The sequence below is a fragment of the Rothia sp. SCPM-O-B-18226 (M350) genome, assembly GCF_058213595.1.
In genome coordinates, this window is the sequence record NZ_JBYQJS010000001.1 from 115343 (window position 1) to 230685 (window position 115343).

Consider the following 115343-nt stretch of genomic DNA (forward strand, 5'->3'; position numbering starts at 1 on the left):
TAAAAAATCGTTATTCTACATAGAGTTACAGTTTGAGTTGAGAGATTCCGGCATCTCAGCTATAAACGGAAACTTTGAACCCAACCACACACATAACGCTCAACTCACTACAGAAAAAAAGGACCACTACGGTGACCGTACTCTCGAACACCACCAAGAAGATGAGCCGCCGCGGCTTCCTCGGTGCCTCCGCACTCGTGCCCGCAGCCCTCGCGCTGCAGACCGGTGAGGCCCACGCAGCCGCCAACACGACCGCACAGCTTGCCGCCGTGCGCAGCGGATCCCCCGCGCACCAGCTGCTGTACAAGACCGATGAATTCTTCATCGCACACCGCGGCGCGGGCAACATCAGCCCCGAGCACACCGCCTACGCCTACGCCGAGTCCGTACGCCGCGGCGCCCTGGCCGTCGAAATTTCCGTGCGCACCACCCGCGACGGCAAATTTGTCTGCATGCACGACGCCAGCATCAAGCGCACCACCGGCGCCAACCTGGTCGTTCGCGACACCAACCTCGATGAGCTGCGCCGCCACCGGGTCGACATGCGTGAAAACCTGGGCGATAACATCGGCCTGTACGACATCCCCACCCTCGAAGAGGCCATCGAAGCCATCAACAACGTGCCCGAAGGCGGCGAATACGCCTCCATCGGCGGCAAGAAGGTTGTGCTCTTCATCGAGGCGAAGGACGGCCCGGCACAGCAGGGCCTGCTCAAGTTCATCACCGACCGCGGCCTGCAGCGTCGCACCGTCATCAAGATGTACCGCGACGGCAGCGGCGGCTTCAACCCCACTTCTCGCTACCTCAAGCTCGTGAACGCCGCGGGCTGCGGCACCTGGTGCTACTTCGACGGCGGCGACCCCATCGACAAGATTTCCGCCATGGCCCGCCACAAGAACGTGGACGCCCTCGGCGTGCCCTTCTACGAGAAGCCCACCGGCGCGGGCTACGGCTCCATGAGCGAGGACGCCGTGCGCACCCTCACGGGCCTTGGCAAGGCTGTCATCGTGTGGGAGGTCCACCGCCGCTCCGTCTACGAAAACTACAAGGCGCTCGGTGTGAAGGGCTTCATGTGCCCCGACCCCTACTGGGTGATCGGCGACCCCTTCGACTCCAGCGTGAAGATTAACACCGGCCGTCGCCAGCACGGCATCCTGCCGGCCGACCCCTCCACCGCGGCCGACATGCCCGAACTGAACGGCAAGGCCATCGTGCACCGCCAGCGTTACGACGAGTCCGTGCTGCTCGGCCCCCTGTCTAACTTCACCACCCGCGATAAGTACACCCTGGACTTCTCCATGAAGTGGACCGGTGAGCTGCCCAAGCAGCAGAGCCACTACGGCTACGTTGCCTTCGGCCGCCAGCACGATGGCGCCTTCGGCATCGGCAAGAAGTTCGCCGCCAAGCAGGATGATGGCACCTACCTGCTCGCGGTGCGCCCCTCGTACCAGGGCGGCTCGGTCGCGCAGATTCTCTGCTTCGCCCCCGGCCAGTCCACCCCGCGCGTGCTGCACACCATGAAGCTGCGTCAGAAGGTCACCACCGGCCAGGCGCTGAACTGCAAGATCGTGGTGAACAAGAACAGCTTCTACTACACGATCAACGGCCAGTACTCCAGCCCGATTAACCACAGCACCTACCGCGGCCCGTACGTGCACTTCGGCCGCTTCCACGGCACGAATGACGGTGGTCCTCTGGAGTTGACCCGCATCGAGGCACGCCAGTCCTGGGTTTGAGAGCGCAGGTGGGCTTAAACCACCGCCGAGCACCACGCCACTCGCGGCTCACCACCGCGGAGAGCGAGGCGCAGGGCTTTGCGGACGCACACCGAGCATCCCTTCCGGGCTAGGCCTCCCATAACCCCCAGCTGCTCGCGTACCGAGCGAGAATTCACCCCGAGGGGGCTGCATCCGTGGCGGATGCGGCCCCCTTCGGCGTGCTCGGGCGGGTTGGTCGAGTGGGGGGGAGGATGATTGGAGAGGGGCAGCGGCGGCGCGCGAGGGCACCCCGCGCGCGTTTTGGGGCGCGTAGCGTGCCGCGGGGTAGGGGAGAAGCGCGGGACTAGAATTAAAAGCGTCAGAGTCGACCGCACCGGCCGCCCCAACCCGAAAGGCACGCCATGACCACCTCGCCCGAAAACCCCGCCGCCGAGAGCGCTACTTCCGAAAAGCCCGTCGCAAAGTCTGCTCAGCTGCGAGGCCGCACCGAACCGCACATGCAAAGCATCAACATGCCGCAGCGCGAACCCATCGACCCCTACGAGCGGCCCTCCTACCCCTTCTTCTACGTGCCCACCGACCTGCTCATCGGCGGCAGCTGGGTCACCGGCGACAACGGCTCCTTCCCCGTGCACAACCCCTCCTGCGGCCAACTCCTCGCGCACGTCGCCGACGCCAGCGTCGAACAGGGCATCGAAGCACTTGATGCCGCCTGCGACGCCCGCGCCTCATGGGCGGCAACCAGCGCCCGCGAACGCGCCGACATCCTCAACCGCGCCTACACGCTCATGACGCAGCGCACCGAAGTCATCGCCCGGCTCATGACCCTCGAAATGGGCAAGCCCCTCGACCAGTCCCGCGGCGAAGTCGCCTACGCGGCAAACTACCTGCGCTGGTACGCCGAAGAAGCCGCCCGCAACTTCGGCCGCACCGCGGTCGCCCCCGAATCCGGGCTGCAGATCACCACCGTACGCCGCCCCGTCGGCCCCTGCCTGCTGATTACCCCCTGGAACTTCCCGCTCGCCATGGCGGCACGCAAGGTCGCCCCGGCGCTCGCGGCGGGCTGCACCGCGGTGCTCAAGCCCGCCTCCCTGACTCCGCTCAGCTCCCTGTACTTCGCGTCCCTGATGCGTGAGGCGGGCCTGCCGGACGGCGTGCTGAACGTGGTGACCACCTCCCGCACCAGCGAGGTTGTCTCCGCGCTGATGGCTGATGAGCGCCTGCGGAAGGTCTCGTTCACCGGCTCTACCGCCGTGGGCCGCACCCTGCTCGCGCAGGCTTCGCAGAACGTTCTGCGCACCTCCATGGAACTGGGCGGCAACGCACCGTTCATCGTCTTTGAGGACGCGGACATCCCCGCCGCCGTGGAGGGTGCCTACGCGGCGAAGATGAGGAACATGGGCGAGGCCTGCACCGCCGCCAACCGATTCATCGTGCACGAGGACGTGGCCGAAGAGTTCACCCGCGCCTTCGTGGAGCGCATGGAGGCGACCGTCGTGGGTGACGGAGCCATCGACGGAACCGAATGTGGGCCGCTAATTCAACCTTCAGCGGTTGAATCCATGCTTTTTATGGTGGAAGACGCCCTGGGCAAGGGCGCGCTCCTCGCCTGCGGCGGAGACATTCCCGAGCTGCCCTCGGAGGTTAACGGCAACACCGGCGGCATGCCCAAGAACCTGAACAAGGGCAACTTCATCAACCCCACCGTGCTGACCGGCGTGACCGATTCGATGCGCGTGTGGCGTGAAGAAATCTTCGGCCCCGTCGCCCCGATTGCCACGTTCGGCGGCTACGGCGAGGAAGGCGAACGCACCGCCCTGAAGCTCGCCAACGACACCGAGTACGGCCTGGCGGCGTACGTGTACACGAGCAACCACCCGCGCTTTACGCGCATGGCGGCAGGCCTGGAGTTCGGCCTGATCGGTTACAACTCCGGCGTTATCTCGAACGCGGCAGCTCCCTTCGGTGGCGTGAAGCAGTCCGGCATGGGTCGCGAGGGCGGCCCCGAGGGTCTGGAAGAGTACACCGAGCTGCAGTACATCGGCGCACCGAACCCGTTCGCCGGATAGGCTGAGATACCAGTTACAGCGAATCCTGGATACAGTGAAGCCCCGGCGGGTACCCGAGAAGTGAACTGCGCCCCGAAACTTGGACGCATTAAATACTAGCCGTTATGCGGCCTCCTGCAGGGCCTGAACCCGGTACTCTACCGGAGTCAGGCCCCTAAGCTTTACCTGACGTCTTACTGTATTCCAATGCGTGATATAGGCATCAAGGTCGGCTTTGAAGCTCTCGAAGGTCTGCCAGTCCTGGCCGCGAAAGAACTCGTCCTTAATGTGTCCAAAGACCTGCTCGGTGGCACCATTATCAATGCAGTTACCTTTACGTGACATACTCTGGATGAAACCATTATCAGCAAGCGTTCTGACGTAGAACTCGTGCTGATACTGCCACCCCATATCCGAGTGCAAGACCGGTTCAACCCCTGCAGGTTTAGCATCCATGAGTACCTGAAGCATCTCTTGCTGCTGGGCAAGATTAGGGCACATCGAGATGGAATGGGCAACAATCTCCTTGCTGGCAAAGTCATAAACCGGAGCGAGATAGGCCTTACCGAAGGAGAGCTTAAACTCGGTAACATCGGTGCCCAACTTCTGCCAAGGGCCACCGGCCTTGAAATCGCGACCGATAATGTTCTCGAAGCTTTGCCCCACCTCCCCCTTGTAAGAGTTGTACCTACGGTAGACCCTCTCACGGCGTATACCGCAGCGCAAACCCATTTCGCCCATCATCTTCAAGACCGTCTTATCAGCGATGCGCTCCCCTTCCTCAGCGCGCAGGCACATGGCGACCTGCCTGTGACCGCACCCGTTGGGGGTTCGTGAAAAGATCTGGGCGACCTTGGGCCGCAGATACGCTCTGGTTGGCTGCTGGGGGTGAGCCAGCGCGTAGTAGTAGCTCGACCTGGCAAGACCGGCGGCCTTGAGGAGATCGCACACCGCATGTCCGCGCCCTGAAAGCTCGGCGACCACTAGGGCTTTGTCCCGGTTTGGGAGCGTCTGTGCGCCTTCAGGGCAATCGATTTTTTTAGGTACGCCACCTGCGCCTCGAGCTTGCGCACGCGCTCGGCGAGTTCCTCCTCACGCGTTGGTGGCACCGCCCGCACCGTCCCCTTCGGCCTGCCCTTGGGCTTGGGCTTGAGTGCCTGCGCGCCGCCCTCGCGGTACAGCCTGCACCACTGCTTCAACGGTGTCGTGCTTGCAATACCGAAGCGCATCATTGCTTCAGGCTTACTCATCCCACCTTCAACCACAGCCTTCGCTGCGGCAACCTTGGTCTCATAGTCGTATCTGGCCTGCTTTATTCCCATGGCAAGAAACCCGCTCCTCCCGATGACGCGGTACATTTTCTGCCACTCTCTCACAGTCGCGGCGGACACACCAAGCCTGCTGGCGGTCAAACGATAGCCACGTCCCTTCTCAAACATTTGCGCTGCCTGCTCCCGAAGCAAACGGTCATGCCTTGATCTCAGATGCACGGACATGAAAAGCCTCCTGTTTCTTGGACTTTATTTTTGATGTCCAAGAAACGGGAGGCAGTTCAAAGGTGCCCGCCGGGGCTTTACGCTGTCTACATTATGCGTGGGTGCTAGAGCTGACTCTGCCTAGAGCTGGGACAGGGGTTATAGCTGGCACGGGGCTTGTATCTGGTGCAGGGCTTAGAGCTGGCGCAGTGCGAGCAGTTCGCGGCTGAAAGCATCCGCGGGACCCTTGCCACACGAGTTGGGGCGCGGCTCAAGGGCGACCCGCTCGAAGAAGGTGACCCAGGTGCGTCCGTCGGTGTGGGAGGTGAGTGCTGCCTCCAGGGTGGGGTTCTCGGCAGAAAGCTCGGGGGAGGGGCCTGCCGCCGGGTTGGTGCTCGCCGCGTTGAGTGCATCCAGCGCCTCCTGCACCGATGTTTCACGTGAAACCAAACCGTCAGAGGTTACTTCTTCGCCCTTTTTCTCCAGTTCGAGGCGTACGGCAACCTCCGCCGCCTGCTCCACCGGGGTATCCGTGCTGCGGCCTCGCAGGCCGTGCAGGGAGGGCACGGAACGTCCCGCCAGTGAAAGATAAGCGACCATGGCCGAGGGTTCCGACAGGCGACCGTAGGTGTAGCCGGTAGGCAGCACAATGCCGACCGGAGCAAAGCGGTGACCGCCCGTGTGCGAACACTCCCAGGTCGCGCCCGGCGGCAGAACATCCGCCAGGTGTGCCGCAATGGGACGACCGCGCAGGGCACAGCAGCGGTCACGCTTGGAATGGGTGCACACCAGGATGAGGGGCGAATCCATGAGCTCCGCGCCGGTTGCCTGAATCAACTCCTCCGGGTTGTCCAGGGGTAGGTCAAGCAGTTGCTCAGGGGTGCTCACACTGAAGGAGTAGAGGCGTTCCTCGCCGGGGGTTGAAATCGCGTAGAACACGCGGTGGGTGAGGTTGCCCTCCGCGTCGGGTTCGCCGTGCAGCGCACGGCGCTGCTCGCCCGGCTGGTGGATGAGAAGGAACTTGAGCTTTGCGCGGTCGACGGCTTCTTTGAGTGCCGCCGAGAGCTCCTCACCGAGGGCGGAGCCGTCGAGCACGTCGCGGCCCCAGTGCCCGGTGTGTTCGAGCACCAGCCAGGCGGCGGTGCGTCCGGCGGTGCCGCCGAGCGCCTCGTCGTCGTAGAGGGAACAGGAGTCGGCGGGAATCTTGGTGGCACGGGTGCGTGAAGAGAGCTCGTCGGCGTGCGCGGCGCGCAGGTTCTTCAGCTCGGCGGGGTTGGTGGCGCGCGGCTCGGGGGTTGCGGGGGTGCAGGATTCAGTCATGGTTTCTCGATTCTACGCCTGCAGGATGTGAATGGCCTATGTTGTCCCTGTACGGGCTAAATGCCGAAAAACAACCGCTCAAGGGTGATTTTTAGGGGTTATCGGGTGGTCAACTACTCAGGAAGGAGCGCCAAAGCGACGCGGTAGAGGCGGTCCTTTTCCTCGGGGGCGCCGAAGAAGGAGCGGAGCATGTACCCCTGGAAGACCATCATGAAGGCGTCTGCGGTGTCGCGGGCGTAGTCGGCGATGAGCGCCTCCTGTTCGGGGGTGCGCTGCGCCGAATCGGGGTTGATTTCGTGTAGAACGCTGAGCTGTTCGGCTGCCCAGGGGGTGAGGGTCTTTACGATGATGCCCTGCAATAGGGGCATGATGTCCGTGGTTGCCCTGGCGATTTCGGGTGCGTGGAGCGATTCAAGGCGGATGCGCAGCATGGCAGAGAAATTGTCGTTTACCAGCTGGTTCGTGTGGATGGTTTCGAGAATGTCCTGGGGGCCTGCGCCTTCGGGGAGTGTTTCGTAGAGCTTCTTGACGTTGTTGAGGCGCTCGTTGATGGCGGTGATGAGGATGTCTTCTTTGCCGGAGAAGTGCGAGTAGATGGACCCGGAGGACAGCCCGGAGGCTTTGATGATGTCGCTCATGGAGGTGTTGGTGTAGCCCTTTTCGAGGAAGCAGCTAACGGCGGCTTCGATGATTTGGGCTCGGCGTGCGGCTTTGGTGGCGTCTGTTAGTCGGGGCATGGTTCCAGTCTAGGGGGTGAGGCTAAAGAACGCGTAAACACAACACTGATTCTTTTTGTGACTTTACAAACAAAATAGCTATTTCGTTTGCGCTTGGTAAAAACCGAGAGTAGAGTTCTGACTCGTAAACGAAATAAGCATTTTGTTTGGAGATTGTCGTGAACAACGAAACCACCACAGCAGTCACCGCAGAGGCAGTGACCGCCGCAGCCCCCGAGCGCTCCTCCTGGATCAAGGTCATCAGTACCTCCCTGCTGGCATCCCTAATCGTGGCGGTTGTTATTCTCGCCTTCACTTGGCCTACCAAGACCATGGAGGCAAAGAACCTGCCCGTCTCTATCGCAGGCCCCGAGGTGACCGTCAGTCAGTTTGAACAGTCCCTCAAAGATAAGGGTATTGAAACCTTCGAACTGAAGCAGGCATCCTCCCGCGAAGAGGCTGAACAGCAAATCAAGCAGCGCGAAACCTACGGCGCAATTATCTTCACCGAAGGCGCTGCTCCCGAGGTGCTGACTGCCCCCGCCGCGAACGCCGCAGCAACCCAGATGCTCAACGGCGTTGCCACCCAGCTGAACGCGCAGATCCAGCAGAAGGCACTCACCGCCAAGACTGAGGCCCTCACCCAGGCGGTGCAGGCCGGTGGTGAGCAGGGTGCGCAGGCTGCCGCTCAGCTGGAGCAGATGAAGGTGCAGGCCGAGCAGGCATCCGCAATGGCGGTGAAGACCACCGCCGTGGTGCCCCTGAGCGAGAATGACTCCTCCGGTTCCGGTATCGCTATCTCCGCATTCCCGCTGGTCATTGGCGGTATTCTCGGTGGTTCCTTCTCCGCACTGCGCGTGAACGGCACCTGGCGCCGCTTCGCCACCGCAACCCTGTACGCCGTCATCGGTGGTGCATTGACCGCCCTGATTCTGAGCACCTGGTTCGGTTTCATCCCCGGCGACTTCGCTACCCTGTGGGCTGCGTTCGGCGCTACCTACCTGGCGACCGCCTTCTTCATTGTGGGTGTGGGTGCACTGTCTTCGCCGCTGATTGGTCTCGCTGTAGGCGCGGTCATCACCATGTTCATCGGTAACCCGATTTCGGGCGCAAGCATGCCGAGCGTGTTCCTGCCCGGTGCGTGGGGTCAGATTGGTCAGATGTTGGTGCCGGGTGCATCCTCGACCCTGCTGCGTTCGATTGCGTACTTCCCGGAGGCTGCAACGAGCGACCAGTGGCTGGTGCTCGGCTCCTGGATTGCGTTCGGTCTGCTCGCCGGTGTCATCGGCTGGGCTCTCAAGGAGCGCCGCACCGCAACGGTGGAAGCATAACCACCGCGGGTTAGACCGCCGGTACAACGTAAGAAGAGTGTGTGCCGTGTTCACTGAACACGGCACACACCCTTTCGGCATACCGACTATTACCGACTGCTATTCGCTGTTACTGGTTGTCGAGGACGTACTGTTTGAACTGCTCGTCCCGGCGTTTGAATTCTTTGAGCTCATTCTCCAGAGCAGCCTGGTTCTTGGCGACGAGCGGCTTCTGGTACTGCGCCTCCAGGTCGTAGAGCTTCTGCGAACGGCCTACATCCTGATTGCACTGCGCCTGGATAGTGGCGATTCGAATTTCCTCTTCTGAGGGGGTGGTGCTCTGACGAATATTCTTTTCTTCCTTGACCGTCATCTCACTATCGGGGGTGAGGCCCTTGTCCTTGACGCATCGCTTCCACTCGTCGTCGAGGGATTTTTTGAGCTGTCTATCGCCTGCGGCGTTTCGAGCGTCGGTTTCCAAACGCCTATACGTGGCGGAGCCGAATGGTATCTCTCCGATTTTTGCCATCTCTTCGCTGGCGCGCTGATAACATTCGGTGCTGACATCCTTCCCGGGGTCGGATGTGGGTGCAGGGGAGGACAGATCCAGCGTATTCGAGTCTTCGCTCTTGTGGAGGCCGTATTTTTGGGCGTACTCAACGTTCCAGATTCCGTAGGTCCTACCGAAGTTCCTGCCGGATCCCTCGGTGCGGACAAACATCTTGTAGTGCTGCCCGTGTTCGGCAAAGCACTTTTTGCGGGCGAGCTCAAGGGCCTTGGTGAAGTATTCGTCCTTGCCGTCGGTGTTGTAAGCGTCCAGGGGTAGGATTACCCGATCATTTTCTACGTCGAAAATCGCGCGGGCGCTTTCATCCTTCTCCAACGTGGGACCGAAGGAGCAAGAGGACAGCACAGTGCTGATGAGGGCAGCCGCCAGGAGCTTTTTCAAAGCTGACATGGTGTATATCCAATCTGTTACGGGGAGCCCGCGGCGTCGCGGCCACAACCCCCCCCGTAGACCACGCGAACTAGGTGGCCTTGAGAACACTTCTTGAGAAGGTGACTTAACAATACCCCTAGTGGATGCGGGTTTGTGCTCAATAGGCTGGTGCGTGCAATAGAAAATTTTCTGCCGCATGGCGGGTTTGGTGCTGGTTGCGGCGCGGTTCGGTAAAACCATGGTGGAACCCCGCCGAAACCACTGCGAAAACGGCGGAGAGTCAGGACGGGCAGGCGGGTGCACCTGATTTGGTGCCCCGCCCGCCTCGCGCCACAATGAACACATGACCGCAGAAGACACCACCACACTAACCAGCGCCAGGCTCGACCTCTGGCTCTGGTCAGTGCGCATCTTTAAAACCCGATCCCTCGCCGCCGACGAATGTAAAGGCGGCCACGTGCGCGTCAACGACGCCCCCGCCAAACCCTCCCAAAAACTCAAAAAAGGCGACGTGGTGCGTGTTCGCTACCCCGGCTGGGAACGCGTCTTCAAAGTTGAAAAACTCCTCGTCAAACGCGTAGGTGCACCCATCGCCGTCACCTGCTACGAAGACCTTTCCGGCCCGCGCCCCGCCTACCTCTCCATGCCCCCGGTCGCCAAACGCGAACGAGGCAGCGGCCGCCCCACCAAGAAGGAACGCCGCGCCCTCGACGAACTGCGCGGCCGAGGCGCCTAACCGCGCATCTCGTACACCTATCTCGCAGAGTGCACCCCGCCCCGCGCGCAGGCACCCGCCGCGGCGGCGGGGAGTAGCCTAGAAAGATGAGCACACAGAAGCACCCGAACAACGCGCCTGCCGCGAGCCCCAGCGCCAATGCCGGCACCAACACCGCCGAGCCTTCGCTGAACCGGCGCATCCTCGCCCTCGCCGTACCCGCCTTCGGTGCGCTCATCGCCGAACCCATCTTCGTGCTCACCGACTCCGCCCTCATCGGCCAACTCGGCAAGGCAGAACTCGCGGGTATGAGCATCGCCGCCACGCTCGTCACCACGGTCGTGGGCCTCATGAACTTCCTCGCCTACTCCGTCACGCCCGCCGTGGCGCGCGCCTTCGGCGAGAAGAACCTGCGCCGCGCCTGGCAGATTGGCGTGGACGGCGTGTGGGTCGCCTTCGGCCTCGGCATGCTCCTCATGATCGCCGGATACGCCTTCGCAGACCCGCTACTGCGCGGCCTCGGCGCGACCGACGAAACCATGAGCTACGCCCTCGACTACCTGCACCACTCGCTCTGGGGTATTCCGCCGATGATGATTATCCTCGCGCAGGTCGGCACGCTCCGCGGGCTGCAAGACACCGTCACCCCGCTCAAAGTCGCCACGGTCGGCACGCTCGTCAACATTGTGCTGAACTGGCTGCTCATCTACCCGGTCGGCTGGGGCGTCGCCGGTTCGGCGACCGGCACCTCCCTCACCCAGTGGGGCATGGCTGCCGCCCTCGGTGTGGTCATGATGCGCGGCACCCGCGAACACGCCGTCCGCTGGGCACCCGACGTAACCGGCATGCGTTCGGTGCTCTCGCTCGGCTCCTGGCTCATGCTGCGCACCCTGTCCATGCGCATCGCCTCCCTGCTGACCGTGTTCGTCGTGGCACGATTCGGCACCGAACACACCGCCGCCTACCAGCTCGGCATGGGCGTATTTAACCTCTTCCTCTACGCCCTGGACTCCCTCGCCATCGCCGCCCAGGCGCTACTCGGCAAGGAACTCGGCGAACGCGACCTCAACGTAGAATCCGAGCGTGCAAAGGTGCGCCAGCTAAAAAACCGGCTGCTCCGCATGAGCCTCATCTACGGCGTCATCACCGGCCTGATCTGCCCGCTCATCGGCTTCTTCGGCTCCTGGATTTTCACGCAGGACGCGCAGGTGGCGTTCCTCTTCACCATCGCCACCGTCATCATTGCGCTCGGCCAGCCCATCGCCGCGTACGTGTTCACCTTGGACGGCATCCTCATGGGCGCGCAGGACGTGAAATACCTAGCAATCGGTTGCTTCATCATGCTGGTGATGTACGTGCCCGTCATGCTCGGCCTGCACTGGGCGGTCGGCAACGGCACCATGGATGCGCTCGCCGGGTATTGCGGCTTGTGGGCGGCGTATATTCTGTACTTCCAGGGAATCCGCGCGGTCATTTTTGGCCGCCGCGCCCGCTCGGATGTGTGGATGAAAGCCGGTGCCTAGTAGGGGGTAGGTAGCAGGCTGAGCGGCGGCTGGAACAGGCCTGTTGGGGTGGCTCCCCGGCGCTCGCGCATATTTTCTGCGGAGTATTTCCTGCGGGCGTAACTCGCCACATTTCGTACCGCCGGCACCCGCTGTGGGTGTAGCATGACGGGGTATTGAAACCCTCATGCAAAGGATGAAACCGTGACCGTAACCCGCGAAGAAGCTCTCGAAATTTTCGCCCGCCGCCGCGCAACCCGCGCCTACGACCCCGACCGCCGCATCAGCGACGAAGACTTCGCCGCAATCCTCGAATTTGCGCGCCTGTCGCCCAGCTCCGTCGGCACCGAGCCGTGGAAGTTCCTGGTCATCCAGGACCCCGAACTGCGCGAAAAGCTCAAGCCGATCGCCTGGGGCATGGTCGGTGCCCTCGATAACGCAAGCCACTTGGTCGTGCTGCTGGCGAAGAAGGGTCTGCGCTACGACACCCCGTGGATGCGCCGCACCCTCGAAGGTCGCAACCTCACCGAGGAGCAGATGCAGGCAGCACTCGAACGCTACAGCGACTTCCAGAAGAACTGCATTAAGGTTCTGGAAGACGACCGCGCGCTCTTCGACTGGGCATCCAAGCAGACCTACATCGCCCTGGGCAACATGATGACCGGCGCCGCTATGCTCGGCATCGACTCCTGCCCCATCGAGGGTATGGACTACGATGCAGTGAACGAGCTGCTGGCTTCTGCCGGCCTGTTCGACCCGGAGGAGTTCGGCGTGTCCGTGGCCGTGACCTTCGGTTATCGCGCCCGCGAGATCGCGCCGAAGAGCCGCCGCCCCATCGAGGACCTGGTCACCTGGGCCTAAGGTTTTTGCCGGGCTGTTAGCTCGGGCTTTCGGGCGGGGCGTTTACGCTAGATGTTTGTGCTGGATGCTCAAGCTAGGTGTTCAAGTTAGACGTTCAAGCCGCCATCCGTGAAAACTGAATATAAAGAAATGCACCGCCTTTACACGGGCGGTGCATTTCTTTATATCTTTTACCGTACAAAAAGCACGGTGAGATGCGCTTTTGAAATTTTCGTTTGAAATCGCGTGGGGCGATTCAGCCTGTATAACCGTGCCAGCCTGCGCGCCAGCCCGTATAACGGCAGAGCGCTACTTCCTAAACGCCGTCAGACGCATAGAATTCAGCACCACAAATACCGAACTAAACGCCATTGCCGCAGCCGCAATCATCGGGTTCAGCAGGCCCGCCACGGCAACCGGAATAGCCGCCGAGTTGTAGGCGAACGCCCAGAACAGGTTCGACTTAATGGTGCGCAGCGTAGCGCGGGAGAGGCGCAGCGCCGTCACCACCGAAGCAACATCCGAACGGGTCAGCACAATATCGGCTGCCTCCGCGGCAACGTCCGTGCCTGAACCCATCGCAATGCCCAGCTCAGCAAGAGCCAGCGCCGGGGCGTCATTCACGCCGTCGCCGACCATCGCCACGCGGTGACCGGCAGCCTGCAACTTCTCAATCACCTGCGACTTACCCTCGGGGGTCACGCCGGCGTACACGTTATCTGCCGAAATGCCGACCTGCGAGGCAACCGCCTGCGCAACCTGCGGGGCGTCGCCGGTGAGCAGGATGGGCTCCAGACCGAGCTCGCGCAGCTGCGCCATGGTCTCGGCGGCCTCCGGCTTGGGGGTGTCGGCAACCGAAATCATGCCGACCGGCTGCGGGGCGGGAGCGTTTTCTGCGGCCTCGTTATTCGGAGCCTCGCCGCGGGCGACAACCACCGTCGTCAGACCCGCCCGGCGAGCCTGATCCAGCAGGGCCAACTGAGCCTCGCTCAGCTGCGCACCCGCCGCCTGCAGGTACTCGGGAGTACCCACCACAACCAGCTGGGAGGCGCCATTCTCAGCGCCTTCACCCGCGCCGCTCAGCACGCCGCGCACGCCTCCGGGAACACCCTCAAAGCCGCTCACACTCGGTGCCGAAGCACCCTCCGCCAGCACGCCCTGCTCACGGGCAAAACCAGCAATCGCGCGGGCAATCGGGTGCTCACTCAGCGCCTCCACGGCGGCGGCATCACGCAAAACAGACAGGGAACGTTCATTCTTGGAACCGGAAGAATCCGGCGAAATACCGGACAAATCACCCGCCGACTCATAGTCACCAAACGTGCCGTAGAACGCCACAGACATCTCACCAGTCGTCACCGTACCGGTCTTATCCAGCACCACGCGATCAACCGTGCTCGTCGCCTCCAACACCTGCGCATTACGAATCAAAATGCCCAACTGCCAGCCGCGACCCGTACCCGCCAAAAGCGCCGTCGGAGTAGCCAAACCCAAAGCGCACGGGCACGCCACCACCAGTACCGTCACCGCCGCATTAAACGCCGCCGCACCGTCACCAGAAACCAGCCACCAACCGACCAGGGTCAGCGCCGAAATCACCAAAACCACCGGCACAAACACTGCAGAAACACGATCCGCCAAGCGAGCAATCGGAGCCTTCGTCTCCTGCGCGCTCGCCACCAGCTCGCCCATCTTCGCCAGAGTCGTCTCAGCGCCCACACGGGTCGCACGCACCGTCAACGAACCAGACGTATTCACCGTCGCACCCGTGACCGCATCACCCGGATGCACCTCCACCGGCACGGACTCGCCGGTCAGCAGGGACGCATCCACCGCCGACGAACCCTCAACCACCACACCATCCGTGGCGATCTTCTCACCCGGGCGCACCAAGAACAGGTCATCCGGCATGAGGTCCTCCACTGGAACCTGCACCTGCTTCGTCACACCCTGCTTATCGGTGCGCAGCAGAGTCGCCTCCTTCGCACCCATACTCAGCAGGGTGCGCAGCGCCTCCGAAGAACGGTTGCGAGTGCGGTGCTCAATCGCGCGGCCAATCAGCAAGAACAGCGTCACCATGGACGCCGAATCAAAATACAGCGGCGCATGGTTGCCGGTAAACATCGACCAGAAACTACCGCCCGCATGATGCACATGCGCCGTCAACGCCGGGTTCATGAGCAGCTGCGCCAGCGAATAGAAATACGCCAACACCACGCCGAGAGACACCAGCGTATCCATCGTGGACGAGCCATGACGCGCATTAATAAGCGCCGCACGGTGGAACGGCGCAGCACACCAAAACGCAACCGGCGCCGTCAGAACCGCCACAACCCAACCCCAATTCGGGAACTGGAACGACGGGAACATCGAAATCAAGAAAATCGGCACACCCAAAATCGCCGCATAAATAATGCGGTCAGTGAAGCCGCCCTTCATGCTCGGGGTGCTGTGCTGCCCGCCGCCGTCGGATGTGCTCGCATCAGTGGCGGCACCCGCGCGCGGCCCGTTCTTGAGGTGCGCCTTGTAGCCGGCATTGTTGATGGTCTCAACGATCTGGTCGTCGCTCACGCCCTCGGGTACGATGATGCGCGCGGACTCCAGGGGCAGGTTCACCGCCGGGTCAACGCCGGGGATTTTGCGGAGCTTACGCTCCACGCGACCCACGCAGGATGCGCAGGTCATCCCCTGAATATCCACATGAATGATTCGGGTGGACTCCGTTGATTTTACGGTCGTTCCGGCGGCATTAAAAAGAGAGCGCTCACTCTGTGATGAGGGCTTCTGGGGTGCCGTTGAAGGCTGTGTAGAAGACACAATACTTCCTCAAAAATAAAAACGGGAGGGTAGAAAAAGGCGCACACCAAGCCGGGGGAGGGGCCCCGAAGGACCCCGCCCCGGGCGGTGTTTGGCGCAATGTTTAGGGTGCGGCGTCGAGAGTGCGCGAGGGGAAAATCAACGCGGCTTAGTGGTCGCCGGGTAGCCCATCCGGGCGGGTCGTGTGCGGGCGAACACCGGTCACCTTCGCGCCTCGATCGGAGACACCGTACGCGCGTTTCACAGCGGCCCGCGGGAACGGCGAAGCGTTCGCCTTCTCGCGAGCCTTCAGACCCTGCTCATGCTCGGCGGAACGTTTATTTTCGCTGGTGCCGCCGCGTCGTGAGGCGCCCTTAGCCTCTTCGCGGGTCTTGTATTCGGGGCTCTGCTTGACCCAGGAATCGACCAGGGCGGGGTCCAGGCTCATCTGCCGGGCGACGCGGGCAATCGCGTCGCGCAGGTGCATGTTATCGACGCCGACGAGGGTGCGAACCGCGCCGACGACCATTGCGATGTAGTTAGCCGGGTATGCCATGGTGACTCCTGGGTGTGGGTTGCTATGTCTAGCGTACCGGTTTGAGTTGTCCCGGGGCTGTTGTGTGGCGGTCGATTAGACGGCGGGGGTGAAGCCAGCCTCGACGATAGCGTCTGCGACGGCCTGGGTGTTGAGGGTGCCCTCGTGCTCAATGGTCACGGTGGAGACGCCGTCCTTGACGACGTCCACGGTCACGCCGGTGACGCCGGGAACTTCGCTGATCTCTTCGCTGACGCTCATAGCGCAGTGGTTGCAGGTCAGGCCGGTTGCCTTAACGGTGGTGGTGCTCATGATGAGTTTCCTTTCGGTTGTGGGGTTGAAAACTTGGGTCCGCCCGGTGTTTAGGGGCAGCGTGTTTAGCTGCGCATGAGGCGGGAAATGGCGGCGGTTGCCTCTTTGACCTTGGCTTCTGCGATGGTCGGGTCGCCGGTGCGTTCGGATTCGACGGCGGCGCCGGTCACGCAGTGGCCGATGTGCTCTTCGAGCAGGTTCAGGGAGACGGCGTGGAGTGCCTTGGAGACCGCGGCAACCTGGGTGAGGATGTCGATGCAGTACTTGTCTTCATCGACCATGCGGGCGATGCCGCGGACCTGCCCTTCGATGCGGCGCAGGCGCTTGAGGTGCGCCTCTTTGTTGGAGGCGTAACCGTGCTGGGTTTCGGGCGCCTCGCCGCCGCAGCATGCGCCGGTGTGCGCCTCGGACTGTTCCTTGGCGGGTGCGTCGGATGCGGTGCTGACCTGGTCGGATGTGCTGTGGCAGCACTGGTTGCTAGTGGTTTCCATGGCTTAAGTGTATACCCTAGGGGGGTATCCCGCAAGGGGGTGTTACGAGTTGTTACGCGGTATGGGTTTTCATGCCGAGACTCTTTACGCCGAGAATTTTCGCTATGGGGCTGTAACCCGTGCAGAATTTGTGCCATGGTTTAGTGTCTTCTGCCATGGTTTTTAACTACGACCAAAGATACTAACCTATGGCACAATTTTTCGGCACGGCACGGTAAAACAAAAGCGGCCCCGGACGCACATGCATCCGGGGCCGCCTGCTGCGGTTATTTATATATTGGGTCAGAGTTGGTTTACATGTCGGGCCAGTCGCGGTGCAACGAATACTCTGTGTCCCCGTCACCGCTATCGTTGAGATGCCAGCGCTGGCCGGTACGGATGTCAGCCTTGCGCAACCTGGGGTTCGGGTTATCCTTTTTACCCATGGTGGGGTCGTTCTTGCAGCCCCAGCGGGTGTCGTCGTCATCGCAGGTGCCGCCGACGCGTCCCACATCAACCCACCACACACGAATCAGTAGCGGGTCAACGGTATCTTTCGTTAGCACAACATCCAACGCCTGCCAATTGCCGCCGTTCACCCGGAAACGACCAGAGTAAGACACTGTTGCGTAGGCATGGAAATTACCCGAACGCTTATACACATAACTGGTGGCGGTCTTGCGTGGCTCTTCGCCGCGTGCCCTGCTAACCGGCTTACCCATGGTGTAGAAAGTATCCTCGTCACCGTTGCCGTATTGGATGGTCATCTGGGTGGGATAGGATTCGATTTCTACGTGGCCGATCATGAGGTCGCCTTCCCAACGTGCGGTGGGTGCGTCGACGTAGAAGTTGACGGCTTGGTTCTTGTAGACGTTGGGGTTGTTTTCGCCGAGGCCGGTGCCGAGGTTGTAGGACTGCTTCAAAACAGGGGCCTGGATATTGGTGTTAGCGAATTGGTCCTCGATTTCTTGGAGCATTTCCTCAAGAGTGGGGCCCTTGGGTTCGGCGGGATTATTTGGTGTCAGAGTTTTAGCGTTGAGCGCCTGACAATAAGTTCCCAGTCCCGTTTTTGAATTGTAATTTACCTCTTCATCACCAGCAGGCATCTCTCGGACGCGGGCGTATTTGCCAGGCTGCCTGCCTTCTGCAAGACATTCCGCCTCTCCTGGCTTGCGTGCATCGCCTTTGGGAATATACATTGGCTGACCTAATCCGTTTTTTGTTTCGTTGTATTTTCTATGAAATTCTTCTTCTATTCGCTGGTTCTCTGCTTGTATTTCAAGTGATGACTTAGAATCGTTTGATTCTGTAGTGGCATCCATACTGCCTCGCCTCGCGAAATTCCGTTGAGGAGTTTTTTCCTTCGTGAAGCATACAGCATGGCCTTTATCGCTGTTGCACTCCTGGCTCCCCGCAGGAGGAATATTACTAAAAATAGATGATGCGATGAGTGCAAAAGTAAGCGAACATGCACTTCCCATTTTCCTAATACGTAGCATACTATTTCAACAACCCTTTTTCTTTCAGTTGCTCCTGGGAGAGTGAACCAACGATTGTCCAAAACCCATCTGAATACTTGAGAATATAAGCGCCGTTATCATCCCCCTCTGCTGTATTGGCGTCCTCGGTATATGACCCATCAGGTTCAACATACATTGCATATTCCCAAATATGCTTTAGCATGAGGGTATATTCTTTAGATTTTTTATCATAGATAAACTGGCCCTCAAGCTGGTATTTATCAAGCCCGTTAATAATCCATCCACCGCGCTTATAAAGGCGTTCGACATATCCATAGAATTTATCTTCATCAGTTTCTTTTTTCACATAAGATTTGGCATATTCGCAATTACCCGTCTGAACCGCATAGTTATGAGATATGGTCCAGTCGTTCATCATGTCGAGAGCCCCTTCTTGAGTTTCGGGGTATTTTTTTCGATTCGGGGGCTTCGGGACATTCTGTGCAGGGCCATACGCGTCAGCCTTACGGTACTCGCCATCGGGGGCCTTCGAGCCACCGGAGTAGCCGCGGGTAATGACAGGGCTCGGGGTCGCCGAGGCCGAAGACGCCTCGGTAGCCGAAGCTGATGCCGTAGCGGTTTCGCTCGGCACGGCAGATGCGGTGGCTGCCGCCTCGTTATTTGCCTGCTGACCGCATGCCGCAAGCAGGCCGGTCAGGCCGAAGAGTGCGCCGCCACTCAGCAGGGTGCGGCGGGTCAAAACGGATTCAGGTCCCATTGTGGTGCTCCAATCGTCGGTGATGGTGTGTATGTGCTAGTCGAGAATGTTTCTATAGGTACGGCGACGTGCCTCGAAAGTGTTCTGGCTAGGTATTCCATGCTGTCGATGCACCGGTGCATCGCTTTGGGTCCCGAGACCACCTTACAGGATGTTTGCCATCTTTTGCAGTCTTTTGAGGTTTTTGGTGGTGAAAGTTCGTTGTTCGAGCGTCTTCGTCTGCCGGGTGGTGTGTGCGGCTTCTCGTGTTGGGACCGGTCGATAGGGCGCCTTCACCGCGGGTTAAAGACCCACGGTGAAGGCACTAACCTATCGAAAACCTCGGTCTAAAAAGCAGGCGGCCCCGGACACTTCCGTATCCAGGGCCGCCTGCTGCGGTCATTCAGCGCCTACGAGGCAATCTTTGCGATCTGGAACATGGACGCCGGCATCGGTCGGTCCAACGACCAGCGAATATGCATCGGCTTGGAGCCCTCGTGAGAAATGTATTTCACGGTGCCCAGGCACATGTAAGGGCTGGTGCCTATAGCATCCTTCTTGTTGCGGCGAACAAAAAGAACGATGCGTCGGCCTTGCTCCTCATGATGCTGGAAGAGCTGACCCAGCGTGCTTTCGGGGGTGGTTGCGTTCTGTGAGTCCCACGCGAACTCGTCAGTGCTAATGGCGTAGTCCTTGTACATGGTGGTTGGGGAGAAATGCTTTTCAGACTTCTCCAAATTCACTAGTAGTGCGGTGGTGTTTGACGAGTTGAAAGGTACGACACCGTTGACCGAAACACCAGGAACCTTAAAGTTCTCCTCATGACCACCCAAACCGGCAAATAGTTCCTCACGGGAGTAGAAAGCGTGAGTGCGCAGAGGAATGTCTTCGCCCTCAAAGAGCGGCAGGGTAGAGGAGGTATCCGTAGCGGCGTTGAAGTTCCAGACGCTTTCTAACTCTTGCAGAATACCGCGGCTCTTACGTAGAGTTGCCAGGCCCTCGTCGAGGGTGAACTTCTTGGTAGAACCGTCCCACTTGGCATAAGGCCAAATGGAGAACAGGAGCATCCATGCGTGGCGGTGCTGTTCATCGGTCATGTCCTGCTCCAGGATGTCCGTGTTCAGCAGCTCCAGGTAGGCGTTAATGCGGAACATATCGTGCACGTGCGTGAGTGCCTTGACTCGCTTATTCGTCTCGACGGCCACGTTGTCCTGGAAAGGAACCACCAGGTCGGGGTACAGTCCACTCGCGGCCTGGAGACTGGTCCAGGTCGTTGCGACGGGCTTAGTGACACCGGGCAGGGTCACCTTGCTGCTACGGCCGTAAATCTGCGGCAGTCCCAATCCGTAGTGGTTGATGAAGTCAATGACGGTGGGGCGAATATCGAGGTCCGTGGAGTTTTGGCGGATATCTTCCAGGTAGCTCTTGACGGTGTCGATGAGGGCGTTTTTATTCATACGCAGGGACTCACGAATTTTCTCGAGAACTTGCTTCTGAGTCAGCTCGTCCAGATGAAAGTGACAGCCAGCCGGCAGTTCAGGGCTCTCAATGTCCCGCTCGGTCAGGGTACCCTGCCGCGTAAAGGCGCGGTACTTGTGGTGAACCATGAAGTTCTTGTTCTGGTGTCCCACAAAGTCGAGGACCGTCAGAACAGACTTCAACGGTGCACGGCGCAGACCGCGGCCCAGCTGCTGCAGGAAGAGGGTGAGCGACTGGGTGGGGCGCAGCATCAGGAGGGTGTCGACGCTCGGAATATCGACGCCCTCGTTGAACAGGTCCACGGTGAAAATAACAGCAAGTTCATGATCGTCACTCATGAACTTTTTCATAACCTCATCACGACGTTTGGAGCTATCATCTCCCACCAAGAAATCAGCGGGAATACCCACCTCGTTGAACTTCTGTGCCATGTATTTGGCGTGCTTCACGTTCACGCAGAACCCGAGCGCCTTCATGCGCAGGGGGTTGTCGACCTTCTCGCGTAGTTCCTTCACGATGATGCGCAGGCGGCGTTTAGCATCTTCATGGTCGGTGTACCGTTTTGCCAGGTCGTTTTCGTCGTACCAGCCACCACGAATGTTGATGTGGCGCAGGTCGGTGCCGTCGGCAATACCGAAGTACTGGAAGGGTACGAGGAGGTTGTCTTCGAGTGCGTCCCACAGGCGGATAGAGGTTGCCACGTAGCCGTCAAAGTACTTGTCGGCGATGTTCACCCCGTCTTCTCGTTCGGGGGTTGCGGTCAGGCCGATAAATTCGCGGGGCTTAAAATAGTTGAAAACTTTGTCCCAGCTGACAGCTTCAATGTGGTGACATTCGTCCATGATGATGACATCGAAATAGTCCGGTGCATAGTTTTCGAGGGCGGCACCTGACAACGTTTGAATGGTTGCAAAAACAGCCTCATTGTATTCAGGCTTTTTGCCGCCGGTCAGGAGCTCACCGAAATTACCTTTTAGCATGACGTCGCCGAAAGTGCGACGCGCCTGGTCAAGGATTTCTTTGCGGTGCGCAATAAAAAGCAGCTTCAGCTTTTTGCCGGACTGCTCGCAGAGGCGCCTGTAATCGAGAGCCGAGAACACGGTTTTGCCGGTGCCGGTTGCGGCCACGGCGAGGTTGCGGTGACGACCCTTAGAACGAGCGTTCTGCATTTCTTCAAGCATGCGCTCCTGGTGCGGGAACGGGTGCACATCCAGCAGGGACGAGTCGATATCGTACTCCAGGCCCTTGCTTTTACGGCCGGTAATATCCGCCTTGGCCAGGACAGTGTCGAGCTCCTGTTTCTCCTTGTCAGAGGCGGTGTAAAGAGTGAAATCGCCGCTCTTCCAGTAGCTCTCGAACAGGCCTTCAAACTGGCGGATCAGGCCGGGAGTAATCGGGCTGGAGATGCGAACATTCCACTCCAGGCCGTCAGTGAGCGCGGCGCTGGAGAGGTTCGAGCTGCCCACATAGCCGGTGGACATGCCGGTATTGCGGTGGAACAGCCAGGCCTTCGCGTGCAGGCGGGTGCTGTCGCCCTGGTAACTGATTTTTACCTCGGCACCGTACTCTTCAACGAGGCGGTCAATAGCCTTTCGGTCGGTTGCGCCCATGTAAGTGGTGGTAATAATACGAAAAGGAATACCGCGATTTTTAATAGCTTTAAGCTGCTCACTCAAACTATTAACACCGGACATTTTAAGAAATGAGCAGAGCAAATCTACACGGTCTGCACTTTCTAATTCTTTCTGAATTTCAGTATTGAGATTCAGGTCTTTAGAAGTATTCGTCATCAGAGCAACGTCGCTCAGAGGAATGTCGGGGCGCGTAGTCTTTGTATTCGTGAGGGCGAGTTCGCGCATCTGAATTACGTTGCTGTCGTCATCGGTCAGCAATGAATCGTTCTGCTCTTCGGCATCCTGCGGTAGGAGCTCCATCATGCGGTTGACGAGTTCCACCTGGTCTGCAGGGGTTTTGAGGCTTTCGAGGGCGGGGGCCAGCTGGGTGGCAAAGAACTGGGTGAGCAGTTCGGGGATGTTGTAGTCGTCCTTTTTGAGAATTTCTTCCTGCCATTGTGCGCCTTCGGGGATGGCGTGGCTCATGAGCGATGCGCTCTTGAGGTGTTCGTACAGTCCCAGGGGGAGAGTTTCGTCAGTCGTGGTCATAGCAGCAGCCTAGCAGCCCGGGCGGTTTGCTGCTGCTTGGGTGGTCACCGGCTCACGGGGTCGGGGTGGTGGAATCCTGTAATTACAAAAATTCTGCCCTGCATCTTCCTCGAGAAGCCACATGTGTTTCGAGAAGCCACGTAACTTGTTGCTTTTCGAAACACATGTGGCTTCTCGGCGCATTAAAAGTAAAAGTCAACACAAAACCGCCCCGTCCACTGCCCCCACACGGGGGTGCAGCGGCCGGGGCGGCCTCAATCAGCAACCCAAAACCGGCTTACAGGCTCTGTGCCTGAATTGCGGTGATCGCAACGGTGTTGATGATGTCCTCAACGGTGGTACCGCGCGACAGGTCGTTCACGGGCTTACGCAGACCCTGCAGAACCGGGCCCACAGCGGCAGCACCCGAAGACTGCTGAACAGCCTTGTAGGTGTTGTTACCGGTGTTCAGGTCGGGGAAGACGAACACGGTAGCCTGACCAGCAACCTCGCTGCCGGGCAGCTTGGTCGACGCAATGGACATGTTCGAAGCAGCGTCGTACTGGATCGGGCCCTCAACCGCGAAGTCGGGGTTCGAAGCGCGCACGATCTCGGTTGCCTCGCGCACAACGTCCACGTCTGCGCCAGCGCCGGAGGTGCCGGTCGAGTAGGACAGCATAGCAACCTTCGGCTCCACACCGAACTGGCGTGCAGTCTCTGCGGATGCCTTCGCAATGTCGGCCAGCTGCTCTGCGTTCGGGTTCGGGTTCACTGCGCAGTCGCCGTAGACCAGAACGCGGTCTTCCATCAGCATCAGGAAGACGGAGGAGACGATCTTGGTGCCGGGGCGGGTCTTGATGAACTCGAGCGAGGGGCGGATGGTGTTCGCGGTGGTGTTCACAGCACCGGAAACCATGCCGTCGGCGATGCCCTTGTAAACGAGCATGGTGCCGAAGTACGAGGGGTCGGTCATGCGCTCGCGAGCAGCCTCAATGGTGACACCCTTGTGTGCACGCAGCTCGGCGTAGGTTGCGGCGAAGTCCTCGGAGTACTCGTTGTTCTCGATGTCGATGATGCGGATCGAGCTGGGCAGCTCAATACCCTCAGCCTGGCAAATCTCTGCAATCTTGGCGGGGTTGCCGAGCAGAATCAGGTCGCAGAAGTCGCGGCGTGCAATGATTTCGGATGCACGCAGGATACGCACGTCGTAACCCTCGGGCAGGACCACGGAGCGGCGGTTTGCGCGTGCGGTCTCGATGAGGTTGTGCAGGAAGCGCAGCGGGGTCATGGAAGCCGGGCGCTCGATGGACAGGCGGGACAGCAGCTCGTCCTTGTTGACGTGCTCGTCCCAGCCACCCAGGGCGGCGGCCAGCTTGCGCTGGTGACCGCTCTCGAGGGAGCCGTGCACGCGGGAGACGGCGCGTGCGGACTTGAAGGTGTCGTGCTCGGTGGACAGCACCGGGAAGGGTGCGTTCTTGATGAGCTCGCCCACGGCGGTGTGCTGGCCGGAAACGTCGTCCAGGCCGCCGGTGAGCAGCACGCCCGAGGGAGCGGGGAAGGACGGTGCCAGTGCGGAGGCCAGGGTTGCGGCCACGATGTCTGCACGGTCGCCGGGGACAATCACGAAGTCGCCGTCGACGAACTGGCCCAGGAAGTTGGAGACGGTCATGGCGGCGACCTTGATGCCGTGAATATCGCGGCTGAGGTCCTCAGCCTTCACGCCGGCGGTGTCGAGCTTGAGGGCCTCGGCCACCTCACCGACGGTCGGAGCGGTCAGCTCGGAAATCTCGGGCAGCACGTAGACGGGCAGGTTTGCCTCGCCGCGCTTGACGGACTTCTCGATGTCCTCGCGCAGGGTGGGCTCTGCACGGTTGACGATGACGGCGAGCAGGTCAGCCTTGGATGCGGTCAGCTCGGTGCGGGCCACGTCAACGGCGGTGACTGCCTCTTCGACGGTGGCTTCCTGCGCACCGACGATAGCGACGACGGGCAGGCCCAGGTCGCGTGCAATCTGGACGTTCAGGTCGAATTCGACTGCGAGTGCGTTGGCGGGCAGGTAGGCGCCGTCAACAATCACGACGTCGCTGTTGGCTGCGACCTTCTCGTAGGCGGATACCGCGCGGGAGGAAATCTCTTCGGTGTCGCCCTCAGCGATGAGTGCGAGTGCGTCGTTCATGGAGACGGCGCCGCCGACCTGCTCCTCGGAGAGGTTGAAGTGCTCGCGAATCAGGCGTGCTACGGGGTCGTCAGCGATGGTTGCGCCGTCGAAGACGGGGCGGAAGAAGCCGACGCGGTCCGCGCGCTTAATCAGGGAATCTGCCAGGCCCAGGGCAATCAGGGACTTGCCCGAGTTCGGGGACGTAGCGGAGAGGTAAAGACCGGTGGTCATATTCTACTTTCCTTCGGTGGGGTGGCGTTCGGCGCCGGTACCGCGCGTGCGCAGGGGTTCCCTGTGTCTGTGCGGTGTGCGTCGAGCGTAGGTCACTTTCTATGTTAAGACTTTGCGGGTGTGGCGCCTAACAGCGTTCAGGGTGCGATGTGTCGCACGGCGTTCCGGGTGGGGCCGCCGCGTGCCTCGCGGTGCCCGCAGCCGTTGGACTAGCCATTTGGTCTTCCGTCTGGAGGCTGTTTACGGGTTGGGGATGCGCGCGTACCGCACGCTGTGGCCGGGCGCCCAGATGCCGCGTGCCTCAAATTCGATGCTGTCGCGCCGGTAGCCGAGACGCTCGTAGAAGGAGAGCGCCCGTTCGTTTTCGGCCATGACCCACAGGTAGGAGTTCTCGTCCGGGTAGATGGCGGACTCGTACAGCTCACGCCCCAGGCCGGTACCGTGCGTGTGGTTGAGGGTGTACAGGTGCGCGAGTTTGCGGGTGCCCGCGGGCAGCTCGGGCATGGAATCGGCGCGTTCGAGCTCCCACTCGGAGGGCTCGCAGAGCGAGAGCATCAGGCCGACCGGCTTCTCCCAGTCAATCCGCGCGCCGATGGAGCAGGAGAGCCCGCCGTCGGGGGTCCAGCCGGGCACCTCATAGGCGAAGAAGCCGCGCACGGTGGGGGAGGAGATGTGGCGGTGGAAGTCTTCAAGGTATTCGTCGCGTTCGGCTCGGTGGCGGGCGGTGAAGCTCTCCCCGAGCGCGTCAAAGTAGAGCGGGTCGTAGGTTTGCTCCATGCAGTCCAGCTGCAGGTTGACGTACTTTTCGGCGTCGGTCGGTTCAATCGGTGCGAGCACGTAGCGGCCCTGACATACAAATCCCATGGGTTCCAGTCTACTCAGCCTGTTTCTGCCGAGGCGGTTCCTCACGGGTGCGTACGCTAGGGGCGTGCGGGAGCGGCACCCCGGGATGCGAGCGCCGTCGGGCGGCCCGCCCCCGATTAGGTGCGGCGCTGACCGGGGGCGGGCCGTCGGCTAGGCTAGAGGGTATGGCGAAAAAGAGCAGGGCACCCAAGAAAACCCAAAAGGCGCAGAAATCCCAGAAGCAGCAGAAGAACCGGGCCGACGATACCGAGAACACCCCCGTGCAGGGCGCGGCGGCAGGCGTGTACCCCATCTCCACGGGTGAGGCGGAGCTCGTCCCCGACGGCTACCACGCCGACGGCTGGCTGCTGCTCATCAACGGCGTGCAGTCTTCCCACGTAATCGTGGGCGAACCCCGCCAGCTGGATTTTGAGTACATGCGCTGGATCGCGGCGGTCGTCTCCTCGCACGTGGAGGAGCACCTGGACGCCGCGAAGCTGCGCATCACCCACCTCGGCGGCGGCGCCTGCTCCATGGCGCGCTATTTCGCTGACCTGTACCCGACCAGCCGCAACACGGTCGTTGAGCTGGATGCCAAGCTCGCCGAGTATGTGCGCGCCTGGTTTGACATCCCCAAGGCGCCGCGCGTGAAGATTCGCGTGGGCGAGGCGGGTGCCGTCACCTCCACGTTTGCCCCGGCTTCCCGCGACGTGCTGATTCGTGACGTATTCGCCGGGGACACCACCCCCGAGGCGCTCACCACCGTCGAGTTCACCCGCACCGTCGCCGAGTCGCTCGCACCCGGTGGCCTGTACATCCTGAACTGCGGCGACGGGCCGGCGCTGACCGGTGCCCGTGCGGAGGCGTCCGCCCTGCTTGAGGTGTTCGAGTACGTGTGTATTGTGGCGGATTCGGCCATGTTGAAGGGTCGCCGCCGCGGCAACGTCATTATTGCCGGTTCGCACGCGCCCCTGCCGGAGGCCGGCTCCGTGCAGGCGGCCGCTATTTCCCGCGAGCTCATGGGTGGAGGCGTGCCCGCCCAGTACTGGGACACCGCGCGGGTGCGCCAGTTCGCGGGTTAGATTTCGGGGATAGGTTAGTTCCTTCGGGGATAGGTTAGTGACGTTGGGGGTGGGTCTTAACCACCCCCAACGTCACTAACCCACCCCTAAAATCGCCAACCCATGACCGAAGCCATTCCGAGATATATACGGCACGGGCGAAACCCCACCGCTACCGACCCCAACCCGATACCATGGTGACCATGCGATACACCTATCTGGGCCCCTCCGGCACCTTCACTGAATCCGCCCTGCTGAGCGTCCCCGGCGCATCCGACGCCGAACGCATCCCCGCCACCAGCGTGCCCGACGCGCTCGCACGCCTGAACGCGGGCGAGGCGGACGCCGCCATGGTGCCCATCGAAAACTCCGTGGAGGGCGGCGTGAGCGCCACCCTGGACGCTATCGCAGCCAGCGAGGGTGTACGCATTATCCGCGAGGTGCTCGTGCCGATCCGCTTCGTGCTGGTCGCCGCGAAGCTCCTCAGCATTGAAAACGTCAAGACCATCTCCACGCACTCGCACGCCTGGGCGCAGGTGCGCGGCTGGGCCCAGGAGAACGTGCCCACCGCCGCCTACCTGCCCGGCTCCTCCACCGCCGCTGCGGCTGTCGGCCTGCTCGAAGAGGGCTGCACCTACGATGCGGCAATCTGCTCCCCGGCGCTGCTGAACTACCACCCGGAACTGCACGTCATCCAGGACAACATCGGCGACAACAAGAACGCCGTGACCCGCTTCGTGTTGCTCTCCCGCACCGCCGACATTCCCGAACCGACCGGCTCCGACAAGACCACCCTGACCGTGCCGCTGCCCGCCAACCGCGCCGGCGCCCTGCTCGAACTGCTCGAACAGTTCTCCGTGCGCGGAGTGAACCTTTCCCGCATCGAATCGCGCCCCACCGGCGAAGGCATGGGCTCCTACTCGTTCAGCATCGACGCCGACGGCCACATCTACGAGGCACGCATGCGCGATGCACTGCGCGGCCTGCACCGCGTCTCCCCGACGCTGAAATTCCTCGGCTCCTACCCGCGCGCTGACCACGAAAACACCGAAGTCGACAGCATCCACTCCGACGGCTCCTTCGACGCCGCACACGAATGGGTCGAGTCGCTCTTCCCCAATGGTCGCCCCGCACAGCTGCAGCGCCACTAGAGGCACGCTAACCGGTCGCCGCTAGCTACCGGCCAGCGCAAACCCCGCACGCACCCCACCGCAAGATTAGGTAGGATAAAACAGTGATTGATATTAACCTCCTCCGCGAAAACCCCGACGCCTTCCGCGCCTCCCAGCGAGCACGCGGCAAGGACGAAACCCACGTCGACCGCATCCTCGAAGCCGACACCGCACGCCGCGCACTCATCGGCGAATACGAGACCCTGCGCGCCGAGCAGAACGCCTTCGGCAAGAAGGTTGCCAAGGCACCCAAGGAAGAAAAGCCCGCACTCGTCGCACAGGCCAAGGAACTGGCCGCCCGCGTCAACGAGGCGAAGGCATCCTCCGAGGCGAAGACCGCCGAATACGAGGAACTGATCAGCAGCATCGAGAACCTCATCATCGACGGCGTGCCCACCGGCGGCGAAGACGATTACGTGGTCGTCAAGAAGGTCGGCACCCCCCGCGACTTCACCGCTGACGGCTTCGAGCCGCGCGACCACCTCGAGATCGGCGAGCTCGTCGACGGCATCGACATGGCCCGTGGCGCGAAGGTTTCCGGCGCACGCTTCTACTTCCTCAAGGGCCAGGTGGCCCGCCTGGAGCAGGCACTCATGTGGATGGCGCTCGACCTCGCAACCGAGCACGGCTTCACCATGATGACCACCCCCACCCTGGTGCGCCCCGAAATCATGAACGGCACCGGCTTCAACGTCAAGCACGACGACGAAATCTACCGCCTCGAACGCGACGACCTGTACCTGGTCGGCACCTCCGAGGTGGCGCTCGCCGGCTACCACACCGACGAAATTCTCGACTTTGAGAAGGGTGCGAAGAAGTACCTGGGCTGGTCCTCCTGCTACCGCCGTGAGGCAGGCTCCGCTGGTAAGGACACCCGCGGCATCATTCGTGTGCACCAGTTCAACAAGGCTGAAATGTTCGTCTACTGCCCCGTCGAGCAGGCAGAAGAGATGCACGAGAAGCTGCTGTCCCTCGAAGAGGAAATGCTGCAGCGCTGCGGCCTCGCATACCGCGTGATTGACACCGCCGCAGGCGACCTGGGCACCTCCGCAGCCCGCAAGTTCGACTGCGAGGCGTGGGTCCCCACCCAGGGCACCTACCGTGAGCTGACCTCCACCTCGAACTGCACCACCTACCAGGCGCGCCGCCTGAACATTCGCGAGCGCACCCCGGACACCGTGGACGAGGCAGGCAACGTGCGTAAGGGCCGCACCCGCTCTGTGGCAACCCTGAACGGCACCCTGGCAACCACTCGCTGGTTGGTGGCCATCCTGGAGACTCACCAGCAGGCTGACGGTTCTGTTGTGATTCCGGAAGCACTGCGCCCGTACATGGGTGGTGCCGAGGTCATCCCGGCAGTAGCCGCTGAATAAGGGAAACCCCGCCTGCTGAGTAATCTCAAAACCATCTGAAAACCCGCTCACCGCGTAAACGGTGGGCGGGTTTTTGCGTGGGCAGGTAGTCTAAGAACTATGCCTCTTTACCGTAAACTCCTTGGTGTTTCTGCGGCGGCGGCGCTGACCGCCTCCGCCACTGGTGCCCGCAAGAAGGCGCGCCGACGCGCTATCGAACTGGGCGCGCCCTTCGGCGTTCTGCCGACCCTGCCCACCGGTGAGGCGCAGCGTGTGGGCGTGGTGTACAACCCGAGCAAGCCGGGTGCCGCGGCCACCGTCGAGATTCTGGAACGTATCCTCGCGGCGAACGGCCACCCGAAGGCGCTGGTGCGCACCACCCGCGTGGACGAGCCCGGCTCAGAGGCCGCCCGCGAGCTGATTGCCGAGGGCGTTGACCTGCTGATTGCCGCAGGTGGTGACGGTACGGTGCGTGCCGTGGCGGCGGCGCTGGCGCATCACGAGGGGCCCAAGCCGCGCCTGGGTATTCTGCCGATGGGTACCGGTAACCTGCTGGCGCGCAACCTGTATATTCCGGTGAGTGACGTGGCGGCGTGCGTGAATATTGCGCTCAACGGCGCGGGTCAGGACGTTGACGCGATTGAGATGTCGACTATGGGCACCACCGGCGAAGAAACCGAACACACGTTCTTTGTGATGAGTGGTGCCGGCTTCGACGCGCTCGTCATGAACGATACGAACGAGGAGATTAAGGCGAAGTTCGGCTGGGTCGCGTACGTGCAGTCCGGCATGAAGCACATGCTGGGCAGGTCGCATCCGGTGCGCATCAGCGTGGACGGTGGGGAGCCCCGCATCCTGCCCATGCGTTCGGTGCTGGTCGCGAATTGCGGTCGCCTGCAGGGCGGTATTCGTCTGGCGGATATGACGGATGTGCACGACGGCAAGCTTGAGGTGATTGTGGCGTCCCCGCGTGACCTGGTGGAGTGGGGCCTGCTGATGGCGAAGGTGATGCGCCGTACGATTCTGGGTTCGCCGCGCGTTGAGCTACCGGTGATTCGCCACCTGGTGGGGTCCGAGGTGGTGCTGGAGTTCCCGGATGGTGCGCAGCCGGTTGAGGTGGATGGCGACCCGGCGCCGTCGGCGCACCGTATTAGCGCGCGGGTGCTGCCTGCCGCCGTGGAGGTGGCGGTTCACCCGGACGTGCTCTAGGGTCGCGACGTTTTAGGAGCGTATTTTAGGGTTGCGGGCCGTTTGCGGCGCCTGTTTTTGAGGAATCGCCCAGGTGGGTGGCGTATTCTCGGGATTGTTGATGTATACACCGAGTACGTCAGGAGACAACCACGATGAGCAACCAGCCTGCCCTTCAGCACACGTATCTTCCGCATCCCGCGGATGGCCTGCGGGAGAAACCGCGGCGTGGTTTCTGGAAGACTGTTCTACGTATCATCGCCTGGGGCATGTACGTTCTGAGTGTGCCCGTGTGTTTGATCGTGACGGGGGTTGTTATTGTCGGCCTGGTGTTGCTTGGCGGTTCGATTGATAACGTGATTCTTCACTTTGTGGTCATGCTGGTGATGCCTTTTGTGGCTCTGGTCCTTGGCTGTGTTGGGCTGTATTTCTTTGGTGTGAAGATCATTGGTGGTCTTTTCACGTATTCGCGGGCTGATAGCGAGGTGGAGGACCGCAGCGAGCGTTTTGTGATAGGTACGTACGAGCTCTTTGCTGAGATATTTTCGGGCCTCCCTGACATTGACTTCTTCTGACGGAGGTGGCGTCTAGGGGCTGGCTCCTAGAGCTGGCTTAAACGTATAAACGCGGTGGGGCACGACCTGTTGAAAGGTCGTGCCCCACCGCGTTTTATTGCCTGTGCAGGCTGTTAGGTTTTAGGAGCCCCAGGTAATGAACTCGTCAGGGTCAGCCTTGCCAACTTCAGTAGGAGTAGCAGGAGCCCAATAGTGCCAGTCACCGTCGTGCCACTCCATCACCATATCGGCAGACCAGTACGTAGCCGACGGGGTCTTGATCAGCAGTCGCACCGTTGCACGCTCCGGGGTGTAGGAGATGTATCGGTAACCGGAAATGTGGAGAACCGGAGCGGTCGTGGTGGTGTCCTTCATGCGGAGTTCGCGGAGCGCATCGGCGCCGGGGCCAACAATAGTCGGCATATACTCCTTCGGGGCCTCAATTATCTGGATATAAGCCCAGGTTGCGGCATACAATCCGCCTTCAGCCGAGTGTTCAAAGCAGTTACGCATCGGGGAATTTGCCATCGGGCCAGCGGTCTTCGATACCGGACCCATCCAACCCCCATCGGTGGTTACCCACGTGGTGTCCTTGGGGGCTGCATCCAGTACTGCCTGGTCGTCTGAGGCGCCAGCACCGCAGGTGCCTGCCGCTACCGTTGAGGTGGCCTTCGACTGAGCTGTACCGTTCGAACCGCCCGCGGCGGAGGTGTTGGAATTATCGCCGCCGCGCGGAATGAGCACGATGACCAGTACGACGAGGAGGGCGATGACGGCTGCTGCCAGTCCGAAAGCCCAGCGGGGGATAGTGACTCCACCCTTGTTCTCCATAACAATCTCCAAAATACGTAGACCCCGCGTCGGGGCGCGACAAACCCACCCCCAGCAGGAGGGCAGAGATTGAATGAGTGATGAGAATATGCGGTACCGCAGAACGCCTCTGAGTCAGAACGCAACGTCGAGGACTGCAAGATAACGCTACGGCACATGGTTATCGGTGTCAGAAGCAACCCTACCACGCATGCAAATATCCTGCAGGTGCTCGCCCTGCGCTACCATGATATGAGCTGGACTGCACGAAAAAACACCGAATTTCTACCGATAATCCGGTACCGAACCGTGCACCCACTATGCGTCAACGCCCGACGCAGACACCAGCCGCAGGCGGTCGCAACGAGGCTTTGCCCATCGTATGCCCCGCCTAGACGCATCACACCGATACATAGATACCGTTCATCAGAGAAAGCCCCTCTCCATGACCCGCAAAATCACCGCAACCGCCGCTGTCCTCGCTCTGCTCGCGACCGGCTGCTCCGCTAGCACCGATAGCTCCGCACCGGGCGGAACCCTCATCACCGGTGGCGCCTCAGCTGCCACCAGCACCCCCACCCCCAGCTCCACCACTCCTGCACCTGCAACCACCACCGCAGGCCGTACCCCCACCGTCGCCGAGGTGACCGCCTCCCCGAGTGCAGAGGCAAGCACCACCGCAGCATCCACCATCGCGGCATCCACCCCGACCCCGACCGTGAGCCTCGACCCCTCACCCCTGGCGGGAACCGGTGGCGGACCCCAGCAGCCCTCCAGCGTTCCTACCCTCAACAGCATCACTGACGAAGACCGCGGTCGTGCCCTTGAAGCCGCGAAAGCAATTGTTGCCGCCTACACCAGCGGCAAGCCGTACAAGGAATGGTCAGAAGAGCTTTACCCCATGATTGATCCCAAACTGCAAAACCGGTATGGACCTAACTCTCGTATTGATATTTTCAAGGGAACCGTCACCAATGCTGAACTGGTTGATGACCCGACCCTGAAGGTTCCTGGTGGCGACAATCCCTACTGGCTCACGGTTTGTGTGAAGGTCGAAGGAAGTATCAGCCCCGCCTACTATGTGCGGTTGCACCGTACCGCGGAGCGCCCTGATAAGTGGAAGGCGTCTCATATCCTTGAGCCGCAGGGCTTCAACAGCTTTGTGAAGGAACGACTGAAGGAACAGAATAAGTAGAGCGATGGGCGCGGCTTCCTGCTAGGATGCCCCCTGCAGGGGGCCTGGGTCGGGGAGCTCACCCGGTACCCTAAACGCCCACATGTGACCTGGATTATGAAAAAAATCGCCGATTTTTTCACTATTTCCTGAAAATCAGAGGGGATAGTGAAAAAATCGGCGATTTTTTACACTATTTTTCTCGCCGTCCAGTCCGGTGCAGTCCTCGCCTCTATACGCTGTGAATCGGCAAAAATCCCGATAGCTAGAGGACCAACCCGCAAACGTAGAAGCAGGGGAGAGGGGGCGCACCGGAGTGCGTCCCCTCCCCGTGTAGAGCTTGCTACTTTTCGTAGCGCCTAGTAGTGGTAGTGGTAGTGATGGCGGGGGGCCGAGGCGGCCACCGCCGTAGCCGTAGTCGCCACCAAAATGCCGGATAGCAGAACGTTGGCCCTGCGCTGCTCGTACAGCTGCTTGTCCATCATGTCCTCCACGATAGCGTTGTGAATTCGCGTCTCGCGGGCCTGCTCCTCCATGCTCAGGCGCACCCACAGCTGGTGCCTCTCCTGCTCGTACAGGTTCAGCGCCTCCTGCAGGGTGTAGGTGCGGCCCTGGCGAACGTACTTGTACAGGGTGTCCGCCGCGTTCGGGTACAGGTAGTCTTCCGGGAACCAGTGGGAGAAACGCTCCATGTACTCGTTGTGCACCTTAGAAAGCTCGGCGATGGCCGGCTCCTCATAGTCGCTCCACACAGAGTCGTTATGCGCCCGACGCTTGTTGTTCTCCCTCTCAACCTTCGCCGCCGCCAGCGGGTATGCGACAAAGTACATCAGCGACCACCAGAGAGCCGCAATCACAATCGCTGAGACAATCGCCGGCACGTGAATGGTGTGCCACGGAATATCGCTCGAGTGAATCTGCGGGTTGGCGTACAGGTAGCGTAGGTAGGCGATCAGCATGATGATGGAGCTGGCAAGGTATGTCCACGGAATCAGCTTAAAACAGGCCACGAAGAGCCGCTTGAGCTTAATCCGAGGGGGCTCAGGTACGGCGGCAACGTATGCCTTCTGCGCGCTCTTCATCGAATCGGCCCAGGGCGCGGCGCGATCCACCAGCTGCATGACCTGGCGGAGGTGCTCCAGCAGGTCCTGACGCTGATGCATCTGCTCCTGCGGAATCGGCGAGTTGGTGGAGGGGGCTGGGATGGGAGCCGGACTACTGGCCGACATGGGGGTCTGCGACATCGGGGTGCCCTTTTCGTAGTGTAAAAGTGTGTATCTGCGTGCTACTCGTGCGGTGCGGCGAACGTGAGGAACCTACGCGGCCGTCCAGGTGACGTACTTGTCCTTGGCGAATTCGTCGGTCACCTGCGGCTGCTCGGCGGGTACCCACAGGGCCCAGTCGCCGTTGTGCCACTCCATGGTCGTCTCAAAGTAACGGTAGGTGCCTGACGGGGTTTGGAAAAGAATACGGATGACGGCGCGTTCCGGGGTGTACGACATGTAGCGGTACCCCATGATGCGTACGACGGTGCGGGTCGTCGTGTCCTGCAGGCGGTCCTTGGTGATTTGCTCCGCGCCGGGGCCGATGACGGTCGGCAGGTACGCCTCCGGGCTGTCATTGACGTGGATGAGTGCCCACGCGGATGCGTACAGGGCACCCTGCGCCGAGTGCTCAAAACAGCTACGAATCGGGGATTCCACGACGGGGCCCGCGGTCTGCGAGACGGGGCCTATCCATCCCGATTCGGTGGTCACCCACTGGGTGTCCGTCGGTGCGGTCTTCAGGACAGTCTTGTCTGCGGATGCGCCGGCCCCGCAGGTTCCGGGTTCGGCCGCAGCCTGATTGGGGGAGCCTAGATGCTCGACCGGGGAGGCTCCACCTCGCGGCACCATGAACAGCAAGATGGCGAGGACGATGAGGCCGAGGATGTAGAGGAAGACGTAAACTCCGCGTGGGATGCTCGAATGGGGTGTTTGCTGCAACGTGTCTCCAATCTTTGCGCTCCCAGCGGTGGGAACGTGGCGTGGCCCGGCCCCTTGGTGCGGGGGCTGCTTTCGTAGAGTGTGGAGTGAGTGAAGACGGCGCGAGGCTCCGCGTGCCAATCCACGGTAGGAATTGATGATTCCGAATGGACTGTCAGCGCCTCGGTACAGGTGTCAGATTTACCCTATCACGCCTGCCGCTAGGGCGCTGAGTGAACGGTCGTTCTCTCATGAAGAGAGCGTAGAACACGGCAAAAGGCGCACCCCGTGGGGCGCGCCTTTCTGAGGCAAAATCCCTGTCTGACAGCGTGGTGGCTTCTATATATTTCACCACCTGCAACCCAGGAGGGCCCATCCATCCAACCTAGCAACTCGGGGTCACTAGTGCCGCCTTCAGGTTTTTGATGCACCATCAGACTACCATCCGTCGGAAACCAGTATCCAGAGGTTTGTCACGCCGGGCGGCACCCTCCCCAGAATGACCGTGGGCGGTGCCTGTTTTCGGCACCTGGGTTAGGCTGGAATATACGAGGTGCCCCACAAGAAAATTGGTGAGTGGGGCCGCCGCCCGCGCCATCGGGAAGCAGAGGGCACAAGAAGTGAACTCTTCCACCGAACCCGGCGCAACCGCCAACGTAACCGAGCGATACCAGCCCGTCAACTACCTTCCGGAAAGGGGATAACCATGGAAGACAGCACCCCCGACTTTGAGGCGCTCCACAGGTACCTCGTAGACAACAGCTCAGAGGTCTTCACCCCGCTCATCGAAGCCGAAGAAGACGAAGAAAAACGCCGCTTCTACCTCGCCCTGCAGACCTACTCTCTGCAGCAGAAGCAGCGCATTGTTCTCGCCGACGAGAACTTCGTCGTCTAAGCCGTTTAGGCAGTCTAAGGAGCCGCACATGAAGCCCCAGTACATCATCATCGGCGGGGTCAACGGAGCCGGTAAGAGCACCCTCTACCGCACCAACCCGCAGATTTTCGGCGCCACCCGCCGCCTCAATGCCGACGAGAAACTTCGCGCTGCAGGAGGCGACTGGCGCAACCCCGCCGACGCCGCCCGCGCCATGCGAGACACTGTGCAGGACCTGCACCAAGCGCTCGCGGCCGGCGAGTCCATCCACCAGGAAACCACCCTGGCGGGTAACGCCAAATCCTTCCAGAACCTCATCGACCGCGCCCACGCCCAAGGGTACGAGGTGACCCTACTGTACGTGACGCTCAACAGCGCCGACACCGCCGTGGACCGGGTCGCCGCCCGAGTCGCCAAGGGCGGCCACGGTATTGACGAGGCAGATATCCGCCGCCGCTACGACAGCTCCCACGCGAACCTGCAGGCGCTCGCCTCCTCCGTGGACATCCTGCGGGTCTTCGACAACACCCGCTGGTACGAACCGGTGTACTGGCGTGCCGGTTCAAAGGTGTTGCTCGACGAGCCGAGATGCGGTCTGCACCTCAGCTAACCGTCACCTCCCACCCTCACGACCCGACCGTGAGGTCGACCTGTGAAGGTAAGAAAGGAACATACAGTGTCAGATCGTTTTGACCTGCACCTGCGCTACCCCGAACTATTTGAGTCGCTCACCGAAGAGCAGCGCCGCAACGTGGTTCAGCCCCTCGCCTCATCCTGGCTTGAGGGCGACAACCCCACCCGCGAAGACGTCGCGCTACTCATCGACTACGAGCTGGGGCGCATCACTGCGGAAGAATACGACCGGCAAGCGCTAGCGAAGGCGCTCGCCTACCAGGCGCTGACAAGCCAAAACGCGGGTCAGCAGAGTGCAGGGGAGGGTGAATAGCCATGAGCCAGCAGCAGAACTGGGCGGCGTACTTCTACCCCGAACCCTACCAGCACGTCATGCGGAACAAGCCGGGCATCAAGGACCCCGCGGCGCTTTCGCTCTACGAGCACCGCATCATCACCCGACGAGGCTACGAGCTCACCAAGAACCCCGAGCTCATCGCCCACACCTTCGATGCCGAGCACTTCAAGGCTATTCACCGCTACCTCTTCCAGGACGTGTACGACTGGGCGGGGGAGTACCGCACCGTGGACATGTCCAAGGGTGTGAGTGCTTTCGCGAGCGTTCAGGATGGGCCGCTGAGCATTGACCGGTACCTCGACTACGTTTTCACCACTAGCTGTGCGACCGACTGGGCGAGCCTGAACCAGCAGGAATTTGTGGAGGTTGCCGCCGCGATTTTCGCGCACCTGAACCATGCGCACCCTTTCCGCGAGGGGAACGGCCGCGCGACCCGTATTTTTATGGATCACCTGGCGGCGCGTAGTAATTTCCGGTTCGATTATGCGCGTGCTGGCCTTCGCGGCTGGCACCAGAGTTCGATGTTTAGCGGCCCGGATCGCGGGTATTTTGAGGTGCATCCGGAGGAGCTGCATCAGCTGTTCGGCATCATTACTGTGCCGCGTGATGCCTAGTCAGGGCGCTAAAACACCTCGGGCAGATGCCCGATGAGGGCATTAAAGCGCGGATGTCCGCCCCCGTGAGGTGGCGGTCCACCCCGAGGTGCTCTAGCGGGCGTGGTGAAGGTGCTGGGGGAGAGGCTGGCACCACCCCCGAAACACCTATATGTGACCTGGATTATGAAAAAAATCGCCGATTTTTTCACTATTTCCTGAAAATCAGAGGGGATAGTGAAAAAATTGGCGATTTTTTACACTATTTTTCTTGCTGCCCACCTCGGTGTAGTCCTCGTTTCTAGACGCTGCGTCCCAACAAAAATCTCACGGATCGGTTCTACGGCTGTGGGGGAACTTATTTTCAAAATATTCTTGGGTACCCCAAAATACCCCCTTATCTTGTCAGGGGTATCCCCTATGGTCCTTATAAGAGACTTCCAAACAGATAATCTCTATAGCTCGTAGAAGAGGAGGAAAGGCAATGGCAAAGAAAACCAGCACCGACGATGGTGCCCTGTACCGTGCCTATAAATTCCGCCTCGACCCCAATCAGGCACAAAAAATCGCCCTGGCACAGTGCGCAGGCGCAGCGCGCTATACGTACAACCTGTTCACCGACCATAACCGTAAGGTTTCTCGCGCCTGCGCAGAATACGTGGATACCCGCATTTCTGAAGGTGCTACTGAGGCTATTGCTAAGGCTGAGCTTGATGACATCAAAGAAGAGAACCCTGCTTATAAGTACATCGGTCATTTTGAATACGGAAAGCGATACCTAACCCCTGAGAGACAGCGTCATGAAGCTATCGCCCAGACTATTGCTGACGGCGCTGACCCCGCCGTGGTTTGGCCTGAAACTGAACGGTCTTCTGAGCCATGGATGCACACCATCGACCGACGTGTTCTAGTCTCCGGGATAAAGAATGCCCATGCAGCGTGGGGCAACTATTTTGAATCCCTCAAAGGCCTGCGTGCTGGCCCCCGAATGGGTGTTCCACGTTTCAAACGTAAGGGCATCAGCCGTGACTCTTTTACTGTCGACCGCGACCCACGTAATGACGAAGTTGGAGGCTACGGCACCCCCTACAAGAGGGGCACACCTGAATATGTACGTCGCACGGCACAGCTGAAGCGCCGTGGAGTTAAGACCACCCCGACTATTGAGGACTACCGCCACGTGCGCCTGGCATCCTTGGGCGTTATTCGTACTCATAACACCACGAAGCCCCTAGTGAAGGCTGTGCGTGCTGGTGCTGATGTCAAATCATTTACTGTCTCCCGTGCTGCTGACCGGTGGTATGTTTCTATCCTTGTTAAGCTGTCCCGCACCCCGGTGACCCCTACCCGTGCCCAGCGTTCCGCTGGTGCTGTCGGTGTAGATTTGGGCGTGCGATACCTCGCCGCGCTCTCTGACGAGCAGGCCCCGCAGCGTTTCGCGCAGTACCCCTCCTTGGAGTTCACCGATAACGGTGCTCCTACCTTGGCTAACCCCCGCTGGGCACGTGCCGCTGAGAAGCGCCTGGTGCGTCTGCAGCGTGCCCTCTCGCGTGCCCAGAAGGGCTCTAATCGTCGTGCCCGCATTGTGCGGCAGATTGCACGGCACCACCACCTGGTAGCCTTGCGCCGTGAATCCGGTCTACATCAGGTCTCTAAGCGCCTGGCCACCGGGTACACCCTCATCGGGCTTGAAGACTTGGCTGTGGCGGGTATGACCGCCTCAGCTGCCGGTACCGTTGAGGCACCGGGTAAGCGTGTGCGCCAGAAGGCCGGGTTGAACCGGTCCATTCTGGACGCCGCTTTTGGTACGTTGCGCCGCCAGCTGGAATACAAAGCCAGCTGGTACGGCTCGCAGGTACAGATTATTGACCGCTTCTTTGCATCCTCTCAGACGTGTAGCGCCTGCGGAGCACGAGCGAAAACCAAGCTCGGACTCCACGTGCGTGTCTTTGAGTGCGCGGCCTGTGGTGTGCGGATTGATCGTGACGTGAATGCGGCACGTAATATCCGTGCGGAGGCTGTGCGGATGTATGAGGCGCAACTCGCCCCCGGCACGGGGGAGAGTCTAAACGGACGCGGAGCCGCAGGCTCTGATGCTGCCGGTTCGGTGGTGTTGGGGGATGTGGCGTTGGATGCGTCAAGGCCTGCCGCCACTGGCGGCGGGTCACCGTAGGCGAGTAATCGTCTACTCATCCCCTTTATTTATGTATACGTGTGGAAACTGAATAATTTTGGTCTTTGGCTGGGTATTGCGACTTGTGGCTGAGTGTGTTCCCCGTATGCGCGGGGATGAGCCCAAGAAGGGTTAATTCAAGGAGTAAAAGATGGAGTGTTCCCCGTATGCGCGGGGATGAGCCTCCCACGGCTGAACAATCCAGCGGGGGCTCTCAGTGTTCCCCGTATGCGCGGGGATGAGCCCTGAATCAGTCCCGTACGCAGTGCGTAGGCGTTGTTTTCCCCGTATGTGCGGGGGTGAGCCCACGACACGTACCGAAAGGAAGTACCCCATGAAGGGTTCCCTGCATGAGCGGGGATAAATAGAGAGGTGCCGGGTTCGTGCTCCTCATTCTGCGTGCTTGCAGAAATGAACTGGCATGTGCCTGGTTGCTAATCCTCCGGTAGCTTCTGACACCCCACCAATCCCGCGCCTCCTGCCCCAAAGCTGCCCCTAGTAAAAACCCCCGTTAAAAATACGGTCGGGGCCGTCTCGCACGCAGGCTCGAAAAGTGCGAGAATGGAACGAAAAGAAAACTACGAAAGAGACACTTTCATGCTTATTCTTGTTGTGAACGCTGGTTCTTCCTCCCTGAAGTACCAGGTGCGTGACACCTCCCTCCCCGAAGCAGAGCAGATGCTGGCCTCCGGCCTGGTTGAAAACATCGGTACCGACGTGCCCAACCACGAGGTCGCATTCGACATCATGTCCGAGAAGCTTGAGCCCGTCCTGGCAGGCCGCGAGCTGCAGGCAGTCGGTCACCGCGTGGTGCAGGGTGCGGAGAAGTTTACCCACCCCACCCTGCTCACCGAGGAAGTTGTCCAGCAGATCGACGACCTCTCCCCGCTGGCACCGCTGCACAACCCCGCACACGCTCAGGGTATGCGCGCCGCAATGCACAAGTGGCCCTCCCTGCCGCAGGTCGCCATCTTCGACACCGCGTTCCACTCCACCATGCCCGAAGAAGCATGGCGCTACGCAATCCCCTACGACCTGGCTGACAAGTACAGCATCCGCCGCTACGGCTTCCACGGCACCAGCCACGAGTACGTCTCCCACGTTGCAGCCGACATGCTCGGCATCGCCCGCGACAAGTTCAACGGCATCGTGGCACACCTCGGTAACGGCGCATCCGTGACCGCGGTGAAGGACGGCAAGTCCGTCGACACCTCCATGGGCTACACCCCGCTGGCCGGCCTGATCATGGGTACCCGCTCCGGCGACATCGACCCCTCCGCACTGACCACCATCCTGGTTCGTGAGGGCATTGACGGCGCACGCCTGGACACCATCCTGAACAAGGAGTCCGGCCTGCTCGCACTGGCTGGCTCCAACGACATGCGTAAGGTCGTTGAGGCTGCACAGTCCGGCGATGAGCGCGCACAGCTCGCACTGGACATGACCTCCTACCGCCTGATGAAGTACATCGGCGGCTACAACCTGGTTGTTGGTGGCGCGCAGGCTCTGATCTTCACCGCAGGTATCGGCGAGAACTCCGGCGACTTCCGTAAGCTGGTCCTGGACCGCCTCGGCCCCCTGGGCATCAAGTACAACGAGGAGGAGAACGCTAAGCGCTCCCCCGAGCCCCGCGTGATTTCCACCGAGGATTCCGCCATCAAGGTTCTGGTCATCCCCACCAACGAGGAGAAGGCCATCGCCGAGGCTACCGAGGAGCTCGTCAAGAGCCTCTAAACCTCACGCACCCCGCCGTGTAGGCGGCTGAGCGTAAAGTTATCCGCCGTGGCGCCCATTCCGTATGGGTGCCACGGCGGACTTGTTTTGTGGGCATCCATTAGCATGAATGTATGTGATTCAACTTACTTTACAATGCAATATTGTGGCAATGTGGTATGTATTGCATGTATGTCATCTGTCACTTAGAAAACAAGAATGAAAGTTAGTTAAAAGTGTGGGTTTAGATGCTACATAAAGTGTAAATTTATTGCTTGCTTGGGAAAGTTGTGCAAGGGGGGGGGTCGAGTGTGTCGATTCGCAATATCCCAACATTGATGGCAGTTGAGGTTGAAGGTGAAAAAAGGTTGATGATTCTAGATTAATGCTGCTAGAAAAATTTTTGTCAATCCAAGTTATTGCATGCTGTGAAGCAACGAATGTAAATTTTTATGCTTTCATATAACGAGTGTTCATCGAAAAGAACTGAAGCGGATTTATAGCCGCACAAGAATTCTGGGAGCACACTCTGAAGTATACGTTTAAACACATACTGCGATAACTTTTCTTTTTTGTATTTTATATACAGAAATAAAGTGGATCAATGTGCAAAACTCATTCCAATAAGAGAGATTTGGTAATGGATATTCACTCGACTAAGAGCCACTCCGAGCAGAGTGGAAAGCCGATGGGTCGTCGTTCCCTGGTTAAGGGTGTAGCGTGGGCAGCTCCTGTTGTGGCAGCAACCGCAGTGGTGCCCGCCTACGCAGCATCCAAGAACCCTTGCGAATACGGCACCATCGTATCCGTGCCCTGGGGCGAACGTGCGGAACGTCGTCGCTACAAGGGCACCGTCAACGAGGAGTACGAGTGGGCAGTTATGCCTACTTCCAACTGCAGCCCCCAGCCGCAGACCTACTTCATTGACAACACCACCTCCGAGCATAAGCTTGCCTATCCCTGGGGCCGCTTTGAAGGCGTAACCGACTTCCCGCCGGTTTACCCCCCGAACGGCAGGGACACCCCCGACTACGATTCCAAGGACGGCGTTGGCGGTGTTGGTGGCGGCGTTATCATCAACGTTCGTGTTGAGAACGTTGCAGGTGACGTCTCCTACGCACCGACCCCCACCGGCGCTGACCGTTTCGCATTCGGTGAGGCTGAAGCCAACCGTAAGAACAACATGTACTACGCTGAGGGCTACAAGGGCAAGGGTGCAAACCCCCCGGTTGTTCGCCTCAACGACAACTACAAGGGCAGCCGCTCTACTTACATCGCTCACGGTAAGTACAACTACCTGCACTTCCCGGATGGTCCCCGTCCTCCCAAGGAAAACAGCCCCCTGTGGACTTACGCATACGGTAAGCACTACACGACTGCTGAAGGCCGCGACGGCTGGTCCTGGGACATTCAGGTGATGGCTAACATTACCCACCCCAATGCTGGTCAAGACGTTGTGTCGTACATGACCTACCTGCGTAAGCACACCTACGGTGACCCCGCGCATCAGTCGGCAAAGGTCATTCCGGTGCAGTACCGCGTTATTGTGACTTCCCCCTGGGGTACTGTCACTTATCTTTCGGCAGCTGTTTAATATCAGCTTGCATTAGGTCTGAATGGAGTAGTGACCCATTCGACCTACTTCAATCTTGGATTGAGATTTATATATTGTGATGTTTATTTGAGTATAAAGTTGATAGATTTTTAGTGTATTAGGGAGTGATGTCTCTAATAAGTAGACGCTATTCTTCTGTCAGCTTTTTGGAGGGGCCGGGCCGCGCCACGTGTGCGGAACCGGCCCCTCTGCATGCATCCATAGGGAGAAAAACCAAGCAGTGCATCTCTTGGTGGGCTATTGCGGGAAAGGCGAGAGGTGGTGGGCATTCTATGAGAAAAAGCGTATTCACATTCACTAGTACGTGCCCAAACCCGATAGAGTGGAGTCAGACAACACTCGATACGAAGTGGACGAGATATGACTCAACCTCCTGAAAACCACCAGCCCGGCGGGCAGTTCAACGCCCAGCCCGGCCCCCAGGGGCGCCCCGCCCCGCAGGGCACGCCCCTTCCGCAGGACCTCTCCGCGGGTTGGCTGCCCGAAGATAAGCGTCAGAAGCCGGTGAGCCCCCTTCCGGAACCCAGGTTCTTTGCCTACCAGTCCATACTGCCGACGAAGGTGCTGCACGCGCTGCGTCACCCCGCCGAAATCCCGTGGCTGGTCGCCGCCTACGCGGTCACCGCGGCCGGCTACGTCGTGCTGTTCATGTCGATCATTACGCTGTTTGGCCGCATGGGCCAGTGGCTCTTCTCGTCCGGTTCGGGCGACTACACCGGCGGCACAAGCAGCCGCGTGGCAAGCAGCGTGCAGGACATCGTCATGCAGGCCGTGTCCATGCTGGTTCTGGGCCCTCTCGTGCTCTTCATCGTTCGTGCCCTCTTCTACGCCCAGCAGCGTGTGACCGGCGTGCGCATCACCCCGACCCAGTTCCCCGAGGCGTACCAGATGCTCGCCGAGGCAGCCGAGGCAGCCGGCCTGCGCCGCGTACCCGACGCGTACGTTATCAGCGGTAACGGCACCATCAACGCCTTCGCATCGGGTCACGGCTTCCGCCGCTTTATCTGCATCTACTCCGATCTGTTCGAAATCGGCGGTAAGTCCCGTGACCCGCAGGCCCTGCGCTTCATCATCGGTCACGAGGTGGGCCACATCGCGGCCGGTCACGTCAGCTACTTCCGTCTGATTTTCACCACGCTCTTCAGCCGCATCCCCATGCTGTCCAGCGCGCTGTCCCGCGCTCAGGAGTACACCGCCGATAACTTCGGCTACCGCTTCTGCCCCGAGGGTGCCGAGGGTGCCATCAAGGTCATGGCCGCCGGTAAGTACCTGAATAAGCAGGTCAACTTCGACGAGCTGGCCGACCGCGCCGTCACCGACCGCGGCCTGGCCGTCTGGTACGTGAACCTGCTGATGAGCCACCCCGTGATCACCTGGCGTGCCCACGCCCTGCGTGACCGCACCCAGCCGGGCCGCCTCTTCTGGCGCCCGACCGAGAACCCCACGGACAACGGCACCCCGCGCGTGCCCGTGCTGGTTCCCGCTTCGGAGCCCGTTGGCATGTGGCCCGACCCGATTCAGTCCACCGAGTTCATGCAGGAAAACCAGAAGACCTGGGAACCCCACAACCTCGAGACCGTGGACGTGGTACAGAAGCCCGAGGAGGACCTCGCATACCCCGAGAACACGGCCCTGTTCAGCGGATGGCAGACCGAGCAGGCTCGCGCGTTCCACGCTCAGCGTTGGGATGCGTACGCGGCCGCCGGCGGTGCACCCGCCGCGGGTGCGTCCGGCTTCGGCCAGCAGGCGGCCTCCGGCTTCGGTCAGCCCGGCCAGCAGCCTGGCCAGCAGTCCGGAACCCCGGATCAGTCCGGCGCCCAGCCCGGCTCCAACCGACCCGACGCCGGCCCCTCCGGCGAGGGTGGTTACGGCTTCGACCCCGGCAACAAGTAACCCGCTAAGCCGTGAACGCGCCCGCGGGCGCTAAAGGCTCAAGAACCCGCCGAGGGCATCTCATCGTGAGAGGTGCCCCCGGCGGGTTCAGCTCTTTAACCGCAGGTCATAGAATAGGGGCTATGCTCTCATCACTTCGCTCCATCAAGCTTGACCCGCTGCTGACCATGCTCATCACCGCCGTTATTCTGGCCATTATCGTGCCGGCGCGCGGCGACTTCGCCGACTGGTTCAGCACCGGAACGAAGTTCGCGGTCGCCCTGCTGTTCTACCTGTACGGCGCTCGCCTCTCCACCGCGGAGGCCATTCGCGGCCTGACCCACTGGCGTCTGCACCTGATGATTCTCAGCTGCACGTTCGTGCTGTTCCCGCTGGTCGGTTTGGCGCTTTCACCACTACGTTTTGTGCTCGGTGATGGGCTGTACATGGGTATTCTGTTCTTGACCTTTGTGCCCTCGACCGTGCAGGCGTCGATTGCGTTCACCTCGATTGCGGGCGGTAACGTGGCGGCGGCGATTGTGAGCGCCTCCCTCTCTTCGATTGTGGGTGTGGTGGCCACGCCGCTGCTCGCCATGCTGCTGATGAACACGGGGCATATTGAGTTCTCGGGCACCGTGTTTCTCGACATCGCGATTCAGCTGTTCCTGCCCTTCGTGCTCGGTCAGCTCACGCGCCGCTGGGTGGGGGAGTTCGCCAAGAAGCCGACGACCAAGTGGCTGGATAAGTTCTCGGTCATGATGATTGTGTATTCGGCGTTCTCCGCCTCGGTGGTGCAGGGCGTGTGGACGCGCGTGGCCTGGTGGCAGATCGTGGTGCTCATCGTGCTCATGGCAATCATTGTGGTGTTCATGCTGTGGCTGACCGACCAGCTGGCTAAGCGCCTGGGGTTCAACCGTGCCGACCGCATCACGATTCAGTTCTGCGGTTCGAAGAAGTCGCTGGCGGCCGGCCTGCCCATGGCCATCATTATTTTCGGTGCCGGGTCGCTGGGCCTGATGATGCTGCCGATCATGATTTTCCATCAGGTTCAGCTGATGATTTGCACCTGGCTTGCGGGGCGTTACGCGCGCCTGGATGTGGTGGGCGCGGCGGCCGCGCTGGAGGCTTCGAAGAAGTAGCCGGCGTCCCCTGCACGCGGTCGTCCGCTACCCTCTCGGATAGCGTGCGGGGCGTTCACGAGGAGGGAACATGACGAAATTTTTTAAAAATAACCGAATAGTGCATTTATGTGCAATATGTGGTGTTTGTGCTGGTCAGTTGATTTTCTGTGGGGTTTGCAGGGTATTTGGCCCAAAATTCCCCTCGGAGACCCTGAACACTATCCGGTGTTGGGGGTTCGCATTAGCCAAATGGTGCTTTAGAATATTTCACTGTAGCTTCAGCGAAACCGGGTTCCACCTGCGAATATTTACTGACGCTACGTCACATGGGCACGGTAGAGATTCACTCCCTCAACCGGCCCGGAGCACTCGCCACGGCGGATTCACTCCCCGACCGCGCGATGACCGGAAGAGATTCACTCCCTCGCACCGGCAGACGCTCCCAAACATTCACTCAGACACAACTGGATAACTCAGCTTCACCACGCGCAGCTATAGCTCCGGCTATCCTGCGTGCTCGTCGCTGTAGTGCATCCACCCCAGAAACGAGGACACATTATCATGGCTACCATCATGAGCGTGAACGTATGCGATTCCAAGTACAACGCTGACCCCACCGGTGTACGAGACTCCACCAGCGCTATCCAGAAGGCCGTTGATGACGTCGCCGCACAGGGCGGCGGTTCCGTCGAGATTCCCGGCGGTATCTACCGAGTCTCCTACCCCTTCATCGAGATGAAGCACCGCGTCGAAATCTTCGGCCACGGTCAGGCAACCCGCATCGTCGCTTTCACCGACAAGAGCATCCCCTCCACCAAGAACGGTAGCTACGAATGTACCGGCGTGTTCCACACCGGTAGTTACACCACCCCCATGAGCGGTGGCACCAACCAGAACAAGCCCATGCGTATGGGCGTGCGCGACCTGTTTATCCGCACCAACAAGTACAACCTGCCGCTGAATTCTAAGAGCAACCAGATCTTCCTGGAGAAGCACACCCAGCCCGTCGACAACGTTGCGGGCGTCATCTTCCACACCCGCATTGCGGATGCCAACCCCGGCGAGCCGGACGCAGTGCCCACCCTGTCCAACATCGAGATTTGGGACACCGCCATTGGCGTGGCCATCCTGGGCCTGGACGACCAGGGCATGAAGATTGACAAGATCCGCATCCGCCAGACCCTGCGCCAGGGCCTGCTGGTCGGCAAGCCCGTGGGTCACCCGCTGCGCGCTCGCGAGGGCGACACCCCCGGCGCGGCAGATAACAAGTTCTCCATGATTGATGTCTCCGATGCCAACATGAGCTACGGTACCTTCGCCGGCATCGAGATTTACACCTCCCAGTCGAAGTTCGAGCTGTCGACCAGCTGGTTCAACAAGCGCAACCAGGGTAAGAACGCCCTGTACGAGGTGAAGACCCGCCACGTGGGCGCCGGCTGGTTCATCCAGGGCACCCGCAACATGTTCATTGGCTGCACCGCCCAGGAGAACGCCGGCCACGGCTGGCTCGTGGAGTGGGGCAACAACCAGTTCATCGGCTGCTTGGGTGAGTCTTCCAGCTTCCAGGATGCCGTGACCGGTGCTGCTCGAGGTGATGAGGCCGCCAACTGGTACATCGGCCGTAACGCCCGCGGTAGCCGCTTCGTGGCACCCCGCGCGCACAACCCCTACAGTTGGGCGAAGGCTTCGCTGTATGGCTTCTACATTGAGAACAACATTCGCGATATGCACATCACGAACGGTTCCGCTAAGGATGACCGCCTGGGCGAGAACAATATGATGGGCCGTCGCGTGCACGTGACCGGCGCGATGGGCGATAACGTGCTCATCGAGGTGGACCACATCCGTCACTCGACCTTCGCACCCAAGCAGCTGGAGAAGCGCGGCAACGGCGTGTTCATGGGCTAGTGATGGCCTCGACGTGCGAGACCGCCCCGAGGGGGCACGGGCTCGCTCTGGTGTTTCCGGACCACTAGTTCCGGGCTGATGCAGCGGCCCGGAATCGACACCAGTCGCCGCGGGGGGCGAGGAGAAATCCTCGCCCCCCGCGGCGTTTAAACGCCCCGTCTCATGCGCGGCCCGCCACACTTTGCGGGGGAGACGGCAGGGGAGCGCGCATCACAGTGTCCGGTCATCGCCTCCGCCGGTGCAATGCGGTACCCTTGAGCAGGAGCCACTCTCGCCCCGCGCGAAAGGGCCCGCACCGCTCAACTCACTCAGCACAGCGCACCGCCCGCGCACCCTATTCACTCAATTCAACCGCCCCACCGCGGCCCGTACACCGGCCGCGGCACACCCTTCCCGGAAAGAATTGAGCCTCACGTGCCTGATACTCCCATGAGCATTAACGCCGTCAACTACGGCGCAGATCCCACCGGTGCCAAGGATTCCACCGCGGCCATTCAGCGAGCCGTCGACGACGTCGCCTCGCACGGCGGCGGATCCGTCGAGCTACCCCGCGGCATCTACCGCGTTTCCTACCCCTTCATCGAAATCAAGCACCGTGTCGAGGTCATCGGGCAGGGCCCCGCGACCGTCGTCATCGCCCACTCCGACCGGGCCATTCCCACCACTAGCGACGGGTATATCGAGTACACCGGTGTGTTCCACGTGGGTAGCTACACGACCCCTGTCTACGGTGCCTACAACGCGAACAAGCCCATGCGCATGGGCGTGCGCAATCTGCACATCCGCACCAACGCGGCTAACACCCCCATCGATAGCTACCCGCTGGATGCGCACACCACCCCGCTCGACCACGTTGTCGGGGTCATTATGCACACGCACTTTACGGGCGATCAGCTCAACGAGCCAGACGTCGTGCCCGTCATCGCCGGCGTGGAAGTCTGGGACACCGCCATTGGCGTGGCCGTGCTCGGCCTGGACGACCAGGGCATGAAAATCGACGACGTGACCGTGCGCCGCACCCTCAACCAGGGCCTGTTGCTCGGCAAGCCCGTAGGCCACCGCCGCCGCGGTACCGAAGGCCAGAACTCCGGCGCGGCCGACAACAAGCTGCGCGGCGTAGACGTTGCCGAAGCCAACCTCAGCGGCGGCTCCTACGCCGGGATCGAGGTGTACGCGGCCCAGTCCAAGTTCGAGAACTGCTCCAGCAATAGCAACCACCGCACCCTCGGCAAGAGCGCCCTCTACGAACCCGGCACCCGCAACACCGGTGCGGGCTGGATTGTGCAGGGTGAGCGCAACATGTTCATCGGCTGCACCGCCCGCTCCAACGCGGGCCACGGCTGGCTCGTCGAGTGGGCCAATAACGTTTTCATCGGCTGCGCGGGTGAGGCGTCCAGCTGGGCCGGAACCGTCAGCGGTGCCGCCCGCGCCGACGAGGCGGCCAACTGGTACATCAGCCGCAACGCGCGCGGTACCCGAATGGTCGCGCCCGTCTCCTACAACCCGCCGGAGAAGCCCGCCTCCCTGTACGGCTTCTACATTGAAAACAAGATTTACGACCTTCGCATTGCCGACGGCGTTGCGCAGGACGAGCGCATCGGCGACGGCAATATGCTGGGTCGCCGTGTGTACGTGACCGGTGAAATGGGCGCGAACGTGGTGATTGAGGTGGAGGACCTGCGCCACACCACCTCCACGCCCGCTCAGCTTCGCGTGGAGGCGTATAACGTCATGCGCGGCTAGGGCCCGGGCGGGGGAGCCGCGCGCTAAGAGGTTGCGCGTCGGGGCGACCACTCACTAAGAATTCAATTTCATCTTGAATAAATTTTCGAGATGTACTTTAACTTTATTAAAAGGGAAGGTTTAATGCTGTCGCCTGCCCGGAACCGCTCGCGCGCCGCGGGCGGCCCGGTGCCTTCCTTCGGTGTCGCACCGACCCAACCGGTTCCTTCCGGCCGGTTTCCAACCACAATGTACGAGGACCGCACCATGCTTTCGGCTTTCTCACGCTCCCTTGCACCCGCACGACCCCTGCGTCGCGTGCTCACCCTGACCGTCGCCCTCGCCCTGGGTGCCTTGCCGGTGGGCGCATCCGCAGTGGTGCCCCACCCCCAGACCGCGGTGGCCGCCGTCCAGCCGCCCCGAAACAACGCTGACACCGAGTACAACACCTGCGTTGAACGCCTCGTGGGCGATGCGTCCCCCACGCCCGGCGTGTGGGCCGTCTGCCGCGGCTACCTCGACGAGGATGAGTACGTTGTGCGTCGTCGCCACGATGCGACCGTCACCCGCGCCGAGCTGGTGCGCCTGCTCTACCGCATGGCCGGCTCGCCCGCTGTGAAGGACCTTCCGGCCGTCTCTCCCTACGCTGACGTGCCCGCCAGCGACCCGGACTACGCCGCCATCATCTGGGCCGCGGATGCGGGCATCACCGCTGGCTGGGACGACGGCCTCTTCCACCCCGACGACCGCGCCAGCCGCTACACCCTCTCCGCGTTCCTGTACCGTGCGGCGGGTAGCCCCGAGGGGGCTGCGACCATTCGCCGCCCGAAGCTGGTTGAGCGCGATGCGCAGCGCAAGGAAGACGCGGCCGCACGGAAGAGCCGTTTCGCCACCGAGAGCCGCTGGCTCACCCGCACCCTGGGCGAGTACCCGGCGGCCGATCGTGACGGCGACGGCGTGACGGATAAGGTAAAGCCCGGCGATCCGCTGTACTTCTCGGATGCGCTCTACATGCTTCGGGCTTACGAGAAGGCCGGCCTGAAGGTCGTCGGAACGCCCGCCGGTAACTAGGGCTGACGTTGGCTAAAATCAGTGCTGACTAGTGTATATATTCACCGCCCGCCGGTGCGACCCACCGGGTTGCGCGGGCGGGCGGTGGTGTACCGGCATGCCTTCGATACACCCGCCCGTGAGGTGAGCTCCCCGCACCCGCTAAGCTAGAAGGCATGAAGATTGCCACCTGGAACATCAACTCAATCCGCGCCCGCGAAAACCGCGTCGAAGACTGGCTCGACGAGCACGAGGTCGACGTGCTCGCCCTGCAGGAGACCAAGACCAAGGACGAGACCTTCCCTTTCGACCTCTTCGAGTTCATGGGTTACGAGGTGGCGCACTTCGGGTTGAACCAGTGGAACGGCGTGGCGATCGCCTCCCGCGTGGGCCTTGAGGACGTGCAACGCGGCTTCGACAACCAGCCGCACTTCGGCAAGCCCGGCGAGCCCGAGGTGCTGGAGGCGCGCGCGATTGGCGCTACCTGCGGCGGCGTGCGCGTCTGGAGCCTGTACGTGCCCAACGGCCGCGGCCTGACCGACCCGCACATGGATTACAAGCTTCGCTGGATGGAGGCGCTGCGCCAGAACGTGCACAACGAGCTGGCCGCCAACCCGCAGTCGCAGCTCGCCCTGGTTGGCGACTGGAACGTCGCCCCCGAGGACGCCGACGTGTGGGACATCGACTACTTCCGTGATAACGAGCTGACCCACGTCTCCGAGCCCGAGCGCCGAGCCTTCGCCGCCCTACTCGAAGAGGGCATGGTGGATGTGGTGCGTCCGCACACCCCGGGCGAGTACACCTACTGGGACTACCAGGCGGGCCGCTTCACCAAGGATGAGGGCATGCGTATCGACTTTCAGCTGTTCTCGCCCGCGCTTGCGGCCCGGGTGCAGAACGCCTGGATCGATAGGGTGGAACGCGCCGGTGAGGGCGCGAGCGACCACACGCCGGTGGTCGTGGAGATTGCCGACTAGGCCGAGCCATAGCTTTGACGGGTGCTCAACCCGGGATATTTACCGCGGGAGGCGGGGGATGCGTTCCCCCGCCTCCCGCGGTTTTGCGTCTCGGGGGCGCAGTCCTCCCCAAAGTTTCCGTGTGGCTTAGTTGAAAAGTTCGTCTAGCCGAACTATTGTTAAATTCCGCCCGGGATGACAGGCAAAAGCGCATCATGATGCCTGCGCAGACACACCGTGTCCCTATCGTCCCGGCGCGGCAAATCCTAACGCATCAACCACATACTCAAACCCGTGACTTCCAATGAAGGATGCCTCATGAACGCTCTCACCCCCGCAGGCGGCAACGCACGCCGCCTCATCCAGGCGCTCTGCGCCGCCCTCGCACTCACCCTGCTACTCGTACTCACCGGTTGCGGTAGCACCGCCAGCACCACCGACGGCGCTAAGAGCAGCAGCGGCAAGAAGACCGTGCTCACCACCTTCACCGTGCTCGCAGACATCGCCCGCAACGTGGCAGGCGACGACCTGAACGTCGAATCCCTCACCAAGCCCGGCGCAGAGATTCACGAGTACGAGCCCACCCCCTCCGACGTGAAGAAGGCGCACGCTGCCGACCTGGTGCTCGACAACGGCCTGAACCTCGAATCCTGGTTCGCCAAGTTCGTTGAAGAATCCCACGCTAAGCACGTGACCGTCTCCGAGGGGGTCACGCCCATCTCCATTACCGAGGACGCCTACGCGGGCAAGCCCAACCCCCACGCCTGGATGAGCCCCAGCAACGTGCAGAAGTACGTGGACGTCATGGTCCGCGAGTTTAGCGCCCTCGACCCGGAGCACGCCGCCGACTACAAGTCCCGCGGTGAGGCCTACAAGAAGCAGCTGCAGCAGGTGCGTGACGAGCTCGTCAGCGAGATTTCCACCCTGCCCGAAAACCAGCGCGCGCTCGTCACCTGCGAGGGTGCCTTCTCCTACCTGACCTCCGACGCTGGGCTGAACGAGAAGTACATTTGGGCGGTCAACTCCGAGCAGCAGGCCACTCCCTCGCAGATTTCCTCCACCATCGACTACGTGCGCAACAACCGCGTGCCCGCCGTGTTCTGCGAGTCCACCGTCTCCGACAACCCGATGCGCCAGGTGGCCGACGCGACCGGCGCCCGATTCGGCGGCGTGCTCTACGTGGACTCCCTATCGGACTCGAACGGCCCCGTACCCACCTACCTGGACATGATCCGCTACGACGCACGCACCATCGTTGCGGGCCTCAAGGGCAACTCCTAAACCCGGCATAAACCCCGAATAAACCCGGGCCAAACCCGGTATCGAAAACCCCGGGTAAACCCCAAACCCCCGATAGGATAGGAGGGGCGGTCGCCTTCTTGGTTCCGCTCCTCCCACGCCGTTAACACCCGCCCCACGCATACGGTGACCACCAGAAAGAACACAAGGAATGAGCACTCTTCTCAGCTGCGAAAATGTGCACGTGAACTACGGGCCAGTCCGCGCCCTCACCGGCGCATCCTTCACCCTGGACACCGGGCGTATCTGCGGCCTGATCGGCATGAACGGCTCCGGCAAATCCACCCTCTTCAAAGCCATCATGGGGGTTGTGCCCGCGCACGCCGGCACCATCACCCTGGACGGGCAGGCCGTCGGCGGCAAGCGCGCCCACCGCCACCGTGCCGGAATCGTCAGCTACGTGCCGCAGAGCGAAGAAATCGACTGGACCTTCCCCATCTCCGTGCGCGAGGTCGTCAGCATGGGCTGTTACCGCAACCTCGGCATCACCCGTCGCCTGCGCGCCGCGGACCGTGCCGCCGTGGATGAAGCGCTCGCCCGCGTGGAACTGACCGACCTGGCCGACCGTCAGATTGGGGCGCTCTCGGGCGGGCAGCGCAAGCGCGCCTTCGTGGCCCGCGCCATCGCCCAGGGCGCCCGCCTGCTGCTGCTGGATGAGCCTTTCGCCGGCGTGGACAAGCGCAGCGAGGCGATGCTCATTCAGGTCATCGAACAGCTGCGTGACGAGGGCGCAACCGTGCTGGTTTCCACGCACGACCTGGCGAGCCTGCGCCAGTTTGCCGACGAGGCGCTACTGCTGCGCGGCGATATTCTGATGCACGACGTCCCCGAGAAGGTGCTCGCCCCCGAGAACCTGGTGCGCGCCTTCGGCATGGAGGTGGATGCCGGCGCGTCGGTCGCTACCGGTGCCGCTGCCTCCGGTGCTGCTACCTCCGGCACTACTATGAACAGCTCTGCGGAAGGGAAGAACTAAGAATGAACATTCTGGATTTTCTGGTGGAACCGCTCACCCTGCCCTTCATGCTCCGAGCCGTGGTCGTCACCATTATCGCCGCCGCCGTCTGCGCCCTGCTCTCCTGCTGGCTCGTGCTACTCGGCTGGTCGCTCATGGGGGACGCCATCTCCCACGCGGTGCTGCCCGGCGTGGTGCTCGCCTACATTTTCGGCGCGCCCTTCGCCGTCGGCGCGGTGGTTGCCGCCCTCGTGGCGGTGGCCCTCATCGGCGGGGTGCAACACAGCGGCCGCGTGCGCGAGGACGCCGCCATCGGCATCGTGTTCACAACCCTCTTCGCGCTGGGCCTGGTGCTGATTTCGGTCACGCCGTCCAATACCGACCTGAACCACATCCTCTTCGGCAACGTGCTGGGCGTGTCCTGGGCAGACGTCACGCAGGTCGCCATCCTGGCGGTCCTCGTGGCGGCCGTGCTGCTCATTAAGCGCCGCGACTTCGTGCTGTACGCCTTCGACCCGGGGTTTGCGCGCGCCGTTGGCCTGCGTCCGCGCCTGCTCGGCGCGCTACTGCTCGTGATGCTGGCGCTCACCTCCGTGGTGGCCCTGCAGATCGTGGGTGTGGTGCTGGTCGTGGCGATGCTGGTTATCCCCGGCTCCACGGCGCGCCTGCTCACCGACCGCTTCGTGCCCATGCTCGGCGTGAGCGTGGGGGTTTCGCTCGCGGGAACGCTGACCGGCCTGTACGCCAGCTACTACCTGGACGTCTCGCCGGGCGGTGCCGTGGTGGTCACGCAGGGGCTGCTCTTCGCGATTGCCTACGCGTTGGCCCCGCGCTACGGCCTGGTGGCGCGCCTGCGGGCTCGTCGACAGGTCGCCGAAGCCTAGCGGCCGGCACAACAGCGGGCCAGTACAACAGCGGGCGGGGACGCTTCTCGAGTGTCCCCGCCCGCTGTTTACTATCTGCGAAGGCATGCTGGTGAGCGGTGCCCGCACCGCCCGGGAGGGGCCGCGAAGCCCGGGGGTTAGCGCGCGGGGCGCGATACGAAGAGGGAGGCGGTCGCCTCCGCACCGAGCGGAATAATCGTGCTCCCGGAGACCACCGCGCCGCTCTCGTCCGTCTCGTGCAGGTTGCCGGAACCGGCACCCACCACGCTCACGTTCACCGCCTCGGAGAAGGGGGCGCCCTCCTCCACCTTGAGGCGCGCGCCGGGCACGAAGCCGTGGCCGTGCAGGTAGCGCAGCAAGCGCGGGTCGTCATCGTTAATGCGTTCGAGCATGACCGTCTCGCCCGGTTCGCACTGGCTCAGCGGCACGGTCTGCGGAAAACTAATATGCCCCGAAGAGTCCGGAATCGGGTCGCCGTGCGGATCGCGGGTCGGGTGCCCCAGCAGGGTGTCGATGCGGTCCACCATGAAGTCGGATACCGCGTGTTCGAGAACCTCCGCCTCGTCGTGCACGCGGTCCCAGGTGTAGCCGAGCGTCTCAACGAGGAAGGTTTCGATGAGGCGGTGGCGGCGAATCATGGCCAGGGCGTAGGCGCGCCCAATCTCGGTGAGCTCGATGGCACCGTAGGGCTGATGCTCAATCAGGTCGGCGGCGGCCAGGCGCTTGAGGCCGTCAGAAATCGAAGAGATGCGCAGGCCCATACGTTCGGCCAGCGCCGAGGCGGTGGCGGGGGTTTTGGTCCATTCTTCGAGGCGCCAGATCTCCTTGAGGTAGTTCTGGGTGCTGACGGAAAGTTCTGAGAGAGGCATAAAGATTAGTTTACCTTTTCTGCGGTTTTGCCTGCCGGGGCGGTCCGCCGGGTCTGAAGAGTAGCCCGAAGAATAGCCCGAAAATACAAAATCCCGCCCGGCCGTGAACCATCATGGCGAGACGGGATGCGCGGGATGCGCCGGCACCGTGTGTTCGGGCGGGCCGGCACCCCGAGGATTACCGAGGCTTAGGCGGCGCGGCGGTGCGTGCGCTCGATGCGGGTCATCAGCTCGATGAGCGCGCCGCGGGCGGCCTGCTCTTCGTGCCAGAGGGAACGGACGAGGGTGCGGCTGACCGCCTGGGTGGTGATTCCCAGGGCGGTTGCGGCGGCCTTCTGCTGGCCGCGCACACCGGGGACGAGCAGGTTCACGACGCGCCACTCGGCGTCGGTGCGGTCGGCGCAGACGCGGTAGAGCAGGCGTGCGGAACCGGTGGCCAGCTCGGCGAGGTGGTGGTTGTCCGCGCTGATGCTGATGCAGCGGACGGGGGCGCCTCCCTGCGCCTCCTCGATGGCCAGGCGCGAGAATTCGAGGGCGTCACCGGTGCAGTCGGTGGTGCTGACGGCGCCGAGCGCCCCGGCGAAGCGGGGGATGTTGAGCTCGCCGATTCCGATGCCCACCCAGAAGCCGTTATCGCGGGCGGCCATCAGCGCCGCGTGCAGTGCATCGCTGGCCCGGTCGAAGGCGCCCTGAATCTCGTCAGGGTAGGTCTGGGCGAAGGCAACACGCGGGTTGAGCTTGGCGAGTTCGTCCGACAGTGCAGTGAGTGAGTGCTGTGCGGAACGTTGGATGAAAGTAAGAACGAACACCCTCTTATTATGCCGTAAAACCTTCAATGCCCAGCGTAAGGTTCGGCGTAATACCGGCAACACTCAAAACCCCTAAAATACGCATTGATAAGGGGAATTATTGAAACGTTACACCGCGTGTAAAAATCATTGAAAGGATGTAGAACACCCCCGAAAGGAAAATAATTTTCATGCAAGTGCACGTTGAATTATTCGCTTTCGGGGGCGTTGAGTGGAGTTGATAGACGGGGCTACCGCGGAACTACTGTGCGTTCGTTACCTGCGAGATATGCGGCAGCTGACGCAGCGGCTTCTGGAATACCATCACCACCAGCGACAGGAAAATGAACACCGCGTAGAACAGCGCCGTGTACGTAATACCCCAATCAACAATGAGGAACCCAGCCAGCAGAACAGCCAGCGGGGTCAGCGCCATGTTCGGGATGCCCTGCACCGAGTGCACGCGACCGATCATATGCTCCGGGGTGGAAGCGTTAATGTACGCAATGATGCTCGAATTGAAGGAGGGGAGCACAATACCCGCCAGCACGATCAGCAGGCACACCGCCCACAGCATCGAATGAACCACCGGTAGCAACAGGTAGCAGGCCGACATGATGGCCAGGGAGGTGATACCGAGCGGGCCGAGCGCAAACTTCTCGGTCAGCGGGCCGACCAGGAACGAACCGAGCAGCACGCCCACGCCGAAGGCGCTCGCAAAGATGCCAATGAAGAGCGGGTGCGCGCCCTCCAGGGTGTAGTAGTAGATGAAGGTGAGCGGAATACCGACCGTTCCAAAGTTCGCAAGCGTTGAAACGAACGCGATGGACACCAGCACCTTGTTCTTTAGGATGTACTCGAAACCGGCTTTTGAGTCCTGCCAGAAGCTGGTTTTCTCGCCTTCCTCCTCTTCTGTGGGCTGCCGACTAGCACCGTAGGTTTTGGGTGCGACGATGAACGCCAGCAGGTTAACGACCGCGTGAACGGCGGTCATAAGCACGGTCGAAAAGCCGATAATGATGCCCGCAACAGGGCCACCCAGTAGGTTGGCGGTGGACTCACGCGTCTCACCCATACCGGAGGCGTACCCCAGGTGCTCCTTGGGGACTACACGGGTAATGATGGACTGCTCGCTCGGGTAGTCGAAGGTTGAAATGATGGCGGCGAGAGAAATCGTGATCACCAAAACGTAAATGTTGGTGACGTTGAAAACGAGGTAGAGAAGAATCGCAACCCAGGACAGCGACTGGCCGATACAGGACAGCGCCAGGCACTTCGAGGGGCCGATTCTGTCAACCCATGTTCCGGATATCGCCCCGGCGCAGGTGGCGAGAACACCCGCGACGAAGAGGGTGATGCTCGCGGCCTCGGGGGAGCCGGTCAGCGCCAAAATAATGATGGGCGTGGTGATATAGCTCATCGAGTCTGAGAGCTGGTTGGCTCCAATGGCAAAGAGAGTATTTCGAAAATCTCTATTCTTGAGTAGCTCGGTGTTGACACTCATGGGGGACCTCCACGATGGGGTTTATGGTGTCGCGCGGTGTGCAATCCGTCGTGCGTAGTTCGTTGTGCGCAATTCGTAGCGCGCAATCGTATGAGTGAATACCCCGACAGTCGGCTGTGCCTGCCTGTATTCGTCTGTTTTCACCTGTGCCCGCCGGTCATGACGGGCCCGCCGGTCATCACGGGGTGGTTGAGGATGCACGGGGCGGCTCATCGGGAACCACCCCCCCGCACAAATAGTGTGTCGCGCGATACTTTAGATTCTATAAGAGACGGTAATCATATACATGAACACTGGTTGAAAAACTTTCCCCATTTTGAGTATTGACATTAGGGTTAGTTTGACTATAATTCATTCTTGGTGCTTCCGCCCGGCTGAGCCCTGACTAAACCCGGCTGAACCCGAATCAGGGCACGCCAAAGACACCCGCAACCAGGCTCCGCCAATCCACACCGCCAGACTCTGTTACAGCCAGCCCCGCAACGTAGCGGGCGGGGGAGTGTAGAAGAGCGCAGAATACGGGCTGCACTAGGCGCTACTCCACCAGGCCCGCGAAGCCCGACAGAGCCAGCACCTCCTCAACATCCTGCGGCACCGAACGCGCCACCAGCGGCGAATGTACCAGCACCGCCCGCCACTGACCGCGCGACACCGCCACATTCAAACGATTCGGCGACAGCACAAACCCCGCACCGCGCCCAGAATCAACCCGCGACGACGCCAACGACACCAACACCACCGCAGCCTCCTGACCCTGGAACTTATCCACCGTACCCACACGCACGCCAGCACCCGAAGAATCCGCCAAACCAGCAGCAATCAGCGCCTCACGCACACAATCAACCTGCGCGTTATACGCCGCCACCACAATGCAATCCTCCGCCGCCAACGGGCGCGGCTCAGCACCAGCCGCCGGAACCCACTCACGACCCAACAACTCGCGCACGCAATCCACCACCGCCTGCGCCTCCTGCACGGAACGCACCGAACAACCCGCATGCTCCACCGGATACGACACCACACCCGGCGCAACACCCTGCAGGGCGCGGCCAGCCGTCGCCGCTGCGCTCGCCAACGCGCCATCATACGACAGCCACGAAACTCGCTCGCACAACGCCGAATCCATGCGCCACGACTCACCCAAGAAATAGCCAAAACGAGGATCCAGCGCCGCCGCCCCGTCAGACAACCAGCCCAGTGCCGAAACATCCACCGGGTACGGGTGCACACCCGTCGACACCTGCGGCAACTGCTGCGGATCGCCCAACAGCAGCACCGAACGCGCCGCACGAGCCGCCGCCACCGTATTTGTCAGAGAGAACTGGCCCGCCTCATCAACCACCAGCACGTCCAGAGACCCGGCGGGCACGCGACGCTCACTCACGTAATCCCACACCGTGCCGCCAAAGAGCAGGCCGCCCTCACCGGAAATCAGCTCCGTCAGCTCGGAATCAGACACCTCGGCCCACGGGGCGTCCGGAGTCACCGACTTGCCGCGCAGACGCACCGCGCGGGAGGCATCAAAACCCTCGCGGGCGCAGCACGCCGACATGAGATTCTCAATCACCGCATGCGACTGAGCCACCACGCCCACCTTCGCGCCCTCAGCTACAAGGCGCGCAATCACGTGCGAGGCGAGGAAGGTCTTACCCGCACCCGGAGGGCCCTGAACCGCCACATAGGAGCGGTCGAGAGCGCGAACCGCCGCGTGCACGGCATCGACCGTGGGCAGGGCAGAGCCCGGAAAATCAACCTCACGGGGTAGATTTTCTGTATTTTTAGCGTTTGAGGCGCTCTTCTTGAGCCGCGGTGCGCGGCGGAACAGTAGGTCCGCGGAGGCGCTCTCCACCCCCGTCAGCGAAGCCGCCGCATCAAGCACGTTCGGCAGGGTGCGGGACGAGGAGGGAGCATTGGAGGGCTCGCTGGAAGCCCCGGAGCCCTCGCCGGGCACGGGGTCATTAGGCACGGGGTCGCTGGGCATGAGAGCGCCGTCGAACAGCAGCCCGTGCACATCGGCCTGCAGAGCCGCCTCAATCGTCGCCGTAGACACCGGATCGCCCGGACCAAGGCCCGAGGGCATGGCACCGTGCGGCTCATCCTTCACGCGGATGCGCTCCTGCAGAAGCACCTCCAGGAGCTCGCCGGCCGGCTCTTCGGAGCCTTCGGGCTCGGCACCGAAACCGCCCTGCGCCACCGCCAGCACACGCATGCCAAAGAAACCCGTCGCCGCCAACTCAGCGGGCACACGCTCACCCGGATTCGACGCACGGAAATAATTCAGCTGCGACTCCATACGGTCCAGCGCAATCTGCGGGCTCAACCCCGCCTCATACGCACAAAACACCGCACGGTCAGAGGGTGCAATCACCAGGCTCGGGTCGGCCTCAATTCGCGCGCGCAACAGGCGTACCTGCGCGCCGCGCACACGATACCAGCCGGGGGCGTCCGGCACCTCGGTGGGCTCCTTCATGGCGGCGGCGAACGCCTCCTCCTCGGCGGGGGTGCTCAGAAGAGCATGCGCATGCTCCGCCGAAAGCACCTGCACCCGATCAAGGTACGCGTAATCGCGGCTCGCCACCCATGCCGTCGGGCCGTCCTCCAGGCGGCGAATGTGCTCACGCCAGAACGGGGCACGCTCGCGGCGGTGATAGTTCGTCATGGATAGCAGCATCGCCGCCTCAAGCTCACCGGCACCCCAGCCGTGCTCCGCCGCGTGCTCTTCGAGGGAGGCGAGCTGGGCATCCAGCAGGCACTGCAGGCGGTACTGTTCGCTGTCGTTCTCCACCGCGGCGGGCACCTGGTACATGACCGGAGGCTCCTCAGCTTCGGGGTCTTCGGCGGTATCTTCGGTGACGAGCTCCGGGGCTTCGGTCGCAAGAGCCAGGGAAGCCGCCGCGTTCAGGCACGCCGGGCACTCGTCGCAGGTCAGAAAATGCGGGATGCGCTCGGCAAGTTCCGCCGGTTCCGTGCCCTCGTTCAGCGCCTGGGTGAGCAGCAGGAGGCGCTGCTCCTGCAGGCGAATCAGCGGCAGAATACGCGCCGAATCAACCCGGTGAGGTTGAGGAACGGGGGAGTGGTGCTCCGGGGTCGCCGATTCGGACTCTGCACCGTACTCCTCAGCGCCGTATCCCTCAGTGCCGTGCTCCAGGTGGAGGTCGAGGCGCACGGCATTCTTGGTGTTCTCGACGCTCTTGGCGACCCCGGCGGCCAGCAGGTGCGCCGCCAGGGCACCGCGCAGCAACGCCCGATGCGCCGCCTCACCCAGGTGCGGGGTGCAGATAATTCGTGCGGTATTGCCCTCGGCGGTGCTGTCCGCGGGTGCACCGTTCGTGACTGCGTACTCCAGGCGGTCGAGTTCCACCGTGTAGGTCAGCCCCGCCGCGGAGGTTGCCGCCAGGGGCACCGGGTGCGCCTTACCGCCCGCATGCTCACCGGTGACCACCCCACCCTCGGTCAGTACTCGCAGGCACTCGCGGTACGCTTCGCGGGCGCGCTCAAGCTCCGACTCAGCCGGGCGCGCAGTCTGCTTCTGTGCAAGTTCCCGAAGCTCGGTGTAGAGCCGCAGCTCGCAGGCTGAGGTTGCGGTCAGATCGGCGAGGGTGAAGGTAAGGTCCATGGTGGCTTTTCTGCTGGAGAAGAGGGAAATAGGACGGGCGTGAAACCCGCCGGGGGAGTGGGTGCGAATCCCGATTGGGAGGGCTTATTAGCACCCCGAGTCGGCCCCTCGCCCTGAGAGGTTGATTTTCAGGTTTCACGTGAAACACTGCGGAAAATCAACCTATACGGGATGATTTAGGGGGCTTTCGGGGCTATCCGGGCACGCACGCTAGGAGGCAGCACCCGTCGCGGGCGCCTCAGAAACCGGGGCACTCGCCCCTTCCGAAGCCGTCGCAGGCGCGGGGGTTAAAGCCGCCGCAGGGGCACCCGCAGAAGCATCGGCAGACGCACTCGGCGCGCTCGAACGGTCCGCAATCGCGGCGGCCGCAGCGTCCACGCGCTCCTTCGCCGCGGGCAGGGCCTCCGCCCCGCCCAGGTCGTTCAGAATAATCGCAAAGATCAGGAGCGTGCCGTCCGGGCGGGTCGCCACACCGCACAGCGAGGACACCGTATAGAGGGTGCCCGTCTTGGCGCGCACAAAGCCGCGCGCGTGCACCGAATTCGCCGCCGCAAAACGATCGGCCAGGGTTCCGCTATCGCCCGCGAGTGGGAAGGCCTGCATGAGCTGCTCGGCGCGCTCATCGGCGTTGAGCAGGGCCACGGTCTGCACCAGGGTTCGGGCGGTCACACGGTCCGTCAGGGACATGCCGCACACGTCGGCCTGCACCAGGTTTTCCACGGTCACGCCGGCATCCACGAGCGTCTGCCGTACCGTCTGCTGGGCGGCCTCGGCGCTACCCTCCCTGCCCGCGGCAATGGCGGCGTAGCGTCCCAGAACCTCGGCCAGGGCGTTATCGGATTCGAGCATCATGTGCTGCGCCTGCTCGAACAGGGTGGCCGACTCCACCGACCCCACCTCGGTCGCCCCGGTGGGCGCGGTCGCGTGCTCGGCCAGGGTGAAGCTCAGACCCGGCTCCTTGCCGGCGGTGTTGAGCGCATCCACGAACGCCTGCTGGGCGGCCACGGCGGCGTCCTCCGGGCGCACCGGGTTGCTTGCGGTCGACTTGCCCGGCACCGTGTGCGATTCGAGCGCAATCGGGTGGATAGGGGTAATCTGCCCGCTGGACACGTCGCCCTCCTCCCAGCCGGGGTTGACGCTCGGGCCGGTGAAGAGCGCGGTGTCCAGGTAGACGGGCATGGCGCTGGTCGGCTTATCGCCCGCGGCAACGGCCTTGACCGTCTGCTCGGCAAGGGTGGCCAGGCCGGCCCGCCCCACGACCTGCTTCGGGTCGGAGACTCCCGCACCCAGCAGGGAGTCGCCTCCGGCCACGAGGTACAGCGCATCGCCCTGGCGCACCGCGCGGGTGGTCAGGCGGCCCTGCAGGTTGGCGTGACGGCTCAGGGCGAAGAAGGTCAGAATCTTGAAGGTGGAGGCGGGCACGCGCGCGGCATCGGCATTGGCGGCGTAGAGGTCGCCCGGCGCGGTGGTCGCGCCCGTACCGGTGAGGCCGCCGTCCAGGCTGGTCACGAGGATGCTGTACTGCGGGTAGGTGCCGTCGGCGAATAGCTTGTCGAGGCTGGAACGCAGGCGCTCGGCATCCTCTGCGTTCAGTGCGGGTGCGAGGCTCGGGGTGGCGCTTGCGGAGGCGGTAGCCGGCTCGCTGGCGGTGCCGGATGCGCTTCCCGAGGGGCTTGTAGAACCCTCGGGACGCTTCTGCTCCACGGCCGCCGACCCGCAGGCGGTCAGCAGGAACATGCCGCCGAGGGTGAGGGCGGCGCGGCGGGTGAGGGTTCGGCCGGCGTGAGGGCGGCCGGGGGTCTGTGCGTGAGGATTGAAGGAGGGCATCCTTCGAGCATAGCGGCAGGGCGCGCCGGGTATCGAATTGGGGCGTTACCTACACCGCCCCGTTTTGCCCCCGTAATACGCGGTTTCGGCACGTGCGAACGGGTTACAATGGGTGAGTTCAACACCTAGCTTTCGCACCCGTGCGCCGATGTCGCCGCGAAAGTGACCTTAACTCACGAGAAAGAAGGTTCCGATGGAACTCGACGTCACTATTGAAATCCCCCGCGGCTCCCGCGTGAAGTACGAAGTGGACCACGAGACCGGCCGCCTGCGCCTGGACCGCGTGCTGTTCACCTCCATGCAGTACCCCACCGCTTACGGCTACTTCGAGAACACCCTGGGTGAGGACGGCGACCCGCTGGACGCAATGCTGATTCTGGACGTTGACGTGGTTCCCGGCGTGCTGGTTGAGGCTCGCCCCGTTGCAGTGTTCAACATGACCGACGAGGCTGGCGGCGACGCTAAGGTTCTGTGCGTTCCCACCGACAAGCGCTACGACCACATCAAGTCCCTGGCTGATGTTCCCGAGCAGCTGAAGGCTGAGATTCAGCACTTCTTCGAGCGTTATAAGGACCTGGAGCCCGGCAAGTGGGTTAAGGGCGAGGGCTGGGAAGACCTGGCTGCCGCCGAGAAGATGGTCCAGGAGGCTATCGACCGTTTCGCAGCTGAGGGTCACTAAGCTGCCGCGCCGTTAGGTGCACCCGGTTTTTAGAAGGGGGCGTGTTCCCTGCGTCTGGTTTGTGCGAGTTTTCGTGCGTGCTGGAGGCGGTGGGCACGCCCCTTTTTTGTTGCACCTTTTGCCTTTGTTGTGTCTTTCGCCGCATCTGCCTGCACGCCGGGCATAGTTGATTGCGCGAGGTGCAGATTCCGGGTATCTTCAAAGGGATTCACTCTTCTTCTACTCTCACATCTTTCACCGAGGATAGAAAATGAAGAAGAACCTTTCGACCCGCGGCGCAGCGGCACTGTTGGCGCTGGCTATGGGGTGCATGGGTCAGGGCGTAGCCCAGGCGGCATACATTCAGCCGAAATCTGCACAGCCTGTTGAAGAGCTGGAATTCGATGTTAATTGTTTTGACATGCACTTCTTTTACGGCAAGAACGTTATCACCAGTTTGCACTGGGCGGAGTGTACCGGCCTAATTACGAAGAAGCAGGTTGTTGGGCTGGGCACAACCCGTGAAGATAAGTTGCCGAACGGGGTCATGACCATTTCGCGCGGCCGCTTGCTGGAGTACCTGTACCATCTGGCTGGTTCACCCGAGGTGAAGAACCTGCCGGAGAAGTCCCCGTACACCGATCTGACCCCGGGCGATGCACGCTATAAGGTTGCTATTTGGGCGACCCGCGTGGGTTTGACCACCGGTTGGTCTGATGGTTCCTTCCATTACGACACTCCGGCAAGTCGCGGCGCCTACTTTACTTTCCTTTATCGTGCCGCGGGTAGCCCCAAGGTGACTTTGGAATCTCTGGATGCGGCGAATGCTGTGCGTGCTGAGAAGGGTGCTGCTCCCATTAGGGAGGGGAGCGAGTTGCATCGAGCAATGAGCTGGGTGTACCAGCATGCGCTGGCGAAGGGGGAAGATAGCAGGGCGTATGACACTAGGTTCGCCACTGACGGGTACACGCTGTGGGATTTCAATGAAACACCGGATTTCTATTACGCTTCGTACCGCACTATTTTCACCCCTCTCATGGTTCTTGATTACCATGAAGAGCTGGCACCGATTGTGGCTCGTCTGCAGTCGCTGTCCTAGCGGCAGGTGAGCGGAGGGCTTGCTGGGGGCGTGTTCCCCGTGTCTGGTTCGTGCGAGTTTTCGTGCGTGCTGGAGGCGGTGGGCACGCCCCCTTTACTGTGTTCCTTGGCTGTGTTTGGGGGGGTACCGGAAGGGCAGGTTTAACCGAACTATTCTTCGGAAAATAGCCTATGAGCACCTCCGGGAATGCTAATATGGGCATATTACGAAGAATACTTCGTATAACCTGAGGTTCTGTAGCGGTGAGGAGGGAACCCCTATGGCATTCGACGCAGCAGGGTTCGCGCAAGAATTCGGTGCGCAGGTTCGTGCCGTCCGCAAGTACGAAAAAATCACCCAAATGGAGTTGGCGTGGATGGTCGGGCTCAGCGATAAAACAATCCGCGATATTGAGCGTGGGCTACCCGGCCCGTCAATTGGCGCGGTCCTCAAGGTCGCCCAAGAGCTCGGCATCGAGCTGGCCATTACTAACCCCCTCACCTAACCCCTCCCGCACGCCTATATAAAGGAACCACCATGCAGAATGGACGCGCAGGACGCCTGCATCCGGCCGTCGGCACCGCCCGCCGACACCTCGCCGCCGCCCTCGAAAAGCTCCTCGGCGCCGGAAGCATCAAAGCCACCGGACGCTCCCGCACCAGCCGCACCGCACCCGAGCCGGACGCCGCCGACCTGCCCCTGCTCCTGGTCGCCTGCAGCGGCGGCCCGGATTCCCTCGCGCTGGCCGCCATCGCCGCGCACTTCGCCCGCCGCGGCGATGTGCGCGTGGGCGCCGTCATCGTCGATCACGGCCTGCAGGAAGACTCCACCACGGTCGCCGCGCAGACCGCGCAGACCCTCACCGACCTGGGGCTTCACCCCGTCATCACCGAAAAGGTACAGGTTCCCGTCGGCAACATGGGCCCCGAAATGGCGGCACGCACCGCCCGCTACGCCGCCTTCAAGAAGGTTGTTGAGGCGACCGGCGCCCGCGCCGTGCTCCTCGGCCACACCCTCGACGACCAGGCGGAAACCGTGCTGCTCGGCCTGAGCCGCGGCTCCGGCACGCGCTCCCTGGCGGGCATGCCGCCCGTGCGCGTCGAAGGGGGCGTCACCTACCTGCGGCCCTTCCTCGGCCTGCGCCGCGCCGACATGCTCGATATCTGCGAGGCCGAAACCCTCACCCCCTGGATTGACCCGACCAACACCGACGAAACCCTCATGCGCGCCCGCATCCGCCACAGCGTGCTGCCCTACCTGGAGGAGCACCTCGGTGGGGACGTGGCCCGCTCCCTGGCCCGTACCGCCGCGGTGGCCGGCCCCGACGCCGAATACCTCGACGAGCAGGCACATGCCGCCTACGAGCAGGCGCTCCTACCCGCCGGAACCGCCGTGCGCGGCATCGAGTGCGAGGACGCCGTGCTGCTGGACCGTGCGCAGGTGGCGGCGCTACACCCGGCGCTTCGATTGCGTGTGCTTGCGACCGCCTGCAAGACCGCCGGGGGAGAGAACCCCGGCTTCGAGCGACTGCAGGCGCTGGACTCTTTCACCGCCGAATACGCGATAGCTGGGCCCGTTCAGATGCCCGGCCACGTGAGCGCGTACCGCCGCCGCAAAATTGTGCATCCGGCAACCGGTGAACGCGTGGATGCGCTGGTCCTCGTGCCCACCCGCGGGTAGCCACCGCTCCGCTACCGGGGCTTCGGGGCCGGTCGCCGCAAACCTGCCGCCCGGCCCGCATATAGTGCCCCCACGTGCGGATTCGGATATTGCGCATGCCTCGAATCGGGCTCCCCGCGGGTGCGCGAGGGGCTGGTGAGGTGCGCCGAAGCACGTTTTTAAGTCATACTTAAAGCGAACACCATCCACATTGTCCGGTGCGGGGTGCCCGCCAGCGAGCGGTCTGTGCCCTCCCGGAGGCGCAGTAGCGTCCAAATATACGAAGGAATTATCGTGCAGGCTATCGACGTGAAGGACGATATCAAGAACGTACTCTTCACCAAGGAAGAGATCAATGCGAAGGTCGCCGAGCTGGCGGCTCGCATCGACGAAGACTACGCCGGCAAGGACGTGCTGCTCGTGGGCGTGCTGAAGGGCGCCATCATGGTGATGGCTGACCTCTCCCGCGCGCTGAAGGGCCACTACACCATGGACTGGATGGCTGTCTCCTCCTACGGTTCCGGCACCAAGTCCTCCGGCGTGGTTCGCATCCTGAAGGACCTGGACACCGACCTGGTCGGCCGCGACGTGCTGATCGTTGAGGACATCATCGACTCCGGCCTGACCCTGGCCTGGCTGCAGCAGAACCTGATTTCTCGCGGCGCCGCAACCGTTGAGATTTGCGCCCTGCTGCGCAAGCCCAAGGTCGTCAAGGCCGACGTCAACGTCAAGTACGTTGGCTGGGACATCGAGCCCGAGTTCGTGGTCGGTTACGGTCTGGACTTCGCTGAGAAGTACCGCAACCTGGACTGCATCGCAACCCTGCACCCGCACGTGTACTCCTAAACTTCATCGTCGGCACCCGAAACGCCGATACACGCCCCGCCTCCCGCCGTTTGTGCGGGGGCGGGGCGTTCCCGTACCCGCACGCGGGATGGCTGAGGGAGGGTTCCATCCTTTAGCCCGCAGGTGAAATAGAGAAGAAGGGTGCCTGGCTCCCGGCCGCGGTAGGGTACATTTAAGGTTGCATCGTTGGGTGTTCCGGCACGAAAATGCCGCAGCCCCGACGGGTTACAGCCGCAACGTAAGGACAAAGCATTGGCGCAAACCCCCAATACTCCGCAGAAGGGCACGGATAGCTTTCTGAAGAAGCTCATCAACGGCCCCTGGTTCTGGCCGGGCGCAATCGCCGTGGTCATGCTGGCGTTCTTCATGAGCTCCCTCTTCACCCAGACCTCGCGTCAGGTGGACACGAACGTGGGTATTCAGCTGCTCAACGACCACCAGGTCAAGAGCGCGAAGATTTACGACGGTGATCAGCGCGTGGAGCTGCAGCTCAAGGAGGACTACAAGAAGGGCAACGACAACTACGGTAAGTCGGTGAACTTCTACTACGTGCAGCCCCGCTCCGAGGACGTGGTCAAGGCCATGAACTCCGCCGAGCTGGAAAGCTACACGGACCAGCCGGTTGAGCACAGCTTCCTGAGCTCCCTGATTTCGCTCCTGCTGCCGATTCTGCTCTTTGGTGTGCTGTTCTGGTTCCTGATGGGACGCGTCGGCGGCGGCTCCTCCGTGATGAGCTTCTCCAAGTCCCGCGCGAAGAAGTTCACCAAGGACAAGCCGGATGTGCGCTTTAGCGATGTTGCCGGCGTGGACGAGGCGCTCGCCGAACTGGAAGAGGTCCGCGAGTTCCTGGCTGAACCCGAGAAGTTCACCCGCCTGGGTGCAAAGATTCCCAAGGGCGTGCTGCTGTACGGCCCTCCCGGCACCGGTAAGACCCTGCTCGCCAAGGCTGTGGCGGGCGAGGCCGGCGTGCCCTTCTACTCGATTTCCGGCTCCGACTTCGTTGAAATGTTCGTGGGCGTGGGTGCCTCCCGCGTGCGCGACCTGTTCAAGGAAGCAAAGAGCGACCCCGCCGCCATCGTCTTCGTCGACGAGATTGACGCCGTTGGCCGCCGCCGCGGCGTCGGCATGGGTGGCGGTAACGACGAGCGCGAGCAGACCCTGAACCAGCTGTTGGTTGAGATGGACGGCTTCGACGGCAACTCGAACGTCATCGTCATTGCGGCAACGAACCGCCCCGACGTTCTGGACCCGGCGCTGCTGCGTCCCGGTCGTTTCGACCGCCAGATTGGTGTGGACGCCCCCGACATGAAGGGCCGCGAGCAGATTCTGCGCGTGCACGCCGCGGGCAAGCCCATTGCCAACACCGTGGACCTGGCGCAGGTTGCGAAGCGCACCCCCGGCTTCACCGGTGCCGACCTGGCGAACGTCATGAACGAGGCGGCCCTGCTGACCGCCCGCGATAACGGCAACGTGATTGACGACCGCGCCATCGACGAGGCTATCGACCGTGTGATGGCCGGCCCGCAGCGTTCCTCGCGCATCATGAACGAGCACGATCGCAAGGTCACCGCCTACCACGAGGGCGGCCACGCCCTGGTCGCGGCGGCGCTGCGCAACTCCGCCCCCGTCACCAAGATTACGATTCTTCCGCGCGGCCGCGCCCTGGGTTACACCATGGTCATGCCGCAGGACGACAAGTACTCCACGACCCGCCACGAGCTGCTCGACCAGATGGCCTACGCGATGGGTGGCCGTGCGGCTGAGGAGATCGTCTTCCACGACCCCTCGACCGGCGCGTCCAACGATATTCAGAAGGCAACCGACACCGCCCGCAAGATGGTCACCGATTACGGCATGAGCTCCGTGATTGGTTCCGTGAAGCTTGGCGGCGAGGACACCGAGCCGTTCCTCGGTGGCGGTGGCGCTTCGGCCCGCAACTACTCGGATGAGACTGCGGCCAAGGTGGACGCTGAGATTCGTGCCCTGCTGGAGCAGGCCCACGACGAGGCGTTCGCGATTCTGCTGGAGAACCGCGACGTGCTGGACCGCCTGGCCTTCGCCCTGCTCGAGAAGGAAACCCTGCTCGAGCACGAGATTGCCGAGATCTTCAAGGACGTTCGCAAGCGCCCCGAGCGCGAGTACTGGTACTCCAAGCCGACCCGCGAGCGCACCGACATTCCGCCGGTGAAGGCTCCGAGCGAGCTGGCTCATGAGGCGCAGAAGGCCGAAGCCCCTGCTGCTCCCGCAACCCCGGCTGCCCCCGCGGCACCTGCCCCGCAGGCACCGACTCAGCCCGTTCAGCAGGCGCCCCAGGCCCCGGTAGCACCGGCGGCCGACCCGGACGCCGATCCGACCGTCGCAATGCCGCCGCAGCAGTACCCGAACTACCCCGTGCCTCCGGTACAACGCCCGGAGAATGGCACCCCGAACCAGAATGGAGCAGAGAATGAGCGAGGCTAAGACCGCCGTCGACCAGCCGCGTATTGAGGCGGCTGTGCGCGAGATTCTGCTCGCAATCGGTGAGGATCCTGACCGCGACGGCCTGCAGCAGACCCCGGCCCGCGTGGCGCGTGCCTACGCGGAGTTCTTCTCGGGCCTGCACCAGGACGCCGGCGAGATTCTGGGTACGACCTTCGATATCGCCCACTCCGAGATGGTGCTCGTGAAGGACATCCCGTTCTACTCGACCTGTGAGCACCACCTGGTGCCCTTCCACGGCGTGGCGCACGTGGGTTACATCCCGGGCCCGGACGGCAAGGTCACCGGCCTGAGCAAGCTCGCCCGCGTGGTGGAGATGTACGCCCGCCGCCCGCAGGTGCAGGAGCGTCTGACCACCCAGGTGGTGGAGGCTCTGGAGGAGCACCTGAACCCGCGCGGCGCCATAGTGGTGATTGAGGCCGAGCACATGTGCATGTCGATGCGCGGCGTGCGCAAGCCGGGCGCGAAGACCGTGACTAGCGCGGTACGCGGCGCGCTCATGAACACCGCAACCCGTGCGGAGGCGATGAGCCTGATCTTCTCGCAGCGCTAAGCAGGTGGGATGAGCATATAGCTATATGACAGGGGGCAGGATTCTAAGGAATCCTGCCCCCTGCGTTGTGTGGTCGTATTTGTTGGGCTGTATGACGAGAGCCCTTGCGTGAAGAGCACTTGAGAATGTAAAGTTGTTACCACTAGAACCGGCACCACTCCTTCGGGAGTACAGGACCGGTCTTCTTTTTTATCTTCAGTAGATTCGGATCTTGTTACGGTGCGGGAAGTTAAAGAATTTAAAAGCTACGGTGAGCAACTAGCCATACTCGAAGGGCGAGGGATGGCAATAGAAAATCGTGAAGAAGCGATTGAATCCCTCGCCAAGGTTAATTACTACCGTCTTAGCGGATATTGGCATGCCCTGCGCCAGACTGAGCGTGATGCCTCTGGAGAGACTACCCCGGTTGACCAGTTTAGAGATGGGGTACGTTTTAACGACGTCGTAGCTCTTTATGAATATGACCGGCGTTTGCGCTCTATTGCACTTCCTCATTTATCTCAGCTTGAAGTGTATCTACGAGCTCGGCTGGGGTATTTACTGGGAGAGATTGACCCGCTAATTCATGAGAAGGAAAATCTACTAGATGTAGCTCCTGCAAGGAGAGAAATTTGGAATAAGTTTGTTCAGATTTGTGGTGACTCTCTTCAGCGTTCTAAGGAAGATTTTGCTGTACATCACATAGAACAATACGACGGTAAAGTCCCCGTGTGGGTACTGGTAGAGGTTCTAGATCTGGGAGCCTTGCAGACTCTATACATGCTTTCCCCGAGAAGAGTTCGTCGTCAGATAGCACAGGATATGAACTGTACCGATCCGCAGCTTGGAAGCTGGATACGTTCGTTGAGAGGGATTCGGAATATCTGTGCTCATCAGGCGCGGCTGTATAACAGGGTGCACTCCAAAGTTCTTCTACCTAGGGCAACATCGGGTAGAAGGGTCGAGAGCCCTGAAATCCGTGAGGTTATTGACCTATTCGGTGTTCCCCAGCCCGAAGAGAACCATAAAATGCGTAAGACCTTTGGCATGCTCACCCTCCTCAAGTATCTGATGGACCAGGGTGGAATCGGGGACACGAAATCTCTAACGCAGATTCTGAAAGAACGTCCTAATATTTCCGTTCCTGGAGTTGATATCTCCCGGGCAATGGGTATACCGCAAGGTTGGGAAGAAACCCATTTGTGGAGCTAAATTATTCATCGCCTACAGGCACACTAAAAGGGGCGGAGGTTTTCACCTCCGCCCCTTTTGTCGTGCGGTTGTGGCCCTCGGGGCCGCCGATGCTTAGCGCCGTTCCGGGCCTTTAGAAGGCTCGAAGAGCCTTAGCCCTCGTTCTTGTTGTCCCAGCCCAGTGCGAGGGTCACGATCAGGCCCAGGGCGATGAAGCCGCAGCCGGTTGCGGAACCGAAAGCAATCCAGCGGACCGCGGGAGCGTTCTCGGCCAGAACAATAACGAACAGCGAAGCAATCGCGATCAGGGACAAAATCCACGCGCCGGTCTTCAAATTCACGATGAGTCACTTCCTAGAGTATGTATGTGTATGAGGTGCCCAACCCACACCGCTGTGACGCGGGCAGAGCATACCCTCCCAGGATACCCCCAAATCGGTATGCCATATGCAAATATGGCGCGCTGTGTCATTCGGCAGATTCGGTAGGATTAAAACCATGACCGAAGACACCGCCCCTCACCCCGCTGCCGCACCCCTGCCCTGCGACGCGCTCGCCGCCGAACGCACCCTCGTGATGGGCATCCTCAACGTCACCCCCGACTCCTTCAGCGACGGCGGACAGCACTACGCCGCCACCGACGCCATCGCCCGCGCCGCCCGCATGATCGCCGAGGGCGCCTCCATTATCGACATTGGCGGCGAATCCACCGGCCCCGGTGCCGTGCGCATCAGCGTGGAGGAGGAGCAGCGCCGCATCCTGCCCGTCATCGAGGCAGTCGCGCAGATGGGCACCACCATCAGCGTTGACACCATGAACCCGCAGACCGCCCGCGCCGCCATCGCCGCCGGTGCGCACATCATCAACGATGTGTCCGGTCTGAACGTCAGCGATGAAATGATCGAAACCGCCGCTGAACTGCAGGTGCCGTACATCCTCATGCACGCCCGCGGCACCTCCCAGACCATGGACAGCCTGGCGGAGTACCCGCGCGGCGTGGTCACCGAGGTTGTGGAGGAGCTGACCGGCCTGCGTGAGCGTTTCCTCGCCGCCGGTGTGCTGCCGCAGAACCTGATTCTTGACCCGGGCCTGGGCTTCGCGAAGGGCGGCATGCAGGATTGGGAGCTGCTCGCCGCCATTGACGAGCTACAGGGCCTGGGCCACCGCCTGCTCATTGCTGGTTCCCGCAAGCGTTTTATCGCCAACGTCCTGACCGCGGCGGATATGGCGCTGGCCGACCGCCTGAACGCGAGCGGCTTCACCGCAACCGATGCGGGTGAGGCTGAACGCGAACTGTGGCAGCCGCTGTCGGAACCGCGCCCGGCTCAGCATCGTGCGGCAGCCTCTGCGGCGGTGACCGCCCTGGTGGCGGCACGCGGCGTGTGGGCGGTGCGCGTGCATGATGTGCCTGCCAGCGTGGATGCGGTGACGGTCGCCTCCGCGTTGCGCTCCGTAAGCTAAGGCTCTGTCAGCTAGAACCACCAACCCCGCCCACAACCTTCGACTACCCGAATACCCTCTAGGAGACACCCAATGACCCAGGCAGATTACGCCCGCCACGACCGCATCACCCTCACCGGCATTACCGCCAAGGGCTACCACGGCGTGCTCGACTTTGAGAAGCGCGACGGCCAGCCCTTCGTCGTGGATGCAACCCTGTACAGCGATTTTTCCGCCGCAGCTGCTACGGATGACCTGACGAAGACCACGAACTACGCGCTCGTGGTTGACCTGATTCACCGCCACGTGACGAACGGTTCGCTGGACCTGATTGAGACCCTCGCGGTGAACATTGCCGAGGGTATTCTCGCGATGTTTGAGCTTGTGGAGGCGGTGGAGATTACCGTGTCGAAGCCGCAGGCGCCGATTGAGTTGCCGTTCGGTAACGTTGCGGTGAGTGTGTTCCGCGAACGTGCCGCGGAGCGTGTCGTGGAGGGCGGCCGCTAGTGGCGGGCACCCAGAAAACTGATACGCAGAAGCCCAACACCCTGAAACACCGCGCGGTGTTGGCTTTGGGCTCGAACCTGGGCGAAAGCGAAGACACCCTGGAGCGTGCCGTCGCCGACCTGGTGGCGGGCGGCGTGCAGCTGGTGCGCGCCTCCGGGCTGTACCGTACCGCCCCGGTGGGTGGCCCGGCGGGTCAGCCGGATTTCGTGAACGCGGTCATTGAGGTGACCACTGACCTGGGCGCCTACGAACTGCTGAAGCTGTGTAACGCGGTGGAGGCGGCGCATCACCGTGAGCGCCTGGTGCGTTGGGGTCCGCGCACCCTCGATATTGACGTGATTGACTATGACGGCGTGATCTCTGAGGATCCGGTGCTGACTCTGCCGCATCCGCGGGCGCAGGAGCGTGCTTTTGTGCTGGTGCCGTGGGCGCAGATGGACCCGCAGGCGTACCTGACGGTGACCCGGCGTGCGGAGCCTTCGGGGGAGCGGCCGGATGAGGTTCCTGCGCCGCTGAGCCGCGAGGTCGTGAACGTTGCGGAGCTGTCCCGCACGCTGCTTGGGGCGGATGAAGACTCTATTAGCTATATGCGTGAGATGCAGGTACCTGATCAGCCTTAAATGTGGCACTCTGGAAGGTAGAGGAACCTACCGAAAGGAAACACCATGAAGCCCCTGAGTTATCGGGCGATTATTGTGGCGGCTGTGTGCGGTGCCGCTGCCGCTCTTATGGTGAATTCCGTGATGATTGGCGCCGGTTTTGGTGAGCTGAATTTTTCGTGGATGCTCGGCGCGGTGTGCCTGCTGGTTGCGGCGGGCGCCGTGTGGCTGGGTGTGCAGGTGGCTCGTTATCGTCGTATTCAGACGCGTGAGAAGGTACCCCATATGGGTCCGATTCTTGCGGCGCGTGCGGTGGCGTATGCGCAAGGTTCCATCATGACCGGTGCCCTGTTGACGGGCTGGTGCGCTGCGATTCTTGGCTACCATGTGGCGATGGTGTCTGTGCGCGGTTTTTCGGTGGTCTTTTGGGAGGTTCTTGTTAATTGTGTGGGCAGTGTTGCCCTGCTGATTGCTGGCCTGTGGGCTCAGCATTGTTGTCGTATTCCGCCGGAGGATGATGAGGATGCGGCCTCCTCTTCCGGTGCTGTAAAGCCGCGAGAGGGAGGAACCTATGTCGGCTCCTAACCAGAATAGTTATTCGCCGAATGGCCAGTATGGGCAGGACGCCCAGAACGCCCAGAATGCTCAATACGGTCAGTATGGGCAGAACCAGTATGGGCAGTACCAGCAGGCGGCTTACGGTCAGCCTGGTGCCCCGTATGGACAGCAGGTCCAGTATGACCAGCAGACCCAGAATGACCAGCAAACGCAGTACGGTCAGCAGGTTCCGCCCGCTGCCGCGTACCCGAACGCGCCTCAGCAAGTACCTTCTCAGCCTGCGCCGGAGCCGCAGTGGGTGCCCGCCGCTTCCCGCTACCTGACGGTTCGTTATATTCACACTCTTTCTGCCCTGGCGCTCCCGATTCTTGCGGGCGTTGCCTTGTATTGTGCGGGCGCGTTCTTCGGCGGCCCGGAGGTGCTACGCATCGTCGGTCTGGCTGTGATTGCAGTGTTTGGCCTGTGGGGTCTGTGGTGGATCCTGACCACTCCGCGCCGTACTCGCGCGCTCGGCTACGCCCTGGAGTCGAACCACCTGATGGCTCGCCGAGGTATCGTGTTCCGTTCGATGAGCTCCATGCCGTACGGCCGCATCCAGTATGTTGACGTGGATTCGGGCCCGCTGGAGCGCATGTGCGGTGTTGCCCGCCTGACGGTGCGCACCGCGGGTACGACCACCGGCACGATGGTACTGTTCGGTATTCCGCTGAACGTGGCGGAGGAGCTGCGCGCGGATCTGGTACGCCGCGCCGATGAGCGAATGGCGGCACTCTAATGAGTACCCCGTTTCCGGTCAACCCCGCGCCGCAGCCTCCTGCGTCTCAGGTACCGCAGGCGCAGAAGTGGTGGCGTGCCGATATCCGCACGTTCATCATGAACCTCTGGTTCATTATTCTGCTGGCGTTTGGCTTCTTCCAGAGCATCATCCTGAATATTCTGACGACCCCGCCGAATGAGTGGGGTGCGCGCCTGACGCAGGCATTCGACGAGAACAGCAGCTATTTCAGTGCGACGTACTCGCAGCTCATCGGCTTCGGTGTGCTCATGCTGATTCTGGTTGGCGGCTCGATTGATTGGTGGTTTACCCGCTACAGCCTGGACGATTTGGCGATTCACCGCCGTAGCGGTTTTCTGTTCAAGAAGAACCGCACGATCCGCCTGGAGAGCGTGCAGAGCGTGGACATTTCGCGTCCTCTGGTGGCGCGCCTGCTGGGCCTATCGGAGCTTCGTTTTGAGGTGGCTGACGGCTCTTCGGAGGCGCTGCACATCAAGTACGTTTCAGCCCGCAAGGCGGAGGTGCTGCGCCGCACCGCGATGGCGAGTATTAACCTGCTACGTTCGGAGGCGGCTGGCCGCCCCGTGGACGTGCTGCCCGGCAGCATGCAGATTTCGGCGGAGCGCATGCCGGCTGCCGATCAGCTGCATCAGCCGTTCGAGGCGTCCTACGAAGCCTCTTATGGCGCACCCGTGCAGGGCGGTACCCAGCCCGCTAATCAGCAGGTAGAACCTCAGCAGGGCGGTTACTTGCAGCCCACACCCCAGCAGCCCGGTACTCAGTACCCCGGCGCATCCCGCCGCGGCGCTCGCATGCCGATGCCGGTCGCGGCTGACCCCTCGCAGCCGCCGATTTTCCGCATCTCGAATGTGCGTCTGATTGCCTCCATCATGCTGGAGCACCTGGTGTGGCTGGTGCCCGTCGTGTGCCTCATGCTGGGTGCAGCCGTCTTGGCTGCGGTGGTGAGCGGTGAGAACCCGTTCTTCATTTTCATGGCGTTGCTACCCGGCACCTTCGTACCGCTGCTCGGTTACTTGGGTACGTTGTGGGCACGTTTTGACGGTGCCGCGAATTTCAAAATCACCCCGAGCGGTCAGGGCGGTGTGACCCTGCGGTACGGTTTCACCGGTACGCACACCCAGAACGTGATGGTTGAGCGTATTCAGGCGCTGGCGGTGGAGCAGTCCATTCTGTGGCGTGTGTTCGGCTGGTACCGCATCAAGATGACCATTGCCGGTATCGGTGTTGAGCAGAACGACAACCAGAAGCTGGTGACCCGCAATGTTGCCCTGCCGGTTGGTAATAGGCAGGAGACGCTAATGGTGCTGCGTCTGCTGCTGCCCGCCCTGGATGAGGTGCAGGCGCAGGTGCTGCTGGATACCGCCAACGGTTCGCTGAAGCGTCAGCAGCCGCAGGTTCCGGCAATGATTGTGACGCCCTCTTCGGCGCGCTGGATGGACCTGCTTACCTGGAAGCGTAACGGCGTGACCACGGTCGGTTACACTGCCGGTGCGGTGCAGGCGACCACCCGCATTGATTCTGATGCGGCGCGTTCGAGCGTTGGCGAGCATACGCGGGGTGACCTGCTGCTGATTCGTGGCGGCTACTTCATCCGTACGCTGTCGATTGTTCCGGTCAGCCGTGTGCTGAGCGTGAGCCGAGGTCAGGGTCCGCTGCAGCGTGCCTTCGGATGCGCGAGCGTGCATTTCGGTACGGTACCTGGCCCGGTGCGCACGCTCATGATGCACTTGCCGCCGCGTGTCTGCGAGGATTTGGTGTGGTTGATGACGGTTCGGTTGGAGGGTATTGAGCCCTACTACCACGTACCGGTGATGAGTGGGCGTCCCTAAGCCAGCCCGTTAGCCGAGCTTCCCCGCCGGGTTAGCGGGCAGCAAAACTACGGAACGCGCCCTGCCGTCAGTGTTCTTCGTGACACCGGCGGCAGGGTCGGCGTGAAAGGGAGAATATACTTAAAGCCGTGATACAGCATTCAAAACCTGCGCGTTTGGGCATTGGAATTATTTCCGCCGGGAGGGTCGGATCCGTCCTCGGTGCGGCTTTGCGCGCCTGTGAGCACACTATTGTGGGTGTTCACGCGGTGTCTGAGGCTTCTCAGGAGCGCGCCGCGATGCTGCTTCCCGATGTGCCGCTGTTGCCGGTGGAGCAGATTGCTGAGCGTAGCGAATTGCTGATTCTTGCGGTTCCCGATGATGAGTTGCCGGGCCTTATCACCTACCTGGCGTCCTCGGGAAGTATTACCGCCGGTCAGATTCTGGTGCATACCTCCGGTCGTCACGGCACCGAGGTTCTCGCACCGGCGACCGCGCTGGGCGCTATCGGTTTGGCGATTCACCCCGCCATGACGTTTACCGGCATGTCCATGGACCTGCAGCGCCTGAACGGCACCTGCTTCGCAGTGACCGGGCCTGCACCGTTCATCCCGATTGCTCAGGCACTCGTGGTGGAGATGGGTGGCGAACCCGTGCACGTTGCCGAGGCCGACCGAGCGCTCTACCACGCAGCCCTAGCGCACGCCGCGAACCACCTCGTGACCATCCTGGGTCAGTCCCAGCAGATGCTCGCCTCCATCGGTATTGAGGACCCGGCACGCTACATGGGGCCGCTCGTGCGAGCCGCCGTGGACAATGCGCTCGCCAGCGGTGAGGGCGCTCTCACCGGGCCCGTGGCACGTGGAGACGCCGGCACCGTGAAGGCTCACCTTCAGGCTCTGAATGAGTACTCAGAGCATGAGAAAACAGGTGATATTACAGACTCTTACGCCGCTCTGGCACACGCAACCGCAAAAAGAGCGCATAATAGAGGTTTGTTAAACGATGAACAACTGGGACGAATTGAGGATCTGCTGGGTGAGTCTTCGGACCGCAACCACCCCGGCGATATTGATGATTCAGCCCCCGAAAACAAGGAGTTCTCGTCATGACTGAGACTTCGATGCCCCGAGTCGTGACCACCATTGCGGATTTCCGCACGGCAATCACCGAATCTCTTGCCGCAGCGCAGGAGGAACTGGACCGGGCAGCCCGCCAGGAGGCGGAGCAGAACGGCACCGCAGTTCAGTACACGAACGCATCCCTGGGCTACGTGCCCACCATGGGCGCCCTGCACGACGGCCACGCAACCCTGTTGCGTCGCGCCGCTGAACAGAATGATGTAGTGGTCGCCTCCATTTTTGTGAACCCGCTGCAGTTTGGCCCCGGCGAGGATTACGAAGCATACCCGCGCACCCTGGAGGCAGACGCTGCCCTGGCTGGTGCCGCCGGTGTTGACATTATTTTTGCCCCCGAGGTTGAAGAGATGTACCCCGACGGTGACCCGCTCATCCGCATTTCGAGCGGCGAGCTGGGCACCAAGTTTGAGGGTGCGACCCGTCCGGGCCACTTTGATGGCGTGCTGGCCGTGGTCAATAAGTTCTTCAACATTATTCGCCCCGCAGCCGGTAACCACCCGGTGAATGCGTACTTCGGTCAGAAGGACGCTCAGCAGTACATCCTGATTCAGCGTATGGTGCGCGATTTCAACCACGACGTGACCATGCGCCCTGTGGCGATTGTTCGCGAAGATAACGGCCTGGCGCTGTCTTCGCGTAATAGCTACCTGTCGGATGAGGAGCGCGAGTCTGCCCTGGTGCTGTCCCGCACCCTGGCGATGCTGCGTGAGAATTCGCTGAACCGTGGTTTCCACGAGATTGATTTGGACGGTGCGCGTGAGCGTATCAACTCCACTCCGGGTGTGCGCCTTGACTACCTGGAACTGGTCGACCCGATGACTTTCGGTGAGCCGACTGAGGAGTCGGAGCGAGTGCTGGCACTGGTTGCCGCGTTCGTTGGCCCGACCCGCCTGATTGACAACATGGACCTGCGCTAAGCGTTCGTTCGTTTAGAAGAGTCCCCAACACACTACACAGATAGGTATCACTGTGAGCACTGAGCACACTGCCGCACCGGCGATTGCTGATATGTCCGAGCAGATGCAGATTCGCCTGGAGAAGCGTGCGAAGCTGATCGAGTCGGGTCGCGAGGCATACCCGGTGGGTCTGCTGGATTCTGAGGGCAACCGCGTGGAGCCCAACCACATTGAGGATCTGCGCGCCGAGTACGATCCGAAGCTGGCTGCTGAGGAGCTGAAGGCTGGCGACGAGACTGACCGTGTGGTGCATGTTGGTGGCCGCGTGGTGTTTGTCCGTAACACCGGTAAGCTGTGCTTCGCGACCCTGCAGGGTGGTACCGAGGGTAAGCGCATCCAGGCGATGCTGTCGCTGGCTGAGGTGGGCGAGGAGTCCCTGGCTGAGTGGAAGTCTCTGGTTGACCTGGGTGACCACGTGTTCGTGACCGGCCGCGTGATTGTTTCTCGCCGCGGTGAGCTGTCCATTATGGTGACCGACTGGAAGATGGCGTCGAAGGCTCTTCGCCCCATGCCGGTTCTGCACAAGGACCTGAACGAGGAAACCCGCGTTCGCCAGCGTTACCTGGATCTGATGGTTCGCGAGGAGGCTCGCGAGCTGGTGAAGAAGCGCGCCCTGATTACCCGCACCGTCCGCCGCGTGCTGGAGGATCACGGCTACATTGAGGTTGAGACCCCCGTTCTGCAGCTGGTGCACGGTGGCGCGACTGCCCGCCCGTTCCGCACTCACCTGAACGCTTTCGACCAGCCGATGACCATGCGTATTGCGACCGAGCTGCCGCTCAAGCGTGCAGTGGTTGGTGGCATTGAGCGTGTGTACGAGATTGGCCGCGTGTTCCGTAACGAAGGTGTGGACTCGACCCACAGCCCCGAGTTCACCACCCTGGAGTGCTACGAGACCTACGCTGACCAGTTCGTGATGGCTGAGCGCATGAAGGAAATTATCCAGAGCTGCGCGAAGGCTGTCGGCACCGAGCGCGTTGAGACTGAGAACGGCACCATCGACCTGTTCGGTGAGTGGAAGTGGGTTGGCGTGTACCCGGGCCTGTCTGAGGCTGTGGGCGTTGAGATTACCCCCGAGACTGACGCTTCTGTTCTGCGTGAAATCGCTGAGAAGCACGAGGTTGATATCGACCCGAAGTGGGATGCTGAGAAGCTGGTGACCGAGCTGTTCGGTGAGATTGTTGAGCCGACCCTGGTGAACCCGACCTTCGTGTACGATTACCCGCCGAGCGCTCAGCCGCTGGCGCGTCCGCACCGTTCCGGTGAGCCGCTGATTGAGGCGTGGGACCTGATTATTGGCGGTATGGAGCGCGGCACCGCGTTCTCCGAGCTGATTGATCCGGTCATTCAGCGTGAGCGCCTGACCGCTCAGTCGCTGCTGGCTGCTGCCGGTGACGATGAGGCGATGGAGCTGGATGAGGACTTCCTGCGCGCCCTGGAGTACGGTGCACCCCCGATGGGTGGCCTGGGTCTGGGCATTGACCGTCTGATTATGCTGCTGGCGGGTGACCAGGATCCGGAGCATCCGGGTACTGTGGTGCGTCAGCCCGGTATTCGTGAGACTATTCTCTTCCCCCTGATGAAGCCGGAAGCCTAAGCTTTAGCTTCACCTTGAGAGGTGATAATGCGGCGGGTGCCGCGGATACGGTTGTATCTGCGGCACCCGCCGTTTTTGCGTGCACTCTTTTGCACGGTGTATAGCTCCCGAGGTGGGGTTTTCTGTTTATTTGCACAGGTCAGGGGCTTTTTTCGGTGCTTTTTTGCTCTATTCTGGTGCTGATTTATGCTGCTCTATTCGTTCTGGCGGGGGTTTCTGTTCTTATACACGAATGTGTTGCGTAGAAAAGAATGAGCTGTTGGGATAGGGTCAGAATTTCGCTTTTGAATAGCCTAGGAATGCCTGGAGTGAATGGCGTATTGTGGGTGCCCGTGCGGGTGATGTAATTCCTGGGGATTGTTGGTGGTGCCGTGTTGTGCATTGTTCGATATTGTCCCCATAGTGTGTGCCGGAGGAATCCAAAGTATTTGCACTCTAAACTGCGCATTAATGTGTGCGGGGTGGGTGTGGATTTAACGGAGGTGAACGGAATGGATATATCGCTCAGGGCGATCAGCGCATTGTTTCAATATTCAGGAAGTTTTCGGAATCTTTAATATATTTCTGTTATTATGTGAAAGAAAATTAGTACATAAATATATCCGGCACACTATTTTCTCAATCTCCGATAGAGGCTTTTGGGTTTATCCACAGGATATATGCAACAGATGAGGAGGTGCCTCAATGGCACAGAAGGTTCGCATCATCCTTGAAGACGATCTCGACGGCGGCCCCGCAGACGAAACCATCCGTTTCGGCCTGGACGGCGCTCACTACGAGATCGACCTGTCCTCCGCTAACGCAGCTCGCCTGCGTGACGCTATCCGCCCCTTCGTGGCAAAGTCCCGCCGCGTGCAGGGTACCGCTACCCAGCGCACCCGTGCACCCCGCGGCACTGCTGCTCCGGTCAAGCGTAACCCCGAGACCGCAGCAATCCGCGAGTGGGCTAAGGCTAACGGCCACAAGGTCTCTGACCGCGGCCGCATCCACCAGGATATTCAGGACGCATACTACGAAGCAATGAAGGCTCAGGACTAAGGGTTCTACGCATTGCGTGTAGCCGGAGGGGTTGGTTCTTTAAGGTTCTAAACCTCCGGGTGCTTAGGGCGGACGGTGTTATCACCGTCCGCCTTTTGTTTTGCCCTCTTATGCGTGTTGTATGTTCTGCATATCTGAATGGGGGATGTTTTATGGCTAATTCCAATTAACTATTTACATGTAAAATATATTGAGCTGGTTGATGGGGCAATCGGTGCAATACCGAGAAGGGTATTGGTTGAACGCAGGGGCATAGTGCACATTCGGATTCTGCGTTCATTTAGATTTCATGCATCGGCAGGAACACTAAAGGTGTTGGCGCATTAATCTCTTTGATGCTGTTGTTATTCGCCGGGATATTCCCTCTGTGTGCGGTGTGGGGTCTACCCTGAATAGAGCCGAAAATAATAAGCATGCTACCGTGTGCTGTCGTGGAGATTTCCCCTGATACTTCCCCCGAAACCACGATGATTATCAGCGGAAATTCTGTTGCGGATTGCCTGTGAATTGCGTAAAAATATTTATCGCCAATGGCGCTGTATATATTTTTGCGAATTATTGAAATTTCTCACGCAAACATATAAATTTTTAAAAATTTCTGCAATATATTCACGCGCGTGCAGAAAACTAGGGGTTCCTGTGTGGGTCTGTGTGGCTTCTTGTGTGTTCTGCTTTCCCGGACATCCTCGTTTCGGTGCTACCTCCCCTCAGAGCCCACTCGTAGCCCCTCCCCGCAGTACATCCGGCGGTATTATGCGCACACTCTGCAGAGGCAACCCCTGCAAAAGCAACCACTATCGACCGGGCAGTGCTCATCTACCTTCAGGGTAGGTTCACCTGCGTGAGCTAGACCCCTCAAAACCACCCGCGGAACCCCCTCCTAGGCGCCCGAAAACACGCTCAAAACGCCCCGAACAGCTCATCTGTTCTCTTGATGGCGAACAGGCGCCCACACGCGGGGCATAAACCCGCAGCTCAACGTACTCTTGTATCAATAGGAAAATGCAAGGAGTGCGTAAATGTTTGAACGCTTTACCGATCGAGCTCGGCGCGTTGTGGTGCTTGCCCAGGAAGAGGCACGCATGCTCAACCACAACTACATCGGTACCGAACACCTGCTGCTCGGTCTGATTCACGAGGGCGAAGGCATCGGTGCTCGCGCCCTGGAATCATTGGGCGTTACCCTGAACGCAGTACGTGAACAGGTTCAGGACATCGTCGGCCCCGGCCCCCAGGCGCCTAACGGTCACATCCCCTTCACCCCCCGCGCGAAGAAGGTTCTCGAACTGTCCATGCGCGAGGCTATTCAGCTGAACCACGGCTACATCGGCACCGAACACATCCTGCTGGGCATGGTGCGCGCGAACGAGGGCGTGGCAAACCAGGTGCTGGTCAAGCTGGGTGCTGAGCCTGCCGCCGTGCGCCAGGCTGTCATGGACCTGATTTCCGGCTACCCCGGCAACAACTCCGGTGAGAAGGAAACCGCCGGCGTGGGTGCAGGTAACTCTCGCGAAGGCACTCCCGCGGGTTCGACCATCCTGGATCAGTTCGGCCGCAACCTCACCGCCGCAGCGCGTGAGGGCGAGCTGGACCCGGTTATTGGTCGCCACAAGGAGATGGAACGCGTTATGCAGGTCCTCTCCCGCCGTACCAAGAACAACCCCGTGCTGATCGGTGAGCCCGGCGTCGGTAAGACCGCCGTCGTGGAGGGCCTGGCACAGGCTATCGTGCACGGTGACGTCCCCGAGACCCTCAAAGACAAGCACCTGTACACCCTGGACCTCGGTTCCCTGGTTGCAGGTTCCCGTTACCGCGGTGACTTCGAGGAACGCCTGAAGAAGGTCCTGAAGGAAATCCGCTCCCGCGGCGACATCATCCTGTTCATCGACGAGATTCACACCCTCGTCGGTGCGGGTGCAGCTGAGGGCGCGATTGACGCTGCCTCCATCCTCAAGCCCATGCTGGCTCGAGGCGAACTGCAGACCATCGGTGCCACCACCCTGGACGAGTACCGCAAGCACATTGAGAAGGATGCCGCCCTGGAGCGCCGCTTCCAGCCGATTCAGGTTGAGGAGCCCTCCCAGGAGCTCGCCGTGCAGATCCTCAAGGGCGTGCGCGACAAGTACGAGGCACACCACCGCGTCACCATTACCGACGAGGCAATCGAGACCGCCGTGAACCTTGCGGCACGCTACATCTCTGACCGCTTCCTGCCGGATAAGGCTGTCGACCTGATTGACGAGGCGGGAGCACGCCTGCGCATCAAGCGCATGACCGCACCCCCGGAAATCAAGCTGCTCGACGAGAAGGCCGCCAAGCTGCGCCAGCAGAAGGAAGACGCCATCAACTCCCAGGATTACGAGAAGGCCGCAGGCCTGCGTGATCAGGAGCAGAAGGTCCTGGCTGAGAAGGAAGAAGCTGAGAAGGCATGGCGCGAAGGCGGCGACGCATTCGGCACCGTGACCCCCGAGGTTATTTCTGAGGTTCTGGCTGCTTCCACCGGTGTTCCGGTCTACAAGATCACCGAGGAAGAGTCGACCCGCCTGCTGACCATGGAGCAGGAGCTCCACAAGCGCGTCATCGGCCAGGAGCACGCTATTGCGGCACTGTCCCGCGCTATCCGCCGTACTCGTGCAGGCCTGAAGGATCCGCGCCGTCCCGGTGGTTCGTTCATCTTCGCCGGCCCGACTGGTGTGGGTAAGACCGAGCTTGCCAAGGCTCTGGCGGAGTTCCTGTTCGGCGATGAGGATTCGCTCATCACCCTGGATATGTCCGAGTACCAGGAGAAGCACACCGTCTCGCGTCTGTTCGGTGCGCCTCCCGGCTACGTTGGCTACGATGAGGGCGGCCAGCTGACCGAGAAGGTCCGCCGCAAGCCCTTCTCCGTGGTCCTGTTCGACGAGGTGGAGAAGGCTCACGCCGACCTGTTCAACTCGCTGCTGCAGATTCTGGAAGACGGTCGCCTGACCGACTCGCAGGGTCGCGTGGTGGACTTCAAGAACACCGTCATCATCATGACCACCAACCTGGGTTCGCGTGACGTGAACCGCCGCATCCCGGTTGGTTTCCAGGCGATGGATGACACCGCAGCCGACTACGAGCGCATGCAGGCACGCGTGATGGAGAACCTCAAGGAGCACTTCCGCCCCGAGTTCCTGAACCGTGTGGACGACATTATCGTCTTCCCGCAGCTCTCCGAGTCTGAGATTCTGCAGATTGTGGACCTGTTCGTGGGCCGCCTGGCTAAGCGCCTGGCGGAGCAGGATATGTCCATTGAGCTGACTAATGCTGCGAAGGTTCTCATGGCGGCTAAGGGTTACGACCCGTCCATGGGTGCCCGTCCTCTGCGCCGCGAGATGCAGCGCAACATCGAGGACGCCCTGTCCGAGAAGATCCTCTTCGGCGACATCAAGCCCGGTGAGAAGATTACCGTGGACGTTGAAGGTGAGGGCGACTCCGCGAAGTTCGTCTTCTCGTCTCAGCCGATGAAGGAGCTCTCCCTGGAGTCCGTGAAGGAGCCCGTGAAGGAGGGCGAGTCTTCCGAGGCTCCCGCTTCCGAGGTCCGCGAGGGCCAGGGTAACGACTAGGCGCTAGGCCGCTAAGCTCTAGCGCACAAAACGCCCGAGGGGCGGTACCGGTTATTCGGTGCCGCCCCTCGGGCGTTTTGCGCATTCTAAGGCCCTCTGGTCTAAGGCCCTCTGGGGCCCTTCTAAAGCGAAACGAGCACTCGCCCGCCCTCCGGTACCTCACGGGCCAGAGAATCGGCCAGAAGGCCCGCGTAGCAGCGCTGCAGCTGTTCGGAGGCGGGGGAGAGCGCGTACAACGCCTTGAGCGGGCGGTGCACCTCGGCCGGAACATTCGCGGGGAATACCAGGTCGGGCGAGGCGGCAGCGCCGGTGGCCGAGGCTGCATCCAGGATGAGGCTGCGCTCCACGGGCTCGTGGGCGGCGCGGAGAACCGCCATGACGGCACCGCGCACCTGGCGGTCCGTGCCGTGCCAGGCCTGGCCCTTTGGCGTGTACTCAGCCTCGGGTCGGCCGGCCGCAATCCAGGCGCACACATCCTGCACGGGGCACTGCTCGCAGGTCGGGGACTTCGCGGTGCAGACCAGCGCACCGAGCTCCATGGTCGCCGCGTTCCACACGCAGGAGGTTGGGGTATCGGCGGGCATGAGTGCCTCGGCCAGGCGGGTTTCGGCGGCCGTCAGCGAGCGGGAGGGGAGCGCCTTGCCGCTAACGGCGCGGGCGTGCACGCGGCGAATATTCGTGTCGATGACCGTCTCTCGCAGACCGAACGCGAAAACGCTGATGGCGGCGGCCGTGTAGGAGCCCACGCCCGGCAGGTCGAGGAGCGCATCGTGGTCGGCGGGAACCTTACCATCATGCCGCTCCACAATCGCCACGGCAGCCCCGTGCAGGCGCTGAGCGCGGCGCGGGTAACCCAGGCGACCCCAGGTGCGCACCGCCTCCGAGGCGGGCTCGGCGGCCAGGTCTGCGGGGGTGGGCCAGCGGCGCATCCACTCCTCCCAGACGGGCAGGACGCGCTTGACGGGGGTCTGCTGTAGCATGAATTCGCTGACCATCACGCCCCAGGGCGAGCAGTCGTCGCGGCGCCAGGGCAGGTCGCGTGCGTTCTGCAGGAACCAGCCATTAATGCGTTCGTGCAGAAGGTGCGGCTTGATGCCTTGTGGGAGGTGATTTGCGGGGTCTGCTGCTTCTGGAATCATCAGAAAAGCCTACGTCACGGGCTATATATTCCCAAAACGGTATGGAATGGGTTCATGGTGAATCTAAGGTTGAAACCCGGTATCCTTAGAGTATGTCTGAAAACGGTCCCGTTCTGCCTCCCGAAGTTTACCGCCGCCGTCGCATCGTGGCGGTTGTTGCCCTGCTCGCCGTCATTCTCCTGCTGGTTGCGGGCGTGACGAGCATCGTCGGCATGATTAATAACAAGAAGGACGCCACCGTCGCCTCCACCGCGACGGCCACCGGTGCGCCCTTCCAGAGCTTCAGCGCGCGCCCTTCCGAAACGGCCTCGGCTAGCGCTTCCGCCTCGGCAAGTCCTTCTGCCTCCCCGAGCGAGACGGCGACCAAGAGTGCCTCCCCTAATGCCACCGAGACCAAGGCGGCTGAAACCAAGAGCCCCGAGGCAAAGCCGAGCGAGGCCAAGACCGCGCAGGCCACCCCCTCCGCCACCCCGAGCGCAAGCGCGGCGGGTGTGGTGGCAGCCTGCACCGCGAACGACCTGAAGGTGACCGTTACCCCCGCGAAGCGCACGTTCGCCGCGGGTGAGCAGGTCTCGTTCCACGTGACCTACACGAACTCCTCGAAGACCCCCTGCGCCGTGGGTGGTGAGGGTGCGAATACCGGCGTGGACCTGAATATCACCTCGGGATCGGCGCAGGTGTACACCCGTAGCCTGTGCACCGCGACCACCCTGCCGAAGGCTGAGGTTGCCGCGGGTGCCGAGGGCGCAACCGACCTGGCCTGGGATCGCAAGATCAACGTTCTGGGCTGCTCCGCCGCTTCGAACGCCCAGAAGGGTTCCTACTGGGCAACCGCAACGGTGGACGGCGTAACCTCGACCCGGGTGAACTTCGTGATTCAGTAGTCGCTTCGCCGAGCCTCCCCATAGTTTTCGCCCGTGAGTGGGCGTAAAAAGCCCTCGCACCGGATACTCTCCGGCGCGGGGGCTTTTCGTATAAGGCTGTTGCGTGGCGATACCTGGAGGTGTGCTACTTGGAGGCGCGCGGCTTGGCGAATCGGCGCTCGCCCAGGTAGCCGAGCAAGCCACCAAAGACGGTCCACTGCAGGGCTGCTAGAAGCAGGGTGGGCGGGTCGGTCACCTCGAAGGAGTTGGGGATGACTCGGAACCACAGCAGCGGCAGGTAAATCAGAAAAAGAATGGGGGAAGCCCACACAAAGAACGGGACGGAGCGCTTGGCCATAGTGACCTCCTCGTGACGTGTTATGGCCTGGACGAGGGAAAACCTCTGTCGACACATCATAACCCGGAACCGTTCTCAATTGCTAGGGGTGTACCCGGGTGATTAGAGGTAGCGCTCCAGGCTGCTTTCCGCCATGCGGGTCAGCTGCTCGCGCACCGTGCGGGCGCGCGCCTCGCCCACGCCGTCCACGGCTCGCAAATCCTCAAGGGAAGCCGCCATGAGGGCCTGAAGGCTTCCGAAGCGCTCCACGAGGCGTTCGGCAATCGCGTTCGGAATGCTCGGAATACCGTCCAGCAGACGGAAGCCGCGCGGTTGCAGGGGAGTCTCCAAGTCGGGGTTCTCGCCAAAGCCGACGGTGCGGGCAATCGCGCGCAAATCGACGATGCCCATACCGTCTAGGTTCTGGAGCGCCTGCACGCCGCCGGCGATCAGCTCGTCATTCGCCTCGGGCAGGTAGTCGCGCAGAATCAGGTCGCTAGCGGTCATCTCGGGGGCGCGTAGCTCCTCCAGCTGCAGGGCAATCAGGCGGCCGTGCACGCCAAGCTCCAGCACGTAGTGGCTGACCTCGCGGATAATGCGGTTCACCATCTCCATGCGCTGAAGGGTCATCGCCACATCCGCCAGGGACACGTTGGACTCAATCTCCAGGGCCGAGAGCGAGGAAAGCACAGAGCGCAGGCGCTTCTTATAGCTTTCAAGGGTCTGAATCGCCTGGTTCGCGCGGGCCATGAGGTACTGGCTGTCCTCGACCGTGTAGCGGGTGCCGTCAACGTACACCGAAATGACGGACATTGAGGCGCTCACCGAAATCACCGGGAAGCCGGTCTGAATCGCGGTGCGCTCGGCGGTACGGTGGCGGGTGCCGGACTCGTTCGTATCGATGGAGGCGTCCGGCATGAGCTGTACGCCAGCGTGCAGCAGGCGGGTGGCGTCGCGGTCGCAGATGATGGCGCCATCCATCTTGGCCAGCTCGCGCAGGCGGGTTGCCGAAAACTCGGTGTCGATGCTGAAACCGCCCGAAGACATGGAGGAAACGGTGCGGTCGGAGCCGAGTACGATGAGCGCGCCCGTACGGCCACGCATGATGCGTTCCAGGCCCTCGCGGAGCTCGGTGCCGGGGGCGATTCGGGCGATAGTTTTCAGCAAAAGGTCACTATAATTCATCTGCACGAAAACCATTGTACCCATAATCGCACCTAAAGGGCGATGTCAGGGGCGAAACGGCGGGCTAAAGTGCCTTAAAAACGAATAGATATTCTTGATTTTTAAACGGTGTCGAAACGCTGTTCTCCGGGAGGCACTTGCGGCGGCCCCGGATGGTTTTACGGGCGCGGGCCGCCCCGCTGTACGCCTGTCGCGAGAGATGACCTTCGCCCCGGTAAGAAAGCGGGCCCGCCCCTACAATAGAGCCATGAGCGCCCGCACCAAGACCACCAAAACCGCCCCCGCCTACCGCTGCACCGAATGTGGCTGGACCACCGCCAAGTGGGTGGGCCGCTGCGGCGAGTGTCAGACCTGGGGCACCGTCGAAGAAGCCGCCGGAGGCACCCGTGCGCGCACTCGCGCCGCATCCAGCGTGCAGAAACCCGCCCAGCCCATCGCCGAGGTCGACTCGCGTGTGGCCGCCTACATGAGCACCGGAAACCCCGAATTTGACCGCGTACTCGGCGGCGGACTCGTGCCCGGCGCGGTCATCCTCATGGCGGGCGAGCCCGGCGTGGGCAAGTCCACCCTACTGCTGGACGTTGCCGCCACCTTCGCGCGCGGCACCGCCGGGATTGCGGGGCAGAGGGGCGCGCAGAACCGTACGAACACCCCAGTGCAAAACACCTCTGCGCAGAACACCCAGCCGCCGCGCCCGGTCCTGTACATCACCGGCGAGGAATCCGCCGCGCAGGTCAAGCTTCGCGCCGACCGCATCGGTGCCATCGCGGAAACCCTCTACCTGACCAGCGAAACCGACCTTGGTACCGCCCTGGCTCACATCGAGCAGATTGACCCGGCGCTGCTGGTCATCGACTCCGTGCAGACCCTCGCCTCCGCGGAAGTTGAGGGTAGCGCCGGTGGTGTCACCCAGGTGCGCGAGGTCGCCGCCTCCGTGATTGCAGCCGCGAAGGAACGCAATATGTGCACCCTGCTCGTGGGGCACGTGACCAAGGAGGGCACCATCGCGGGCCCGCGCCTGCTCGAGCACCTGGTGGACGTGGTCTGCCAGTTCGAGGGCGACAAGCATTCGAATATCCGCATGCTGCGCGCGATTAAGAACCGCTTCGGCCCCACCGACGAGGTGGGCTGCTTTGACATGCACGAGGACGGCATCGCGCCCGTGCTGGACCCCTCCGGCATGTTCGTCTCCAGTACCCCGCACCCGGTGGCGGGCACCTGCGTGACCGTTACGATGGAGGGCCGCCGCCCCCTGCTCGCGGAGGTTCAGGCGCTGCTGGATCAGGCGGTAGCACCGGCACCTCGACGCACCGTTTCGGGCCTGGACTCGGCGCGCATCCAGATGCTCCTGGCGGTGCTACAGCGCCGCGCCGGGCTGAACGTGGGCAAGCTCGACTGCTATGTCTCGACGGTGGGCGGCGCGAAAATTGCGGAGCCCGCCGCCGACCTGGCGTGCGTCATGGCGTTGGCGTCGGCGGCGCAGAATAAGCCGCTTCCGCGCAAGCTCGCGGTCTTTGGCGAGGTGGGCCTGGCGGGTGAGGTGCGCGCCGTGCCGGGTATCCGCCAGCGCATCGCGGAGGTGGGCCGCCTGGGCTTCACGCACGTGCTGGTGCCCGCCTCCCCGACCGGTGTGGGGGACGTGCCCGAGGGCGTGACCGTGCGTGAAGTAACCACCCTGGGTGAGGCGCTCGCGCTGCTCTTCCCGCAGAAGTAAAACAGCAAAAGCGAGGAGGGGGCTCCCGGCTGACGTGAAGGTCACCGGGAGCCCCCTCCTCTATGCTTTGCGGCTGGTCGCCGACCCCGTTAGTCCCGGCGAACCTGCGAGGGACGGTCGGTGCGCGGCTGGGAGGTATTCTCCTCCTCGTTCTCGAACAGCATGATGTTGATCGAACGGGTGTGTAGCTGATCGGGCTGTCGCTGGATATTCTCCGAAGCGTTCTCCGGAACGGTACCCGTCACGGTGGCGGCGCCCATTTCGGCGGCGCGCGCCTCCATCTCTTCAGAGCTCACGTGCAGGTCAATCACCGGCAGGGAGGAGGTGCTCGGGGCGTGCTGCGTCATGGCCTCGCCCAGGGGCATTAGCTTGTCCAGAGCCTCCTTGTGGCTCATGCCGGTGGCCTCCATGAAGTCCACCACGATGAGGCGCAGCATCAGCACCAGCGACTCGCCCTCGAAGGATGCCACACCCATGTAGTGCGGGTTGAGGGTTCCGGCCAGGCGCACCATGCGGTCCTGCGCCTTCTTCATGTAGTGCTCGCGCTCTTCCTTCCTCGGCGCAGACATGCCCAGGCCGATGCTCTGGGAGGCCAGCGACAGCTCGTCCAGGGCCTTACTCAGCGAAACCAGCGCGGCCGAACGCAGCTGCACGTGGCGGATGGTTGAGGCCATGCGACGGTTGAGCACGCGGTCGTTACGAATGGCCAGATCCACCGCGGCGAGGGTCTTCGCCAGGCGTTCCAGCTCCTCGCGGTTCTTACGGCTCTTCCACGACAGGTCGTTCATACCCTGCGCGGTGATCAGGTCGCCACGGCAGCTATCGTAGAGCGGCTGCAGCGCGCGTGCATCAAGCAGGCTCTGGTACGCCTTGTTGTAGTCGTAGTAGCGGATTGCCTCGGAGGAGAGCTGGAAAACCTTCGCGAAGGCATCCATGAGGGCGATGGCGCGGGCGCGCGGGTTCTTGCGAGGGTCGCGCGGCATCAGGTACATGGTGAGGAATGCAAAGGCGCCACCAACGATACCGTCGAAACTGCGGGTGAACGCATCGTCAGGTACGGGCAGCAGCAACGTGAAACAGGCCTGGAAGCTGAGCTGAATCGTAAAAATAATGCCCTTATCAATAAATCGGGCAATAATCACGGTCAAGAAAAGCACCACTGCCGCCTGCCAGGTACCGTGACCAAGCAGAATCAGCAGAAGGTCGCCAATGAGAATGCCGAGGGTCACGCCGAAGGAGACCTCAAGGATTCGGCGGGAATGCTTAGCACCGCTTACATAGCCGAGGGATACGAGGGCAGCGACCGGCGCAAAAATGGGTTCCTGGTGGCCCAGGATGTGCTCAGCGAAAAGCCAAGCGCCCATAGACGCCGCAACAATCTGCACAGACTGAAAGAAATCGACGCGCACTCGGTGCATGCCCTCGTGAATGAACTGTCGAGTACTACGTCCTGCGTTGCGAAGAATGTCTGCGAATTGTGCCATGGGAACCATCATACCGTCGAGTCGAGCGGGGCGAGGGGAGGCCGGGTCTCACGGTTCTGTGACGTGCGACCTGCGCCCCCGGCCAGGTCGGGAGCTCCCCCCAGGGGTTTGCTGATGCCCTGGAAGAGCGCCCGAGGAGGGGAGGAGCGCCGCGGCTTACCCGCGGATGCGGCGGGCCACCCGGCGCAGAAAGCCGGTGCGGTTCTCGGGCTCCGGCGGCTCGGGGTTACGCTCGTCCCGGGCTTCCCCTCGAGGTTCGTTGTCGCCGGGGCCGGCCGCCTCGCGGGGCTCTTCCCGCTCGGCCAGCAGGCGCTCGAGCTCGGCGCGGTGCACGGCATCCCAGGAGTGCGCCCGGTCAGACATTGCCCACTCGAAACCTGCGGTGAGGGAGGTTTCGGTGAAGAGATCGCGTGCAGCGCGCACCGTGGCGGCCAGCGGCTCGGGGAGCGCCGGGACCTGCTCCACGGTGGGGAAGGGTGCGGGGGCTTCTGTTTTTCCGGGCTTCTCTTCACCGTGCGCAAGAATCTGCGTCAGCAGGTAGGCACGCTCGGCTCGCAGGGCCTCCAGCAGTTCGGTGCGGCGCGCATCCGTTGCTACCGCCGCATGTCGCAAGGCGGTGGCGATCATCAGCTCGGGAACACCGCCGGTAAGCATACCCAACGGCAGGGTGAACTCGCCCAGCCCGTACTGACGCAGGGCACCGCCCACCCGCATCTGCGTGAACGCATCGGGAATCAGCGCGAGCACCGGAATACCGGCCGCGGCGGAGAATACCGCCGGGTGGTAGCGGCTGGTCAGGGTGAACGCCGCCGCCCGGTGCACGGTGATGCTCTGGTCGGCGTGCAGAATCGGTAGCAGGGTCGCCGGGGTGGAGGGACTGAGCTGCTCGGCGATGCGCTGGTGCGCCTGAATATCGCCGCTTGCCGAGTCCTGCGGGTCACCGTAGTGGCTCAGAAATACGGGCGCGTAGCCGTGCTCGCGCCACATGCCGTCGAGTAGGCGCGCAATCTGCTGAGCCTGCTGGTCGGTACATTCGTTGACGGTCACGCAGACGTAGTGCTCCGGCAGCTCGTTAAGTGCCTGACTTGCTGAAATACCCTCCGCATAGTGCAGGGTGCGTGCCGGGTAAACCGTCGGGTAGTCGGTAGCGTCATCCACGCTCAGGCGCGCGTCAATATCCCGTTCGCGGCACCAGGCGAGCGAGGAGCTTTCGCGTACCGTCACCGAACGGGCGGTGCGGAGCATACGCTCCAGAACCTGCGCATCCTCGGGGTTGAGGACCGGGCCCAAGGACTGGCCGGTCACGAATAGGGGAACACCGGCGTACTCGGTGGCGAGAGCCACCGAGGCACGCTCGTAGAGGAGCCAGCCGAAGCGGGAGTTGAGGTTGCCGCCGCCCGAGATGACGACCGCGTCCATGGCGGCGATGGAGTCCGCGAAGCCCACCATGCGTTCGACGGTCTGTTCCAGCGGGTGCAACACCTCGGGCAGCGCCTGCACCTGCGGTAGTGCCACCAATTCGGCGATGGAGGGCCGCTCCCGGTCGGCGTGCAGCTCAGTCAGGACGCACTCGAGCGCCGCGAGGGTCAGCTCACGCTCGGCCGGCGCCCAGGGGAAGAGGAAAAACGGCAGGTAGGAGTAGCCATCGCCCTCTGCGCCGCGGGTCGCGTTGAGGTACCGCGCCGAGTGTCGCTCGTCGCGGGTCATGAGGGTGACCTCCGCGCCGCCTTCGGCAAGTGCCTGAGCGCTCGCAATGGTCATCGCCTCGTCGCCCACGTGGTAGGTGTGCTGGCCGATATCGCCGACCACGATCACGCGCGGCGCGCGGGAATGAGTAGAATGAGCGTTCTCCGTCATGGGTTAGCGGCCCTCCCCGTGAGGCGTTGCGGAACGCATGCGCCGCGCGAGGGAGCGGGCCGCGGAACTCAGAGTGCGCAGGGCGCCGCGTCCCCGCGACCGGTCGGCAGCGAATCGGGCCTCCAGCTCGCGCTGACGCGCATCCATAGCGGCCTGACGAGCCTCAATGCGCTCTAGCCGCTCCCCGAGGGAACGCAGAAGATCCAGGGATTCGCGGGTCAGGTCGTGCCCGTCAATCACGCGACGTTCCAGATCGGCCATCAGGTGCGCCTGATAGAGGTACGGGCCCGGACGCCCGCCGGACTGCAGGTCGTCGCGAATCGCGCGGGCGCGCACGCTTGCATCAAAACGGGCGTGCTCGGCCTGGCGCTGCACGCTATTGGCCTCCGCGCCGTCGGCCTCCGGGCGCAGCGACCAGTAGGCGAGGGGTTCGTCCACGAGCAGCACCTCGGTCACTGCGGCGGCACGCAGGTTGAACTCCCAATCGCCGACCACGGGCAGGGACTCGTCGTAGAAACCGACCAGCTCGTGCAGGCGGCGACGGTAGAGGATGCCAATGGGTACCGTGCGGTTGGTGCGGTAGAGGAACTGCAGTCCGAACCCGGGCAGGCCGTCGTGGAAGATGCGCTCCTCGTACACCTCGAACTCGCCCTCGGGGGTTTCGCGTTCATAGCGTTCCACCACGCGGGTCGAGCAGATGAGTGCTTCGCTTGCGCGCAGGGCCCCGACGGTGCGCTCCAGGAACTCGGGGGCCCACAGGTCGTCATCGTCGTGGATGGCCACAAATTCGCTGTCGGTGGCCGCCAATCCGGCGTTCGAGGCCGCCTCCATATTCCCGCCGCCGGTGGTGAGCAGCATGAGTCGCGGCGCATCGCCCTCCAGCAGGTGCGCGAGGGGCGAAGCCTGCAGAATGGCGCGGGTGGCAGACTCGTCCCCGCCGTCGTTGATGACGCAGACCGTGTAGTCGGTGAAGGTCTGCTCGGCGATATTGGCCAGGGCGCGGCGCAGGAAACGGGGGCGGTCCTTCGTGCGGACCAGAACAGCTACGGTGGGGGAGGGCATAGTCACTTATCGATTGGGGGAGGCCGTGTGAAGGCTCGTGAACTCACACCATTATGAAGGGCGTTAGCTCCCGCGCTCAACCCGCGCCGACCATAGATGAGAAAGGGAATCAGGTGGGGTCTACGGCGGCCCCGCGAAGCCTCAGAGAAGCGCCTGAACCGCCATCATGACCGCCACACCGACAATAAAACACGCCGGAATGGTCACAATCCACACCAGCAGAATCTGAAGCACAATGCGGGGCTTCAACGCGTTGAAACGCTGGTTAACACCCGCACCCAGGGTCGATGCGGTCGCCAGGTGCGACGAAGAGAAGGGAACCTGCAGTAAAAAGTACCCAAGAATCTGCACGGCGGCGGTGGTTCCCTGCGCGACGGCGCCGCGGAGGGGATCGATGCGCACCATCTTGTACGCGAAGGTGTAGCCGATGCGCCGCCCGCCGCTGAGCGTTCCCAGGCCCAGGGCCAGGGCGATGAAGAGCGTGCCGAGGAGCATCCCTGCGGTGTCCAGGCGGTACGTTCCGCTGGAGCCTGAATGGTCGCCGAGCAGGGGAACCATGAGCGACCACAGGAGCAGGTACAGATAGCCTGTCTGCACCCCGTGCAATAGTGAAATCGCGGAGGAGGACACCGCGAGCACCTCGCGGGAGTGCTGGTTGACCATGCGCGGGTTGTGCCCCACCACGAGCCGGTAGAAGGGAATCACCATGACCCAGGAGAGAACAAAAATCAGCGGAGGCAGGTAGAGCAGGGGCCAGAGGGTCGCCTCGAAGATGTGCGGCAGAAACGAGCTGAGGTGCAGTTCCTGGCTGCCCTGCGTGCTGAATCGGGCCCACCAGCTGACCCCGGCCAGCGCGCCGATGAGCGCGTGGGTCGAGGAAGAGGGCAGGCGGAGCGCCCAGGTCAGCATGCCCCAGATGGAGCAGACGAGCAGCGCGGCGAGGATGCCGCTCAGGCCGGTCTCGCCCTCGGGGGCGCTCACCCAGGTGGCCGAGTATTCGCCCAACAGCAGGAAGGCGCTCACGACGCCGAGGACGTTGAAGAGCGCCGCCAGGTAGAGGGCCGAGCGCTCGCCGAGGGCGCGAGTGCGCACGGGCACGGCGACCGTGTTGGAGGCGTCGTGCATGCCGGTCACGTAGACGGCCGCGCCGAACGCGCAGAGGGCGAAGGGAATCAGGAGCATTAGGACTCCTGCACGATGATGCGGCCAATCTCGGTGGAGACATCGCGCATCGCGTTGGAGGCGGCGGTCAGCTGCGCCAGGAAGGTCACGTAGCGGCGGTAGCGTTCGTGGGTGTAGCGGGTGGAGATGTGGGCTTCGTACTCTTCGGCGGTGCGCAGGGCCTGCCGCGAGATGCGGAGCATGTCCATCCAGTAGTTGTCGAGGCCGCGGATATCGGCGAGCTTGGGGATGACGGCCGCGGTGAGTACGGCCTGCCGCTGGATGATATCCAGGATTGAGGTGATGTGCGTGGCAAAGCCGTCAATGCTGTGCAGGGACAGCACGTGCGCGGCGCTCGTGAGCTTTTCAACAGCGGTGGTGAGCTTACGGGCCAGGGTGTAGATGTCCTCGCGCGGAATCGGCGGGGAGAAGGAGCTACGCACCTCGGTGAGGGTGCGGTAGAGCAGGTCGGTGGAGTCGGCCTCGTGCGCGAGCATGCGCTCGAAGAGGGCGGGGTATTCGGCGACGGGGGAACCCACCATTTCGGAGAGGAGCGCCGCGGCCTCGCCGACCTGGGCCGAGATTTCGGCGAGGGAGGCGAGGGATTCGTTCGCGTGGGGGAAGAGGCGGTGCAGCATAGTTCCCAGTCTAGCGAGTGGTCGGGGCTGAGGAGTATTTTGGACGCGGCCCGTGCCCGGAACCTATACCCGGAATCCGTGCCCAGAACCTGTACCCGGGGCCCATCCGCAATAATATATTCTCAATTTCGCATATACGGGGTTTGTGGCACGGCGTGAAGAGATGCGCCAGAACCGGGCGCCAGAACCGGGTGCTGGAACTGGGGCCGAGATACGGACCAGCCCAGACTGAACCGGGCTATCTCGGGCTATCTCGGGCTGATTCGGGCCGAGATACGGACCGGCCCAAACCAAGATGCAGACCATAAGGTACAGGCCGACAACATAAAACGGTGGGGGTCGATTTCTCGACCCCCACCGGAACGTTTAGGGATGTCGGGTTGGGAGCGCCTCTCGGCGGAAGGCCGCTCGAAGCGGCTAAAGATTTGGAGCCCGGGGCTACCTATTAGCAACCCGACATCTTGTAATTATTATCCACCCGCACCCGGCGCAGAGTCAATCGGAAACAGGCTTTTCAGGCCTTTGCGGCCCAATGTGGAACCTGTGCCAACTCATGAAACCAGCCCGGATATTGAAGCACCGGCCCTTCCCTAAACCATAGAATCTGACAGGGTGTTGCGCGTTTCAATAAAGCGCTTTATCGGGCCCCTATCGGCAGGGATTGAGCGCGGCGCGAACAGCGGCAGCCGGCAAATCGAGGAACCCAGCGGAGTGGGGCACCCGGCCTCTACGCGATTTCCCCCGGATCTCGTCGAGAAGCCTCCGCGGCGCGCCACTGGGCGGCCACCGCCTCCAGGTCCTGCGCGTCCTGCTCGAGCTGCGCCGCCTGCCGCGGCATGCGCAGGTGACGCTCGACCGCCTCACGCTTAATCTCGTGGCTTGTCGCCACCGGAGTCACCGGCGCCGGATTACGCGAGTACCGCGCGAAATCCACGCGAATCCCCAGAGCCACAACGCGAGCGAAGGCCGCGCACCGCTCCATCGCCATATCCAGGTCCCCCGTGTACAGGCCGGCCAGGATCTCGTCAATCGTACGCACAACCTCCTCGGCGCCCGGCGGATCCGGCACCCCCGCCACCACGTGCGAGCGGTAGTCCTCCGCCATGCCCAGCTCAAAGGCGCGGCTCACCCCGCGCGGGGAGCGGTGCACCGTGTCCCGCAGCCGATACATGCGCCAGAGCGCGCCCGGCAGGGAGTGCGCGCTCGCGTGCGACCATAGTTCGGCAAGCATTTCGATGCCGTAGTCGTCGGTGAAGCTGACGAGCCGCTCGGTCAGCTCTCGATCCCGGCCGCGCCCGCGCGTCAGCAGGATGCGGGCCGAGGCGTGAGCCGCCTCCTCACGGGCGGCGGGATCCATGCCGCCCTCGTGCCGTTCGAACTTCTCGGAGGTAAAGAGGACGGGTCGGTGATGCGTGCGGCGGCGGGAGCGTCCGCCGGTGGAAGATGCGGATGTAGACATAGGATTACCCAGTGTACTCCTGCCGTGACCCCGCGCATTTTCGCCCGCCGTGCCGCGCCCCGCACCGTTCCGGAGGCGAGAGCCGTTAGTGTATAGTAGTTTTTATCTGCAGGCTGTATAGCTATGCGGAAAGAGCGCCTTTAGCTCAGTCGGTAGAGCTACGGACTTTTAATCCGCAGGTCGTGGGTTCGAGCCCCACAGGGCGCACCGAACGACCCGTCGCCTCCCGCTCAGCGGGGGTCGGCGGGTTTTTGCGTCGTTATTGGTTCTGTTGCTCAAGAGATGAGGAGACCCCGTGAGCGTCACCATTAAGAACCCCGAAGAAATCACGATTCTGGCCACCGGCGGCACGATCGACAAGTTTTACTCTGTCGCCGGCACCATGGATATCGGTGAGCCCGCCGCCAAGGACCTGCTCGACCGCGTCATTACCGACGTGCGCTTCGACATCCGCCCGCTCATCGGCAAGGACAGCCTGGATATGACCGACGAGGACCGCGCCGAGCTGACCGAGGCCCTGGACGCCGTCACCAACGCCCAGGTGCTCATTACCCACGGCACCGATACCATGCCCGAAACCGCCCGCTACCTGCTCGAGCACGCGAAGCTGGGTGAGAAGGTCGTGGTGCTGACCGGCGCAATGCAGCCGGCCGTCATGGCGCGCTCCGACGCCGGTTTCAACCTGGGTGCCGCAATCGCTGCCCTGAACCTGCTGGACCCGGGTGTGTACATCAGCATGAGCGGCCGCATCTTCCCGGCTGAGAGCGTTCGCAAGGACCGTTCCCGAGGTATTTTTGAGGGCTAACGCGCCCGAACCGGCGCAGTCGTCTGAATCGGCACAGTCGCCGGAGGAGCACGGCCCGCGCTCCGCCGCACCGGGGCCCCGCGGTTCGGAACTCTCCGAGCCAGCGGAGGCCCTCGTTGTGGAGCTTTGGGATATTGGCAGTAGCGAGCCCCTGCCAGCAAAGGTGCTCTACGCGGTGCGCGTCGTACTGCTCATCGCCCCCGCGCTCGGCATGGTGTACTTCTTCATGCGTGCGGCTCTCTTTCCCGTGGGTGCTGTGCCGCTCGTGTACCTGGTCGTGCAGGGTTGGTTGGCCACCATCTACCGCGCCGACCGCTCCGTCATGCTGATTTACTGGGGCAACGCCGTCTCGGCGCTCCTGGCCGCGGTGATGGGTGCCTTCTTCGCGTACCTGCTATTCGCCCTGCACGGGCCGGATGCGCTCTTTAAACACTTCGGGACATTCTACGCGGGAGCCGTATTTACGGTCATGGGGTCATTCGTGCTGGAGTTTTTCTTCTCGCTGTTCTACGCGGTGGTTCTGCGCCGGGTAATCAGGCGTAACGAGGCCTTCCACCGCGGGTCGTTCTCGGAGAACACCGGCGGCTAAAAGGGCACTGTCTGCCCCCTCTTTTCATGTTCGGGAAGCCTTCAACTGCGCATGATACGGTAGAGGCGTAAACCGTCGTCCACGCCGTCAGGAGGAGATATATGGGTACCCCGGACCGGACCACAGACGATTCCGCACCGTCCGTCGAAACCCCGGATGGCACCGCCGTGCGGACCCGGTACCAGGCGCCCATCCGCGACCTGCGGCCCGCCTCCGCGGAGGTGAGTGTCCCCTCCACCGCGATGCACCGCACGGTTCCCGCGAAGGCCGTGCCTCTTGCATCCCCGAAGGATGGGCCCCTACCCGCCCCGCACGTAGCGCAGGCCCCGACCACCTCCCTCAACCCCGCGGTGGCACCGGCCGCGCTTCCGGCGTTTCTGCGCACCTACTCCCGCGATGAGATTAGAATACGCCAGCGTCAGCTACGCAAAAACCTGCTGGTGCGCGTCGCCATTCTGAGTGTTCTGGGCCTGACGGAGGGCCTCATCATCGCCCAGTACACGCAGCCGCTGGCGATTTGTTTCTGGCTGCTTGCGGCCCTGTACATCATCGTCCAGGCCTGGCCGCTTCTGCGCCCGCCGAACGACGTTGCTGACACCTCCGTGTACAGCATCTGGGCGATTTGCTCGCTGATTGGGTACATTGGCGTGGGGCTGGTGCTCTCACCCATCACGTTCCTGCTTCTCATGCTGGACTGGGCGGGCGTCTCCATGGGCTTCGACCCGATGCTGGTGCTCTGTGGCCTAGGTCTGGTGTGGGTGAGTGAGGTTGGCCTGTCCCTACTAACGATTTACCGTTTCAACGAGTTGAGGACCGCGCTCACGCATCCCGCCCCGCAGGACGAGGCCGACGCATCCGAAGATTCCGGTGCGGGCGCGGAGGCCGCCCCCTCCGATTAGGATTCCGCCGGGACGCCCCGGCCGATGCACATAAGCTCACCGAACACACCGTATTTCACCACACCATACGTACCCCGCGCCTACCCGCCGCATCGATGAACCGTCGTATATCACGGCGCGCAGGCTCTCGAAAGATCCAACCATGCCTACCCCCGAACCCGCACCGCTCCCCGCGGCTCCGGCCGCTACCTCCCCCGAGGCGTCCGTGAAGTCCTCGCGCTCTAAACCGCCGACCCCGAACCTCGTGTCGGTTGCCGGCTGGGTGCTCCTGGCCATTTCCGCGGGCTGGGTGGCGCTGCTGGTGTACACCACTGTGTCGCTGACGACGACCCATCTTCCGCGCCTGTCCACCTGGCATTCCTCCACCCTCGTGGAGGCGCAGGCCTACTACCCGGTGCTCTTCCTGATGCTGTGCACCCTCGGAAACGTGGTGCTGCACAGTTTCTGCACGGTGGCGTTCATCCGCGGCTACCGCTGGGCCGCGGTGGTGCTTTCGGTGTCTCTGGTGATGGGCATTATCTCGGCGATGCTGATTATGCTGAGCGTGGGTGCCATGCTCGCCACGCTGAACGGTGCACCCAGCCAGGAGGTCGAGTTCCTGCTGAGCACCTCCTCGCCCCTGTACACGCCCGTGTACATCGCCGGGGGTTACCTGGTGGTGTGCGTCATCGCGCTGGCGTTGGTGTGGTCGCGCCAGTCGCGTGCCTACATGGCGGCCCGCAGCTCGTGGCGTTTGAGCCGCCGCAAGGACTACCTGCTCTAACCTCTGCCGCGGGCCTGCGGCCCGCCGATAGTTTATTCACCAACCACCGATAAGGACGAACCCCGTGACCCCTACTTCCGACCCCGCACACGAGTCACAAATCCGTACCGACCCCGACGGGCACGATGACACCGTAGAGGCGCCCGATGACGGCGAGGAACGGATTGAGCCGGTGCAGAAGACTTCAGTGCTAGTCGATATCTCCTTCTGCCTGGGCGTGGGGCTCATGCTCGTGTATGCGGGTTTGGACGCGCACCAGGCCCTCGCCTCCGCCGGACACGGCTGGGACATCGTCTCAATCTTCACCATTGCCGTGCCTCGCCTTCTGAGCGGAACCATCTGGGTGGAACTAATCATCCTGTGCTTCCTGGCGGTCCTGTGCACGGGTAGCAGGGGCGCACGTCAGACGCTGATGCTCTACGCGGCCGTCTGCTGCCTGAGCGGCATGCTCATCACCGCGGGTTCCTTCGACCTGGCCGGGTTTTTCTTCCCGGCCTTCACCGCGCTGAACCCCGCGACGAGCCCGGCCACCGCCTCCCTGACCGTGACGAAGGTGCTGGTCATCATCGTGGGCGTTGGTGCCGCACTTTTCATTTTTCTGCTGGGCCTTGTCTCTACTCGGGATGAGGATGTCGTCCGGTCCGAGGAGCCTCCGGCACCCGCGGCGGAGGGCGCGAAAAACGTGGCCGGGGCCGACGAAGAGGCGGGCATGACCATCGAGGAGAGGCAGGCCGCCCATTACCTGGAAATGCTCCGGCTGATTGACGAGGAGGAACGGGTTACTCGCACCCCCGCCGAGCAGCGAATCCTCGATCTTCGCGCGAAGATGGCGGTGACGGAAAACCCCCTGGAGAGGCAGCGTCTGGAGGGCGAGATTCTGCTGACGCTCCGCGCCGAGCGTGCCGGTCTGGAACCTTATGACGGCGAGCTCGACGGTGACGAACCGGCCGATGACGAGCCGGTCGATGAGGAGAACGTCCTCAGTCATCAGAGCGCAGGTGCAGAAACGCGTGCTCGTTTGGAAGAAGAACAGGTGCGGCGGAAAGAAGAGGAAGCCAACCGACGGGCTGAAGAGGCGGTCGCTCAGCAGTACGAGACGGCCCGCCGCAAGGCTGGCCGGAAGAAGCCTCGCAAGGAACAGCGCGGCTACAAGGACACCTCGGTGTACACCGAGGAGGGATACCGCCTCAACTAGCGGTGCGAGCCGTCCCCCAAACAGACTATTCGGTTCTCCCGTCGCGGGATGGAGAACATAGAAAGGAACGATAATGTCAGAGTACGGAGCTCCGGGATTAGCCCCTCAATACCAGCAAAGCCAGCCACGATCCAACGGTCGTCCTGTTGCTTTGATCTGGGTGACAGCGCTTACTGTGCTGATTATTTTGATTGGGGCGGCACAGTCTACCGTGAGCGCTTTGGAGCGGAACCATACCGCGATGAATTCAGAGGCGCTGACGCAAGTAACCATCCCTGCACTGGTCAAAATCATCCTGATGGACGCGGTAACTATTATCGCTCTGTTATTCCTCTGGCTACGGCGTAATTGGGCACGCATCGTCAGCATCGTTTTGAGTATTTTTGGCGCGCTGGGCGGTATTTTATACATTTATGGTTCCGTCATACTCTTCAACTCTGTCGATGTACAGACGCTGAGCGGTGCAGAGTTGGCGCACTTCGTTTTTGTTCTTGTGGTGGTGAATCTGCCTACTGTTTGTAACACGGTAATAACGGTATTGCTGTTCACCCCCAGTATGCGCCGGTACACGTACGCGGCTGGCGCGTACTAAAGGGTTACCTGTGTAAAGGGGCGCAATAGGGCCTGATATGTCAGGTAGTACCGGGGGAAGCAAGCTTTCGGTACCGCTACTTCACAGAGCTTGAGAGAACGCAAAAGGTGGGGATACCAGACGGTATCCCCACCTTTTCTCGTCCCCGGCTCATTGGCCTAGAGGGACTTCAAGCATTACTCAGCGGATTCGCGCTTAGCTTTCGAGCGGCCGCGCAGGTACTCGATAAAGACCGGCACCACGGAAACCAGCACAATAATCACGGCGATGTACTCGATGTTGTTGTGCACGAACGGAATACCGCCCAGCAGCACACCGGCCAGACCAATCACACCAATCCACGCAATGGCGCCGACGGTGTTCCACAGGTGGAACTTCTTACGGTCGTACGAAGAGATACCGGCCGCCAGCGAAACGAAGGTACGCACAATCGGCACGAAACGGCCCAGAACCAGAGCCAAACTACCGCGCTTCTGGAAGAACTCCTCAGTAGTGTGCAGGTTCTTCGTGCTCAGAATCTTCGCGTCATCCTTGAAGATGTTGCGGCCGTAGCGGGCACCAATCTGGTATCCCACCTCGGCGCCGGCCATCGCCACAATCACCAGCACGGGGAACGCAACCCACAGGGACAGACCCATCTGCTGGTGCAGCATACCCAGCGCAAAAATCAGGGAGTCACCCGGAAGAACCGGGAACAGCACACCCGACTCAATGAAAACAATGATCGCCGAAACAACCAGAACCCAGGGGCCGGTGTCGAGCAGGAACTGTTCAAGGTTAAGGCCTAGCAGCGCAACCGGAAGCTGCGCGAGGGCGGCGGCAAGAAAAGTCATGAAAAATCCTGAACTGTGAGTGGACCGCGCGCACGGATTGGCGGCGGCGGAGTAACACCAGCATAGAGAACGTGCCTATGGTGAACATAGTGCAAAACTATGCGGAGGCTGTGTAGCACAGAGACAATTCTACCGGGGTTTAGCCCGGATGCACGGGTGAGCGAGGCGTAAATCTCCGGGCCCGAGAACGAAATGGCGCGCAGTGATGCGGAACTCGCACGCCCTCCCAAGAAATGACCGGCTCCGAGGCCAGGATGCGCCGGGTGTGACATGATGGGAAGACAGCGCGTCGGAGCGCCCGCCCGCGAACCACCCACCGTCGGAGAAAACCATGAACCCCCAGCAGCCGGACACCGCCACCTCCCTGCGCGATGAGGCCCGCGAACTGTTGCGCCGCCTCACCGGCGCCTCCGAAGCCGACTTCCACGACGGCCAGTACGAGGCGATTCACGCCCTCGTGGCCGACCGCGCCCGCACCCTGGTGGTACAACGCACCGGCTGGGGTAAGTCCGCGGTCTACTTCATCTCCTCGCTGCTCCTGCGCGCCCGGGGTACCGGGCCGGCACTCATCATCTCCCCGCTGCTTTCGCTCATGCGCGACCAGGTGGCCGCCGCATCCCGCGCGGGGGTGCGGGCCGCCATGGTGAACTCAGCGAACGTCACCGAGTGGGACTACATCCGCGAGCAGGTCGAAGCCGACGAGCTCGACGTGCTCCTGGTTGGCCCCGAGCGGCTCAACAACCCGGCGTTCCGCGAGCAGTGGCTGCCGTTTCTCATGCCTCGCCTGGGCCTGCTCGTGATTGATGAGGCCCACTGCATTTCGGACTGGGGCCACGACTTCCGCCCGGACTATCGCCGCATTGGCGCGCTGATTTCTTCTCTACCCGCCGGCGTGCCCGTGCTCGCTACGACCGCTACAGCAAACGACCGCGTGACCCGCGATATCGCCGAGCAGCTGAGCGCCGCGGCCGGGGACGCACCCGAGGTGTACGTGGTGCGCGGCCCGCTCTCCCGGGCCTCCCTGCGCCTGGGCGTGCTCGCACTGCCCGACGAGGGCCAGCGCCTGGGCTGGCTCATGGCGCACCTGAACGAGCTACCCGGCTCGGGTATCATCTACGCGCTGACCGTTTCGGCGGCGGAGGATACCGCCTCCGCCCTGCGCGCTCGCGGATACGACGTGCTCGCCTACACCGGAAAGACCGACCCGGATGAGCGCATGGCCGCCGAGCAGGCCCTCAAGGAGAACCGCGTCAAGGCCCTCGTGGCGACCAGCGCTCTCGGCATGGGCTTCGACAAGCCCGACCTGGGGTTCGTGGTGCACCTGGGCGCGCCCTCCTCCGCGGTGAGTTACTACCAGCAGATCGGCCGTGCGGGCCGTGGGGCCGCCAACGCGGACGTCCTGCTGCTACCCGGGCGCGGGGACCGGGCCATCTGGGAGTATTTCGCGACCTCTTCGATGCCGGAGGAGGAGAAGGCCCTGCAGGTGCTGGCCGCCCTCGAGCAGACCCCCGAGGGCCTGAGCCTCACCGCGCTGGAGGCGCGTGTGCAGCTGCGCCGCTCAACCCTGGAGCTGCTGCTCAAGGTCCTGGACGTCGAGGGCGCCGTCGTGAAGGAGGGGAGCCGCTGGTGCCGCACCTCGGCTCCCTGGAGCTACGACCGCGAACGCTACGCGGGGGTTGCGCGTGCGCGCGTGCGCGAGCAGGAGTCCATGCTGGAGTACGAGCGGACGGAGGGGTGCCGCATGGTGTTCCTCGCCCGCCAGCTGGACGATACCTCCGCTCAGCCCTGCGGTCGGTGCGACCGGTGCGCCGGGCCCTGGTACTCGACGCAGGTTCCCGAGGAGGCGCAGCAGGCGGCGCGTCAGAGCTTTGCTACCGTGGGGGTTCCGGTGGAGCCGCGCCGCATGTGGCCCACCGGCCTGGACCAGCTGATGGGTGCCTCCGCTCCGCGTGGCCGCCTGTCGAAGGAGGAGCAGGCCGAGCCCGGTTATGCGTTGGCGCGCCTGAGCGATATGGGGTACGGAACGCGCCTGCGCGAGCTCTTCGCCACGAACGAGCTTGGTGAGCCGGTTGACTCTGAGGTGCCGACCGACCTGGGCCGCGCCTGCGTGAAGGTGCTGGCGGCGTGGCAGTGGGGTGCCGCGGGGCGACCGACCGCGGTGCTGACGTTGCCGTCGCCGGTGCGTCCTCGCCTGGCGCAGTCCCTGGGTCGGGGGCTGGCTGCGGTGGGTCGCCTGATGGATTTGGGGCAGGCTTCTTTGGTGGAGGAGCCCCGCTTCTTCGGTGGTAATAGCGCCTTCCGCTGTGCCGACGTTCTGCGGTCTTACCTGGTTCCGAGCGAGGTGCTGGACTACGTGCGCGAGAACCGCTGCGCGGTTCTGCTGGTTTCGGATCTGGTGGATTCCCGCTGGGCTAACACGGTGGTGGCTCGCGCGTTGAGGGAGGCCGGGGCCGCCGCGGTGTATCCTTTCTCTTTGGCCGCTACTCACTAGTCGCGTTTCACGCCCTTTTACTCCCCGACGAGGTTATATGTCATATTCGGAATATTTAAATTTGACGGTTGCTGACGGTTCTTCCACCGTGCTCAGTGACATTCCCGCGCGTGCCGACCACCGTGAGTGGATGGGCCTTGCCCTGGCGGAGGGGAAAGCCGCCGGTGAGCGTGGCGAGATTCCCATCGGCGCCGTCATCGTGGATGAGCACGGGACCGTCGTCGCCTCCGCCGGCAACACCCGCGAGCGGGAACACGACCCCAGTGCCCACGCGGAGGTGAACGCGATTCGGCAGGCGGCGGCGCGGCTGGGGCAGTGGCGGCTGGAGGGATGCACCCTCGTGGTGACCGTCGAGCCCTGCCTCATGTGCGCCGGCACGATTCTGGCCTCGCGCGTCTCGACGGTGGTTTTTGGCGCCTGGGAGGAGAAGACGGGCGCCTCCGGTAGCCGCTACGACGTGCTGCGGGACGGGCGGGTGGCGCCGGCTCCCGAAGTGTATGCGGGGGTGCGCGCCGAGGAGTGCGCACAGCTCATGCTGGATTTTTTCAGGGAGCGTCGCTCCTGAGCGCGTTCCTGCCCGCGTTTCTCGGTGGTGTGCCCCTCGGCGATGTACCTCGGCGGCGCACCCCTCGGCTGTGCCCTGTCGTCGGTATTCTGTTGCGAATAATTCGGCGAGTGGATTCTGCCGCTCTGCCCTGCCTCCCGGCCCAGTCCCCCCCCGTCGCGCCCGGGGCCTGTCACAGGGGCCTGTTCCCTGGGATTGTAGCGGGGGAGGAGGCCTGGTGAAACCGGTCATGGATTCGTGGCTTATTTGAACGAAAAACCCCAATTTTTTGAAAAATACTCCGAAAATTTCAAAAATAGACGCTTTTTCACCCGAAAATCCCCACAAAACCACACTTAACCGGGTCTACGATATATAAGCATCGGAGCCTGAGAACCCCTCCGCGTCCTTCAGCAGGTATCGCGGAACGAGGTCCTCGGGCTCGTACTTTTACCCGTTTCTACCCGTCGTACAGATTGAAGGGACCGCCGTGCTTCGCGTTGATAACATCTGGGCCAAGGGGCGTCACCACGCCCTTTTTGGCCGCACCACTTTCTCGGTAGGTGGGGGCGAAGTCATCATCGTTCAGGCCGACAGTCAGATGGAACGTACCTCCCTGGGCCTGGCCCTCACCGGCCGTTTGCCCCTGTCGGGCGGCGAGATTTACTGGAGCGCCGGCGATGAGGAGCCTCAGCCGATTTCAATGAAGAAGCTGCGCCGCATCAGCGACATTATCGATTCCCCCGATGTGACCTCCCCAGAGCAGCACATGCGCGTGCACGACTACGTCTCTGAGATGCTCTCCTACAATCTGCCGATTTTTGGTCGTTCCCGCGCGGGCCGCTGGTTGAAGGAGCGCGGCCTCGAGGATTTGGACGGCCTGTGGATGGACGAGCTGGACGGCGAGATGAACATCGAGCTCATGGCTGCCCTGGCACAGAGCAGCCCCTCGGATCTGCTGGTCTTCGATACCCCGTCGCGCCACCTGAACCACACGCGCATGTGGCTTCCCTTCCTCGAGGAGCTGGCCAACGATGAGGACCGTCCGCGCACCGTGGTGGCGATTGTCCCGCATATTTCCGATACCTGGCACGGTGCGCGTGCCGTGGTGGGTAGCGTCCACATGGATCAAGAGGGGGAGTTCGAGGCCCCCGAGGATCCGGCGGAGGAACCGACCGAGCCGGAGATTGACGTGATTGAGGTGCGTGAGGTGGAGGAAATCCCCTTGACCTCTTCGAGTCCCCTCACCCCCGCGGCCGGGGTAGCGGCCGAAGCCACCGTTGTGGCGACCCCCGTTCCCGCGGCGTCCGGCGTGACCGAAGCCGTTCGGGCCGTTGACCAGAACCCCGCTGACCAGAAACCCAACGCCCAGAAGACCGCTGAGAAGGAGTAAGAATGACTGTTCTGCGTGTTGCTCTTGTTGAGCTTAAGCGCCTGACCAGCGGTGTTTTGCCGGTCCTGGTGCTCATTGCGATGTCCTGCATCCCCCTGCTGTACGGTGCCCTGTACCTGTACGGCAACTGGGACGCCTACGGCCACGTGAACGGCATCGTGGGTGCCCTCGTGGTTGAGGATGAGGGCGCGACGGATTCTTCTGGCCAGCAGGTGAATACCGGTGCCGACGTGAAGAAGAATCTTCTGGACGCCGGCACGTTTGATTGGCGTCAGGTTCCGACCCGCGAGGAGGCCGTCAACGGCGTGGAGAAGGGCACCTACGATTTCGCGTTGGTGATTCCGAAGAATTTCTCCCGTAACCTGCAGAGCGCCGCGGCGTTTAAGCCGGATGCCAACGGTAATACGGGCACGATTGATCCCCAGTCAGCCGGTATTGAGATTGTCACGAATGACGCAAACAACTACGTGCTGACGAATATCGTGACGAAGGCGGGCACATCGGTGCGCGATTCGGTGGCGTCGAAGGTGGGTAATGCCACTGCGAATGCGTTGCTGGCAAGCTTCACCACGATTCACTCGAAGATGGGGGAGGCGGCCAGCGGCGCAGAGAAGGTGAACACCGGCACGGTCAAGCTGGCCGATGCGATTGTTCAGCTCAAGGACGGCTCGGCCACGGTGAACGACGGTGCCCTCAAGCTGAAGGACGGCACGGTCACCCTTTCTGATGGCACGACCCAGCTGGTGGATGCGCAGAAGCAGCTGGCCGATGGCGCGGATAAGCTGGCAAGCGGTGCGGCAACCCTGGACTCGGGCGCCGCAACCCTGAATTCGGGCGCCGCGAAGCTGGTGGACGGCTCGACCACCCTGAAGAACGGCACTTCGACCCTGGCTTCTGCCGCGGCTTCGGCTTCTGACGGCGCGTCGAAGCTGAAGGACGGCTCGGCCACCCTGGCTCAGGGTACTTCTTCGCTGAAGGATGGCTCGGCCACCCTGGCTCAGGGCGCGAACAGCCTGGCTGAGGGCACCCACAAGCTGCGTCAGGGCCTGGATGAGTCGGGTATCCGCGAGCTGCCGGGCCAGCTGAACGCGATGTGTCAGCACCTGCAGCAGACGGATACCTCCGCCCCGAGCGGTGATTTCGGCCGCGACCTGTCGAATACCGTGGTGTCGGCGAGTGCGCAGAGGCTTCGCGAGCGTCTGGCGCCGATGGTGGCCGCTGGCACCATGACCCAGCAGCAGGCTGATGAGCTGGTGTCTTCGGTGGATTCCGATGAGTTTAAGGGTGAGGTGGCAACGCTGAACCAGAAGGCTCTGGAGTCTCATCTAGCCTCGCGCAGTGCGACTGCCGCAGATGCTATGTCGAAGCTGCAAGCCCTGAAGTCGAGCCACTGCGTCGCGGACGGTTCTTCGTCCTCGGCGGCTAAGATTCAGACCCTAGTGTCGGGCGTGGACGCGCTGGATGCTGCCTCCACCTCGGTGGCGAAGGGCGCCTCTTCCCTGGCTGAGGGTGCGGCCCGCGTTGATAGCGGTGCCTCTTCGCTTGCTTCGGGCGCGGCTACCCTGGCCGATGGTAACGCCCAGATTGCTTCGGGTGCATCCTCTCTCGCTTCGGGCGCCGCAACCCTGGCTGAGGGCACCGAGAACCTGAAGTCGGGTACCGATTCGCTCAAGAGCGGTACCGCGACCCTGAAGGACGGCACGAGCACTCTGGCCGAGAAGGAGCAGAGTGCCGTCGAGGGCCAACAGAAGGTGGCCGATGGCGCGTCGAACCTGAAGGACGGCGCGTCCCAGCTCACCGAGGGTACGGAGAAGCTGGCCAGCGGCACGGATCAGCTGAATAGCGGTGCCTCGGAGCTGAAGGATGGCACCTCCTCCCTGCAGAGCGGCCTGGCTTCTGGCACGAAGCAGGTTCCGAACCTTTCGGAGTCGGATCAGACGAAGGTTGCCGACACGATGTCGAACCCTGTGACGCTCTCGCACAATTCCCTGGCTTCGGGCCGTAACTACGGTGAGGGCATGGGTCCGTTCTTCATGTGCCTGGCGCTGTGGATTGGTGGCCTGATGCTGGTTCAGACGCTACGCGTGATGAATAACCGTGCGTTGGCTTCGCACGCCCCGTCGGTTCGCGTGATGCTCGGTAGCTGGATGCCCTTCGGTCTGGTGGGTATTGCTCAGGCGACGCTCATGTTCGTGGTGATTAAGTTCGGTCTGGGCTTTGAGATGGCTCACCCGTGGCTGGCGTGGTTGTTCCTGTGCTTTGTGGCTCTGATCTTCACCGGATTTATTCACGGTCTGACGGTGTTCTTGGGTGCTCCCGGCAAGCTGGTGGCTCTGGTGGTCCTGATTCTGCAGCTGGTGACCGGCGGCGGCACGATGCCGTACGAGACTCTGCCCGAGTCGATTCGTTGGATGCACGATTTCTTCCCGATGGGTTATGCGGTGACGGGTATGCGTCGCCTGTCGTATGGCGTGAACGAGTCGAGCCTGTGGGGCATCATGCTGGTTCTGACCCTGTGGGGTCTGGCGGGCTTGCTGCTGGGTTACCTGGGCACGCGACGTGATCGCACCTGGTCGTTGAAGAAGCTCGCACCGGAGATCACTGTCTAATAAAATAGAGGTATACCTGCAAAAAGGGAGGGAGGACTTCTGATGTTGCAGCGACCAGTCGCTGAAGCTGCAAGTCGTCGTCCCGGCCGTACTGGTAAAACTCAGTTGAAGTTGTTCAACGCTGCTATGGATATCATGACCCAGAAGGGGCTTGAGTACGCCACTGTTGAAGAGGTGGCTGCTCGGGCGGGTGTTTCTAAGGGAACCGTGTATTACAACTTCGGTTCCAAGAAGACTATGGTGGATCAGCTGGTTCAGTACGGCACGCAGTTGCTGCTGAGCGATGCGCGCCGCGCGGCGTCGGCCCAGTCCGACCCGCGTGAGGCGTTGCGGAGTGCCGTTCGTGCCGCGTTTCAGTACCTCGAGGACCGCCCGGGCTTTACCCGGATGTGGCTTTCGGAGGCCTGGAAGGGTGCGGAGGGTTGGACCGAGACGATGAGCGATAACCGTCAGGATCTTCTGGAGTATCTGGAGGAGATGACGGAGGCCGTATCTCGCCGCTACACGGTTGATACCGCTCAGAATCCTCGTGCGATTGCGATCTCTATGTTCGGCGCGATTTACATGCTTGCCATGGATCGCGAGGTCCATCAGGTTGACCGCAACGCTGAGGACGCGACGCGTGCTGTCATGCTGGTTATAGATGGGTATATCCGTCATTAGACGAACCCGCCGGGTTCGTTGATGTTGCCGGGACTTCGGTGTCGGGTGTCGAAAAGGGCACGGTAAAAGGGCCGTGAAAAGGGCGACACCCGGTTGCCGCACGCGTTTTTGCCCCGGTGGGAGAAGATACATCCCATCCCTGTGCTTTTCTTGCCCTTTTGTCTTGGGGTGTGCTACACTTTTCCACTGTTGGTGGTGTGTCCGAGCGGCCGAAGGTGCATCACTCGAAATGATGTTTGGTGTAAAAGCCAACGGGGGTTCAAATCCCTCCACCACCGCACCAACGAAAACCCGTCGAGCTGAGCTCGGCGGGTTTTCTGTTTGCCGAATTATGCGGCTCGCCTGTGAATGTATATGCGAGTGCGAGTAAAATTTATGCCATGCGTATTAAGATTCTTGACCACCCGCTGGTCGCCCACAAGATTAGTGTTCTGCGCAATAAGAACACCCCTTCCCCGATTTTCCGTCAGCTGGTTGACGAGCTGGTGACTCTCCTGGCCTACGAGGCTACTCGCGAGATTCGCGTGGAGGAGGTTGAGGTGGTGACTCCGGTGGCTACCACGACCGGTGTGCGCATCGCCAACCCGAAGCCGCTGGTGGTGCCGATTCTGCGTGCTGGTCTGGGCATGCTGGAGGGCATGACCCGCATGGTGCCGACCGCCGAGGTGGGTTTCCTGGGTATGGCTCGCAACGAGGAGACCCTGGACATCGTGACCTATGCCGAGCGTCTGCCGGAGGATTTGACGGGCCGTCAGGTGTACCTGCTGGATCCGATGCTGGCCACCGGCGGCACCCTGATCGAGGCTATTAAGTTCCTGCGTAAGCGCGGTGCCGAGTCGGTGACCTGCGTGTGCCTGATTGCCGCCCCCGAGGGTATCGCCGCCCTGGAGAAGGGCGTTGAGGGCATGGAGAACGTGGACCTGTTCCTGGCTGCCCGCGATGAGCGCCTGAACGAGAAGGCCTACATCGTTCCCGGTCTGGGCGATGCTGGCGATCGCCTGTACGGCTTGGCTGAATAATTTTTGATTCGGCTTCGCGAGACGGTTTCGCGAGACCAATTGTGCGCCGTCCCCGCGCTGGCTATTTCGATAGCCCGCGCGGGGACGCTTTTGTCTAATAGGGCGTGCGTACGATGCGGGATGGGTGGTGTCGATGATTCCCCCCCTCCGTCGAGCGGGGGATGATTCAAAAAATCTACATGTGACAAGAATCATTTCATGTGGATATTGTTGGGTTAATGAGGGGTATTTGAGGGTCTCTTAAGCTTTGATTGAGGGCATGAAAATACAGTGCTCCGCGTCATCATGCCGCTTTAGATGAATATTTATGTAGATGGGGCGCGACGGGGCTTGATGCGGGACGAGTCTGGCCCGGATGAGTGGGGATGTATTGTACTCCTTTTTGGATGCGGGAAGTATCCACGATGCCGAATCCGCTTGATTTATCCGTCAAATAGGAGAAATATTAAGAGAAAGGATTGATGCTCGAACAGGTATTAGGGACTGTTGGGCCACGCGTCACTTCCGGCGCACCCCACCACCATGTAGGTAAGGCAATTCCTACGTAGATTTTGAGAGAAGGCTGAACCATGTCAGGTGCTGTACCTGGATACGTCCACATCTCCCAGCGAGGCCGCGCCGCGAAGCGTCAGGCCGTCCAGCCCCATCGTCCCGCCGCACCTGCCGCAACGTTGCGTCCGATGACATTCTCCGCGGGGGATTCCTCCCCCCACAAGAATGCTCAGGAGAACGAGGCTCGCGGCTTCGTGCTGTACGTGGGTCTGAATGAAGAGCTCGCCGCCGCAAACGGTACCTCCCTGGTGCGCATCGTTCAGGATCTGCGCACCTACGCCCACCACCTGGCCCCCGAATCTGAGTCTTACGCCGCCGTGGCGCTGGCTCCCGTGAACGCCGAGGGTAGCGACCTTGAGGTGGTCCGTAACGCGCTGGGTGATCCGACCGCCGTGTACACCTACCCGGAGGCGAATACCTCCCGCGAGGCGGAGGGCATGAACGGCCACTCCTCGGGTGTGCTGATTGACCTGGCTCGCCGCGAGGTGTTCCTGGACGGTGAGCCGCTGATGCTGACCTTCAAGGAGTTCGAGCTGCTGGCCCACCTGGTTGAGAATAGCTCCCGCACGGTTGGCCGCGAGGAACTGCTGAAGGCCCTGTGGAGCTCGGGTGACGAGCACCCGCACGAGCGCACGATTGACGTTCACATTCGTCGCCTGCGTTCGAAGCTGGGTCGCCTCTCGGGTACCGTGCGTACGGTGCGCGGTCAGGGTTACCGCTTCTTTGAGCACCCCGAGGTCGTCGTCTGGGCGGCCCCGGAGTACTCCATCTAAGCTTGTAGTTTTAGGGTGCACCCCGGTGCGCCGGCCCCGTGCCGGTGTGCCGGGGTTTACTCATGCCCGGGTGGCGGGTGCGCGGGATGTATCGGCGCGCTCTGGATAAAATGGGTGTATGGCTGAGAATTCTTCCAACACTGCATCCGGCTCGCACCGTAGCGGAGCTAAGCGCCTGATTATTATGCGCCATGCGGAGGCCGATTGGGGCCTGAACGATTTCGACCGTCCCCTGACCAAGCGCGGTCACGAGCAGGCTGCCGCCGCGGGTGCCTGGCTGGCTTCGCGCGGCTATATTCCCGAGCAGATTATGTCTTCGTCGGCGTTGCGCACGCGCCAGACGACCACCTGGGTTGCGGACGGCCTGGGTTCGAAGGCCCCGACCGCGCATCTGGATGAGGGTCTGTACGAGGTTTCGGCCGCCCGCATCATTGCGCGCATTAACGGCGTTTCAGAGAACGTTCATTCGCTGATGGTGGTGTCGCACCTGCCCGGCGTGCAGGATGCCGCGCAGCGTCTGATGAGCCCCGACTCCGATCCGAACGCGTCGATGGATGTGTACTATGGCTTCCCGCCGTCCTCCATCGCGGTGTTCGAGGTGCCGGGGGAGTGGGCCCTGCTGGATGGGGCGGATGCGCGCCTCGTGGACTTCAAGAGCTTCTAGGTTGTGCGCCCGATGAAACGGGCATAGTAAAAGCCCCGTACCAGCCGGTACGGGGCTTTCAGTGGCGGAGACGGGGGGATTTGAACCCCCGGTCGAGTTTAACCCCGACCCTTCATTAGCAGTGAAGTCCATTCGGCCGCTCTGGCACGTCTCCACGGTGCGCTCGTGAGCGCATCCCTATAAGAATATAGGCTGTTTTGCGCTTGGTCAATTCGGTAGGGGCCTCGCGTGAATTAGGCGTGTTGC

The 115343-nt window shown here is 62.0% G+C and carries 96 protein-coding genes and 3 tRNA genes; 65 read left to right on the plus strand and 34 right to left on the minus strand.

The window, feature by feature from the left end; genetic code table 11:
* Positions 1-131 precede the first annotated feature (131 nt).
* Together AC3E6W_RS00525 and AC3E6W_RS00530 are read left to right on the plus strand one after the other, a co-directional pair.
* A complete protein-coding gene (locus AC3E6W_RS00525; RefSeq protein WP_490652059.1) occupies positions 132-1736 on the plus strand; it encodes a glycerophosphodiester phosphodiesterase in 1605 nt (534 codons plus the stop codon).
* 383 nt (positions 1737-2119) lie between these two features.
* The gene (locus AC3E6W_RS00530) at positions 2120-3787 is read left to right on the plus strand and encodes an NAD-dependent succinate-semialdehyde dehydrogenase (RefSeq protein ID WP_490652060.1); all 1668 of its coding nucleotides are present in this window, start codon (positions 2120-2122) and stop codon (positions 3785-3787) included.
* 102 nt (positions 3788-3889) lie between these two features.
* Here AC3E6W_RS00530 and AC3E6W_RS00535 read toward each other — a convergent pair whose 3' ends face one another.
* From AC3E6W_RS00535 to AC3E6W_RS00550, 4 genes are all read right to left on the minus strand, one after another.
* Positions 3890-4750: an IS3 family transposase gene (locus AC3E6W_RS00535; RefSeq protein ID WP_490652061.1), complete on the minus strand. Its 861-nt coding sequence runs from the start codon at positions 4748-4750 to the stop codon at positions 3890-3892.
* The gene (locus AC3E6W_RS00540; RefSeq protein ID WP_490652062.1) at positions 4750-5205 is read right to left on the minus strand and encodes a transposase; all 456 of its coding nucleotides are present in this window, start codon (positions 5203-5205) and stop codon (positions 4750-4752) included. Before AC3E6W_RS00540 ends, AC3E6W_RS00535 begins: the two co-directional genes overlap by 1 nt.
* 231 nt (positions 5206-5436) lie before the next feature.
* Positions 5437-6561 carry a ferredoxin family protein gene (locus AC3E6W_RS00545; RefSeq protein ID WP_490652063.1) on the minus strand — a complete coding sequence of 375 codons (1125 nt, stop codon included), beginning with the start codon at positions 6559-6561 and terminating at the stop codon, positions 5437-5439.
* Between the two features lie 113 nt (positions 6562-6674).
* On the minus strand, positions 6675-7298 hold the full coding sequence (locus AC3E6W_RS00550) for a TetR/AcrR family transcriptional regulator (protein WP_490652064.1): 624 nt from the start codon (positions 7296-7298) through the stop codon (positions 6675-6677).
* Between the two features lie 158 nt (positions 7299-7456).
* Here AC3E6W_RS00550 and AC3E6W_RS00555 point away from each other — a divergent pair, with 158 nt between their 5' ends.
* On the plus strand, positions 7457-8608 hold the full coding sequence (locus tag AC3E6W_RS00555; protein WP_490652065.1) for an ABC transporter permease: 1152 nt from the start codon (positions 7457-7459) through the stop codon (positions 8606-8608).
* Between the two features lie 109 nt (positions 8609-8717).
* On the opposite strand, the gene AC3E6W_RS00560 is transcribed toward AC3E6W_RS00555, so the two are convergent.
* Positions 8718-9545 (minus strand): UDP pyrophosphate synthase, encoded by an 828-nt coding sequence (locus AC3E6W_RS00560; protein WP_490652066.1) that lies wholly within the window; start codon positions 9543-9545, stop codon positions 8718-8720.
* 325 nt (positions 9546-9870) lie between these two features.
* Between AC3E6W_RS00560 and AC3E6W_RS00565 the strand changes: the two genes are divergently transcribed.
* From AC3E6W_RS00565 to AC3E6W_RS00575, 3 genes are all read left to right on the plus strand, one after another.
* Complete coding sequence (locus AC3E6W_RS00565; protein ID WP_070633606.1) at positions 9871-10263, plus strand: RNA-binding S4 domain-containing protein; 393 nt, start codon at positions 9871-9873, stop codon at positions 10261-10263.
* Positions 10264-10349: 86 nt separating this feature from the next.
* Positions 10350-11765 (plus strand): MATE family efflux transporter, encoded by a 1416-nt coding sequence (locus AC3E6W_RS00570; protein ID WP_490652067.1) that lies wholly within the window; start codon positions 10350-10352, stop codon positions 11763-11765.
* Between the two features lie 183 nt (positions 11766-11948).
* Positions 11949-12605 (plus strand): NAD(P)H-dependent oxidoreductase, encoded by a 657-nt coding sequence (locus AC3E6W_RS00575; RefSeq protein WP_490652068.1) that lies wholly within the window; start codon positions 11949-11951, stop codon positions 12603-12605.
* A 288-nt stretch (positions 12606-12893) separates the two neighbouring features.
* Here the strand turns inward: AC3E6W_RS00575 and AC3E6W_RS00580 are convergent, their stop codons facing one another.
* The 9 genes from AC3E6W_RS00580 to AC3E6W_RS00620 form a co-directional block, all read right to left on the minus strand.
* Positions 12894-15284 carry a heavy metal translocating P-type ATPase gene (locus AC3E6W_RS00580; protein ID WP_490652069.1) on the minus strand — a complete coding sequence of 797 codons (2391 nt, stop codon included), beginning with the start codon at positions 15282-15284 and terminating at the stop codon, positions 12894-12896.
* Between the two features lie 265 nt (positions 15285-15549).
* A complete protein-coding gene (locus AC3E6W_RS00585; protein WP_294627360.1) occupies positions 15550-15936 on the minus strand; it encodes a chorismate mutase in 387 nt (128 codons plus the stop codon).
* A 75-nt stretch (positions 15937-16011) separates the two neighbouring features.
* A complete protein-coding gene (locus tag AC3E6W_RS00590; RefSeq protein WP_294498976.1) occupies positions 16012-16227 on the minus strand; it encodes a heavy-metal-associated domain-containing protein in 216 nt (71 codons plus the stop codon).
* 65 nt (positions 16228-16292) lie between these two features.
* Positions 16293-16718: a metal-sensitive transcriptional regulator gene (locus tag AC3E6W_RS00595; RefSeq protein WP_070648748.1), complete on the minus strand. Its 426-nt coding sequence runs from the start codon at positions 16716-16718 to the stop codon at positions 16293-16295.
* Positions 16719-17011: 293 nt separating this feature from the next.
* On the minus strand, positions 17012-18019 hold the full coding sequence (locus tag AC3E6W_RS00600; RefSeq protein ID WP_490652070.1) for a peptide ABC transporter ATPase: 1008 nt from the start codon (positions 18017-18019) through the stop codon (positions 17012-17014).
* 178 nt (positions 18020-18197) lie between these two features.
* A complete protein-coding gene (locus AC3E6W_RS00605) occupies positions 18198-18935 on the minus strand; it encodes a DUF6318 family protein (protein ID WP_490652071.1) in 738 nt (245 codons plus the stop codon).
* Between the two features lie 389 nt (positions 18936-19324).
* Positions 19325-22555: a DEAD/DEAH box helicase gene (locus tag AC3E6W_RS00610; RefSeq protein WP_490652072.1), complete on the minus strand. Its 3231-nt coding sequence runs from the start codon at positions 22553-22555 to the stop codon at positions 19325-19327.
* A gap of 277 nt (positions 22556-22832) precedes the next feature.
* Complete coding sequence (pta, locus tag AC3E6W_RS00615; protein ID WP_049332384.1) at positions 22833-24923, minus strand: phosphate acetyltransferase; 2091 nt, start codon at positions 24921-24923, stop codon at positions 22833-22835.
* 240 nt (positions 24924-25163) lie between these two features.
* Positions 25164-25787 (minus strand): GNAT family N-acetyltransferase, encoded by a 624-nt coding sequence (locus tag AC3E6W_RS00620; RefSeq protein ID WP_490652073.1) that lies wholly within the window; start codon positions 25785-25787, stop codon positions 25164-25166.
* Positions 25788-25951: 164 nt separating this feature from the next.
* Here AC3E6W_RS00620 and AC3E6W_RS00625 point away from each other — a divergent pair, with 164 nt between their 5' ends.
* The 5 genes from AC3E6W_RS00625 to AC3E6W_RS00645 all read left to right on the plus strand — a co-directional run bounded on the left by AC3E6W_RS00625 (position 25952) and on the right by AC3E6W_RS00645 (position 31114).
* A complete protein-coding gene (locus AC3E6W_RS00625; protein ID WP_490652074.1) occupies positions 25952-26848 on the plus strand; it encodes a spermidine synthase in 897 nt (298 codons plus the stop codon).
* Between the two features lie 182 nt (positions 26849-27030).
* The gene (gene pheA / locus AC3E6W_RS00630) at positions 27031-27978 is read left to right on the plus strand and encodes a prephenate dehydratase (protein ID WP_490652075.1); all 948 of its coding nucleotides are present in this window, start codon (positions 27031-27033) and stop codon (positions 27976-27978) included.
* Between the two features lie 83 nt (positions 27979-28061).
* Positions 28062-29372: a serine--tRNA ligase gene (serS, locus tag AC3E6W_RS00635; protein ID WP_490652076.1), complete on the plus strand. Its 1311-nt coding sequence runs from the start codon at positions 28062-28064 to the stop codon at positions 29370-29372.
* Positions 29373-29471: 99 nt separating this feature from the next.
* Positions 29472-30560 carry a diacylglycerol/lipid kinase family protein gene (locus tag AC3E6W_RS00640; protein WP_490652077.1) on the plus strand — a complete coding sequence of 363 codons (1089 nt, stop codon included), beginning with the start codon at positions 29472-29474 and terminating at the stop codon, positions 30558-30560.
* 134 nt (positions 30561-30694) lie between these two features.
* Positions 30695-31114, plus strand: coding sequence for a hypothetical protein (locus AC3E6W_RS00645; RefSeq protein WP_070680936.1), 420 nt, complete (start codon positions 30695-30697; stop codon positions 31112-31114).
* Between the two features lie 120 nt (positions 31115-31234).
* On the opposite strand, the gene AC3E6W_RS00650 is transcribed toward AC3E6W_RS00645, so the two are convergent.
* On the minus strand, positions 31235-31924 hold the full coding sequence (locus tag AC3E6W_RS00650) for a DUF8175 domain-containg protein (protein WP_294646901.1): 690 nt from the start codon (positions 31922-31924) through the stop codon (positions 31235-31237).
* A gap of 424 nt (positions 31925-32348) precedes the next feature.
* Between AC3E6W_RS00650 and AC3E6W_RS00655 the strand changes: the two genes are divergently transcribed.
* Entirely contained in the window at positions 32349-33098 is a 750-nt protein-coding gene (locus tag AC3E6W_RS00655) for a carbonic anhydrase (RefSeq protein ID WP_490652078.1), read from the plus strand.
* A gap of 338 nt (positions 33099-33436) precedes the next feature.
* Here the strand turns inward: AC3E6W_RS00655 and AC3E6W_RS00660 are convergent, their stop codons facing one another.
* Both AC3E6W_RS00660 and AC3E6W_RS00665 read right to left on the minus strand, forming a co-directional pair.
* A complete protein-coding gene (locus tag AC3E6W_RS00660) occupies positions 33437-34321 on the minus strand; it encodes a hypothetical protein (RefSeq protein ID WP_141755735.1) in 885 nt (294 codons plus the stop codon).
* 72 nt (positions 34322-34393) lie between these two features.
* Positions 34394-35062, minus strand: a complete 669-nt coding sequence (locus AC3E6W_RS00665; RefSeq protein ID WP_049332396.1) for a DUF8175 domain-containg protein — start codon at positions 35060-35062, stop codon at positions 34394-34396.
* A gap of 685 nt (positions 35063-35747) precedes the next feature.
* Here AC3E6W_RS00665 and AC3E6W_RS00670 point away from each other — a divergent pair.
* From AC3E6W_RS00670 to AC3E6W_RS00745, 16 genes are all read left to right on the plus strand, one after another.
* Positions 35748-35936 carry a transcriptional regulator gene (locus AC3E6W_RS00670; RefSeq protein ID WP_490652079.1) on the plus strand — a complete coding sequence of 63 codons (189 nt, stop codon included), beginning with the start codon at positions 35748-35750 and terminating at the stop codon, positions 35934-35936.
* 28 nt (positions 35937-35964) lie between these two features.
* The gene (locus tag AC3E6W_RS00675) at positions 35965-36525 is read left to right on the plus strand and encodes an ATPase (RefSeq protein WP_490652080.1); all 561 of its coding nucleotides are present in this window, start codon (positions 35965-35967) and stop codon (positions 36523-36525) included.
* A gap of 66 nt (positions 36526-36591) precedes the next feature.
* Positions 36592-36861: an antitoxin VbhA family protein gene (locus AC3E6W_RS00680; protein ID WP_490652081.1), complete on the plus strand. Its 270-nt coding sequence runs from the start codon at positions 36592-36594 to the stop codon at positions 36859-36861.
* Between the two features lie 2 nt (positions 36862-36863).
* Positions 36864-37499 (plus strand): Fic/DOC family protein, encoded by a 636-nt coding sequence (locus tag AC3E6W_RS00685; RefSeq protein WP_490652082.1) that lies wholly within the window; start codon positions 36864-36866, stop codon positions 37497-37499.
* Positions 37500-37962: 463 nt separating this feature from the next.
* Complete coding sequence (locus AC3E6W_RS00690; protein ID WP_490652083.1) at positions 37963-39651, plus strand: RNA-guided endonuclease InsQ/TnpB family protein; 1689 nt, start codon at positions 37963-37965, stop codon at positions 39649-39651.
* Positions 39652-40248: 597 nt separating this feature from the next.
* Positions 40249-41385: an acetate/propionate family kinase gene (locus AC3E6W_RS00695; RefSeq protein ID WP_313968411.1), complete on the plus strand. Its 1137-nt coding sequence runs from the start codon at positions 40249-40251 to the stop codon at positions 41383-41385.
* 619 nt (positions 41386-42004) lie between these two features.
* The gene (locus tag AC3E6W_RS00700; protein ID WP_306539693.1) at positions 42005-42958 is read left to right on the plus strand and encodes a hypothetical protein; all 954 of its coding nucleotides are present in this window, start codon (positions 42005-42007) and stop codon (positions 42956-42958) included.
* Between the two features lie 381 nt (positions 42959-43339).
* Complete coding sequence (locus AC3E6W_RS00705) at positions 43340-44872, plus strand: M48 family metallopeptidase (RefSeq protein WP_490652084.1); 1533 nt, start codon at positions 43340-43342, stop codon at positions 44870-44872.
* Between the two features lie 122 nt (positions 44873-44994).
* Positions 44995-45990, plus strand: a complete 996-nt coding sequence (locus tag AC3E6W_RS00710; protein ID WP_049345995.1) for a bile acid:sodium symporter family protein — start codon at positions 44995-44997, stop codon at positions 45988-45990.
* Between the two features lie 543 nt (positions 45991-46533).
* Positions 46534-47880 (plus strand): glycosyl hydrolase family 28-related protein, encoded by a 1347-nt coding sequence (locus AC3E6W_RS00715; RefSeq protein ID WP_070680972.1) that lies wholly within the window; start codon positions 46534-46536, stop codon positions 47878-47880.
* A 414-nt stretch (positions 47881-48294) separates the two neighbouring features.
* Complete coding sequence (locus tag AC3E6W_RS00720) at positions 48295-49623, plus strand: glycosyl hydrolase family 28-related protein (RefSeq protein WP_490652085.1); 1329 nt, start codon at positions 48295-48297, stop codon at positions 49621-49623.
* A gap of 246 nt (positions 49624-49869) precedes the next feature.
* On the plus strand, positions 49870-50673 hold the full coding sequence (locus AC3E6W_RS00725) for an S-layer homology domain-containing protein (protein ID WP_485063885.1): 804 nt from the start codon (positions 49870-49872) through the stop codon (positions 50671-50673).
* A 155-nt stretch (positions 50674-50828) separates the two neighbouring features.
* A complete protein-coding gene (locus AC3E6W_RS00730) occupies positions 50829-51629 on the plus strand; it encodes an exodeoxyribonuclease III (RefSeq protein WP_490652086.1) in 801 nt (266 codons plus the stop codon).
* Between the two features lie 297 nt (positions 51630-51926).
* The gene (locus AC3E6W_RS00735) at positions 51927-52889 is read left to right on the plus strand and encodes a metal ABC transporter substrate-binding protein (RefSeq protein WP_490652087.1); all 963 of its coding nucleotides are present in this window, start codon (positions 51927-51929) and stop codon (positions 52887-52889) included.
* A gap of 169 nt (positions 52890-53058) precedes the next feature.
* A complete protein-coding gene (locus AC3E6W_RS00740) occupies positions 53059-53880 on the plus strand; it encodes a metal ABC transporter ATP-binding protein (RefSeq protein ID WP_490652088.1) in 822 nt (273 codons plus the stop codon).
* 2 nt (positions 53881-53882) lie between these two features.
* Positions 53883-54743, plus strand: a complete 861-nt coding sequence (locus AC3E6W_RS00745; RefSeq protein WP_490652090.1) for a metal ABC transporter permease — start codon at positions 53883-53885, stop codon at positions 54741-54743.
* 137 nt (positions 54744-54880) lie between these two features.
* Here AC3E6W_RS00745 and AC3E6W_RS00750 read toward each other — a convergent pair whose 3' ends face one another.
* The 5 genes from AC3E6W_RS00750 to dacB form a co-directional block, all read right to left on the minus strand.
* A complete protein-coding gene (locus tag AC3E6W_RS00750; RefSeq protein ID WP_490652091.1) occupies positions 54881-55612 on the minus strand; it encodes a metal-dependent transcriptional regulator in 732 nt (243 codons plus the stop codon).
* Positions 55613-55800: 188 nt separating this feature from the next.
* Positions 55801-56421: a recombinase RecJ gene (locus AC3E6W_RS00755; protein ID WP_239662801.1), complete on the minus strand. Its 621-nt coding sequence runs from the start codon at positions 56419-56421 to the stop codon at positions 55801-55803.
* A gap of 241 nt (positions 56422-56662) precedes the next feature.
* Positions 56663-57904, minus strand: coding sequence for an MFS transporter (locus AC3E6W_RS00760; protein WP_490652092.1), 1242 nt, complete (start codon positions 57902-57904; stop codon positions 56663-56665).
* Positions 57905-58439: 535 nt separating this feature from the next.
* Complete coding sequence (locus AC3E6W_RS00765; RefSeq protein ID WP_490652093.1) at positions 58440-61520, minus strand: DEAD/DEAH box helicase; 3081 nt, start codon at positions 61518-61520, stop codon at positions 58440-58442.
* Between the two features lie 210 nt (positions 61521-61730).
* Positions 61731-63347: a D-alanyl-D-alanine carboxypeptidase/D-alanyl-D-alanine endopeptidase gene (gene dacB, locus AC3E6W_RS00770; protein ID WP_490652094.1), complete on the minus strand. Its 1617-nt coding sequence runs from the start codon at positions 63345-63347 to the stop codon at positions 61731-61733.
* 193 nt (positions 63348-63540) lie between these two features.
* Here dacB and ppa point away from each other — a divergent pair, with 193 nt between their 5' ends.
* The 8 genes from ppa to AC3E6W_RS00810 all read left to right on the plus strand — a co-directional run bounded on the left by ppa (position 63541) and on the right by AC3E6W_RS00810 (position 71810).
* Positions 63541-64026, plus strand: coding sequence for an inorganic diphosphatase (ppa, locus tag AC3E6W_RS00775; protein ID WP_049344276.1), 486 nt, complete (start codon positions 63541-63543; stop codon positions 64024-64026).
* Positions 64027-64276: 250 nt separating this feature from the next.
* The gene (locus AC3E6W_RS00780; RefSeq protein WP_294646921.1) at positions 64277-65104 is read left to right on the plus strand and encodes an S-layer homology domain-containing protein; all 828 of its coding nucleotides are present in this window, start codon (positions 64277-64279) and stop codon (positions 65102-65104) included.
* 259 nt (positions 65105-65363) lie between these two features.
* Positions 65364-65588: a helix-turn-helix domain-containing protein gene (locus AC3E6W_RS00785; RefSeq protein ID WP_070648605.1), complete on the plus strand. Its 225-nt coding sequence runs from the start codon at positions 65364-65366 to the stop codon at positions 65586-65588.
* Positions 65589-65620: 32 nt separating this feature from the next.
* The gene (tilS, locus tag AC3E6W_RS00790; RefSeq protein WP_490652095.1) at positions 65621-66763 is read left to right on the plus strand and encodes a tRNA lysidine(34) synthetase TilS; all 1143 of its coding nucleotides are present in this window, start codon (positions 65621-65623) and stop codon (positions 66761-66763) included.
* Positions 66764-67036: 273 nt separating this feature from the next.
* Positions 67037-67588, plus strand: a complete 552-nt coding sequence (gene hpt, locus AC3E6W_RS00795) for a hypoxanthine phosphoribosyltransferase (RefSeq protein WP_049333480.1) — start codon at positions 67037-67039, stop codon at positions 67586-67588.
* 252 nt (positions 67589-67840) lie between these two features.
* On the plus strand, positions 67841-70048 hold the full coding sequence (gene ftsH / locus AC3E6W_RS00800; RefSeq protein ID WP_490652096.1) for an ATP-dependent zinc metalloprotease FtsH: 2208 nt from the start codon (positions 67841-67843) through the stop codon (positions 70046-70048).
* Positions 70035-70619: a GTP cyclohydrolase I FolE gene (gene folE, locus AC3E6W_RS00805; RefSeq protein ID WP_049333477.1), complete on the plus strand. Its 585-nt coding sequence runs from the start codon at positions 70035-70037 to the stop codon at positions 70617-70619. The genes ftsH and folE overlap by 14 nt, the downstream gene beginning before the upstream one ends.
* 282 nt (positions 70620-70901) lie before the next feature.
* Positions 70902-71810, plus strand: coding sequence for an Abi family protein (locus tag AC3E6W_RS00810; protein WP_490652097.1), 909 nt, complete (start codon positions 70902-70904; stop codon positions 71808-71810).
* A gap of 131 nt (positions 71811-71941) precedes the next feature.
* On the opposite strand, the gene AC3E6W_RS00815 is transcribed toward AC3E6W_RS00810, so the two are convergent.
* A complete protein-coding gene (locus AC3E6W_RS00815; RefSeq protein ID WP_049333476.1) occupies positions 71942-72130 on the minus strand; it encodes a hypothetical protein in 189 nt (62 codons plus the stop codon).
* A 157-nt stretch (positions 72131-72287) separates the two neighbouring features.
* Here AC3E6W_RS00815 and folP point away from each other — a divergent pair, with 157 nt between their 5' ends.
* The 11 genes from folP to AC3E6W_RS00870 all read left to right on the plus strand — a co-directional run bounded on the left by folP (position 72288) and on the right by AC3E6W_RS00870 (position 85814).
* The gene (gene folP, locus AC3E6W_RS00820; protein ID WP_490652098.1) at positions 72288-73250 is read left to right on the plus strand and encodes a dihydropteroate synthase; all 963 of its coding nucleotides are present in this window, start codon (positions 72288-72290) and stop codon (positions 73248-73250) included.
* A gap of 72 nt (positions 73251-73322) precedes the next feature.
* A complete protein-coding gene (gene folB / locus AC3E6W_RS00825) occupies positions 73323-73736 on the plus strand; it encodes a dihydroneopterin aldolase (protein WP_070507308.1) in 414 nt (137 codons plus the stop codon).
* Positions 73736-74356, plus strand: coding sequence for a 2-amino-4-hydroxy-6-hydroxymethyldihydropteridine diphosphokinase (gene folK / locus AC3E6W_RS00830; protein WP_490652099.1), 621 nt, complete (start codon positions 73736-73738; stop codon positions 74354-74356). The genes folB and folK overlap by 1 nt, the downstream gene beginning before the upstream one ends.
* A gap of 45 nt (positions 74357-74401) precedes the next feature.
* Entirely contained in the window at positions 74402-74920 is a 519-nt protein-coding gene (locus AC3E6W_RS00835; protein WP_005507616.1) for a DUF3180 domain-containing protein, read from the plus strand.
* Entirely contained in the window at positions 74907-75668 is a 762-nt protein-coding gene (locus AC3E6W_RS00840) for a PH domain-containing protein (RefSeq protein WP_314362136.1), read from the plus strand. The genes AC3E6W_RS00835 and AC3E6W_RS00840 overlap by 14 nt, the downstream gene beginning before the upstream one ends.
* Positions 75668-77518 carry a PH domain-containing protein gene (locus AC3E6W_RS00845; RefSeq protein ID WP_490652100.1) on the plus strand — a complete coding sequence of 617 codons (1851 nt, stop codon included), beginning with the start codon at positions 75668-75670 and terminating at the stop codon, positions 77516-77518. Before AC3E6W_RS00840 ends, AC3E6W_RS00845 begins: the two co-directional genes overlap by 1 nt.
* Before the next feature lie 128 nt (positions 77519-77646).
* Positions 77647-78609 (plus strand): Rossmann-like and DUF2520 domain-containing protein, encoded by a 963-nt coding sequence (locus AC3E6W_RS00850; RefSeq protein WP_490652101.1) that lies wholly within the window; start codon positions 77647-77649, stop codon positions 78607-78609.
* Positions 78606-79553, plus strand: a complete 948-nt coding sequence (gene panC, locus AC3E6W_RS00855; RefSeq protein ID WP_049352737.1) for a pantoate--beta-alanine ligase — start codon at positions 78606-78608, stop codon at positions 79551-79553. The genes AC3E6W_RS00850 and panC overlap by 4 nt, the downstream gene beginning before the upstream one ends.
* 52 nt (positions 79554-79605) lie before the next feature.
* Positions 79606-81189, plus strand: a complete 1584-nt coding sequence (gene lysS / locus AC3E6W_RS00860; protein WP_490652102.1) for a lysine--tRNA ligase — start codon at positions 79606-79608, stop codon at positions 81187-81189.
* A 684-nt stretch (positions 81190-81873) separates the two neighbouring features.
* The gene (locus tag AC3E6W_RS00865; protein WP_005504366.1) at positions 81874-82227 is read left to right on the plus strand and encodes a histone-like nucleoid-structuring protein Lsr2; all 354 of its coding nucleotides are present in this window, start codon (positions 81874-81876) and stop codon (positions 82225-82227) included.
* A gap of 1019 nt (positions 82228-83246) precedes the next feature.
* A complete protein-coding gene (locus AC3E6W_RS00870; protein ID WP_490652103.1) occupies positions 83247-85814 on the plus strand; it encodes an ATP-dependent Clp protease ATP-binding subunit in 2568 nt (855 codons plus the stop codon).
* A 122-nt stretch (positions 85815-85936) separates the two neighbouring features.
* On the opposite strand, the gene AC3E6W_RS00875 is transcribed toward AC3E6W_RS00870, so the two are convergent.
* Positions 85937-86953, minus strand: coding sequence for an HhH-GPD family protein (locus tag AC3E6W_RS00875; protein ID WP_314508510.1), 1017 nt, complete (start codon positions 86951-86953; stop codon positions 85937-85939).
* Positions 86954-87045: 92 nt separating this feature from the next.
* On the opposite strand from AC3E6W_RS00875, the gene AC3E6W_RS00880 reads away from it, so the two are divergent.
* Positions 87046-87837 (plus strand): hypothetical protein, encoded by a 792-nt coding sequence (locus tag AC3E6W_RS00880; protein WP_306540171.1) that lies wholly within the window; start codon positions 87046-87048, stop codon positions 87835-87837.
* 124 nt (positions 87838-87961) lie between these two features.
* Here AC3E6W_RS00880 and AC3E6W_RS00885 read toward each other — a convergent pair whose 3' ends face one another.
* Together AC3E6W_RS00885 and disA are read right to left on the minus strand one after the other, a co-directional pair.
* Positions 87962-88174, minus strand: coding sequence for a hypothetical protein (locus tag AC3E6W_RS00885; RefSeq protein WP_049345963.1), 213 nt, complete (start codon positions 88172-88174; stop codon positions 87962-87964).
* A gap of 102 nt (positions 88175-88276) precedes the next feature.
* The gene (disA, locus tag AC3E6W_RS00890) at positions 88277-89353 is read right to left on the minus strand and encodes a DNA integrity scanning diadenylate cyclase DisA (RefSeq protein ID WP_490652396.1); all 1077 of its coding nucleotides are present in this window, start codon (positions 89351-89353) and stop codon (positions 88277-88279) included.
* 232 nt (positions 89354-89585) lie between these two features.
* Here disA and AC3E6W_RS00895 point away from each other — a divergent pair, with 232 nt between their 5' ends.
* A complete protein-coding gene (locus AC3E6W_RS00895; RefSeq protein ID WP_490652104.1) occupies positions 89586-91052 on the plus strand; it encodes a DNA repair protein RadA in 1467 nt (488 codons plus the stop codon).
* Positions 91053-91141: 89 nt separating this feature from the next.
* Here the strand turns inward: AC3E6W_RS00895 and AC3E6W_RS00900 are convergent, their stop codons facing one another.
* The 6 genes from AC3E6W_RS00900 to AC3E6W_RS00925 all read right to left on the minus strand — a co-directional run bounded on the left by AC3E6W_RS00900 (position 91142) and on the right by AC3E6W_RS00925 (position 98713).
* Positions 91142-92536: an FUSC family protein gene (locus AC3E6W_RS00900; protein WP_490652105.1), complete on the minus strand. Its 1395-nt coding sequence runs from the start codon at positions 92534-92536 to the stop codon at positions 91142-91144.
* 156 nt (positions 92537-92692) lie between these two features.
* Complete coding sequence (locus tag AC3E6W_RS00905; protein ID WP_490652106.1) at positions 92693-94393, minus strand: polysaccharide pyruvyl transferase family protein; 1701 nt, start codon at positions 94391-94393, stop codon at positions 92693-92695.
* A 3-nt stretch (positions 94394-94396) separates the two neighbouring features.
* A complete protein-coding gene (locus AC3E6W_RS00910) occupies positions 94397-95455 on the minus strand; it encodes a glycosyltransferase family 2 protein (RefSeq protein ID WP_490652107.1) in 1059 nt (352 codons plus the stop codon).
* Between the two features lie 141 nt (positions 95456-95596).
* Positions 95597-96637, minus strand: coding sequence for an inorganic phosphate transporter (locus tag AC3E6W_RS00915; protein ID WP_490652108.1), 1041 nt, complete (start codon positions 96635-96637; stop codon positions 95597-95599).
* Positions 96637-97254 carry a hypothetical protein gene (locus AC3E6W_RS00920; RefSeq protein ID WP_049333407.1) on the minus strand — a complete coding sequence of 206 codons (618 nt, stop codon included), beginning with the start codon at positions 97252-97254 and terminating at the stop codon, positions 96637-96639. The genes AC3E6W_RS00915 and AC3E6W_RS00920 overlap by 1 nt, the downstream gene beginning before the upstream one ends.
* A gap of 727 nt (positions 97255-97981) precedes the next feature.
* The gene (locus AC3E6W_RS00925) at positions 97982-98713 is read right to left on the minus strand and encodes a histone acetyltransferase (RefSeq protein ID WP_490652109.1); all 732 of its coding nucleotides are present in this window, start codon (positions 98711-98713) and stop codon (positions 97982-97984) included.
* Between the two features lie 134 nt (positions 98714-98847).
* Between AC3E6W_RS00925 and AC3E6W_RS00930 the strand changes: the two genes are divergently transcribed.
* From AC3E6W_RS00930 to AC3E6W_RS00960, 7 genes are all read left to right on the plus strand, one after another.
* Positions 98848-98920 (plus strand) — tRNA-Lys (locus AC3E6W_RS00930).
* An 88-nt stretch (positions 98921-99008) separates the two neighbouring features.
* A complete protein-coding gene (locus AC3E6W_RS00935; protein WP_314746918.1) occupies positions 99009-99518 on the plus strand; it encodes an asparaginase domain-containing protein in 510 nt (169 codons plus the stop codon).
* Complete coding sequence (locus AC3E6W_RS00940) at positions 99508-100107, plus strand: amino acid transporter (protein ID WP_490652110.1); 600 nt, start codon at positions 99508-99510, stop codon at positions 100105-100107. The genes AC3E6W_RS00935 and AC3E6W_RS00940 overlap by 11 nt, the downstream gene beginning before the upstream one ends.
* Positions 100108-100208: 101 nt before the next feature.
* Positions 100209-101006 (plus strand): organic solvent tolerance protein OstA, encoded by a 798-nt coding sequence (locus AC3E6W_RS00945; RefSeq protein WP_314870059.1) that lies wholly within the window; start codon positions 100209-100211, stop codon positions 101004-101006.
* Between the two features lie 142 nt (positions 101007-101148).
* Positions 101149-101769, plus strand: a complete 621-nt coding sequence (locus AC3E6W_RS00950; protein ID WP_049333415.1) for a hypothetical protein — start codon at positions 101149-101151, stop codon at positions 101767-101769.
* 64 nt (positions 101770-101833) lie between these two features.
* Positions 101834-102964: a hypothetical protein gene (locus AC3E6W_RS00955; RefSeq protein ID WP_490652111.1), complete on the plus strand. Its 1131-nt coding sequence runs from the start codon at positions 101834-101836 to the stop codon at positions 102962-102964.
* Between the two features lie 73 nt (positions 102965-103037).
* On the plus strand, positions 103038-103556 hold the full coding sequence (locus tag AC3E6W_RS00960; protein ID WP_049333418.1) for a hypothetical protein: 519 nt from the start codon (positions 103038-103040) through the stop codon (positions 103554-103556).
* Positions 103557-103732: 176 nt separating this feature from the next.
* Here the strand turns inward: AC3E6W_RS00960 and AC3E6W_RS00965 are convergent, their stop codons facing one another.
* Complete coding sequence (locus AC3E6W_RS00965) at positions 103733-104389, minus strand: DedA family protein (RefSeq protein WP_049333420.1); 657 nt, start codon at positions 104387-104389, stop codon at positions 103733-103735.
* Between the two features lie 331 nt (positions 104390-104720).
* Here AC3E6W_RS00965 and AC3E6W_RS00970 point away from each other — a divergent pair, with 331 nt between their 5' ends.
* The 9 genes from AC3E6W_RS00970 to AC3E6W_RS01010 all read left to right on the plus strand — a co-directional run bounded on the left by AC3E6W_RS00970 (position 104721) and on the right by AC3E6W_RS01010 (position 115097).
* A complete protein-coding gene (locus AC3E6W_RS00970; protein ID WP_490652112.1) occupies positions 104721-106880 on the plus strand; it encodes a RecQ family ATP-dependent DNA helicase in 2160 nt (719 codons plus the stop codon).
* A 37-nt stretch (positions 106881-106917) separates the two neighbouring features.
* Entirely contained in the window at positions 106918-107445 is a 528-nt protein-coding gene (locus tag AC3E6W_RS00975; RefSeq protein ID WP_490652113.1) for a nucleoside deaminase, read from the plus strand.
* A 469-nt stretch (positions 107446-107914) separates the two neighbouring features.
* Complete coding sequence (locus AC3E6W_RS00980) at positions 107915-108817, plus strand: ABC transporter ATP-binding protein (RefSeq protein ID WP_239665907.1); 903 nt, start codon at positions 107915-107917, stop codon at positions 108815-108817.
* Positions 108818-108819: 2 nt separating this feature from the next.
* On the plus strand, positions 108820-111426 hold the full coding sequence (locus tag AC3E6W_RS00985; protein WP_490652114.1) for a YhgE/Pip domain-containing protein: 2607 nt from the start codon (positions 108820-108822) through the stop codon (positions 111424-111426).
* Positions 111427-111468: 42 nt separating this feature from the next.
* Positions 111469-112089, plus strand: a complete 621-nt coding sequence (locus AC3E6W_RS00990) for a TetR/AcrR family transcriptional regulator (RefSeq protein ID WP_049333429.1) — start codon at positions 111469-111471, stop codon at positions 112087-112089.
* Positions 112090-112280: 191 nt separating this feature from the next.
* Positions 112281-112367, plus strand: a tRNA-Ser gene (locus tag AC3E6W_RS00995).
* Between the two features lie 102 nt (positions 112368-112469).
* The gene (gene upp / locus AC3E6W_RS01000) at positions 112470-113108 is read left to right on the plus strand and encodes a uracil phosphoribosyltransferase (RefSeq protein ID WP_490652115.1); all 639 of its coding nucleotides are present in this window, start codon (positions 112470-112472) and stop codon (positions 113106-113108) included.
* A gap of 569 nt (positions 113109-113677) precedes the next feature.
* Positions 113678-114433 (plus strand): winged helix-turn-helix domain-containing protein, encoded by a 756-nt coding sequence (locus AC3E6W_RS01005; RefSeq protein WP_070681057.1) that lies wholly within the window; start codon positions 113678-113680, stop codon positions 114431-114433.
* A 118-nt stretch (positions 114434-114551) separates the two neighbouring features.
* A complete protein-coding gene (locus tag AC3E6W_RS01010) occupies positions 114552-115097 on the plus strand; it encodes a SixA phosphatase family protein (RefSeq protein ID WP_049333435.1) in 546 nt (181 codons plus the stop codon).
* 62 nt (positions 115098-115159) lie between these two features.
* On the opposite strand, the gene AC3E6W_RS01015 is transcribed toward AC3E6W_RS01010, so the two are convergent.
* A tRNA-Ser gene (locus AC3E6W_RS01015) sits at positions 115160-115251 on the minus strand.
* Positions 115252-115343: the final 92 nt, after the last annotated feature.

What these genes read in the sequence shown, in the direction of transcription:
- AC3E6W_RS00990 (WP_049333429.1), top strand. Translation starts at nt 111,469, where the DNA reads ATGTTGCAGCGACCAGTCGCTGAAGCTGCAAGTCGTCGTCCCGGCCGT.
- panC (WP_049352737.1), top strand. Translation starts at nt 78,606, where the DNA reads ATGACTGAGACTTCGATGCCCCGAGTCGTGACCACCATTGCGGATTTC.
- AC3E6W_RS00785 (WP_070648605.1), top strand. Translation starts at nt 65,364, where the DNA reads ATGGCATTCGACGCAGCAGGGTTCGCGCAAGAATTCGGTGCGCAGGTT.
- AC3E6W_RS00910 (WP_490652107.1), bottom strand. Translation starts at nt 95,455, where the DNA reads ATGCCCTCCCCCACCGTAGCTGTTCTGGTCCGCACGAAGGACCGCCCC.
- AC3E6W_RS00895 (WP_490652104.1), top strand. Translation starts at nt 89,586, where the DNA reads ATGAGCGCCCGCACCAAGACCACCAAAACCGCCCCCGCCTACCGCTGC.
- AC3E6W_RS00685 (WP_490652082.1), top strand. Translation starts at nt 36,864, where the DNA reads ATGAGCCAGCAGCAGAACTGGGCGGCGTACTTCTACCCCGAACCCTAC.
- AC3E6W_RS00780 (WP_294646921.1), top strand. Translation starts at nt 64,277, where the DNA reads ATGAAGAAGAACCTTTCGACCCGCGGCGCAGCGGCACTGTTGGCGCTG.
- disA (WP_490652396.1), bottom strand. Translation starts at nt 89,353, where the DNA reads ATGGTTTTCGTGCAGATGAATTATAGTGACCTTTTGCTGAAAACTATC.
- AC3E6W_RS00960 (WP_049333418.1), top strand. Translation starts at nt 103,038, where the DNA reads ATGTCAGAGTACGGAGCTCCGGGATTAGCCCCTCAATACCAGCAAAGC.
- AC3E6W_RS00650 (WP_294646901.1), bottom strand. Translation starts at nt 31,924, where the DNA reads ATGGAGAACAAGGGTGGAGTCACTATCCCCCGCTGGGCTTTCGGACTG.
- AC3E6W_RS00645 (WP_070680936.1), top strand. Translation starts at nt 30,695, where the DNA reads ATGAGCAACCAGCCTGCCCTTCAGCACACGTATCTTCCGCATCCCGCG.
- AC3E6W_RS00730 (WP_490652086.1), top strand. Translation starts at nt 50,829, where the DNA reads ATGAAGATTGCCACCTGGAACATCAACTCAATCCGCGCCCGCGAAAAC.
- dacB (WP_490652094.1), bottom strand. Translation starts at nt 63,347, where the DNA reads ATGCCCTCCTTCAATCCTCACGCACAGACCCCCGGCCGCCCTCACGCC.
- AC3E6W_RS00950 (WP_049333415.1), top strand. Translation starts at nt 101,149, where the DNA reads ATGCCTACCCCCGAACCCGCACCGCTCCCCGCGGCTCCGGCCGCTACC.
- AC3E6W_RS00810 (WP_490652097.1), top strand. Translation starts at nt 70,902, where the DNA reads ATGGCAATAGAAAATCGTGAAGAAGCGATTGAATCCCTCGCCAAGGTT.
- AC3E6W_RS00835 (WP_005507616.1), top strand. Translation starts at nt 74,402, where the DNA reads ATGAAGCCCCTGAGTTATCGGGCGATTATTGTGGCGGCTGTGTGCGGT.
- AC3E6W_RS00740 (WP_490652088.1), top strand. Translation starts at nt 53,059, where the DNA reads ATGAGCACTCTTCTCAGCTGCGAAAATGTGCACGTGAACTACGGGCCA.
- AC3E6W_RS00545 (WP_490652063.1), bottom strand. Translation starts at nt 6,561, where the DNA reads ATGACTGAATCCTGCACCCCCGCAACCCCCGAGCCGCGCGCCACCAAC.
- AC3E6W_RS00570 (WP_490652067.1), top strand. Translation starts at nt 10,350, where the DNA reads ATGAGCACACAGAAGCACCCGAACAACGCGCCTGCCGCGAGCCCCAGC.
- AC3E6W_RS00750 (WP_490652091.1), bottom strand. Translation starts at nt 55,612, where the DNA reads ATGCCTCTCTCAGAACTTTCCGTCAGCACCCAGAACTACCTCAAGGAG.
- AC3E6W_RS00880 (WP_306540171.1), top strand. Translation starts at nt 87,046, where the DNA reads ATGTCTGAAAACGGTCCCGTTCTGCCTCCCGAAGTTTACCGCCGCCGT.
- tilS (WP_490652095.1), top strand. Translation starts at nt 65,621, where the DNA reads ATGCAGAATGGACGCGCAGGACGCCTGCATCCGGCCGTCGGCACCGCC.
- AC3E6W_RS00560 (WP_490652066.1), bottom strand. Translation starts at nt 9,545, where the DNA reads ATGTCAGCTTTGAAAAAGCTCCTGGCGGCTGCCCTCATCAGCACTGTG.
- AC3E6W_RS00865 (WP_005504366.1), top strand. Translation starts at nt 81,874, where the DNA reads ATGGCACAGAAGGTTCGCATCATCCTTGAAGACGATCTCGACGGCGGC.
- AC3E6W_RS00540 (WP_490652062.1), bottom strand. Translation starts at nt 5,205, where the DNA reads ATGTTTGAGAAGGGACGTGGCTATCGTTTGACCGCCAGCAGGCTTGGT.
- AC3E6W_RS00605 (WP_490652071.1), bottom strand. Translation starts at nt 18,935, where the DNA reads ATGGGACCTGAATCCGTTTTGACCCGCCGCACCCTGCTGAGTGGCGGC.
- AC3E6W_RS00705 (WP_490652084.1), top strand. Translation starts at nt 43,340, where the DNA reads ATGACTCAACCTCCTGAAAACCACCAGCCCGGCGGGCAGTTCAACGCC.
- AC3E6W_RS00595 (WP_070648748.1), bottom strand. Translation starts at nt 16,718, where the DNA reads ATGGAAACCACTAGCAACCAGTGCTGCCACAGCACATCCGACCAGGTC.
- AC3E6W_RS00640 (WP_490652077.1), top strand. Translation starts at nt 29,472, where the DNA reads ATGCCTCTTTACCGTAAACTCCTTGGTGTTTCTGCGGCGGCGGCGCTG.
- AC3E6W_RS00585 (WP_294627360.1), bottom strand. Translation starts at nt 15,936, where the DNA reads ATGGCATACCCGGCTAACTACATCGCAATGGTCGTCGGCGCGGTTCGC.
- AC3E6W_RS00920 (WP_049333407.1), bottom strand. Translation starts at nt 97,254, where the DNA reads ATGCTGCACCGCCTCTTCCCCCACGCGAACGAATCCCTCGCCTCCCTC.
- AC3E6W_RS00710 (WP_049345995.1), top strand. Translation starts at nt 44,995, where the DNA reads ATGCTCTCATCACTTCGCTCCATCAAGCTTGACCCGCTGCTGACCATG.
- AC3E6W_RS00925 (WP_490652109.1), bottom strand. Translation starts at nt 98,713, where the DNA reads ATGTCTACATCCGCATCTTCCACCGGCGGACGCTCCCGCCGCCGCACG.
- AC3E6W_RS00745 (WP_490652090.1), top strand. Translation starts at nt 53,883, where the DNA reads ATGAACATTCTGGATTTTCTGGTGGAACCGCTCACCCTGCCCTTCATG.
- ppa (WP_049344276.1), top strand. Translation starts at nt 63,541, where the DNA reads ATGGAACTCGACGTCACTATTGAAATCCCCCGCGGCTCCCGCGTGAAG.
- AC3E6W_RS00610 (WP_490652072.1), bottom strand. Translation starts at nt 22,555, where the DNA reads ATGACCACGACTGACGAAACTCTCCCCCTGGGACTGTACGAACACCTC.
- AC3E6W_RS00840 (WP_314362136.1), top strand. Translation starts at nt 74,907, where the DNA reads ATGTCGGCTCCTAACCAGAATAGTTATTCGCCGAATGGCCAGTATGGG.
- AC3E6W_RS01005 (WP_070681057.1), top strand. Translation starts at nt 113,678, where the DNA reads ATGTCAGGTGCTGTACCTGGATACGTCCACATCTCCCAGCGAGGCCGC.
- AC3E6W_RS00870 (WP_490652103.1), top strand. Translation starts at nt 83,247, where the DNA reads ATGTTTGAACGCTTTACCGATCGAGCTCGGCGCGTTGTGGTGCTTGCC.
- AC3E6W_RS00945 (WP_314870059.1), top strand. Translation starts at nt 100,209, where the DNA reads ATGGGTACCCCGGACCGGACCACAGACGATTCCGCACCGTCCGTCGAA.
- folE (WP_049333477.1), top strand. Translation starts at nt 70,035, where the DNA reads ATGAGCGAGGCTAAGACCGCCGTCGACCAGCCGCGTATTGAGGCGGCT.
- AC3E6W_RS00970 (WP_490652112.1), top strand. Translation starts at nt 104,721, where the DNA reads ATGAACCCCCAGCAGCCGGACACCGCCACCTCCCTGCGCGATGAGGCC.
- AC3E6W_RS00900 (WP_490652105.1), bottom strand. Translation starts at nt 92,536, where the DNA reads ATGGCACAATTCGCAGACATTCTTCGCAACGCAGGACGTAGTACTCGA.
- AC3E6W_RS00620 (WP_490652073.1), bottom strand. Translation starts at nt 25,787, where the DNA reads ATGGGATTTGTATGTCAGGGCCGCTACGTGCTCGCACCGATTGAACCG.
- AC3E6W_RS00600 (WP_490652070.1), bottom strand. Translation starts at nt 18,019, where the DNA reads ATGGATGCCACTACAGAATCAAACGATTCTAAGTCATCACTTGAAATA.
- AC3E6W_RS00725 (WP_485063885.1), top strand. Translation starts at nt 49,870, where the DNA reads ATGCTTTCGGCTTTCTCACGCTCCCTTGCACCCGCACGACCCCTGCGT.
- AC3E6W_RS00765 (WP_490652093.1), bottom strand. Translation starts at nt 61,520, where the DNA reads ATGGACCTTACCTTCACCCTCGCCGATCTGACCGCAACCTCAGCCTGC.
- AC3E6W_RS00660 (WP_141755735.1), bottom strand. Translation starts at nt 34,321, where the DNA reads ATGTCGCAGACCCCCATGTCGGCCAGTAGTCCGGCTCCCATCCCAGCC.
- AC3E6W_RS00985 (WP_490652114.1), top strand. Translation starts at nt 108,820, where the DNA reads ATGACTGTTCTGCGTGTTGCTCTTGTTGAGCTTAAGCGCCTGACCAGC.
- AC3E6W_RS00875 (WP_314508510.1), bottom strand. Translation starts at nt 86,953, where the DNA reads ATGATTCCAGAAGCAGCAGACCCCGCAAATCACCTCCCACAAGGCATC.
- AC3E6W_RS00565 (WP_070633606.1), top strand. Translation starts at nt 9,871, where the DNA reads ATGACCGCAGAAGACACCACCACACTAACCAGCGCCAGGCTCGACCTC.
- AC3E6W_RS00735 (WP_490652087.1), top strand. Translation starts at nt 51,927, where the DNA reads ATGAACGCTCTCACCCCCGCAGGCGGCAACGCACGCCGCCTCATCCAG.
- folP (WP_490652098.1), top strand. Translation starts at nt 72,288, where the DNA reads ATGACCGAAGACACCGCCCCTCACCCCGCTGCCGCACCCCTGCCCTGC.
- pta (WP_049332384.1), bottom strand. Translation starts at nt 24,923, where the DNA reads ATGACCACCGGTCTTTACCTCTCCGCTACGTCCCCGAACTCGGGCAAG.
- AC3E6W_RS00670 (WP_490652079.1), top strand. Translation starts at nt 35,748, where the DNA reads ATGGAAGACAGCACCCCCGACTTTGAGGCGCTCCACAGGTACCTCGTA.
- AC3E6W_RS00530 (WP_490652060.1), top strand. Translation starts at nt 2,120, where the DNA reads ATGACCACCTCGCCCGAAAACCCCGCCGCCGAGAGCGCTACTTCCGAA.
- AC3E6W_RS00885 (WP_049345963.1), bottom strand. Translation starts at nt 88,174, where the DNA reads ATGGCCAAGCGCTCCGTCCCGTTCTTTGTGTGGGCTTCCCCCATTCTT.
- AC3E6W_RS00760 (WP_490652092.1), bottom strand. Translation starts at nt 57,904, where the DNA reads ATGAGTGTCAACACCGAGCTACTCAAGAATAGAGATTTTCGAAATACT.
- AC3E6W_RS00965 (WP_049333420.1), bottom strand. Translation starts at nt 104,389, where the DNA reads ATGACTTTTCTTGCCGCCGCCCTCGCGCAGCTTCCGGTTGCGCTGCTA.
- folB (WP_070507308.1), top strand. Translation starts at nt 73,323, where the DNA reads ATGACCCAGGCAGATTACGCCCGCCACGACCGCATCACCCTCACCGGC.
- AC3E6W_RS00695 (WP_313968411.1), top strand. Translation starts at nt 40,249, where the DNA reads ATGCTTATTCTTGTTGTGAACGCTGGTTCTTCCTCCCTGAAGTACCAG.
- AC3E6W_RS00590 (WP_294498976.1), bottom strand. Translation starts at nt 16,227, where the DNA reads ATGAGCACCACCACCGTTAAGGCAACCGGCCTGACCTGCAACCACTGC.
- AC3E6W_RS01010 (WP_049333435.1), top strand. Translation starts at nt 114,552, where the DNA reads ATGGCTGAGAATTCTTCCAACACTGCATCCGGCTCGCACCGTAGCGGA.
- AC3E6W_RS00675 (WP_490652080.1), top strand. Translation starts at nt 35,965, where the DNA reads ATGAAGCCCCAGTACATCATCATCGGCGGGGTCAACGGAGCCGGTAAG.
- AC3E6W_RS00625 (WP_490652074.1), top strand. Translation starts at nt 25,952, where the DNA reads ATGGCGAAAAAGAGCAGGGCACCCAAGAAAACCCAAAAGGCGCAGAAA.
- AC3E6W_RS00915 (WP_490652108.1), bottom strand. Translation starts at nt 96,637, where the DNA reads ATGCTCCTGATTCCCTTCGCCCTCTGCGCGTTCGGCGCGGCCGTCTAC.
- AC3E6W_RS00845 (WP_490652100.1), top strand. Translation starts at nt 75,668, where the DNA reads ATGAGTACCCCGTTTCCGGTCAACCCCGCGCCGCAGCCTCCTGCGTCT.
- AC3E6W_RS00975 (WP_490652113.1), top strand. Translation starts at nt 106,918, where the DNA reads ATGTCATATTCGGAATATTTAAATTTGACGGTTGCTGACGGTTCTTCC.
- AC3E6W_RS00690 (WP_490652083.1), top strand. Translation starts at nt 37,963, where the DNA reads ATGGCAAAGAAAACCAGCACCGACGATGGTGCCCTGTACCGTGCCTAT.
- AC3E6W_RS00550 (WP_490652064.1), bottom strand. Translation starts at nt 7,298, where the DNA reads ATGCCCCGACTAACAGACGCCACCAAAGCCGCACGCCGAGCCCAAATC.
- AC3E6W_RS00715 (WP_070680972.1), top strand. Translation starts at nt 46,534, where the DNA reads ATGGCTACCATCATGAGCGTGAACGTATGCGATTCCAAGTACAACGCT.
- upp (WP_490652115.1), top strand. Translation starts at nt 112,470, where the DNA reads ATGCGTATTAAGATTCTTGACCACCCGCTGGTCGCCCACAAGATTAGT.
- AC3E6W_RS00655 (WP_490652078.1), top strand. Translation starts at nt 32,349, where the DNA reads ATGACCCGCAAAATCACCGCAACCGCCGCTGTCCTCGCTCTGCTCGCG.
- AC3E6W_RS00700 (WP_306539693.1), top strand. Translation starts at nt 42,005, where the DNA reads ATGGATATTCACTCGACTAAGAGCCACTCCGAGCAGAGTGGAAAGCCG.
- AC3E6W_RS00905 (WP_490652106.1), bottom strand. Translation starts at nt 94,393, where the DNA reads ATGACGGAGAACGCTCATTCTACTCATTCCCGCGCGCCGCGCGTGATC.
- pheA (WP_490652075.1), top strand. Translation starts at nt 27,031, where the DNA reads ATGCGATACACCTATCTGGGCCCCTCCGGCACCTTCACTGAATCCGCC.